Here is a 113137-nt window from a genome sequence, read left to right as displayed (position 1 = left end):
AGCAGGTGCACCGGGTCGCCGATCAGGTTGACGGCGCAGAAGGTCAGCACCGACATCAGCCACAGCACGACGATGCTTTGCAGCAGCCGCTTCAACAGGGTTTCGAGCATAGCGATCAGGACAGGAAGCGGTGAATCGTCAGGGTTGCGCCGCAGCGGCCGCCGCAGGCGCTGCGGGGCGGATATTGGCGGCGTAGGTAAAGCCGTCAGCGCGCGGCTGCACCGCCAGCCCGGCGCGGTAGGCCCAGGCGGCGCGCAGGTGGTGCAGCGGCACGATGCCGGTGTCGGCGGCCAGCATCTCGGCGGCGCGGCGCTGCAACTGCTCGCGCTGCGCCGGCGCCATGGTGCGCATGGAGGTTTCGACCAGCGCGTCCAGCGCGGGATTGGCATAGCCGCTGCGGTTGTTCGCGCCCAGGCCGGCGGCCTGGTCCTGCCTGTGCGCCACCGCGACCAGCGGCTCGAGCGAATCGCCGCTGACCGCCCCGATGCCGAGCAGGAAGGCGCTGAACTCAGGCTTGCCGCCCTCGCCGCCCGAGGTGGCACGGGTGATATAGACCGAGTACGGCAACGTGCGCACCTCGGTGCGGATGCCGGCGCGGGTCAGCATCTGGCCCACCGCCTCGCAGGTCTTGGCGTCGTTCAGGTAGCGGTCGCTCGGGCAGTGCAGCGTCAGGCGGAAGCCGTCGGGATAGCCGGCCGCGATGAGCAGCCGGCGCACTTCCGCGGCGTCGGCGCGCGGCGCGGGAACGCCCGGGGCAAAGCCGAAGAAACCTGCCGGCACCATCTGCCCGGCGGGCACTGAATCCCCTTTGGTTACGCGCGCCGCGATCAGGTCGCGGTCGATTGCGATGCTGATGGCCTGGCGCACGCGCGCATCGCGCAGCGGGTTGACGGGCAGTGGCCGGCCGGCGGCATCCTGCACGTAGGGCGACACCGCCCGCCCCTGGTCGAGCTGCAGGTAGTTGAGCATGTACGACGTCGCCGACACGGTGCGGATACGGCCACTGGTGCGCGCGAAAGCTTCGGCAATGCTGGCCGACGAGGCATCGATCACGTCAACCAGCCCCGACAGCAGCGCCGACGCCCGCGCCGGCTCCTTGGGGATGAACTGGAACACCACGCGCTCCCACGGCTGCGCGCCGCCCCAGTAGCCGGGGTTGCGCGCCAGCGTCAGTTGCTGGCCGTGCTCCCACGCCACCAGACGATACGGGCCGGTGCCGATGCTCGCCTGGCCATGTGCGAAGTCCGCCTCGCGCACGCCCTGCCCCAGCCCGTGCGGCAGCATCGCCACCATGCCGATGTTCTGCGGCAGCACCGGGTTGGGCGTGCGGGTGCGCACGCGCAGCGTCAGCGGGCCCGTGGCCTCGACCGCCTCGATCGACTTCAGGTAGGTGCGGAAGGTGCGTGCGCCGGGCAGCTTGCGCGCGCGCTCGATCGAATAGCGCGCGTCCTCCGCTGTGAACGGGGCGCCATTACTGAACTTCACACCCGGGCGCAGCTGGAATTCCCAGCTGTGATCGTCCAGCTGGCGCCAGTTGGTGGCCAGCAGCGGCACCGGGCGCAAGGCGTTGTCGAGGCCGACCAGGGTCTCGTACACGTGGCCCCACAAGTTGCGGCCAGCGGCGTCGAGCACGTGCGGATCGGCAGCGCTGACCTCGGCCTTATAGCCGATGCGCAGGTCGGCGGCATGCGCCGGGCGGCTTGCCGCTGCGACTGCGGACAAGGCAAAGGCAAGCGCCAGCGCGGCATGGGCGAATCTCGCTGAGGGAAACATTGTTTCATTTACCGATACGATGTATCGAAGAATAAAACATCAGGGCAAGAGCAGTAACGCGGGTTTACCCGAAAAACTAAAAATCAGGACAAACAAAAAGCGGCGCCGAAGCGCCGCTTATGAGTTGCCAACTGTTACGCAATCGGGGCGTCAGCGTCAGCCGCCCGCATACCCCAACGCTCGCGACAGCGCCGCGGCCTCTTCCACCACCATCGCGACATGCCGGTCCAGCGCCTCGGGCGTGGTCCGGCTGGCCGGGCTGGCAATGCTCAGCGATGCCACCACCGCTCCGCCGTGGTCGCGCAACGGCGCCGCCGCCGACACCGCGTCGGCATCGCGCTCGCCCAGCGATACGGCATGCCCGGCAGCACGGATCGCGGCAAGCTCCTCGCGCAACTGCTCCGCCGTGACAATGGTGCGCTCGGTAAAACGCTCCAGGCTGTGCGCCGCCACGGCATCGACCACCTCGGGCGCTGCGAACGCCAGCAGCAGCTTGCCCGAGGCCCCCACATGCAGCGGCCTCCGGTTGCCCACCTCCGTATGCACGCGCACCGATTGCGACGATTCGTGCCGCGCCACGCAGACCGATTCCAGCCCGTCGCGCACGCGCACGATCACGTTTTCGCCGCAGGCCGCGCCGATCGCCGCCAGCCGCGGCGCCACCACCTTGACCAGGTCGAACTGGTCGCGCGCGGCGTTGCCCACCAGCAAGGCGTTGTAGCTGAGCTTGTAGACCGCGGCCGCCGGCTCGCGCGCGATCATGCCGCGATGCTCGAGCGTGGCCAGCAGGCGGAAGGCGCGGGCCTTGGTCAGTCCCGCGCGGCGGGCGATCTCGGTCACCCCGAGCGAAGGATGCTCGGCCACCAGCATCAGCAGGCCCAGTGCCTCGTCCACCGCGTCAACGATGTATGTCATCGAGTCTTCTTACATGTATTGAGAAATGTCCCATCGCGGATTGTAGCGGCCGGCGCCGGCAGCGGGGCCTCGTGCGCTTCTGCCCGGCAAACACTGCCTTCGGCAGATCCGAATTCCATAATCGCCCGGCATCGCACAATACAGCCGACCCGGCCTGAGCGTGCGCCGGCCCAGAGACAAGAAAGCAAGAACGGAGACACCGGTGTACCTGACCCGAGCCCTGCACCGTTCGCTGCAACAGCAGCCGGACGAGATCGTCACCATCTTTCGCGGCCGGCGCCGCAGCTACCGCGAGTTCTGCGCGCGCGTCGCGCGCCTGGCCGGCGCGCTGCAGGCGCTGGGCATGCGGCCGAACGACCGCGTCGGCATCCTCGCGCAGAACTCCGACCGCTACCTTGAGTTCGCCATGGCCGCGTGGTGGGGCGGCGGCGTGCTGAACCCGGTCAACGTGCGCTGGAGCGTGCCGGAGGTGGTCTATTCGCTCGATGACTGCGATACCGCCATCCTGGTGGTCGACGACCAGTTCCTGCCGATGGCCGACGGCATTCGCGCCACGGCGCGGCGCGAGCCGGTACTGATCCATGCCGGCGACGGCGAAGCGCCCGCCGGCATGCTGTCTTACGAACGGCTGATCGAAGACGCCTCGCCGGTGCCGGATGCGCAGCGCGGCGGCGGCGACCTCGCCATCATCATGTACACCGGCGGCACCACGGGCTTTCCCAAGGGCGTCATGCAGACCCACAGCTCGCTGTGGTGCGGCACCCTGCAGCGCATGGCCGACACCCCGCCGCTGAAGGGCGGCCGCGTGCTGCATACCAACCCGTTCTTCCATATCGCGGCGATCGCGCGCGTGCTGATGCAGTTCGTCGCGGGCGAGACACACGTCATCCTGCCGTCGTTCGAAGCGCGCGAGGTGCTGGAAACCATCGAGCGCGAACGCATCACCGAGCTGGGCATGGTGCCGACCACCATCCAGATGCTGATCCACCACCCCGACTTCGACAGGTGCGATCTCGGCAGCGTCCGGCGGCTTGGCTACGGCGCGTCGCCGATCAGCGCCGCGGTGCTGGAACAGGCGATGGAGAAGCTGCCCGGCGTCGAGTTTGCGCACTCATACGGCATGACCGAATCGATGATCGTCACCACCAACCCGCCCGACAACCATGGTAGCGCGGCGCGCGCGCAGGGGCTGCACCTGTCGGCCGGCTGCGCCGGCATCGGCATCGAGGTGAAGATCGCCGACGCCGAAGGCAACGAAGTGCCGCGCGGCACCGTCGGCGAGATCCTGGTGCGCAGCGGCGGCGTCACGCCCGGCTACTGGAACCGTCCCGAAGACACCGCCCGCGCGCTGCGCGAAGGCTGGCTGCATACCGGCGACGGCGCGTACATGAACGAACAGGGCTTTATCTTTATCGTCGACCGCATCAAGGACATGATCGTCAGCGGCGGCGAGAACGTCTATTCGGCCGAGGTCGAGAACGTCATCGGCCGCCATCCCGCGGTGGCGATGAGCGCGGTGATCGGCGTGCCGCACGAGAAATGGGGCGAGGCCGTGCATGCCGTGGTGGTGCTGAAGGCTGGCGCGCAGGCGACGGAAGACGAGATCCGCGAGCATTGCCGGGCGCATATTGCCGGCTACAAATGCCCGAAGAGCGTCGAATTCCGCCAGGCGCTGCCGCTGTCCGGCGCCGGCAAGATCCTCAAGCGGGACCTGCGCGCGGCGCACTGGCAAGGCAAATCACGCGCGGTGAACTGAGCGCTGCGGGGCCGGCGCCGTCGCGCCACAGCCGTCTCAAGCCATCCTCACGCCTTCGCCTCAATACTCGCGATGCAGCCGCGGCGGCTGATGGTCCAGACCGTGAACGGGTCCGCCGCGTGCGGGCGCGCTGCGCGAATGGAGCTTCGACGGTGACGGCATCGCGCAACTCGCCGGGCCGCTGCTTCTGCCATACAATCGCGCAATAGCTGCCCCTTGTCGCGCCAGGGCTGGGCGCCCCCGCGCCTGCGAGCCGGTGCAGCCGCTTGCACAGGCAAACATTGCCCGCGTTCCGATGTCCCACTCGCCACCCAGCCCGCCATCGCCACCCGGCAGCCCGTCCACCACGCTGCCCTCGCCGCCGTCGCGGCCGGCATCGCTGCGCAGCGCCGAGCGCGTGGTCGCGCGCGAACGGCTGCTGGCGCAGCTGACCGAGGCGCGCCGGCGACGCTGCATCGTGCTGCAGGGGCCGGCCGGTTACGGCAAGACCGCGCTGCTGAGCGCCTGGCGCCTGGACCTGCTGGCGCTGGGCTTCGACATGGCCGCGCTGGTGCTGGAACCCGCCGACAACGAGCGCCAGCGCTGGCTCGACCGCATGCTCGCCTGCCTCGCCGAAATCAACCCCGAGATCACCCGCGAGGCCGTGCTGCTGGCCGAGCGCGGCACCGACGACGAGGCCGTGGAGCGCGCCATCGTGGCGCTGGTGCGCGGCATCGGCGCGCATTCGCGCGAAGTGACGCTGGTACTCGACGACGTGCAGCATCTAGGCTCCTCACGCGTGCTGCAGCCGCTGCAATGGCTGCTCGACTACGCCCCGCCCAACTTCCACGTGGTGCTCGCCACGCGCGCGGCGCTGCCGCTGTCGCTGGGGCGCCTGCGCGACCAGGGCCAGCTGCTGGAACTGGACCAGCGCGACCTGCGCTTCACGCTGGCCGAATCGCAGCACTTCCTGCGGGCCCAGTTGGGCGAGATCGGCGCGCGCGATGCGCGCCTGCTGCACGAGCTGGCCGACGGCTGGGTCGCCGGCCTGCAACTGTTCGCCGCGCACTGGAAGCGCAAGAAGGCCAGCGCCAGCGGCATGACCTTCGCCAGCGGCCTGGTGCAGGCCAATGTGCAGGACGCCGGTGCCTTTGCCGAGTATTTCGAACGCGAAGTGCTGTCGCGGCTGGCGCCCGACGAAGCCGAGCTGCTGGTGCGCGCGGCCGCGTGCGAGCGCTTTACCGCGTCGCTGTCCCAGGCGCTGGGCCAGGCGCTGGACCAACAGGCGATGGGCGAGCACGAGGTGCTGGCCCTGCTGACGCGGCTGGAGCAGGAGAACCTCTTCATCACCCCCACGCCCGGCCCCGAACGCGAAGCCTGGTACCGCCTGCACCCGCTGCTGCGCGAGACCCTGGCCGAGCGCTTCCGCGCGCGCAGCGAGGCGCAGCAGCGTGCCGTCCACGGCGCTGCCTGGCGCTGGTTCCGCGACCACCGCATGCTGGCCGAGGCCGTCCGCCACGCCGTGCTCGCCGGCGATGCAGGCACCGCCGCCGAACTGGTGCAGCGCTATGCCGACACGCTGATCGCGCGCGGCGAAGTGCGCAAGGCGCTGGGCCTGCTGCGCCTGCTGCCCGCCAGCGAGGTCGAGGCACGTCCGGAACTGCGGCTGCTGGCGCTGCGCATGCAGATGCTCACGCGCGACCTCGACGGCTGCGCCGCCGCGGCCGACCGGCTCGAAGCCGACATCGGGTCCGGACCCGGCAGCGCTTCGCTGCGCTACCGGCTCGCGCTGCTGCGCTTCGGCCTGGTGCTGCTGCGCGACGACACCGCCGGCGCGCTGGCCTTGCTGCCCGAGGTGGAAGCCGCGCCGGCAGACACCACGCCCTTCTACATGGGCTCGCGCAACAACCTGCTGTCGCTGCTGTACATGCACCTGGGCGACTATGAGCGCGCACGCGCGCTCCAGTCCGCCGCGCCGCCGCTGCTGGTCGACGGCGTGCCGCTGCTGGGCACCGCCAGCGGCATGCTCAACGGCCGCTGCCTGATCGGGTTCAGCCATGCGATGGAAGGCAACGTGACGCAGGTCGAGCGCATCAGCCGCGACGTGCTGCGCGAAGTCGAACCGGTGGGGCACGGCGGCGCCGGTGCCGAGCCGGAATACTTTGCCGCCGCGTTGCTGGGCGAAGTGCTGTACGAGCACAACGACCTGGACGCCGCGCGCAAGCTGCTTGAAGACCGCGTCGACGTGATGGAGCGCGTGTCGATCCCCGATTCCGTGCTGCGCGTGCATACCGTGCTGGCCGCGGCGCACTGGATCGTCGGCCACCGGCTCGATGCCTTCGCCCAGCTGGAGCGCCTGGAGGACTACGGCACGCAGCAGCGGCTGGACCGGCTGGTGGCGCAGAGCCTGTCCAACCAGGTCCGCCTGCACCTGGCCGGCGGCGACATCGCCACGGCCGAAGCGGTGCTGGCGCGGCTCGACGCCATTGCCGCTCGCCACCGCGATGCGCCGCGCGGCTTCCTCGACGCGATCCACATGGTGACCGAGCGCGCCCACGTGATGGCCAGCCTGGCGCATGAGGACCTGCGCGCCGCCTGGACGCGGCTGGCGCCGCTGATTGCCTACTGCGAGACGCGCGGCTGGCAGCGCCACGTGGCGCAGCTGCACATGCTGGCCGCGGTGGTTGCCACGCGCCGCGGCGAACCTGTCGCCGCGCGCGAGCATGCGCTCGAAGGCCTGCGCCGCGGCCACCGGCTCGGACTGATGCGCAGCCTGATCGACGCCTTCCCCGGGTCGATGCGGCAGATCGACAACATCGCCGGCACGCCCGGGCTCGATCCGGTGCTGGCGTTCTACATCGAGCGGCTGCAGCAGGCCATGCCGGAGCGGGCACCGGCCGGCGCGGCGGCAACCGGCGCAGTGCCCGCGGGACAGCCAGAGGGCCGCACCGAAGAACTGAGCGAGCGCGAGGCCGACGTGGTGCGCCTGCTCGGCCAGGCGCTGCCGAACAAGAAGATCGCGCGCACGCTGGGCCTGTCGCCGGAGACGGTGAAATGGCACCTGCGCAACATCTTCCGCAAGCTCGGCGTGAGCAGCCGCGACGAGGCGGTGGCGCGCGTGCGCGACCGCGAGCTTGCCCAGGGCAGCCAGCTGGCCGACGGGGCGCGCTGACACCGCTACGATGGGTTCATCGATCGGCTCGCCGCTGCGCAGCACCACCGCGCCGCTGCCCGCCTCCTTCGTGAGACCATCAACGGCTCGGTCAAGCACCACCATCTCGGCATCCCGCGTAGCTTTTCACCCAGCCGCCCGGCCACGGGGGATACGGCGACTCAGCCGGCGCTGGCGGTGCGCTTGCGGAGCAAGTAGCGTTGCGATCCCTCCATGACGCACACGTCGTTCTGGTTGCGCACCTCGGCCCGCATCGCCAGCACGCCGGTGGTACGCCCTGGCACCAGCTCGCTGACCGTGAGGCTGCTGTACAAGGTGTCGCCCACATAGACCGGCGCCAGGAAGCGGCTGCTCTGCTCGATAAAGCCCTTCAGCGATTCCTCGACCATATGCGGGAACAGCCCCGCTCCTGCCGCAGTCTGGATCACGACCTGAAAGCCGTGGGCGAGCATGTGCGGCATGCCATGCGCGCGGCAGTACTCAACGTCGTAGTGGACCGGATGGTTGTCGCCGCTGGCCAGCTGGAAGGCGGCGAACAGCGCGTCGGTCATAGTGCGTGACGGCAGGTTGAAACGCTCGCCGAGCTCGAAATCCTCGAAGTAGCGTTGCGGGCAAAGCTGGTAGGCCTTCATCGGTTCTCCTTGTTGCGTGGTATCGCTCGCGGTCTGCCGGGGATTCCGGTCATTCCGCCTTCATGTTGGTGGCAACGGCCACGCGTTTCCACTTGTCCAGCTCGGCACGCAGGAAATCGCGCAGGCCCTGCGGCGTCGGCATGCTTTCAAGCACCAGGCCGAGTTCGTAGCCCTTGCTCTGCAGCGCCGGATCGCCGAGCGCCTCGCCAAGCGTCGCCGAGAGTTTCTGGATCACCGCAGGCGGCGTCTGGACCGGTGCGAACACGGCGTTCCAGGTGTAAGCCTCGTAACCGGCAACCGCTTCGGCGATCGCCGGCGTGTCCCTGGTCTGCGGCAGCCGTTTAGCCATCGACGTTCCCAGCAGCCGCACCGTGTCCGCACGCACCTGCGCCAGACCGGTCGGCGCGCTGTCGATCATGAATTCGACATGGCCGCCGATCAGGTCGGCCATGGCCGGCGCGCTGCCGCGATATGGCACGTGGACAGCCCGCGTGCCCGCGGTGTAGTTCAGCAGCTCGCCGGCCAGGTGCGGGGCGCTGCCGACACCGGCCGAGCCATAGTTGACTTTCCCCGGGCGCGACTTCAGGTAGGCGATGAATTCCGGCAGCGTCCTGGCGGGCACGTTTTTGTTGACCACCAGCACCAGCGGCGCGCGCGCCGCCAGCCCGACCGGCGCGAAATCTTCCACCGTCCGATACGGCAGCCGTGCGTGGATACTCGGGTTGACGGCATGCGCGACCGTGGTCAGCAGCAGCGTGTAGCCATCCGGCGCGGCCTTGGCCGCGGCTTCCGTGCCGACAATGGTGCCCGCGCCCGAACGGTTCTCGACCACCACCGTGGTGTTGAGCTTGCTGCCCCAGCTGGCCGCCAGGGAGCGGGCAAAAGTATCGGTCGGCCCGCCGGCTGCATAGGGCACGATCAGCCGCACCGGCCGCACGGGGTAGTCGGCCTGTGCCGCTGCCGGCGGCACGCAGGCCAGCAAGGCCGCGGCGCTGCTTAGGGCGGTGGCGATCCTGCGCAAGTCTGAAGTCATGTCGGTCTCCTCGTTCTGGTTCGCGGCATCGCCATGGACTGGCTGCTGCGTCGAGCGGAAATATAAAATCCGAACTTCAGAACACACCAGTCGAAAGCGCCACGGGTCCCGTTAGAAATCTTCTAAAGCGCCCGCCGGCATGGCTGGAAATCGGAGACAAGCATGCGTTTCGAACTGACCGACCTGCGCGTATTTCTTGCCATCGCACAGGCCAGGAGCGTCACCGGCGGCGCCTCGGATGTGCACCTGACAGCGCCTTCGGCCAGCTACCGACTCAAGAACCTGGAACAGGCGATGGGCGTGCCGCTGTTCAACCGCACGCAGAAAGGCATGGCGCTGACGCCCGCCGGCGAAACGGTATTGCGCTACGCGCAGGCCATCATGGAAAACGTGGAACGCCTGCAGCGCGAGATGCAGCGCCATACCGACGGCATCGAAGGGCATATCCGCGTCTACGCCAACAGCAGCACCATGGCCAGCCTGCCGGCGGCGCTGAGCCGCTTCCTGGCTGCCTACCCCAACGTCAACGTCGACCTCGAAGAGCACCTGAGCGAAGACAGCGTGCGCGCGGTGATCGAAGACCGCGCCGACGTCGGCCTGGTGGCGGGCGCCATCGACCTGCGCGGGCTGGAATTCATCCGCTACGGTGTCGATGAACTGATGTTCGTGGTGCCGGCACGGCATGCGCTGGGGATGCTGGACAAGGTCACCCTGGCGCAAGCGCTTGAGCATGACCTGGTGACCGTCGGCAGCAAGAGCAGCAACTTCCTGTTCCTGGCCGACATGGCGGCGCGGGCCGGCATCAAGCCGCGCGTGCGCGTGCATGCCCCCGACTTTGCCGCGGCCATGCGCTGCGTGCAGGAAGGCGCCGGCATTTCGCTGGTGCCGCGTTCCGTCGCGGGCCCGCTGATCGCGCAGGGCACGGTGGAAGGCGTGGCACTGGATGAAGCGTGGGCGCGGCGCGAGCAGCGCATCGTGGTGCGAAGCCAGAAGGCGCTGCCGGCCTATACGCGGGACTTTATCCGCTACGTTGCCGAATGGGGAACGCCCGAGGCGGCATAGCAGGGGGGTATCGCAGCGTTCGAAGCACTCGAACAGGCCTTAGGAAATATCGACTATCCGGGCAGGAAGCACTGTTCCTATACTGGGTCGCCCCGGCCCGCGTGCCTCCCAGAACTCTACTGCTTCCTGCCATGCAAACCCAACCACGCCCGCTCGATGGCATCACCGTCCTGGCGCTCGAGCACGCCGTCGCCGCGCCCTTCGCCAGCCGCCAGCTCGCCGATCTCGGCGCGCGCGTCATCAAGGTGGAACGCCCTGTCGTCGGCGATTTCGCACGCGACTACGACCACACCGTGCACGGACAGTCGTCGTTCTTCGTCTGGGCCAACCGCGGCAAGGAGAGCCTGGCGCTCGACCTGAAGAAGCCGGAGGCAAAGGCCGTGGTGCGCACGCTGCTTGCCGGGGCCGATGTCTTTATCCAGAACCTGGCCCCCGGTGCGGCCCAGCGCATGGGGCTGGACTTCGCGTCACTGCATGAGGATTTTCCGCGCCTGATCGTTTGCGATATCTCCGGCTACGGCGACAGCGGCCCGTACCGCGACAAGAAGGCCTACGATTTGCTGATCCAGGCGGCGGCCGGCCTGATCTCTGTGACCGGCACCGACGGCGCGCCGTCGCGCACCGGCATCTCGATCGCCGACATCGCCGCGGGCATGTATGCCTATACCGGCATCCTCTCGGCGCTGCTGCAGCGCGCCCGCACCGGCACCGGCTTGCGCGTCGAAGTCACCATGCTCGAGGCGCTCGGCGAATGGATGTCGTACCCGCTGAACTTCGCCCACTACGGCGGCACGCCGCCTGCGCGCAATGGCGTAGCGCATCCCGGCATCGCACCCTACGGGCAGTACCAGACCGGCGACGGCGCCAGCGTGATCTTCGGGCTGCAGAACGAGCGCGAATGGCAGCGCTTCTGCGTGGACGTGCTGGAAGACCCCGCGCTGGCCGCGGACGAACGCTTCAACTCGAACCTGCTGCGCGTTGCCAATCGTGCCGAGCTGGACCAGGAGATCGGCCGGCACCTGCGCGGCATGACTCGCGAGCAGCTGGTCGAGCGGCTCGATCGCGGTGGGATCGCCAATTCGCCGTTGAACGACATGCATGACCTGTGGCGCCATCCGCAGCTCGCCGCGCGCGAGCGCTGGCGCGACGTGCGCACGCCGGGCGGCATGGTGCAAGCCTTGTTGCCGCCCGCGACGCTGTCGGGCGTGGCCGCATGCATGGGCGATGTGCCGTCCGTGGGCGAGCATTCCGTCGCCGTGCTGCGATCGATCGGGATGGCTGATGCGCAGATCGAAGCCCTGGCGGCGGCCGGTGCCATCTGAGGCACCAGGCGCGCAGGCGGCAGCCGGAGCGGCTGCCTGCCCGCTTCCAGCGCGCGTTACTTACTTGGCAAACAATGACGACAAGTCGGCGAAGGCCTTGATCTCCAGCGCGTTACCCGACGGGTCGAGGAAGAACATGGTGGCTTGCTCGCCAGGCTCGCCCTTGAAGCGGATATGGGGTTCGATGATGAACTCGACGCCTGCCGCCCGCAGCTTTTCGGCCATCGCCTCCCATTCGGGAATCGACAGCACCGCGCCGAAGTGCCGCACCGGCACCTGGTCGCCATCGACCGCGCTGGTCTTGCTGTGGCCGACTTCCTCCGGGGCCAGGTGCGCCACGATCTGGTGGCCGAAGAAGTTGAAGTCGATCCAGTCCGGCGAGCTGCGCCCTTCAGGGCAGCCGAGCAGCTCGCCATAGAATGCGCGCGCCTCTGCGAGATCGCGCACGGGGAAGGCAAGGTGGAAGGGAGGAATGCGGGGGGCGGTAGTGGTCATGGGCTCGGGCAAAGTGAGGCTAAGCGGGGAACGAATCGGGCGGCGGCGCTTGACAGCCATTGCGAAACCGCCATCGTCCACTTAGTCTAAGCATCGCCATCCACCAAGAAAAGCGATATATTTTTGCCCTGAGCAACAAATATTTCGATCAGTCGAAATGCTGCGCGAACTCCAGACTTTCCTCGCGGTAGTCCGATACGGCACCTTTGCCAACGCGGCCGCCCATATCGGGCTGACGCAATCGGCTGTCAGCGCACAGATCCAGCGACTGGAACAGGAGCTGGGCTTTGCACTGTTCGACCGCACCGGCCGCGCGGCCGTGCTCAATGCCGATGGCCGCGAAACGCTGGCGGTGGCCGAAGAGCTGATGGCGGTCTACGCCAGGCTCGGCCGCCATGCGGGCAGCCCGCGCACCGGGCTGGTCCGCATCGGCGCGATCGCATCGGTCCATGTGTCGTTCCTTGCCGATGCGCTGGCCAGCTTCCGGCACGAGATGCCGGGTTACCGGGTCAGGCTGGTGCCGGGGGTGTCGCTGAACCTGCTCGGCCAGGTCGATTCGGGCGAGATCGATATCGCGGTGATGATCAAGCCGCCCTTCGCGCTGCCTTCCGACCTGCAATGGCGCTCGCTGCTGACCGAACCGTTCGTGCTGCTGGTCCCTCGCGCCCAGGGCAAGCGGCCGTGGCGCGAGTTGCTGGAGAGCGAGCCGTTTATCCGCTATGACCGCGGCTCGTTCGGCGGCCGTGTGGTAGACCAGTTCCTGCGCCGTGCGCGGATCCCGGTCAGGGACGCGATCGAACTGGACGAATTGCAAGGCATCGCGCAGCTGGTCCAGCGGGGCCTTGGCGTCGCGCTGGTGCCGCTCACCGGCACGACGCCATGGCCGAAAGGCGTGGTGGCGCTCAGCCTCGGCGATGACACCTTCCATCGCGAGATCGGGCTGGTGGAGCGCCCGCCCCATAGCCGCCAGGCGGCGGCCACGCTGCTGGCGCAACGCATCGCGCAGGCCGCGCAGGGCATGGCGCGGGCGCCGTCCTGACGCCGCGCTGCGGCGGCGCCAGCCACGTCACTGCGCTGGCTTCAACTCGATCAGCAGGTCCTTCGCCGCCACGCGGTCGCCCTGCTTCACGTGCACCACGGCGATCTCGCAGTCGCGGTCGGCAGCGATATGGGTTTCCATCTTCATCGCCTCCAGCGCCAGCAGCGTCGTGCCCGCGGCCACGCGCTGTCCCGGCTGCACCGCCACGGTCACGATCGAGCCCGGCATCGGCGCCGCGATATGCAGCGGATTGTCCGGTTCGGCCACCGGACGGGTCTGGCGTGCGGATCCCGCTTGCGTGGTGATGCGCTGCTCGACCAGCGCCGTGCGCGATTGCCCGTTCAGCTCGAACTGGACCTTGATGCGGCCCTCCTCGGCATCGGGGTGCGTGCCTTGCAGCGAAACCAGCAGCGTCTTGCCCGCGGCGATGTCGATCGCCACCTCTTCCTGCGGCTGCAGGCCGTACAGGAATGCCGGCGTCGGCACCACCGAGGTATCGCTGTAGTTGCGCACATGCGCGTGGTAGTCCACGGCCTGCTTCGGGTACATCAGGTACGACGCCAGCTGGCGGTCGTCGAGCGCCTCCTCGCACGCCGCTTCCGCGGCGGCACGCGCGGCATCGAGGTCGACCGGCGGGATCTGGTCGCCAGGCCGGTACGGCGCAGGCGGCTCGCCGCGCAGCACCTTGCGCGACAGCTCGGCGGGGAAACCGTCGGGCGGGAAGCCCAGTTCGCCCTTGAACAGCGACACCACCGATTCAGGGAATGCGATTTCCTTGGCCGGGTCGCACACGTCCGCCGCAGTCATGTCGTTGGCCACCATCATCAGCGCCATGTCGCCGACCACCTTGGAGGTCGGCGTCACCTTGACGATATCGCCGAACATCCGGTTGACCTCGGCGTATGCCTGCGACACCTCGGTCCAGCGATGCTCGATGCCGAGCGAGCGCGCCTGCTCGCGCAGGTTGGTGTACTGGCCGCCGGGCATCTCGTGGCGGTACACGTCGGCGGTGCCGGCGCGGATCTCGGACTCGAACGGCGCGTAGTAGCGGCGCACCCCTTCCCAGTACATCGAGGCTTCGTGCAGCCGCTCCAGGCTCAGGCCGGGGTCGCGCTCGGTGCCGGCCAGCGCCGCGGCGATGCTCGACAGGTTGGGCTGCGAGGTCAGCCCGCTCATCGCATCGAGCGCGCCGTCCACGGCATCGCAGCCGGCTTCGATCGCGGCCAGCGCCGACGCTGCCGAGATGCCGCTGGTGTCGTGCGTGTGGAAGTGCACCGGCAGCCCAGTCTCTTCCTTGAGCGCCTTGACCAGCGCGGCGGCCGCCTGCGGACGGCAGATGCCTGCCATGTCCTTGATGCCCAGCACATTGACGCCGGCCTGCTGCAGTTCGCGCGCGATGCCGACGTAGTACTTCAGGTCGTACTTCGAGCGCTTCGGGTCGAACAGGTCGCCGGTGTAGCAGATCGCGCCTTCGCACAGCGCGCCGCTTTCGCGCACGGCATCGATCGCCACGCGCATGTTGCGCACCCAGTTGAGCGAATCGAACACGCGGAACACGTCAACGCCCGCGCTGGCCGCCTGGCGCACGAAGAAGCGCACCACATTGTCCGCATAGTTCGTGTAGCCGACCGCATTGGAGCCGCGCAGCAGCATCTGGAACAGCACGTTCGGCACGCGCTCGCGCAATTGCTCAAGGCGCTGCCACGGGTCTTCCTTGAGGAAGCGCAGCGCCACGTCGAAGGTGGCGCCGCCCCAGCACTCCAGCGAGAACAGCTGCGACAGCTCGCGCGCATAGAACGGCGCGATCGGCAGCATGTCCGCGGTGCGCATGCGCGTGGCGAACAGCGACTGGTGCGCGTCGCGCATGGTGGTGTCGGTCAGCAGCACCTGCTTCTGCTCGAGCATCCACTTCGAGAACTTCTCGGCGCCCAGCTCAAGCAGGCGATCGCGCGTGCCGTAAGGCAGCGGCGTGCTGTTGTCGACGGCGGGCAGCACCGGCTGCGGCAGCGGCAATGGCGGCAGCGTGCGGCCGGTCATTTCCGTGTGCCCGTTGACGCTGATCTCGCCCAGGTAGCGCAGCAGCTTGGTGGCGCGGTCCAGGCGCTTGGTGAATTCCAGCAGCTCCGGCGTCTTGTCGATAAAGCGCGTGGTGACGTCGCCGGCGCGGAACGCGGGATGGTTGATCACGTTCTCGAGGAACTGCAGGTTTGACGCGACCCCGCGGATGCGGAACTCGCGCAGCGCGCGGTCCATGCGCCGGATCGACTCGGGCGCGGTCGGGGCCCAGGTGGTGACCTTGACCAGCAGCGAATCGTAGTACGGCGTGATCACCGCGCCGCCATAGGCGGTGCCGGCATCCAGGCGCACGCCGAAGCCGGCGGCGCTGCGATATGCGGTGAGACGGCCGTAGTCCGGCAGGAAGCCGTTCTCCGGGTCCTCGGTGGTGATCCGGCACTGGAGCGCGTGGCCGTTCAGATGGATATCCTGCTGGACCGGCACGCCCGCGGCACGCACGACGATGTCGCCGTTGTCGTTGCGCGTGTTCTCGGTCATGCCGATATAGCCGCCTTCCGTGATCCGGATCTGCGCCTTGACGATATCGACGCCGGTGACCATCTCGGTGACCGTGTGCTCGACCTGGATGCGCGGATTGACTTCGATGAAGTAGAACTGGCCGGAATCGGCGTCCATCAGGAACTCGACCGTGCCGGCATGGGAATACCCGACCGCGCGCATCAGCCGCATCGCCGCCTCGCACAGCTCGGCACGGCCGGCATCGTCGAGGTACGGCGCGGGCGCGCGCTCCACCACCTTCTGGTTGCGCCGCTGCACGGTGCAGTCGCGCTCGTACAGGTGCACCAGGTTGCCGTGCGTGTCGCCGAGCGCCTGCACTTCGACGTGACGCGCATTGCGCACCAGCTTCTCGACATAGACCTCGTCGTTGCCGAACGCCGCCAGCGCCTCGCGCCGCGCCGCGGCCAGCGCGCCCTCCAGGTCCTGCTCGCTCTCAAGGATGCGCATGCCGCGCCCGCCGCCGCCCCAGCTGGCCTTGAGCATCAGCGGATAGCCGATGCCCGCGGCCAGGCGCTTGCAGGCCTCCAGGTCGTGCGGCAGCGGGTCGGTGGCCGGCATCACCGGCACGCCGGCCTCGATCGCCGCATTGCGCGCGGCCACCTTGTTGCCGAGCCGGCGCATGATCTCCGGCGACGGGCCGATCCAGCGGATGCCGGCATCGATCACGGCCTGCGCGAAGTCGGGATTCTCCGACAGGAAGCCGTAGCCCGGATGGATCGCATCGACCTTCGCATGGCGCGCGATGCGCAGGATGTCGTCGATATCGAGATAGGCCGCCAGCGGCTTCTTGCCCTCGCCGACCAGGTAGCTCTCGTCAGCCTTGAAGCGATGGAGGGCGAGGCGGTCTTCCTTGGAATAGATCGCCACGGTCCGGATGTTCATCTCGGCCGCGGCCCGCATGACGCGGATCGCGATCTCGGAGCGGTTGGCAATCAGCAGCGATTTGATGGGAGCGTAGTTCATGGCACGCACAAGGCAACTGAGACGCCGCGCGGGGCGGCACGGCGGCTCGGGTCATTCGAAGGGACAGCGCCACGGCAGGTGCCGTGGCCGGCGGCTAGTCGAAATGCGCAAACTGCGCAAACGGGGTGTGTGAATCCATCCAGTCGTCATGCCTGGCCACGGCCGCCCAGGCCCAGTTGGTGCGCTGTGGCGCCGGCTTGCCGCCGCAACGATCGTCGTGGCGGTGGCCGGTACGTGGCTGGCTGGCGTCTGCGGCAAGCGCGCGGCATTCTGCGCCAGTCGCGGCGGCTGCATTGGTTCCGTAGTACATCGCGGTGCATTCCTGTTCAAGACCAAGGGCGCCTGCCCTGCAACGCAATGCGATCGTCGGGTCACGGCAGCTTTGCCGGCACGACGGCTGGACGTGCGGCGTGTCTGGGAGCGCAAAAAGCGGGCCAAGCCCGATTCCGTTGATTTGGCAAGATTCCGCGTTGCAAACCCGGCATACGGGTTTCAGAACTGAAATCCCGGATTTCATTGCTGCGCATAACCCTATCCCGGGCGGGGTTCCGTCGACGCAGCGCGGGCACGCCCGCCGCTGCCGCTTTACAATACGCGACGAAGTGGATCATTGCGTTCCCCTGATCCGCCGCCTTGCCGGTAACCGCCGACAGGCGCACATGTCCGGTCACCATCTTTCCCGGCGGCTTGCCCGCGGGCCTCGGCATTTTCTTCGATGAGCAACCTCTACCAGCAATCCATCCTCTCCGTTCACCACTGGACCGACACGCTGTTCAGCTTCACCTGCACGCGCGATCCGGGTTTCCGCTTCGAAAACGGCCAGTTCGCCATGGTCGGCCTCGAAGTCAATGGCCGCCCGCTGCTGCGTGCCTACAGCATCGCCAGCGCCAACTATGAAGAAACCCTGGAATTCTTCAGCATCAAGGTGCCGGATGGCCCGCTGACGTCGCGCCTGCAGCACCTGCGCGAAGGCGACCAGATTTTTGTCGGCAAGAAGCCGACCGGCACCCTGCTGGTCGAAAACCTGCTGCCCGGCAAGACCCTGTGGCTGCTGGCCACCGGCACCGGCCTGGCCCCGTTCCTGTCGATCATTCGCGACCCCGAGGTCTACGCGCGCTACGACAAGATCGTGCTGACCCACACCTGCCGCTTTGTCGACGAACTGGCCTACCAGCAACTGCTGAACGAGCACCTGCCCGAGCATGAGTACCTGGGCGAGATGGTGCGCGAAAAGCTGGTTTATTTCCCCACCGTCACGCGCGAAGACTTCCACACGCGCGGCCGCATCACCGAACTGATCGAGTCGGGCGAACTGTTCGAGCGCCTGGGCGTGCCCCCGTTCTCGATCGAGAACGACCGCCTGATGCTGTGCGGCAGCCCCGACATGCTCAAGGAAATCCGTGTCATGCTGGAGGAGCGCGGCTTCGAGGAAGGCAATATGAGCGAGCCCGGCCACTTCGTGCTCGAAAAGGCCTTCGTCGGCTAAACGGCTGCACCCCCGCAGGCGCGGCCTGCAGCCTGCGGGACTTCGCGCCCGCAGGTCCTTCCCGTCTATTCGAAGCGCTCCGTGAGCACCATTGCCTCAACCTGGCGCTTCTTCCAGAACAAATGATTGATGCGCGGCTGCAGCATCCGCAGCGCGGCGTCCTCCACCGCGTTGAAATGCACCGCCACCGCCGGGCGCGAGCCATCCCCCGGCAGGCGCTCGAGCTCGTCGAACGCCGGGAAGCCATAACGGATGAGGAAATCGCGGATTTCGTCGTCGGTGGTTTCCACGTCGACGTTCGAAAGCATCAGCACACTCATTGATGTCTCCTGAAGTCCTGAACGCCCTTGCGGGCGTGTCCCTGACCTAGGTTTATGGCAGGCGGGGCCAGAACGCAAATCGCGGCCCGGCGGCGTGCCCCGACACGCAGGTCCGGCCCGCCGACACCGGCCCATCGGATTCTGGTAATTCCGGGCACGGCACATATGATGGTGTCAAGGAAGCCGCCCGGCTGCCCGGCAATCGAGGAGGGACAAAATGCCGATATCGACAAGATGGCTGCTGACCGGCTTGCTGGCACTGGGCAGCGCCTCGACAGCCCTGGCGCAGCAATCCCCGCCAAAGGGCGCCGCAGGTGCCATCTCGGAAGCCGTGCAGGAAGGCAGCAACCCCTACCGCCCGCCGTCGGCGCCCACGCTCGACCCCGACCAGATTACGCGCGACAAATGCGAATCGCTTAAGGATCAGTACAACGCCGCATCGAAGAAGCGCACGTACCAGTCGACCACCACGACGACGCAGAACGCGCAAGGCCGGCCGATCACGAAGGTCGAGCGCGACAAGTCTCGCAAGGAACTGCAGCAAGTGTATCGCGACAATTGCACGTAGCGGTGCACGACGGTGCGGCCGGCCGATGCGCGAGGCCACAAATATCAGCGCCAGAAAAAACAAAACCCCGGAAGACCGCGATCTTCCGGGGTTCGCCGCCATTGCTGGCGGAGACGGAGGGATTCGAACCCTCGATCCAGGTTTTGGCCCGGATGCTCCCTTAGCAGGGGAGTGCCTTCGACCTGTGAGCCTTGCTGCGCAAGGCTTTGCGGCTCGTTGCACTCGCCGCGCCCTCGGCCGCGTCTCTTGGGAACTCTTACACCACGCAGTCCGCGTGGAAGGTTTCAGTGTAGCAGTTTCCCTGATTTTCGAGGCCATCTAGCGCGGGCACAATTCGCCCGCCTCCCGCCGATGGCGCGGGATCACAATCTGCACCGAGGAACGGGGCGCAAAGCACCAAGTACCGTGCATCCCACTTTTGAGGATGACGTACATGGGCACCATCATCGAGCGCCGTACAAGGCGTGGTATCGCCACGTTCCAAGCAAAGATTCGCTTCTCGGGCCTTCGCATCGTCTCGCGCACCTTCTCAAGCCGCGAAGATGCTGAGACTTGGCTCCGCGCTACCGAGCCGGAACTGAAAGCTCGCTCGCTAGAGACAGCAAGGGAGCAAGCGCATGCGAAGCTTGTGGAGGAGTTCAGGGAGAGGCCGCGCATAGTGGCGGATCTGTTGCACAGAAACCTACGCGAGGAGACAGTCCGCAAGAAAGGGGCTGAGGCCGAGGCTTTTCACACACGAAGCATTCTCAAATACCCCCTTGCCCGCATCCACCTTGAGAATCTGCATCGGCGGGACATCAAGGAGTGGGTTGAGCAACGGCTTCAGGACGTTGCGCCCAGCACAGTCAATCGAGAGCTGAACATCCTGAACGCGGCGTTCAAGTTGGCTGCCAACGAGTGGGATGTCGCGTTCTGCAAGAGCGTACTTATCACCGTGCGGCGGCCACAGAATCCCCCGAGCCGCGTGCGTAGACTCTCAGTCGAGGAGGAAACCGCCCTGCGCCGGGCAGGCGAGGAGACGCGGAACCCCTACGTTCTCTCGATCTTGGACTTGGCTCTGGAGACGGCGATGCGGCGAGGCGAGATTCTTGGGCTGGAGTGGGAGCGCATCAGCTTCGAGCATCGGTCGATCCAGCTTATCGATACTAAGAACGGCACGCCGCGTGGCGTCCCCTTGTCAAGGCGAGCAATGGAAGAGTTGACGCGCCTGAAACAAGTTGCTGCCCGCGAACTTGGCTGCACCCGAGAGATCGACGCCGGCCCTGTCTTCCCCGGCCTCACTATCAACGCCTTCAAGCTGGCCTTCGTGCGCATGGTGGACCGTGCCAAGGTGCAGAACTTCCGATTCCATGATCTGCGGCACGAGGCCACATCACGCCTGTTCGAGAAGGGACTATCGCAGATGGAAGTGGCGACGATCACGGGCCACAAGGACATACGGATGCTGGCCCGCTACACACACCTGCAAGTGAAGGACTTGGCGCGCAAGTTGGACTGATCTGCCTATGCAGAGCGAGCCAGTGTGACCTTGCAGCCAGGGTAGTTACTGCACCCCCAAAATGGCCCGCTCCTCCCCTTACGCTCGACCATCTTCACCCCACAGGCAGCGCATGACGGGGTGTCATAGTCACCCTTGAATGCCTGCGCCAGCAGCGTTGCCTGTTTGTACTGGTCTAGTGCGCGAATCCGTTCGATGATGGTCGCGCCGTCAAGCAATTGAATGCCGGCCCGTTCTGCCGAGTCCTGCACCGGCCGCCCGACGTAACCTGACAGCGACCAGAAGACGCCCCTGCGTACCTTGTGCTCATGCATTACGCCAGCCAATGCCCTCACTTGCTCCACCTTTACCGGCTTGCTCCACGCTTTGCACTGGACGACCGCCACGGGAACATCCAAGCCGGCCTTGTACAGAGTGGCGTCGATCCCACCATCCGGGCCGTCTTGACTGTGAATCCCATCGCCTCGTAATACCCCACGCAGAGCAATTCGAAACGCTTCCACTCCAAGAGCTTGAGCGCCTCAAGATTCCAGCTATTGATTTCAGGCTTCGCGCATTTCGTTGCCTTCGGCTCCGGGCTGCTGACTTCCTTTGATTCGGCTGATGTACCGGCTTGTCTCCGCCCATCCGAATGGCGTGGCTTCGGTTGCGCCTGGGACCGGCTGGCGCGGGGCCGTTGTGTCCGTGGCGTGAGTTGTTGTCGATTGTCGTCGCCTCCCCGCTGTCGTCGCTCACGGACGTATGACAGCACGCCGAGGAAGCCGAACATCACAGTTGGAATCCACGCGATCGAACGGCTCATCATGGCAATACCCGCCAGAAACGGATTCGATGCAAACGCAGCGGGCAACACACCACGGAACACAATGTAGGCTCCCACCGCCAGGGCAACCGACACCCACCACGGTGCATCCAGCAATACCTCGCTTAGCGACGGCTCGTTTCTCTTTCGACCCATTGTCCCAGCCTATTCTTGTTCTGCCGGCTATGCGATAGCACAGCAGGCGCAGAGGTAGCCGCGCCTCCGCCAAATCTAAGCGAGAAAGCCGCCCATTCGCGTTGCGCCGCACCAACACCCCGCCGCAGAGGGGTAACGTGCATCAATGCGCATCGTCGTTGCCCGCTCTGTGGCAAGCTGGTGGAGGTGGATAGCAACGTAGCAGCGTGCATCCCCCACGACCCATAGAATTCGAGTCGGCGGCCAATAGCTCTCTGGAGGAAGCATTGAAATCAAGGACAGCACGAACAAGAGAAGACCTCAAGCAGCAATTGCGTGACCAGCTTGAACTTTTGGTCATGGGCTGCGAACACTATGATGCGGGGCGGGAGGTAGCAGGCAAGCACATCGCCCTCAACTTGCGGGTTCTGCTGCACCAGACCCCGAAATCGCATGCGCTTCTGCAACAACTCGGCCTCCGCGGCGGGAACTACCTGGACACCGCCGGAGTGCTAAACCCGAATAACTTACTAACCGAGTGTAAGTTGACCGGTATGCAAATCACGACAGGGCACGGCGCACGCCATGTGCCCCTTGTGCTCATCGGCGGAGGAGCATTCGGCGCGAAGAAAGTACCGTTCGCAGAATGGTGGAACAACGCTGTGGTCAAAGACAAGGCAGGCCGGAACTTTAACCGCCGCGACTTGATCTTGAATGTCTCGAATACCGACGGCGGCGCTCACGTCGATCCCGAATTGGATGATGCTTACCTCCAGTTGTCGCGCCAGAATTCCTTAGGCTGGGAGTTCAACGCAGGTAATGGCATCTTGCAGCAAATGAGCGGCCCCGAACTAGCATGCACGAGGCAGATCGCCCACGAAGTCCTGTCCACGCTAGCGATCACGGCGTCCTGGGCCATTCCGCACAAACCGGCTTGATTCACTTGAAAGGCGACCCTCTCGCCCTTCACCCGCAAAGCTAAGCTGCACAAGGGCTGGCAGGTTTTTTCGCCCATAAGAAACCCGTGAATTTCCAGCTTGCTGGGCCGGCTCTACACTGCCCGCAGGAACCACTTGGGGGCGACCGCCACTGCGTTGTCGTCCGCATCCGCCACGACGCTGAAGCCAGCCCGACCGAGCCAGTCACGGAGCACCGTTGCGCTGTTGCGCTTCAGAGCACCGTTCGCCATTACTTCCGGGCAAATCCCCATGCGCTGCGCCATCGCAGCAACCTTCTGGTTCCAGACCGAAGCGGCCTTGCGCCGTGCTGCCACCTTGTCACTGCCAACAATAGTCTTCAACACAGCCGCTACGGACTTCGCATCTTTGGACGCGGCATCGAAGAAGCCGCACAACTTCGGAATGCGCGAAGCATTCGCCCCGTATGCCATCCACCAAGCGGCACGGCCTTCGGGCGTCAGCGACTGGAAGAACGCCATCTGCTCAATCGTGGGCAGCTCACCCGGAGGCAGGTAAAACATCTGCCCGCAGCGCATCACCTCGAATTGCTTCCGAGTCGATCTGTCATTGCAGGATTGCCGCCACCTCCGGGGAAGGTTTGTATCCGTATAGTCCAGCATGCCAAGAGAAGCGATCTCATCGAGTGCAATCTGCGCAGCCGCAAGCGGACTGTCGTCTACGCTGGCCGCAGTGCCACCGCGAGCAAGCCGGGGCTGCAAGACCCTGTAACCGGCTTCTTCGAGCAACAGCTTGACGGACCAGCGCGCCGCCCTATTGGACAGTGCCCCTCGCTTCATGAACGCTTGCATTAGTGCCACGGCTTCATCTACGGTCCGGCCACGAAAGTCCGGCACGCTGCCCACTTCCGGCAGGCTGCGTTCGGAAAACGGCTCGTCCACCAGGTTCTTCACGGCCATGAAAACCTGTGCGTCGTGAGCCTGCCGAGCACGCCCCACAGCCTGGACAACCCAAGCAGGATCGACTCTCCCAGACGTAGCCAAGACGGCGTTGTAAGAGCCGGCAGTGTCATCAAAGCTCGTGCCGACACCGCAGACACTCGTGTATGCAACAAGTAGCCGGGTCTTCGACTGGACGCTCTCGACAATAGAGGGCGTGATGTCCGACTCCCAGTCAATGCCGTTGAGCCGCTGGACGTAGGCCCGGTGCGCCTTCTCGTCAGCATCGAACCTACCAAGTGAAAGGATGCGCCGCTGATCGATGCGCGCCTGCGCAGCCTTTACAAAGGCAACTAAGACTTCCATGTTATCGAAGGCCACGCAGCAGAGTTGCCCAGCTTCAGTACGGCGAACAACCTCATCTAGACACTCCCGGATCAGACTTTCACGCTTGGGGGCGTCGTCACCGGCAGCTAGTACAAGTTCAATTGGGGGAGCCTTGAAGTCAGGCATGCCCCATGTGCCGCCCGGTCGCTGCTTTGGTGCAACTCGAACGCAATCGATCCGGCGATTGGTCATGGCCGCAACGAGTGCGACATGCGCCTCGCCCGCCGTGGCATCCATTAGCAGGACCGGCGTGCTTGAGTCTCGTAGGACTCGGAAGAAGTCCGTCAGCACATCGACGCCCTTATCGGACTTTTCCGTACACATCCGGTGCAGTATGTAGCCCAACTCATCCACGACCACAGCGACGCGGCCACGACCCTGAACAACAGCCTCCGCAAACGACGGCAAGCTGTCGATACATGACACGAGCCCGCCGAACTCTGGAAAGGTACCGTCCAAGTACAGTCCGCGATCTTCCAGTTTGACACCCTTGTAGCCTTGAAGCGGACGAATGCCTGGGGTCGTCGCCAGCAGCTTTACCGCCGACGCCGCGAGATTCGCCAGCGGCGTAAGCCACAGCACTTGACGACCAGCACACTGCCAATCCTTGACGAACTCGACGGCATGGCCGCTACTCTTTCCCGCCCCTGTCTGCGACCGATCCAGCAGCATCCATCCGTCGGCAAGACCACGCCGGGCGGCGTTCATTGCGTCCCAGTCCGCGACTGTATGTGCAGCGCAGGCCGAGCGGGCTCGCGCATCCGCCGATGCCAGCCGCCCGATTTCCTCCGCAGCGCCGTTTTGCAGCAGATCGTACCCCGGCCCCTCCGGAGGACTCCCACCGGTCTGCAGGTTCATCAGATGCTCCCTGAGCTTGCCCCACGCTGTTGCTTGAGCCCCCGAGTCCAGGCCGAGCCTGATCCGGCTGTACCCCATCGTTACTATTGAGCCCATCCCTTGCCCCCAGTTTTCAACTGCCCCAAGTTTTGCCGTATGCCTGTGTCCATCTGCGTCGGCACCCGCGACCGCGTCTTCGTGGCTACACGCCCGTTCATACTGACCACCCGGCTTCCCCCATGACCTCCACTAGATCAGGCTCACCCTGAGCGAAGCGGAAGAACGCATCCCCCTGCTCGCGGGCCAGCTTGGCGAGGTCATCCGTCCGCCAGCCAGAGTCGTCCTGCACTTCCAGCCTCCCCGTTGGGTAAATCCGGGCTGTGTACTTGCCGTGCTGCACCTCCCGGAACTCGCCGCCGCGCTCGGCACGCTCCGCGTCGCACTGATCTAGCCAGCGATTCCTGCTTACGCGCTGACGGCCATTGGCTGTGAAGACATACGCCGCCTTATCCAGCTTCCCGCCCGGTGTCAGCTTCAACGGCGAACGCTTGGCAGCGCAGCCAGCGCACGACCCATCGCGCACCAGCCGGGATCGACTGCCGCACTTGTCGCACCGCCGCTCAACCACAAACCGACTTTCACCACGCATCCACGCGGCAAACCGCAGCGGGTCGCGGCATCGACGGCCAATCTTGCGCAGAACGGCCACGTCATCCTTCACCTGCCGGTGCAGCGCCCGTGTGAGCCTACTGGCCCCGACCTTCATAGGTGCCCCCAACGCAGGCCGCGAACAACCTTTTGCGCTGTACTGCGATGCACGCCGAACGCACGGCCAATGCTTGCGAAGCTTGCGCCCTCGGCAGCCATCCGGCGCATTTCCCGGACGACTGCCGCCGTCAGTACCGCACGGCCATTTCTGCTTCCACGCGCACCCCGGCGACGCCGCACGCGGTGCTTCGTTTGCGGGGGCGGTGCCGCCGCAGGCCCGACTCCGCGTGCAATAACCACTTCCACTGCGACAAACAAGTCGGCCAGTAGATCGAGACTCACACATGCTTTGGTGCTACTATCCTTTCCCTGCATTCAATCTCCTTCCGGCCTCTCGGGCCAACACAAAGGCCAGTCAATCCCTCTGATCGACTCAGCCTGATGGCATCACCCGCTGCAATCGGACGAACGCCTCCCTGGCCGCTTACGCAGCCATCCTGACCAAGCCTGTCGGATCACGGCTTGACCACCAATGCCAGTTGTCTGGCCCTAGTTGTTAAAGAACGCAGGCCGTCAGCTTTGCCGATGACCTCTCCTCGTTCGCTTTGCGAGGACGCAAAAAGGCCACCTCTCTTGCAGCCTCTAGGACTGGTTCGATTGGTGGCCTTGCCCGGTCTCAGGTAGCTCTAGACAGAGCCACCATCACCAGATGCGAGGTTCGCGCCCTATTACTGCGCAACCTACGAAGGGTGGACAGTAACGACGCACGGGAGTAACCCGCAGCCGCGTAGTGTATTTCGCACTTCGGACCGCTGTCAACGTGGGATTGCTGGTAAGCAGGAGCGTACTGCGGTAAGCCGCGCCGGGGCGCGAAGCGCGGAGGGCGCCCACAAGCGAGCTTGCGGGCGTCGGCTTGACCAACTGGTTAGGCCAGCGGTAGAAAAATAGCTATTTGCACTCATTCACGATGAGGCCGCCCAATGACTTAGATAGCTGAACCTCGAAGAAGCGAACATCCTTGCCTGCGGCTGCCTCAGCTAACCTCCGATAATAGTTGCGGCGCTCAGGAGTCATCTTGAGACCAAACGTGACTGAAACAAGCGGCCCAGGCCAATCGAACAGACCAGACGATTCTTCAACGTAGCGCCATTCGCGCTCGTAATTCCACACCGGAGTCTTTGTACTTATTGCGGCCCGAAACACTTCGTCTTCAAACGAAACCCTACCAACAGACTTGGTTCCACCACCGGGTGCTGCGTAGAATGTAACCTCGTTTTTGAAGCCGGTTTTGAAGGTGGGCTTTTCCAACGCATAGGTCACTGGCAGCGTGTGCCTTGGTTTGGTAAGCTTGCAGTCCGGGGCGCAACCGAACCCTAAAGCGATGCCAAAGTGGTTGCCTCCGTAGTGTGCCCACATGAGTTCATTGTCAATGGCCGCGCTGAGGCTAAAGACTCCAACTGCCTTTAGGCGCTTTCGCATGTCCTGAAAGATCGCCTCGGGACGCGACAAATCCCTTCCGTGATCTGCGTAGAGTTGCCGCATCGCTGCAACCTTCTGCTTGTGTGACAGTCCCCGGAATCGCTTCCACCAACGCTTGGTTTGACGTTCGCTGAGCGAAAAGAGTGTTGCTGGAAATTTTTGAACAGGCATGCCCACCATGCCCATCAATTGGCCTTCCTCAAGTTGACGAATTGTGGCCGCTTCCCATGCCTTGGGAATTTCTCCAGTTTTGCACTCCAGAGGATCATTGAGCTGACTTGGCGATGACAGCCAAACTTTCCTCTCTTTAAAGATGCTCTCCGTACGCTCCGAGTCATCTCGATACTTAAAGAGTGTAGACGGTGGAATAAGTGCCTCTTGCATGATAGGTACTTGGCTTGCGGCCTAACTTGTTATAAATGTCGAAGTGACAGATTAACATGTCGGGCTATCGTTTAACGCGGGACCGGCAAACTGCATCGGGCCGCGCCAACGGTAGCTTTCAGCCGTTCCACGTCTCAAAAAGACACGCTTAATAGAATCGACAAACAACGCAGGGTCTAGAACGCGTCATAGCTGCAAACCGTGTAACATTCGCACTGAACTCTGATTTAGGAATGCACACCCACCGGCCGCCCCTGGCTGCACTCGGCCAGTCGGCCCAGCGTCCGCTGCAACTGCGTGAGGTGCCACGCCCCGCCCGTGGCAGTGCGGATGCCAAGCGTGTTCAACTCCTCCACCATCGCCCGCCGAGTCAGCCCACGGGCCTGCATGCCCTCCAGCACGCCCCGCAGCTTCTCGGCGAAGGCGTCCGCCTGCTGCTGCCGCTCCTCTATCTTGGGCTTGAGATTCGCCGCGCCGGCTGCCCCCAGCGTCACGCCCCGCTCCTTTGCCGCTGCCAGTGCCGCCTTCGTCCGTGCGCTGATCTGGTCCCGCTCCCACTCGCTCATGACGGCGTGCATCTGTATCATGACCTTGTTCGCCTGCGGCATGTCCGCCGCCACGAAGTCCACACCCGTCTCCAGTAGGCCCGAGATGAAGTGAACGTTGCGGGCCAGCCGGTCCAGCTTGGCGATTACCAGCGTCGCCCCCTGCTTCTTGCACAGGGCCAGCGCCTCGGCCAGCTTGGGCCGCTTCGTCAGTGCGTCCGCGCCCTTGCCGGTCTCCACCTCCGTGTACTCCCCCAACACTGCCCACTCCCCGCCATTCAGGTACGCCTGGACGAGATTGCGCTGCGCCTCGATGCCAAGCCCGGACTGCCCCTGCTTCTGTGTACTCACCCGGTAGTACGTAACGAACTTGCCGTTTGCCATGCCTGTTCACCCCACAAATCGTTCGTTTAATGCGTGTACAACCACAATCTGGCAGGCGCTCGGCGGCTTGTCAAGGCCCCAACGCAGCGCGGCCCACTCCGCCATTCCGCTCCACCACGGCTAGGCGCGCTATGCATTTCATGCGTGTGCCTGCGTCGATTCGCAGGCGCATTCGGGAGGGGCATACGGGGGAAGTCGGCTTCGCGTGCGCGGTGCGAGTCCCCGCAAAAATGTCGATCGAAATTTGGGCCGGGATTGCGGTCCATGCACTCAAATGCCCCCCCGCCCCACCCACCCCCATCTTTGGAAGGGGATGGCGTCTTATTGCAGTCCCGTTATCCAACGTACACTATGGCTTCCTTTAACGACGAGAGGTTTTTATGAATGACTTTAAGAAGGGCGACGTGGTCGTTTTGAAGAGCGGCGGACCAGCCATGACAATCGAAGACATCGGCGACTACTCGTCTTATGGCGATAGTGACGACCTCAGCGCGAACTGTGTATGGTTCGAGAATAAAAAACGCGAGAACGCCGTATTTGGATTGCATACGTTGAAGCTCGCCGAGACTGGTGGAGAATAACTCACCGACGGGCTCCCGTGGCAGCGGTGCCTTAGCTATTGCGCCGCTGCACTGCAATTGGAGCACGTCGGGCGTTGGACAGTAAAATGACAGGCGGAGTCGATTATTTACGCGAAAGACGTCGGCCAAAAACTATTACCTTTCGCTTGGAAGGCATTGTGACGACGACAATAAGACCTTTCAGCGAATCCAAAAGTTCTGCTTGAATGAATCTCCGTTTTTGCGCACACAACTCGAGATTACTCAAGAATAATCGCGCATCAACCCTCGTAGGGCAGACCTCAAGACTTGGCCTCAGCATGACGGTTGGCTCACGCCTGTGCCACGTCAATTCAGTTGGCGCATTCGTTTTTGATGTATGCTCTGCGACACATCCGTGAAATGTATCTCAACGCAAAGGGCGGGCTATGTCAAAGATCAAGATCAAGATGAAGCTGACGGGATTCGAGCTGGAAATTGAGGGCTCGAAGGACGATGTCCCGGCGATCAGCCAAAGCCTCGGACGGCAGTTGCAAGGGCTACTGCAACCGCCCGAGGCGATCCTCAACGGCGAGTCCCACCCTGCATTGCCGGTAGCACCAGCCATCCTCCCAGCACAAGAACTTGATGGCGATGCGTCAGTCCGCAAGAAGCCACGTAAGCGTCGGGCAACTGCGGCCTCCGGCGTGGTAGATGTCGAGGACGGCAGCGCCGTCGATTGGCGGCACGACCCTGCGAAGTACGGTGTTCCCAGCCAATCGTGGAACACTGCGAACAAATCGCTTTGGACCCTCTACGTCGTCACTCAGGAAACCTCGGAAAAAGAGCTCTCTGGCCGCCGTATTGCGGCGACGTTCAACAAGCACTTCCGTCAAGCCAAATCGGTAACAGTCACCAATGTTACCCGGGACCTCGGGAAGCTCAAACTCAAGCGGCCTTCCGTTGTGTCAGAGGACACAACTAAGACACCGGCCGCCTGGTATCTGACCGAGGAAGGCAACAAGCACGTTCAGGGACTTATCGCAGAAGCGTTGGGACGTAACGAATAGCCAGCAGCTATGCCTTTGATTGACAAGACACGCCTCCTCTCGGAGCTAAGCCCGCCGCTGGACCATCTGCTCTGTTCTCAACTTCTAGACGAGTTTATCTCGGCGGAGCGCCGCTACATTCAGCGAGATTGGGAACCCGCAGAGCTAGACGGTGGGCAGTTTTGCGAAATCCTTGCCCGTATCTACTACCACCTTGACTCCGGCGTGTTGAGTCAGGGCAAAGACTTCGATGACTGCTGCAAGTACTTGGAAAATGAACAGGTAAAGCATAAGGTCCAACCCCGCCGCGACGCAATCCACGTCATCCGAGTCCTTCGAACGATCTACAAGTTCCGTAGCCAGCGCGGGGCCGTACACATTTCACCTAGCTATCAGCCCAACCACATGGACTCGAAGTTGGTGATCGAGTGCGTAAGATGGGCAATGAATGAAACGCTGAGACTTTTTTGGAGCGGGGACCGAGAATCTGTCGCGAAGGCTATTCGCGAACTATTGCAGTTCGACGTCCCCAGCGTCGGTATTTTTGATGGAGTCTTGCTCGTGCAGCGGACAGACCTCAGTGCCGAAGAAGAGCTTCTTGTCTTACTGCACTACGCCGGAGAAGAGGGGTTCAACCGTACTGACCTCGGCAAGTATGCGCAGCGAGCCCCCTCTACGATCACCAATGCGCTAAAGAAACTCGCGTCGCCGGATTGCCGACAGATTGTATTGTTGGGGAGCGGCAAGTATAGACTCACAGACCTCGGCTCTCGAAGAGTCCGCGAGCAGCTGTCTACAAAACTTCTTCTCCAGTAATAGCTGCTGCGCCGGGCAACCCCGCGATAGCGTCGGCCAGAAGTTTAGCGGGTAGCCCACCCCCAGCCCCGTAGGTGCCTGCAGCCCCTCCTTCGGCGTGCCCCATCAGGGCCATGCGTAACTCCTGCGATACTCCAGCGGCCCGGCACATGTCAGCGAACCCATGCCGCCACGAATGGAAGGTAATGCGCTTGTCCGTGATTTTGACCACCTTCCGCAGCAGCTTGCCATAGCGCTTACTAAACCCATCGGACACATTGCCGTATTTGTTTGCCTTGGCTGGGAATAGCGGACCGGTCCGCCCCTTCGCCCATGCAGCAAACTCCAGCACCTGGCATGAAAGGGGAACCCATCGACGGCTGCCGTCGTTCTTGAGAGTCATGGCAACGCCCTCGCTATGCTCGCCTTCGTCGGTCAACATAAGGCCGAGGTGCCCGTCCCGCTCCTGCATGTCCTCGGCGCGCAACTGATGCAGTTCGTTGAGCCGCGCCCCGGTCCAGCGGGCCAGCCTTGGCAGCCAGTACATGGCAGGGTCCGATTCGCGCATGCCTTCCGTGAATGCCATAACGGCTTGGGCCTGCTCAGGAGTGTATGGCCGACGCAACTCAACTGATCGCTTGGGCGGTGGAAGCTCTGCGCCTTCGGCAGGGTTGATGTCAATCATGCCTCGACCCTTGGCGATTCCCAGCAGCAGCCGGATAAAGCCTAGCTTCTTATTCGTGGTGGCAACGCTGTTGCCCGCCTCTATCCAGCCGTCACGCATGGCAACGATGCTCTGCCGCGTGATGCTGCGTATGCCCGGGTCGTTCGCCTCCCGCACAGCGCGGGCCACGGCATCCACAGTCTTTGCCGTAGGTCGCCTGTCGCGTCGCCAGATCGGGATGAGGGTGGACAGCTTCGCCCCACTGCTCTTCGTAGGGGTCGGTTCTATGCCGGGGGCGTCCACGCTCGCAGATGTGACGGGAAGCGGCAATGGTACGGCGTGATGCTCGGGGATAGTTGCGCCCCGCTTCAGGCTGAATTCATCGTCAAGCTGTACCGCTGCGCGCAGTGCAAGGCGTGACGCTGTAGCGCGTTCCTTCGTGCGAAGGCTGAAGATGATTTCTCGCTTGCCGTAGAGAGCAACGAGGTCAGCGGGGATTTTCTTGCGGAAGTAATAGACGCCGTTTCGGCGGGTGATGTGCATCGCTGACTCTCCCTCGGTGTAAGTGACACGCGGAAGGTGCAGCGGTGTAAGACTGTCTCTTAGCGGAATCCCCAGCCCCCGCAAGGGCTGGGGTCCACATTCGCCATTGCTGGCGGAGACGGAGGGATTCGAACCCTCGATCCAGGTTTTGGCCCGGATGCTCCCTTAGCAGGGGAGTGCCTTCGACCTCTCGGCCACGTCTCCCAAACTTGCGTTGTGTGAGGGAGCCACACAACGAAGCGCGTATTCTAGCGACGCCACGCAGGTTGGTCAATGAAAAATCGATGACTCAACACAAAATCTGCAGCGCCGCCAGAAAATGCTTACGAACGGATCACGCCTGTTCCAGTTCGAAGGCCTTGTGCAGGGCGCGCACGGCCAGCTCCATGTACTTCTCGTCGATCAGCACCGAGATCTTGATTTCCGAGGTGGAGATCATCTGGATGTTGATGCCCTCTTCCGACAGCGTGCGGAACATCTTGCTGGCGATGCCCACGTGCGAGCGCATGCCAACGCCGACCACCGACACCTTCGACACCTTCGGGTCGCCCGACACGCTGCCGGCGCCGATGTGCGTCTTCACGCCGTCGTCCAGGATCGCCAGCGCGCGCTGGTAGTCGGCGCGCGGCACGGTGAAGGTGAAGTCGGTCTTGCCGTCGACGGACTGGTTCTGGATGATCATGTCGACGTCGATGTTGGCGTCGGCGATCGGGCCCAGGATCTGGTAGGCGATGCCCGGCTTGTCCGGCACGCCCAGAACGGTGATCTTGGCCTCGTCACGGGCAAAGGCGATGCCGGAGATGACGGCTGCTTCCATTTCAGACTCTTCCTCAAAAGTGATCAGCGTGCCCGAGTGCATTTCCTGCTCGAGCGGCATAAGCGGGTCGGTCAGCGACGACAGCACGCGGGTCTTCACGCGGTACTTGCCGGCGAATTCCACCGAGCGGATCTGCAGCACCTTGGAGCCGAGGCTGGCCATTTCCAGCATTTCCTCGAAGGTGATCTGGTCCAGGCGGCGGGCGTCCTCGACCACGCGCGGGTCGGTGGTGTACACGCCGTCGACGTCGGTGTAGATCAGGCACTCGTCGGCTTCGATTGCGGCAGCAATGGCCACGGCCGAGGTGTCCGAGCCACCGCGGCCCAGCGTGGTGATGTTGCCGTCGTCGTCGATGCCCTGGAAGCCGGTGATCACAACCACGCGGCCGGCGTCGAGGTCGCCGAGGATGCGCTCGTCATCGATCGATTCGATACGCGCCTTGGTGTACGACGAGTCGGTCTTCACCGGCACTTGCCAGCCGGTGTAGCTGACCGCGTCGATGTTCTCGCCGTGCAGGGCGATTGCCAGCAGCGCCACGCTGGCCTGTTCGCCGGTCGAGGCGAGCATGTCCAGTTCACGCGGATCCGGCTGCGGCGAAATTTCCTTGGCGAGTCCCAGCAGGCGATTGGTCTCGCCCGACATGGCCGAAGGCACCACGACTACGCGGTGACCGGCGCGGTGCCACTTGGCAACGCGCTTGGCGACATTCTTGATGCGTTCCGTGGAACCCATCGAAGTGCCGCCGTATTTGTGAACGATGAGAGCCATCTTCTTGTCGACGCCAGCGATTGTGCAAAGCCCTTGAAAATACACGAACAAGGCTTGTCAGGCAAGGCGAAGGCGAGCTCTGCGGGCTTTCCCGATGTGATCGACGCGGCTGGTCACCGCCGCGACGAGGGCGCTCTGCGGGCGCTCAGCGCGGCGCGCCGGACACTTGCGGTGGCCGCGCATGCCATTCGACGCGCCAGCGCGGTGCCGCCGCCTGCGCCGGCCAGCGGTGGTGCATGCCGAGGCCGGCCGCAAGCACGAGCGTGTCGCCCGCCCACAGCAGGGGCAGCCATGCCCTGCGCCAGGCGGGGATGCCAGCCTCCTGGCAGGCCTGCTTGAGCGCCCGCGCCGGGCCGCCGGGGCGCAGCACCAGCCGTTCGCCGCCGGCACGCTGCGTCAGCCGCAGCGGCTGACGCAGCACGGCTTCCGGCACGCCGAAGCTGTCGTCGCGGTAGAAGCGCAGCTCGCCGCGCCATGCGGGCACGACGATGCGGTCCTCGCCGCGCCAGTCGAGCGACACGGTTTCGGGAGGGTGCGCAGGCGGCGGCGTGCAGGCCAGCACGCGGTCGCGGAAGCGGCGCAGAACCAGGCCGTCGTGGGCGATGGCAGGCTCGCCGCCCTCGTGCGCGACCAGTTGCGCGCGCATCGCCGCAAGCCGCGCGGTCGATGGCGCGCGCGCGCCGAGGTCGCGCAGCCAAAGCCGCAGCACCGCATCGGCCTGCGCCGCCGGCAGCGCGCGCAAACCGGCAAGGTCGAGTTCGGCCAGCGTATCGGCATCGCGGCCCGGATGCGCCAGCTGCGCCATCGCGGCGGCGGCCAGATGGTCGATCAGCTCGCTGGCCTGCGCGAAATGCGCCGCGGCCTGGACCACGTTGGCGCGCAGCGCGGGGAAGGCCGACACCAGCGCCGGCAGCTGCGCGCGCAGGGCGTTGCGGGCATAGCGCGCATCGGCATTGGAGGGATCGTCGATCCAGCGCAGCGCATTGGCGGCGCAGTAGGCATCGATCTCATCGCGGCTCACGTCCAGCCACGGCCGCAGCAGCATCACGCCGCCCTGCGCATCGAGCGGCCTCATGGCCGGCATGCCGGCCATGCCGGCCACGCCCGCGCCGCGAAACAGCCGCAACAGCACGGTCTCGACCTGGTCGTCCTGGTGGTGCGCGAACAGAAGCAGGCGCGCCCCGCTGTCGGCGCACATCGCCGCCAGCGCGGCATAGCGCGCGCGGCGCGCGGCAGCTTCCAGGCCTTCGCCCGCCGCCTGCCGTACCGTGACCCGGCGCACGAAATAGCCGACCTGCCACTGCGCGCATACTCCCTCGCAGAAGCGGTCCCATTCGTCGGCGGCATCCTGCAGCCCGTGATGCACGTGCAGCGCCACCACACGCGCCGCCGTGCCCTGCGTGGCGGCGCACGCGGCATGCAGCAGCGCGACCGAATCGCGCCCGCCCGACAACGCCACCGCGATCACCGGCGCGCCGTACCCAGAAACAACAAAGGCCGCACCGCCCTGCAGGGCCTGTGCGACCTTGTCGGTCAGCCGGGCGGACGGATCATTCCGGGGCGCCGGTTTCCTTGAACTTGCCATAGGCCAGCAGGCGCTCATGGCGGCGCGCCTGCAACTCCTTCACGCTCATACCCTGGAACTGGCGCAGCGACTCGGCCAGCGTGCGCTTGAGCAGCGCCGCCGTGGCCTTGTGATCGCGGTGCGCGCCGCCGAGCGGCTCGTTGACGATCTTGTCGATCAGGCCCAGCGCCTTCAGGCGGTGCGCGGTCAGGCCCAGCGCCTCGGCCGCTTCCGGTGCCTTCTCGGCGGTCTTCCACAGGATCGAGGCGCAGCCTTCCGGCGAGATCACGGCGTAGGTGGCGAACTGCAGCATCTGCACCACGTCGCCGACGGCGATCGCCAGCGCGCCACCCGAACCGCCTTCACCGATGATGGTGGCGATCAGGGGCACCTTCAGGCCGGCCATCACGTACAGGTTGTGGCCGATGGCCTCGGACTGGCCGCGCTCTTCCGCGTCGATGCCGGGGAATGCGCCCGGGGTGTCGACGAAGGTGAAGATCGGCAGGCCGAACTTGTCGGCCAGTTCCATCAGGCGCTTGGCCTTGCGGTAGCCCTCGGGCTTGGGCATGCCGAAATTGCGCAGGGCGCGCTCTTTCGTGTCACGGCCCTTCTGGTGGCCGATCACCATGCATGCCTGGCCGTTGAAGCGTGCCAGGCCGCCGACGACCGACAGGTCGTCGGCAAAAGTGCGGTCGCCGTGCAGTTCGTGGAAATCGGTGAAGATCTCGCGCACGTAGTCCAGCGTGTAGGGGCGCTGGGGATGGCGGGCGATTTGCGCAACCTGCCATGGGGTCAGGTTGGCATAGATATCTTTGGTCAGCTGCTGGCTCTTGCCGGCCAGCCGCGAAATCTCTTCGGAAATATCGACAGCCGAATCGTCCTGCACGAAGCGCAGTTCTTCGATTTTTGCCTCGAGTTCGGCAATGGGCTGCTCAAAATCCAGGAAGGTGGTTTTCATAAAATCACACGTACCTGTCTGTGAAGGGGCGCATTCTACCGGAAATTGGACGCCATCTTAGCGCCTGCCAGATAGCTTGCAATGCACCTGCTTCTGATTTTTCTTGTTCCGATGCCTAGTACGTCACAGGCAACGGGTCCAGACTACGCCACATATACCAGGTTGCCACCGTCCGCCACGGCTCCCAGTTGGCCGCCACCTCGCGCGCCTCGCTGCGCGTGACCGGTTCGCCGCTGAAATAGTTGGCGGAAATCGCATTGATCAGGCCGATATCGTCGAGCGGCAGCACGTTGGGCCGCATCAGATTGAACATCAGAAACATCTCGGCGGTCCAGCGGCCGATGCCACGGATCTGCGTCAGCTCCGCGATCACCGCTTCGTCGTCCATCTGCGCCCATTCGGCAACGTGCACCCGGCCCGCCTTGAAGTGGTCGGCCAGGTCGATCATGTACTCCGCCTTGCGCTTGGACAATCCGCAGCCGGCCAGCTTCTCGGTGCCCGCGCGCAGAAACTGTGCCGGCGTCAGCTTGGGGCAGGCCGCGTGCAGGCGCTCCCACACCGACTGCGCCGCCTTGACCGAGATCTGCTGGCCCACCACCGCGCGCGCCAGCGTGACGAACGGATCGCCGCGCGACACCAGGTGCGCCGGGCCATAGTTCGGGATCATCTTGCGCAGGATACGGTCGCGCTTCATCAGGTCGGCGCAGGCTTCGTCCCAGTAAGCGGGACGGACCGCGTCCATGACGGTCTCGACCGGCAGCGGTACCGCGTCGGCCTCGGGCAATACCGCCTTGGCGTTGCGCGTGGTCTTGGCCGTCGCCTTGCCGTCGGACAGCGGTGCCTCGCTGGCGCCCGCCTTGGCCGGACGCGGGCCGGCCGCCTTCGACCGGCCGGCGGCTGCCGGCACGGCGGCGTTGGCGGGCTTGCGCGCGGCAGCGTTCAAGCACGCCTCCACTCGGTCGCACCACCCGGCTTGTCTTCCAGCACGATGCCGGCGGCAAGCAGTTCGGCGCGGATGCGGTCGGCTTCGGCGAAGTTGCGCTCGGCCTTGGCCGCCTTGCGCGCGGCGATGCTGGCTTCGATTTCCTCCGCGTCGGGACCGTCCGCGGACTTGCCGCCCTGCAGGAAGGTATGCGGATCGCGCTCGAGCAGCCCCAGCGTGCCGGCCAACCCCTTGAGCTGGCGCGCGGCGCTGGAGGAGCCGGTGCGGTTGATCTCGCTGGCCAGGTCGAACAGCACGGACATCGCGATCGGCGTGTTGAAGTCATCGCCCATGGCTTCGGCGAAGCGCCTGGCATGCGGTTCTTCCCAATCGACCGCGCAGCCGCCGGGTTGCGTGTCCTTCAGCGCGGTGTACAGGCGCGTCAGCGCATGGCGCGCGTCGTCCAGGTGCGCGTCGCTGTAGTTGAGCGGGCTGCGGTAGTGCGCGCGCAGGATGAAGAAACGCACGACTTCGGCGTCATACGCCTTCAGCACCTCGCGGATCGTGAAGAAATTGCCGAGCGACTTGGACATTTTTTCGTCGTTGATGCGCACGAAACCGTTGTGCATCCACATGTTGACGAACGGCTTGCCGCTGGCCCCTTCCGATTGCGCGATCTCGTTCTCATGGTGCGGAAACTGCAAATCCGCCCCGCCGCCATGGATGTCGAAATGCTCGCCCAGCAGCGCGCAGCTCATGGCGGAGCATTCAATGTGCCAGCCCGGGCGGCCGCTGCCCCACTTCGAATCCCACTTGGTCTCGGGCGGCTCGCTGGCCTTGGCGGATTTCCACAGCACGAAGTCGAGCGGGTCCTGCTTGGCATCGTTGGCACTGACGCGCTCGCCCGCGCGCAGGTCTTCCAGCGACTTGCCGGACAACTTGCCGTAGCCGTCAAACTTGCGCACCGAGTAATTCACGTCGCCATCGCTGGCCTGGTAGGCCAGGCCCTTCGCTTCCAGCTTGCCGATCATGTCGAGCATCTGCGGCACGTAGTCGGTCGCGCGTGGCTCGTGGTCGGGGCGAATCACGCCCAGCGCGGCCGCGTCTTCGTGCATGTACTGGATGAAGCGCGTGGTCAACGCGCCGATGGTCTCGCCATTCTCGGCGGCGCGGCGGATGATCTTGTCGTCGATATCCGTGATGTTCTGCACATATGTCACCTCGTAGCCGGCGGCACGCAGCCAGCGATGCACCATGTCGAACACCACCATCACGCGCGCGTGGCCAACGTGGCAGTAGTCGTACACCGTCATGCCGCAGACATACATGCGGACCTTGCCGGGTTCGATGGGCACGAATGGCTGCTTCTCACGCGCGAGCGTGTTGTAGATGTTCAGAGGCTGCATGAAACGAAGTGAATGGTCAGGGGAGGCGGCACTGGCGCATTTCTGCCGCGCCCCATATCTTACCGGAAGGCGATGTGCCGGTAGGCCGCGCGCCGGGGGACTTGCCGCGGCCGCCCGCGCTTTGCCGACGCTTGCCCGGGCCATGGCTTTAGTGCCGGCCGTGCCGCTTTGCTAGAATGCCGCCGAGTATAACGGACCAGTCCTCAATGAGCCTGCTGCTGCCCTCCTCGCCTACCGCCGCGCTCGCCGCCGCGCTCCCCGACGCGTCGATTGGCGCGCCTGTACGCCCGCTCCGCCCGCGCCCCGCATTGGCCGCCGCGGCTGCCCTGGCCCTGGCGGCCGCGCTGGCCGGGCCCGCGCAGGCGCAGCACGGGCCGCTGTCGCTACCCGCGCCCACGTCGCCGCTGGATGGCATCCGCTCGACCGACCCCGGCATGACCCAGGCCCAGCAGGCCGCCAACGCGCGCCGCTATGACGACGCCATCAAGGGCTTCGACCGCGTGATCGCGGCCAATCCGCGCAACGCGCAGGCACGTTTCCAGCGCGCCTGGGCGCTGGCGCAGTCCGGGCGCGAGGACGCCGCCATCCAGGCCTTCACGGAAATGGCGGCGGACTTCCCCGAGTTGCCTGAGCCGCACAACAACCTGGCGCTGCTCTATGCCAAGCGTGGCGACCTGAAGCGCGCCGAGGCCGAACTGCTGCTCGCCACGGAGGTCAAGCCGGCCTTTGCCATCGCCTACACGAATCTGGGCGACGTTTACCGGCGCCTGGCCGAACAGTCCTATGCCGAGGCGCTGCGCCGCAATCCGGGCGATACCCGCGCCAGCGCCGCGCTGCGCCAGCTGCGCCCTGAGGCAGCGGCCGGCACGCCCGAGGCGACGGGCGCGACCGGGACCACCGCTGCGCCGGCCGGCAGCCGCAAGCCGGCTCCGGCACAGCGCCCGGCCCCGGCCAGTGCGCCGGCAGCCAACTGACGCCCCTGCCAAGATGCCCGGTCGCAATGGCGTCCGGGCCGTTTGAATCCCGACTCACCGGAGTTCCATCCATGATCCGTTCCCGTCGCATCGCCCTGGCCGCGCTGACCGCAGGCACACTCGCGTTGTCGTCGTTCAGCGCGCTGGCGCAGCAGAAGGCCGCCGAGCGCGTCCAGTTCATCACCAGCGCCGGCAAGTTCACGGTCGAGCTGTACCCGGACGTGGCACCCAAGACCGTGGCCAACTTCCTGGAATACGTGAAGAGCGGCTTCTATAGCGGCACCATCTTCCATCGCGTGATCAACGGCTTCATGGTGCAGGGCGGCGGCTTCGACCGCGACATGAAGGAAAAGCCCACGCGCGCGCCGATCCCGCTGGAAGCCCGCGGCGGCCTGAAGAACAAGGCCGGCACGCTGGCCATGGCGCGTACCAGCAACCCTGACTCGGCCACCGCGCAGTTCTTCGTCAATGTGGTGGATAATCCGAATCTCGACTACCCGCAGCCGGACGGCAACGGCTACGCAGTGTTCGGCAAGGTGGTGGAAGGCATGGACACGATCGACAAGATCAAGAGCGTGCCGACCACGGCCTACGGCCCCATGCGCAATGTGCCGGCCTCGCCGATCGTGATCGAGTCGGCCACCGTCGTCAAATAACACACCGTACAGAGGAAACCATGTCCAAGGTCCAGCTCCAAACCAACCAGGGTGTCATCACCATCGAACTCGACGCCGAGAAGGCACCGAAATCGGTCGAGAACTTCCTGTCGTACGTCCGCAAGGGCCACTATGACAACACCATCTTTCACCGCGTGATCAAGAATTTCATGATCCAGGGTGGCGGTTTCGAGCCCGGCATGAAGCAAAAGGGCACCGATGCGCCGATCGAGAACGAAGCCGGCAATGGCCTGAAGAACGACCGCTACACCGTGGCCATGGCACGCACCAACGCGCCCCACTCGGCCACCGCGCAGTTCTTCATCAACGTGGTCGACAACGACTTCCTGAACTTCACCTCGCCGACGCCGCAGGGCTTCGGCTACGCCGTGTTCGGCAAGGTGGTTGAAGGCACCGACGTGGTCGACCAGATCAAGGGCGTGCGCACCGGCAGCTCGGGCTTCCACCAGGACGTGCCGCTGGAAGACGTGGTGATCGAGAAGGCCACCATCGTCGAATAATCGTCGAGCAAGCCATGCACCCTGATTGCGGTGACGCGCACCCGGCCCGGCCGGCACCTCCTTCCCGGCCCCGCGCATGACCGCAATCCCCCGCACGCCGGTGGCCGGTCCCCACGAGGTACAGGCGCCGGCGTGGTTCATTTCAGACCTGCATCTCACGCCCGGCATGCCACGCACGCTGGCGGCCTTCGAGCGCACGCTCGAGCGCGCCGCGCGCGACGCGCGCACGCTGTTTATCCTGGGTGATTTCTTTGAATTCTGGATCGGCGACGAGGAGACCGACTCGCCGTTCGCACAGCGCGTGGCGGGCGCCCTGCGCGCGCTGGCCGCGCGCGGTGTTGCCGTCTACCTGATGCACGGCAACCGCGATTTCCTGCTGGGCGATCGTTTCGCCGGCGCCGCGGGCGCGCAGTTGCTGCCCGACCCCACGGTGATCGATTGCGCCGGCCAGCGCGTGGTGCTCAGCCACGGCGACATGCTGTGCATCGACGACGAGCGCTACAACCGTTTCCGCCGCTGGACCCGCAAGGGCTGGGTGCAGCGGCTGTTCCTGGCGCTGCCGCTGCGTACGCGATTGGGGATCGCACGCAAGCTGCGCGCGGACAGTGAAGGCAACCGCGCGCGGCAGGCCGCCGAGGGCGGCGGCGTACCGATGGTCTACGGAGACGTGGCGCCTGCTGCCGCGACCGAGCTCTTCGGCATGGCCGGGGCCAGGCTGATGGTGCATGGCCACACCCATCGCCCGGCGCGCCACGAACACGCTGCGGGCGTGCGCTGGGTGCTGACCGACTGGGACCTGGACGGGCGCCATCCGCGCGCCGCCGTGCTGCAGCTCGACGGCGGCGGGTTCCGACTGCTGCCGCAGACCGACTGAGATCGCGCAAAAAAGAAAGCGGCCGTTGCCGGCCGCCTTCTCTCCCTACTTCATCAGCTTGCGCAACTCGCTGGCATCGAAGCGGTCGTTCGGCGTGTTCTCCAGATGCTCGCCCAGCCGGTCCAGCGCGGCCAGCACGGCCTCGATGCGCTCGTGCTGGCGCGCGGCATTGTCGATCAGGCTCTTGAGCGCCAGCGACACCGGGTCGTCCGCGTTCGGTGTGATGCCGTAGGCCGAGAACTCCTGCCTGGCGCCCTGCTGCGCCGCCGGCGCATCGGGCAGGATGATGCGCGCCGGCACGCCCACCGCGGTCGCGCCCGGCGGCACCGGCTTGAGCACCACGGCGTTGGAGCCCACACGCGCGCCGTCCCCCACCACGAAGCCGCCCAGCACCTTGGCGCCCGCGCTCACCACCACGTTGGCGCCCAGCGTCGGATGCCGCTTCTGGCCCTTGTACAGCGAGGTGCCGCCCAGCGTCACGCCCTGGTAAATGGTGCAGTCGTCGCCGATCTCGGCGGTCTCGCCGATCACCACGCCCATGCCGTGGTCGATAAACACCCGGCGTCCCAGCTTCACCGCCGGATGGATCTCGATGCCGGTCAGGAAGCGCGACCAGTGCGAGATCCAGCGTCCCAGCCAATGGAAGCCCCCGTTCCAGCACACGTGCGCAAAGCGGTGGAAGACCACGGCATGCAGGCCGGGGTAGCAGGTCAGGACTTCGAGGCGGCTGCGCGCGGCGGGATCGCGCAGCATGATCGTGTCGATATCTTCCTTAAGGCGAGAGAACATCTTGGTCGTGTCGTGTTGCCGCGCCGTGCGCCGCGCCACGCAAGGCTTGCGCCTGGGGCAGGGTCGCCGGCGAGGTCGGTGGCCGGTGGGGACGGGATCAGGGAGTGTAAGTGATTTGCGGCCGGCGTTCTGGCGCCGGCCATTGGCCCCGGATCCGTCAGGGATTTTGCAGCGGCAGTGCGGCGATCAACATCGCCCCGGCGCGCGCCAACCCGCTGCGACGGGCCGACAGCGTGCGCGCTTGCCACGTACGCCTGCGTCGTCCAGCCTCAAACTGCCGCGGGTTGCTGCCACTGTGCCTGCTCCTGTTACGCCTTCCGGTCCGGCCGCTCCTGCGCCATCAGCATATGCTTGGCGATGCCGCGCAGGATGTTGACTTCCTCGCGCTCCAGCCCGCTGCGGGCCAGCAGCCGGCGCAGCCGCGGCATCAGCTTGCGCGGATTGGCGGGGTCGAGAAAGCCGATCGCTTCCAGGCCCGCCTGCAGGTGTCCGAACATGGCCTCGACCTGCTCCGCCGTGGCCGGCTCACCAGCATAGCCGATATTGGCGTCTGCCGCCGCCGCAGCGGCAGGCGGGATTGCATCGAGCAGCGCCAGCCGCATCTCGTAGGCGATCAGTTGCACGGCCTGTGCCAGGTTGAGCGAGGCATAGGCGGGGTTGGCGGGGATATGCGTGACCGCCGCGCAGCGCTCGACCACTTCATTGGGCAGGCCATAGCGCTCGTTGCCAAAGACAAAGGCGATATCGCCGCTGCCGGCCAGCGTCTGGCAGGCACGCGCCGCGGCGGCGCGCGGCAGCAGCCGGGGCGGCCCGAACTCGCGCTGGCGCGCGGTCATGGCCACGGTCAGCACCGCGCCGGCCAGGGCCGCGTCGATCTGGTCGACGATCACGGCGCCGGCCAGCACATCGTCGGCGCCGCTAGCCATGGCGATGGCATCGGCATGGCCAAGCACGCCGGATTCGCGCGGCGAAACCAGCACCAGGCTGCCGAAGCCCATGGTCTTGATCGCCCGCGCTACCGAGCCGACGTTGCCCGGGTGGCTGGTCTCGACGAGCACGAAGCGCACGCGGCCGAAGCCATCGGGTATTGCGCCGGTTGCGTGTGGCGCATCAGCCTCGCCCTCCGGGCGGCTCGTATCATTTGCCGGGTTCATATACAATTCGGGATTCTTCTCTGGCGCGGCGCCAGGTCATGGCGTGCCCGCGAGACTTTCGCGGCACACCCAGTATCAGACCGGCGACGCCCTGCGTTCTTCTACAATCCGTTGTGTTGTCAGCTGCCCATGAGCGGGCGCGCGGTGCCGTGGCGCCCCGCCGCGTCTTCGTGGCGGCCTGGAGAGATTCATGCATCCGATGCTCAATATCGCCGTCAAGGCGGCCCGCAAGGCGGGATCCATCATCAACCGCGCGTCGCTCGACGTCGATCTGGTGCGCGTCTCGCGCAAGCAACACAACGATTTCGTTACCGAGGTCGACCGCGCCGCCGAAGCCGCGATCATCGAGGTCATCCGCACGGCCTACCCGGAACACGCCATTCTAGCGGAAGAGTCCGGCCAGTCCTGGGCCGAGGGCGAAGACGCCCACGAATACACCTGGGTCATCGACCCGCTCGACGGCACCACCAACTTCATCCACGGCTTCCCGCAGTACGCGGTCTCGATCGCCCAGCTGCACCGCGGCACGCCGGTACAGGCCGTGGTCTACGATCCGACCCGCGACGAGCTGTTCACCGCCAGCAAGGGCGCCGGCGCCTTCCTGAACAACCGCCGCATCCGCGTGACCCGCCGCGACAAGCTGGCCGACTGCCTGATCGGCACCGGCTTCCCGTTCCGCGACCTGGAAGGCGTGGATGAATACCTCGAGGTCTTCTCGCTGATGACGCGCAGCTGCGCCGGCCTGCGCCGCCCGGGCGCCGCCGCGCTGGACCTGGCCTATGTCGCCTGCGGCCGCCTGGACGGCTTCTTCGAGCGCGGCCTGCAGCCTTGGGACATGGCCGCCGGCATGCTGCTGATCACCGAGTCGGGCGGCCTGGTCGGCAACTACAACGGCGAGCCGCGCCAGATGGAGCAAGGCGAAGTGCTGGCGGGCAACCCCAAGGTCTTTGCCCAGATGGTGCGCCTGCTGTCGCCGTACTCGCTCGACAACGCCAAACCGGCCACTGCCTGAGTCGGTGGCATGGCCTGATGGCCATCGCCTGCACAAACGCCCGCCGCGCCCCGGCGGGCGTTTTGCTTTCCGGCCGCGGCCCCTGGCGGCGCGCAGAGACTATTCGCATATTTCCCGCCGCGCCGGCCGGCCATGATCCCCGTCAAGGTCGCGTAGCCCTGCCCTCCCCAGAATGAATCCATGCGCCACGCCCCGTGCGCGCGGATCAAGCTGAGGAGAGCCCGCATGTTTCCCGAATACCGCGACCAGATCTCGCTCCTGAAGACGCAGGACGCCCACTTCGCCCGCCTGTTCCATCGCCACAACGCGCTGGACCAGGAGATCCACAACATGGAGTCCGGCCTGGTGCCGGCCTCGGGCTTCGAAATCGAACGGCTGAAAAAAGAAAAGCTGCAGATCAAGGACCAGCTCTACCAGATCCTGCGCCAGCGTGTGGCCTGAACGAAGGGCTGCACATGACCGATCGCAACACGCCTGCCGACCCTGCCCACACTCCTTCGCAGCCCCATGCCCGCCCTGCCTCGCGCGGCGATGTGCTGCCGACCAACACGGCCCTGTCCGCCGAACGCAATGAAATCAGCGGCGCCGTCGATGCCGCCGTGCAGGTGGCCGCCAGCAGCATGCAGGACATCCTCGCCAGCCGCGCCGGCCATGGTGCCAGCATGCTCGACGCCATGCGCACGCTGCTCGACGGCCTGGCACCCGATGAGGCTGCGCAGCTGCGCAGCCTCATCCTGGAAGGCGATCCCGGCGCCTGGCAGGCGGGCCGGCGGCGGCAGCCCGACGATGAACTCGCGGCCGGCTGGCGCGACGGGGCCTACCCTTACCAGAACCTGATGTCGCGCCGCAATTACGAAAAGCAGAAATACCGGCTGCAGGTCGAGCTGCTCAAGTTCCAGGCCTGGGTGCGCGAGACCGGGCAGCGCGTGGTGATCCTGTTCGAAGGCCGCGATGCCGCCGGCAAGGGCGGCACCATCAAACGCTTCATGGAACACATGAATCCGCGCGGCGCCCGCGTGGTGGCACTTGAAAAGCCCACGGAATCCGAACGCGGCCAGTGGTATTTCCAGCGCTACGTGCAGCACCTGCCGGCCGCCGGTGAAATCGTGCTGTTCGACCGCTCCTGGTACAACCGCGCCGGCGTCGAACACGTGATGGGTTTCTGCTCCCCGCGCGAGTACCAGGACTTCCTGCAGCAGGCCCCGGAGTTCGAGCGCCACCTGGTACGCAGCGGCATCCACCCGTTCAAGTTCTGGTTCTCGGTCAGCCAGAAAGAGCAGCGTCGCCGCTTCCGCGAGCGCGAGATCCACCCGCTCAAGCAGTGGAAGCTCAGCCCGGTCGACATTGCTTCGCTCGACAAATGGGACGCGTACACGCGCGCCAAGGAGGCGATGTTCGCGCATACCGACACCGCCGACGCGCCGTGGACGGTGATCCGGTCGGATTGCAAAAAGCGCGCGCGGCTCAACGCGCTGCGCTACATCCTGTCGCGCTTTCCCTATGCAAACCGGGACACCACCGCCATCGTCCAGGCCGATCCGCTGATCGTCGGGCGCGCGCTGGCCAACTGACTCCCAGGCGGCAACGCAGGACGCCGCCTTGCCCCTTTCGCCTCACTCACCTGAAAAGGACCCTATGTTCAAGCACATCCTGCTCCCCGTCGACGGCTCGGAGCTTTCGCACAAGGCTGTTTCCGCCGCCATCCAGTTTGCCCGCACCGCGGCGGCGCGGCTCACGCCGTACATGTGTGTGGAGAGCTATCCGTATGTGCTGTCCAGCGACAGCTCGCACGAAAAGCGCGAGGTGTACCAGCAGCGCGTGGAAGCCGGGGCGCGCCAGGAACTCGCCAAGGTCGAGGCGGCGGCAGCGCTGGCAGGGGTGCCATGTACTGGCCACGTCTCCAGCGCCTCGGTGCCGTACCAGGGCATCATCCATGCCGCCAGGGAGCTGGGCTGCGACGTCATCTTCATGGCTTCGCACGGCCGCAAGGGGCTCAGCGGGCTGCTGCTGGGTAGCGAAACGCAGAAAGTGCTGACCCATAGCGACATCCCTGTGCTGGTGTTCCGCTGATCCAGGCCCCGCACACCCGTCTACGGCACGTCTGCGGCACGTCGGCGGCTGCACCGTGCTGTACCATATCGCCCATATTCGAAAACGCCCCTTCGTGCCGCGGCCACAGGCCGCCGGACCAGCGCCCGGCCGCCCCCGCGGGGGCGCTTTTCCGCGACACGCAAGGCGGCGCTCCGAGCGGATCGGGCGGCACAACGCAGGCCCACCGCCAGACAGGCTAAATGGCAATGGGATTGCAGAAGAAAACCGACCCTGAACAGGCACAGGCAGACGCCGCAGGCAGCCGACACACGCCAATGATGCAGCAGTACCTTCGCATCAAGGCAGACCACCCCGACACCCTGCTGTTCTATCGCATGGGTGACTTCTACGAGCTGTTCCACGACGACGCCGAAAAGGCCGCGCGCCTGCTCGACATCACGCTGACCGCGCGCGGCGCCTCGAATGGCGTGCCGATCCGGATGGCCGGCATTCCCTTCCATTCGGCCGACCAGTACCTGGCCCGGCTGGTGAAGCTGGGCGAGTCGGTGGCGATCTGCGAGCAGATCGGCGATCCCGCCACCAGCAAGGGGCCAGTGGAGCGCAAGGTGGTGCGCATCGTCACGCCAGGCACGCTGACCGACGCGGCGCTGCTACCGGACAAGGTCGACACTTTCCTGATGGCGGTGCACCAGCAGACCACGCGCCGCGGCATCAGCAAGACCGGGCTGGCGTGGCTGAACCTGGCCAGCGGCGAGCTGCGCCTGATGGAGTGCGAGGTGGCGCAACTGGGCCGCGAGCTTGAGCGCATCCGCCCGGCCGAGCTGCTCTATGCCGACGGCATCGACCTGCCGGCGCCGGCCTGCGCGCGCACGCGCCTGCCCGAATGGCATTTCGACCAGGATGCCGGCGCGCGCCGGTTGCGCGAGCAACTGGGCGTGGCCAGCCTCGATCCGTTTGGTTGTGCCGGGCTGGGCGCGGCGATCGGCGCCGCCGGCGCGCTGCTGAACTACGCCGCCACCACGCAGGGCCAGTCGCTGCGCCACGTGCAGGGCCTGAAGGTCGAGCGGGAGTCGGAATACATCGGCCTGGATTCAGCCACGCGCCGCAACCTCGAACTGACCGAGACGCTGCGCGGCGGCGAGTCGCCGACGCTGTTCTCGCTGCTGGATACCTGCTGCACCACGATGGGCAGCCGCGCGCTGCGCCACTGGCTGCACCATCCGCTGCGCGACCCGGCCGTGCCGCAGGCGCGGCAACAGGCCATCGGCGTGCTGATCGACCAGGGCACCGATACGCTGCGTGCCGCGCTGCGCCGGCTGGCCGACGTCGAGCGCATCACCTCGCGCCTGGCACTGCTGAGCGCGCGCCCGCGCGACCTGTCCTCGCTGCGCGACACGCTGCGCGCGCTGCCCGACGTGCAGGCCTGCATCCGCGACGGGCAGGACAGCGCGCTGCTGGCGCAGACGCTGCAAGACCTGGCCATACCGCAGGCGTCCCTGGACCTGCTGGTGCGCGCGGTCGCCGAGGAACCCGCGACCGTGGTGCGCGACGGCGGCGTGATTGCGCGCGGCTACGACACCGACCTTGACGAGCTGCGCGATATCTCCGAGAACTGCGGCCAGTTCCTGATCGACCTGGAAGCGCGCGAACGCACGCGCACCGGCATCGCCAACCTGCGCGTCGAGTTCAACCGCGTGCATGGCTTCTATATCGAGGTCACCAATGGCCAGGCCGACAAGGTGCCCGACGACTACCGCCGCCGCCAGACGCTGAAGAACGCCGAGCGCTACATCACGCCCGAGCTGAAGGCGTTCGAGGACAAGGCGCTGTCGGCGCAGGACCGCGCGCTCGCGCGCGAGAGGCAGCTCTACGACGGCCTGCTGCAGGCGCTGCTGCCGCATATCGGCGAGCTGCAGCGCGTGGCCGGCGCGCTGGCGCGCCTCGATGTGCTGGCCGCGCTGGCCGAGCGCGCGCAGACGCTGGACTGGTCCGCGCCCGAGCGCGTGCGCGAGAACGTGGTCGACATCGTGCAGGGCCGCCACCCGGTCGTGGAAGGCCAGCTGGCGGCGGAATCGGTGGCGTTTATCGCCAACGACAGCCAGCTCAACGAAGCGCGCAAGCTGCTGCTGATCACCGGCCCCAACATGGGCGGCAAGTCGACCTTCATGCGCCAGACCGCGCTGATCGTGCTGCTGGCCTGCGTGGGTGCCTACGTGCCGGCGCGGCGCGCCGTGATCGGCCCGATCGACCGCATCTTTACCCGCATCGGCGCGGCCGACGACCTGGCGGGTGGGCGCTCCACCTTCATGGTGGAGATGACCGAAGCCGCCGGCATCCTGCACCACGCCACGCCCTCTTCGCTGGTGCTGATGGACGAGATCGGCCGCGGCACGTCCACCTTCGACGGGCTGGCGCTGGCGTGGGCGATCGCGCGCCACCTGCTGTCGCACAACCGCAGCCATACGCTGTTCGCCACGCATTATTTCGAGTTGACGCAGTTGCCGCAGGAATTCCCGCAGGCCGCCAACGTGCACCTGTCCGCGGTCGAGCACGGCGACGGTATCGTGTTCCTGCATGCGGTGCAGGATGGCCCCGCCAGCCAGAGCTATGGCCTGCAGGTGGCGCAGCTGGCCGGCGTGCCGCAGCCCGTGATCCGCGCCGCGCGCAAGCACCTGGCGTGGCTGGAGCAGCAATCGGCCGACGCCACGCCGACGCCGCAGCTCGACCTGTTCGCCGCGCCAGCGGTGCCGGACACCGATGACGACGAGGGCAATGAGGGCAACGGCTATGCCCCGGCCACGCCGCAGCCGGCCGAATTGGCACCGGAGCATGCCGCGCTGATCGACACGCTGGCCGACCTGGACCCGGACAGCCTGACGCCGCGTGCCGCGCTCGATGCGTTGTACCGTCTCAAGGCGCTTGCAGGCGAGGCGGTCGGTACGGCATGAACGCAAGGCGCCGGCACGCCGGCCGGATCCTCGCGGCGGCATTGCTGCTGTGCGCGGCCAGTACCGCATGGCCCGCACCCGCCGGCCGCGGGGGCAAGGCCGCGCCAAAGCCGAAAGTGAACCGCGTCGCGCTGATCGCCGACCTGCCGCAATGGCCTGCCGCCGAAGCCAACGCCACCGCCCTGCTCGACAGCTTTGCGGAACGCAGGCTCGACCTGGTGATCCACGCCGGCGGCATCAAGGGCGATACCGAATCCTGCAGCGACGCCATCCTGACGAGCCGCCAGCAGCTGCTCGCCCAGTCGCCGTTGCCGCTGCTCTACGTGCCGGGCGAAACCGACTGGGCCGAATGCCGGCTCCCGGTCAACGGCAAGTTCGACTCGGTCGAGCGGCTGAACCGCCTGCGCGAGCTGTTCTTCCCCGAGGATGCCACGCTGGGCCAGCATCCGCGCCCGGTGGTGCGGCAGTCCGACCAGGCCCTGTTCCGCACCTTCCGCGAGAACGCTCGTCTCACGCTGGGCGACATCCTGATCGTCGGCCTGAACGTGCCGGGCGACAACAACCACTACCGCAACGAGGGCGGGCGCAACAGCGAGTTCGAAGACCGGCGCGAGGCCAACCGCCAGTGGCTGGCGCGCGCGTTCTCGCTGGCGCGGCAGCGCGACATGAACGGCATCGTCGTGGTGGCCCATGCCGACCCGCAATTCGCCAACGGCTGGGAGAAGAAAGGCCGCCCGACGCTGCTGGACGGTTTCATGCGCCACCGCACTCGCGACGGCTACCTGGAATTCAAGCGCCAGCTGCGCGACCTCACCGCGCGCTTTCCCGGCCAGGTGCTGCTGGTGCATGCGGGCGAGAGTGGCTTCGGCATCGACAAGCCTCTGCGCGACACCGCCGGCAAGGTGCTGCAGAATTTCACGCGGGTTTCGCTGCCGGACAATACGGTGGCGCAATGGGCCGAACTGGTGATCACACCGAACGCGGCGGCGCCGTTCTCGGTTTCGCTCAGGGACGCCCCGACCACGCCCTGAGCCGCTGTGTTGAATCCATGAAGACGCCCATGAAAAAAGCCGGCCAAGCCGGCTTCCTTCATGGACCACGGAGGGCGCGGAATCAGTGCAGCGTGCGCGGGGTATCGTCGTCCTCGTCCTCGTCCACCACCTCGATGCCCGAGGCGCCGTGGGCGTGGCCGTGCTCGATTTCCTCGGCGGTAGCTTCGCGCACTTCAGAAACCTTCAGCCAGAAGCGCAGTGCCATGCCGGCCAGCGGGTGGTTGCCGTCGAGCACCACCTTGTCTTCGGCAACGTCGGTCACGGTGTAGATGACGGAGTCTTCTTCATCGCCGTCCTCGGGCATGCCTTCGAACTGCATGCCGACTTCCAGCGGCTCGGGGAAGCGGTCGCGCGGCTCGACCTTGACCAGGTCGGCATCGTAGTCGCCAAAAGCATCTTCGGGCTCGAGCTGCAGCTGGGTCTCGAAGCCGGTGTCATGGCCGTCGAGCGCTTCCTCGATCTTGGGGAACGTGCCATCATACCCGCCGTGCAAATAGACCATGGCTTCATCTGACTCCTCGATCAGATTGCCTTGCGCGTCCGACAGCTTGTACATCACGGACACTACCGTGTTCTTAGCGATTTTCAATTCTTGACTCCATGAACGATTCCGCATTATACGCGCAGGCCCTGCCCCCTGGCCCCGTCGATCCAGACAGTCCGCTCGACCTGCTTGGTGGCATGACGCCGGCTGCATTCATGCGGGATGTCTGGCACCGCAAGCCACTGTTGATTCGACAGGCGGTACCCGGAATCGTGCCGCCTGTGTCGCGCGATGCGCTTTTCGACCTTGCCGATCGCGACGAAGTCGAATCGCGCCTGGTGACGCACTTCCGCAATCGCTGGAAGCTCGAACACGGTCCATTTGCGCGCGAAAACCTCCCTGCCGTCAAGACCCGCCAGTGGACTTTGCTGGTGCAGGGCGTGAACCTGCACGATGCCGCCGCGGCCGAGCTGATGGGCCGCTTCCGCTTCGTGCCGGACGCGCGCCTGGACGACCTGATGATCAGCTACGCGTCCGATGGCGGCGGCGTCGGCCCGCACTTCGATTCCTATGACGTGTTCCTGCTGCAAGTCTCGGGCCGGCGCCGCTGGCGCATCTCGTCGCAGACCAGCCTGGAGCTGGTCCCCGACATGCCACTGAAGATCCTTGCCGATTTCAGCACCGAAGAGGAATGGGTGCTGGAGCCCGGCGACATGCTGTATCTGCCGCCGCAATACGCCCACGACGGCGTGGCCGAAGGTGAATGCATGACCTGCTCGATCGGCTTCCGTGCCCCGGCCTACCGCGAACTGGCGGGCCACTTTCTGGCGTGGCTTTCCGAGACGGTGGAGGACAACGAAGACCTGAGCGGGCGTTACGCCGATGCTGGCGAACGTGCGGCAACGAAGCCCGCGCAACTGCCTGCCGGCATGGCCAAGGCAGTGGCCGAGCGGCTCAAGGCACTGCAATGGAATTCGCAGATGGTGTCGGAATTTCTTGGTTCGCATCTGTCCGAACCGAAGCCCGGAGTCGAATTCGCCGAGATATCCGACCTGCCGCAGCGCCGTTATGAGAAACTTGCGGCCCAGCATGGCGTCGTTCTTGCGCCTGCCTCGATTGCACTTTACGACCGGAACAATTTCTTCCTCAATGGAGAAGCCTACGAGCCTCCGGCCGAACTGATGCCGTGGCTGAAGAAGCTGGCCGATAATCGCCACCTAAGTGGTGATGATGTTGCGACTTGCGCGGACCTGCCTGACCTGATGGAGACTTTTCATCACTGGACACAAGAGGGATGGCTACAATTGGGACCCCGGCTGTAATAATGCGTAACATTGCAATTCAGTAAATTTCGGCGCTACACAAGCCGGGAAAACGCGGATATAATCGTTGGCTGGCTAGTACTGTGGACCACTGCATATGTCGGCACCCGGGAGGGCCTCTATTTTGCAGTTCAAGAGCGATAATTACCGGTAATTATTCATCGCCTGTTTTTCGTTATTACAAGTTAAAGGACGAACAATGAAGAAGTCTCTCCTGATCGCATCGCTGCTGGCCGCTGTTGCTCTCGCCGCTTGCGGCAAGAAGGAAGAACCGGCTGCTCCGGCCGCTGACACGGCTGCTCCGGCTGCTGCTGCTCCGGCTGCTGAAGCTTCGGCTCCCGCTGCTGAAGCCCCGGCTGCTGCCGCTGCTGCTGACGCTTCGGCCCCGGCTGCTGATGCATCGGCTCCGGCTGCTGACGCTTCGGCTCCGGCTGCCAAGCAGTAATCGGTTTCGACCGATAAAAAAAACCGGCCTTCGGGCCGGTTTTTTTTATTGGGCGCCGCAGGCGCGTGGTGCGCACTTCAGCCACGCACCGCTTGCCAGTCCAGCCCCATTTCCTGATCGGCTACCAGCACCTCCGAAGGCAACGCGCCCAGCGCCGCGGCCAGCGCGCCGGTGGCTAGCTCACGCGTGTTGTTCTGCTTGCTCAGATGCGCCGCCACGACGCGGTGCAGACCGGCATGCGCGACCTGTGTCAGGATGCTCGCCGCCACCTCATTGGCCAAATGGCCGAAGTCACCGCCAATCCGCCGCTTCAGCGACGCCGGGTAGACCGAGTTGCGCAGCATCTCGCGGTCGTGATTGCACTCCAGCACCAGCGCATCGACACCTGACAGGCGCGCCGTCACGTAGGGCGTTTCCATGCCCGCATCGGTCAGCACGCCCAGGCGCGACTGCCCATCGGACAGCACGAACTGCAGCGGCTCGCGCGCGTCGTGCGGAACCGTATACGGCATCACCTGGAGGCCGCCAATGGCAAAGGCGTGGTCCGCGCCGCAGACGCGCACATCGGCGAGGTCGGCGCCGCGCATATGCGAGGTCGCCAGCCAGGTGCCGTGGCTGGTGTAGACCGCAAGCCGGTGCCGGGCCGCAAAGGCGTAGGCCGAGCCGACATGATCGCCATGCTCGTGCGTGACCAGCACGGCGTCGAGCTGGTCCGGCGTGACGCCGAGCCGCTCCAGGCGCCGCGCGGTCTCGCGGATGCCGAAGCCGCAGTCAAGCAGCACGCGCGTGGTGGTGGTGTCTTCGCGGGATTCGATCAGCAGCGAGTTGCCCTCGCTGCCGCTGCCGAGGAAGGCGAAGCGCATCATGGCCGCGCCCTCCCCGCCGTGCAGTTGGCAGGCCGGCCAGGAAGGCCGGTGGTTGAGCCGGTCACCGCCGGCTCAGTGCAGTTGCTCGTCGAGCAGCGACAGAATGCGCTTGCCGATTTCGCCGTTCTCCGGCTGGCCGGCGTCATTGAGCACCGTCACCAGCGTGCCGCTGCCGGTGCCCTTGAGCGCCACGCGGTATTTCTTGGCGGTCTTGGGATCATCCGGCTTGGTGAACAGCTTGGAGAAGAAGCCACGGTTGTCGACGTTGGTGCGCGGATCGACGTAGCGCACGTAGTACAGGCCCTGGGCACGGTCGCGGTCTTCGATGGTGAAGTTGACGCGATCCAGCGACAGGCCGACCGAGCGCCAGGCGCGGTCGAACGGCTCAGGCAGTTGCAGTGCCGGGGCGCCATTGACCTGGGCCAGGTAAGACTTCTGGGCAGCGCCGCCGGCTGCGGCAGCCGTGGCACCGGCAGCGCCAGCCGCCGCCGAATCAGCCGTCGCCGCGCTGCTGCCAGCCGCCGCCGGGTTCTTGGCCATGCGGTCGGCCTGTTCCTTCTGCACGCCGAGGCGTTGCGCCAGGCGCGACAGGAATTCGGCCTCCAGCTCGGGATCGGCCGGACGCGGGGTCCAGACGGTGCTGGACTTGTCGATGCCGGTCAGTTGCTCCTGTGCTCCGCGGTGGCTGATGAACACTTCCATCGTGCCGTTCTGCGCGCGCTCGACACGGGTGCGGAACTTGTCGCGCTCGGAGGTCGAGTACAGGCCGTCGAACACCTTGCCGATGGTATTGCGGATGATGTCCTGCGGAATCTTGGCGCGGTTCTCGGCCCAGTCGGTTTCCATGATGCCGGTCTCGGGCGAGTCCTGCACCAGCAGGAAACCGCTTTCCTGCCAGAAGCCGCGCAGTTGCTGCCACAGCTGGTCGCCGCGCATGCCGTTGCTGATCACCAGCCAGCGCGTGTTGCCGTCGCGCTCCATGCGGATGCCCTGCGCCGAGGGCAGTACGTTCTCGGTCGGGGATTGCTCGCGCACCTTGGTCGCCTGGCTGTAGGTCGACAGCGTCGAGGTGCCGTTGGCATCGGGCACCGAGTAGCGACGGTCGCCTTCCAGCTTGGTCAGGTCGGGCGGGATGTCCAGCGTTGGCGTGCGCTTCGACGCCGACGACTTGTAGTCGATCTTGTCGGGCTGCATCGCTTCGTTGAGGCTGCTGCAGCCGGTGATCACGCCCGCGGCCAGCACGGGCACAACCAGGGCGGCGCGGCGGACTTGCGTCGCGCCGCGGCGGTTAAGCTTCGATTTCATTGACACGCAATCCTAGTTGAGGGAGCGACAGCAAGACGCCGCGGTAAATCAGGCCAGCAGGCCGGCGGCGGCCAGTGCCTTGCGTACGGTTTCGTGGTTGGCTTCGGACAGCGGCGTCAGCGGCAGGCGGATGCCGCCTGCCATCTTGCCCATCTGCTGCAGTGCCCACTTCACCGGGATCGGATTGGCTTCGACAAACATGGCCTTGTTCAGTCCGATCAGTTCCATGTGCAGGCGGCGCGCGGTGACGACGTCGCCCTTCAGTGCCGCCGCGCACATCTCGTGCATCTTGCGCGGGGCCACGTTCGCGGTGACCGAGATATTGCCCTTGCCGCCCAGCAGGATCAGCGCGACCGCGGTGGGATCGTCGCCGCTGTAGATGGCAAAGCTTTCCGGCGCGTCGTTGATCAGCTGCGCGGCCCGGTCGATATTGCCCGTGGCTTCCTTGACGCCGACAATGCCCGGCACCTGCGCCAGGCGCAGGATGGTGTCGTTGCTCATGTCGGCAACGGTGCGGCCCGGCACGTTGTACAGCAGCACCGGCAGCTCAACCGCTTCCGCGATGGTGCGGAAATGGCGGTACATGCCTTCCTGGGTCGGCTTGTTGTAGTACGGCACGACCTGCAGCGATGCGTCGGCACCCACCTTCTTGGCGAAGGCGGTCAGCTCGATCGCCTCCTTGGTGGAGTTGCCGCCGGTGCCCGCGATGATCGGGATGCGCTTGCCGGCCTGGTCCACGGCCACGCGGATCAGTTCGCAGTGCTCCTCGACGGAAACCGTCGGGGATTCACCGGTCGTGCCGACGATCACGATGCCGTCGGTACCCTCGGCGACGTGCCAATCGACCAGTGCGCGCAGGGCCGGAAAGTCCAGGCTTCCGTCCTCATGCATCGGAGTGACGATGGCGACGATGCTGCCGGTAATCTGTGTCATAACGTTAAGGAATTCGGGATGCGAATAACGCGATTGTACCGGAACCGCAGGCGGCTTCGACCGCCGGCGGCAGGCGGGATGACTCGGGGTTGATACCAACTGTTTCAACGTGTGCAGCGGCATTCTCGCCGACAGCGCACACGCGCTTTCACGGGTTCAGGCGGTAGCGTGCCGGGGTGGCCGCATCCGGCGCGGCAGCGGCCTCGCGCACCGCACAAAGGCGCTGCACGAAGGCCGTTTTCGGCACTTCCTGGACGCCGTCTTCATAGGCGATGACGCGCAGTCCATGCATGCGCGCCACATCGAGCAACTCTCCGGGACGCAGCAGAAAATCGGGCCGCGACGGCTTGCCGACGGTCTCGTTGCCCGCCGCGAAGGTCTCGTACAGCCACACTCCGCCCGGCGCCAGCGCTGCGGCCAGGTGCGGCCACAGCGGACGGTGCAGGTAATTGGTGACGACGATGGCGTCGAATGGCGCCTCGTCGGCCAGCGGCCAGCCCCCCTGCTCTAGGTCGGCCACGCGGCCGGTCACGCCGGACGGCAGCGCGGCGATGGCGGCGGCATCGCGGTCAACGGCCAGCACCGCATGCCCGCGCGCGGCAAGCCAGGCGGCATGGCGGCCGCTGCCGCAGGCCAGGTCGAGCACGCGGGCGCCGGGACGCAGCAGGTGCGCCCAGCGCGTGACCCATGCGGAAGGTGCGGAAAGGCCGGCATGCAGCGCGGCGGGAATGTCGCTCATGGCGCCCCCGTCAGTGCAGCAGCATCACGATCGGGCGCAGCATCAGCTCGATCAGCGACATCAGCACATTGACCACCGGCGTCATCCAGATGGTGGTGATCACGCCGGCGGCGACCAGCGCCAGCACCACGAAAATCCCGTAGGGCTCGATGCGCGACACCGCGCGCGCCACGCCCTGCGGCAGCAGCGCGGTCAGCACGCGGCCACCGTCCAGCGGCGGCACCGGGAACAGGTTGAAGGCGGCCACCACCAGGTTGACGCGCACGCCCGCGAGCGCCATTTCACCGAAGAACGGTTCGCGCACGCCGCCCCAGGTCAGGCCGATCGCCAGCAGCACCCAGACAAAGGCCTGCACCACATTGCTGGCGGGGCCTGCCAGCGCCACCCACATGCCATGCCAGCGCGGATTGCGCAGGCGCTCGAACACCACCGGCACCGGCTTGGCATAGCCGAACACGAACTGGCCGCTGGTCATGATGTAGAGCAGCAGCGGCACCGCCACGGTGCCGATCGGGTCGATATGGCGGATCGGGTTCATGCTGACGCGCCCGAGCGAATAGGCCGTGTCGTCGCCAAACACTTTGGCCACATAACCGTGCGACGCCTCGTGCAGCGTGATGGCGAACAGCACCGGCAGGGCGTAGACCGCGAAGGTCTGGATAAGGGAGGAATCCATGACGGCTATTGTAACGGGCCGCCGCCTTGCCAGGCGCACAGCGGCGCACCTGTGGCGGCGGCGCAGCGCCGGCTGGCGCCCGAGGTTCAGGGCCCGAGGTTCAGATCTGCAAATTCAGAGCCCGAAGCGCGAGATGTCGCCGCGGCCGGCGCGCACCAGTTCGGGCTCGCCGCTTGTCAGGTCGATCACCGTGGTCGGCTGGGCCGGCGCCGGCCCGCCACAGACCACCAGGTCGAGCTGTTTTTCCAGCCGGGCGCGGATTTCCGCCGGGTCGTTGAGCGGCTCGTCGTCGCCGGGGATCTGCAGCGTAGCCGAGATCAGCGGCTCGCCGGCTTCGCCCAGCAACTCCAGCGGGATGGCGTGGTCGGGCACGCGCACGCCGATGGTCTTGCGCGCCGGGTGCGACAGGCGCCGCGGCACTTCCTTGGTGGCTTCCAGGATAAAGACGTACGGCCCGGGCGTGGCGCCCTTGATCCAGCGGTACTGGCGGTTGTCGACGCGGGCGAAATTGCCCAGCTCGGACAAATCGCGGCACATCAGCGTCAGGTGATGGCGATCGTCGATGCCGCGCAGCCGGCGCAGGCGCTCGACCGCGTGCTTGTCGTCGAGCTGGCAGGCGAGCGCGTAGCTGGAATCGGTCGGCAGCGCGATCAGTCCGCCCTTCTGCAGGATCTGCGCGGCCTGCTTGATCAGGCGCGACTGCGGGTTGAGCGGATGGATCTCGAAGTACTGGGACATGCAGGGCGCCTTTCTTTGGGCTGGCTGGTTACCAGTCGTGCCAGACCGGCGTGACCGTGGACGGCAGCGGCGGCAGCGTGCCGAGCTCGACCCGGCCTTCGCCGGGCCCGTGGAAATCCGAGCCGCGCGAGGCCAGCAGCCCGTAGTGGCGCGCCACGTCTGCATAGCGGCGGTACTGGTCCGGCGTGTGGCTGCCGGTCACGACCTCGACGGCGCCGCCGCCAAGCGACTTGAACTCGTCGAACAGGGCATCGTGCTGGGTGTCGGTGTAGTGGTAGCGGCCGGGGTGCGCCAGCACGGCGATGCCGCCGGCGGTGCGGATCCAGCCGACCGCCTCGGCCAGGCTGGCCCAGCGATGGCCGACAAAACCGGGCCGGCCTTCCGACAGGTATTCGCTGAACACGTCGCCGATGGTTGCGCAGTGGCCCTGGTCAACCAGCCAGCGCGCGAAATGGGTGCGCGAAATCAGGTCGGGATTGCCTACGTACTTCAGTGCGCCGGCGTAGGCGCCCTCGATGCCGACCCTGGCCAGCGCCTCGCCGATGTCGCGCGCACGCCGGGCGCGACCGGAACGGGTGTCGGTCAGGCCATCGATCAGCTCGGGACAGAACGGGTCGATCTGCAGGCCGACGATATGCACGGTCTGCCCGGCCCACGTCACCGAGATCTCCACGCCCGGCACATAGCGCATGCCGAATTCCTCGGCCGCGGCGCGCGCCGCGGCTTGCCCGCCGACCTCGTCGTGGTCGGTCAGCGCCCAGTACGCGACGCCCGCATCGCGCGCGATTTCAGCCACCGCGCGAGGCGACAGCGTGCCATCGGACACGGTGGAATGGCAGTGCAGGTCGGCGTTGATGGCGTGGGCGTTTTGCATGGGCCTCATTCTACTCCGGTCGCCCTTTGCCTGCGTGGCGCCGCCGGCGTAAAAGAAGGCGATCCGGCGCCCATGGCAAAGCCCTGCCGGCAACGCTGGCGTCGCCGGGAAACGGGCCGGCGCGGGGTATAGTCGGGCTTTGCACCGTCTTCCGCGGGCCGTCCGCGCCCGCCTTGCCCACCATGTCTACCGACACCACCTCCGCCGCCACGCCCGCCGTCACCACCACTGACGTCCTGATCGTGGGCGCCGGCCCGGTCGGGCTGTTCGCCGCCTTCCAGGCCGGCGTGCTCGGCCTCAAATGTGAACTGATCGACGTACTCGATCGCGCCGGCGGCCAGTGCACCGAGCTGTATCCCGAAAAGCCGATCTACGACATCCCGGCCGTGCCCGGCTGCCTGGCGCAGGAACTGGTGGACCGGCTGCTGGAGCAATGCGCGCCGTTCGCCTTCCCGATGCATTTCGGCCAGCGCGCCGAAAGCGTGTCCGAAATTCCCGGCGCGCCAGCACAGGACGGCCATCCGCCCCACCAGCGCATGCTGATCGGCACCGATGGCGGCAAGCGCTTCGATGTCGCGGCGGTGCTGGTCTGCTCCGGGGCGGGCGCGTTCGCGCCGCAGCGCGTGGCGCTGCCGGAAGCCGCGGCGCTGGAAGACCGCCACGTGCACTACGCCGTGCGCGATGTATCGCGCTTTGCCGGCAAGCGCGTGATCGTCGCCGGCGGCGGCGACTCGGCGCTGGACTGGGCGCTGGCGCTGCGCAAGGTGGCAGCGCGCGTGACGCTGCTGCACCGGCGCGAGGGCTTCCGCGCCGCCGATGGCACCGTGGCCGAGATGCGCGCCGCGGTGGCGGCCGGCGAGATGGATTTCGTGGTCGGCATGCTGGGCGCCCTGCACATCGACGGCGATGCGCTGGCCGAAGTGGAAGTGCGCACCCGCGACGGCAGCCAGGTGCTGCCCGCCGATGAACTGGTGGCGCTGTACGGCCTGGTATCCGAGCCCGGCCCGATCGCGCAATGGGACATGGACATGCGTGCCGGCCGCATCCTGGTCGACACCACCACGTATGAAAGCTCGCGCAGCGGCATCTTTGCCGCGGGCGATATCGCCTTCTATCCCAACAAGCAGAAGCTGATCCTGTCCGGCTTCCACGAAGCCGCGCTGGCGCTGCGCAAGGCGTATCACTACGCCTTCCCGGAGAAGGCGCTGGTGCATGTCCACACCAGCAACAACGCCGCGCTGAAGGAAAAGCTCACCCACGCCTGAACGCGGGCATCGACCCTATCGGCAGAACGACTCGACCAGCTGGGCCACCGCGGCCGGCTGGTCGTGGTGCAGCATGTGGCCGGCGTCATCGATCACGGCCTCGCGGAAATCGCGGAAGGCGCGGAAACGCTCCTTGAACTCGCCGATGCCCTGCTTGTGCGCAATATGGCGCAGCGTCTCCGAATCGCGCGCCTCGACATGCAATACCGGTGCGCTGACCTGTTCCCAGATCGCCATCACTTCATCGAGCCGATACAGCATCGGATTGACCAGCTTGTGCGCCGGGTCGCCCAGGATTTCCCAGCGGCCGTCGGCATTGCGGCGCGACCAGTGCGCGGCCAGAAACGCGGCGCGGTCGTCGGGCAGGCGCGGGTTGGTCTTCTGCAGGCGCGCGGCGACACCGCCGACACTGTCATAGGACTTCAGCTCGGCGCCAATGCGCAACTCGTCCAGCCAGCGCGCGTAGCGCCTGGGGGCATGCGCCGGCCGTGTCGCCGTCATGCCGAAGCCTTCCAGGTCCACCACGCGGCGCACCCGATCGGGGCGGATGCCGGCATACAGGCAGATCACGTTGGCGCCCATGCTGTGGCCCACCAGATCGACCTGCCCTTCTGGCTGGTAGTGGTCGAGCAGCGCCTCCAGGTCGGCGATGTAGTCGGGGAACCAGTACGACTGCGTGCCGGGATGGCGCGAGGGCCAGTCGGTCTCGCCAAAGCCGCGCCAGTCGGGCGCGATGACATGCCAGTCGCCGCCCAGGTGGTCGACCAGGAACTGGAACGAGGCCGCCACGTCCATCCAGCCATGCAGCATGAACAGCTTGCGCGCACCGGGCGTGCCCCAGTCGCGCACGTGGTAGCGCAAGCCGCGCAACGTGATAAATTCAGACCGCGAGGTTTCCTTGATTGTCATTGTCTCCACCCTGGGGCCGGGTCCTCCTGCCGCGGGGGCTGGCGAAGGGAAGCCCGACAAAATAGAACGATCGTTCGCTCGCAGGCATTATAGCGGCCGGTGCCACTTGCAGCTTGCCGCGCCGGTGAACGGACCGGAGACCTTCAGGAGACCTTGGATGGCCGCAGCTGCCTTGCCGGCAAGCCGGCGCGACGACTACCGCGCGCTGTACGAATCCTTCCGCTGGGAAATCCCCCCGAACTTCAACATTGCCGAAGCCTGCTGCGGCCGCTGGGCGCGGGACCCGGCGACCATGGACCGCATCGCCGTCTATACCGAACACGAAGACGGCCGGCGCAACGCGCACACCTTTGCCTACATCCAGGCCGAGGCCAACCGGCTCTCGGCGGCGCTGCGCAGCCTTGGCGTGGCGCGCGGCGACCGCGTGGCAATCGTGATGCCGCAGCGGATCGAGACCGTGATCGCCCATATGGCGATCTACCAGCTGGGCGCGATCGCGATGCCGCTGTCGATGCTGTTCGGGCCGGAGGCGCTGGCCTACCGCATCGCGCACAGCGAAGCCAGCGTGGCGATTGCCGACGAAACCTCGATCGACAACCTGCTCGGCGCGCGCCCGGAATGCCAGGCGCTGGCCACCGTGATCGCCGCCGGCGATGCGCACGGCCGCGGCGACCACGACTGGGACGTGCTGCTGGCCGCGCAGCTGCCCACCTTCACCGCCGAAGAGACCAAGGCCGACGAGGCCGCCGTGCTGATCTACACCAGCGGCACCACCGGGCCGCCCAAGGGCGCGCTGATCCCGCACCGCGCGCTGGTCGGCAACCTGACCGGCTTTGTCTGCTCGCAGAACTGGTATCCGCAGGACGACGACGTGTTCTGGAGCCCGGCCGACTGGGCCTGGACCGGCGGGCTGTGGGATGCGCTGATGCCGGCGCTGTACTTCGGCAAGCCCATCGTCGGCTACCAGGGCCGCTTCTCCGCCGAGCGCGCCTTCGAGCTGCTCGAGCGCTACGCCGTCACCAACACCTTCCTGTTCCCGACCGCGCTCAAGCAGATGATGAAGGCCTGCCCCGAGCCACGGCAGCGCTATGGCATCAGGCTGCGCGCATTGATGAGCGCCGGCGAAGCGGTTGGCGAGACCGTGTTCGGCTGGTGCCGGGATGCGCTCGGCGTGATCGTCAACGAGATGTTCGGCCAGACCGAGATCAACTACATCGTCGGCAACTGCACCGCGCAGAACGACGACGAGCGCCTGGGCTGGCCGGCGCGGCCCGGCTCGATGGGACGCCCCTACCCCGGCCATCGCGTGCAGGTGATCGACGATGAAGGCCGTCCCTGCGCGCCGGGCGAGGACGGCGAGGTCGCGGTCTGCGCCACCGATAGCGCCGGGCATCCGGACCCGGTGTTCTTCCTCGGCTACTGGAAAAACGAGGCGGCGACCGCGGCCAAGTACGTCGAGCGCGACGGCCTGCGCTGGTGCCGCACCGGCGATCTGGCGCGCGTCGATGCCGAGGGCTACCTGTGGTACCAGGGCCGTGCCGACGATGTGTTCAAGTCCTCGGGCTACCGCATCGGGCCGAGCGAGATCGAGAACTGCCTGCTCAAGCATCCCGCTGTGTCCAACTGCGCCGTGGTGCCCTCGCCCGATCCCGAGCGCGGCGCGGTGGTCAAGGCCTTCGTGGTGCTGACGCCGGCGGTGGCGCGCTCGTTCGACGGCGACGCGGCACTGGTGGCCGAGTTGCAGGCGCATGTGCGCGGGCAACTGGCGCCGTACGAGTATCCGAAGGCTATCGAGTTCATCGACCAGTTGCCGATGACGACCACCGGGAAGATACAGCGCCGGGTGCTGCGGTTGCTGGAGGAAGAGCGCGCGGCGCAGCGCCGGCAGTCTGCCTAGCCGGCCGACGCTTCCAGCCAGGCCAGTTCATCCTCCTCGAACCCGGCCGCACGCCGTGCCTCGAGGTTGAACGGCCCGCGCAGCTTCGGCGCACCATACTGCTGCGCCAGTTGCGCGTAGGTCGTCACAGGATCCAGCCCGCGCTGCGCGCACAGCCAGCGGTACCAGTGGTTTCCGATCGCTACATGGCCCACTTCATCGCGCAGGATGATGTCGATGATCGCCGCGGCGGCATGGTCGCCCACGTTGGCCAGCTTGGCCCGCACCGGCGGCGAGGCGTCCAGCCCGCGCGCCTCCAGCGTGCGCGGCACCAGCGCCATGCGCGCCAGCACGTCGCCGGCGGTCTTGCCGGTCATCTCCCACAGGCTGTTGTGGGCCGGAAAATCGCCGTAGTCCGCGCCCAGCGTGCCGAGGTGGTCGGCCAGCAGCGTGAAATGCAACGCCTCCTCGTCCGCCACGCGCAGCCAGTCGCGGTAGTAGCCGGGCGGCATGCCGGCGAAGCGCCACGCCGCATCCAGCGCCAGGTTGATGGCATTGAACTCGATGTGGCACAGCGCATGGATCATGTTGGCGCGCCCGGCGGGGGTCTGCAGGGAGCGGCGGCGCCCGACATACTGTGGCGCGACCAGTTCGGGGCGCGCGGGGCGCCCGGGAATAACCTGCGCCGGGCCCGCTTCGATGGCTTCTTCGGCACGCAGCGCCGCATCGGGCAGCGCCATGGCATGACGGTACAACGCCCGCGCGGCGCAGGCTTTCTCCCGCGGATCGGTCATGCACAGCACCGCCAGCGCGCGATGGCGCGGCGAAAGTGACGGATCAGGCGAAATGGCGGCGGGAGTTTTTTCTGGCATGGGCGTAAAATCCGGACTGCCGCCATTGTAGGGCCTCGCCGGCACCCACCCTTGTGCCTGGCCATGCAGTTCCCCACAGACCCGCTGACTCTTTAAAGTCCGGCGGCAACCCCCATTTCAACATAAGCCTTTCGTGCAGGAGACCTCATGGCGCTTTACCAGCTCGGCGACGTCAAGCCCAATATCGACAGCGAAGCCTACGTGGCCCCCGAAGCCACCGTCATCGGCAACGTGACCCTCAAGTCCCGCGCCAGCGCCTGGCCCGGTGTCGTGATCCGCGGTGACAACGAGCCGATCGTGGTGGGGCACGACACCAATATCCAGGAGGGTTCGGTGCTGCACACCGACCCGGGCTGCCCGCTGACCCTGGGCGACAAGGTCTCGATCGGCCACCAGGCCATGCTGCACGGTTGCACCGTCGGCGAAGGCTCGCTGATCGGCATCCAGGCCGTGGTGCTGAACCGTGCCGTGATCGGCAAGGAATGCCTGGTCGGCGCGGGCGCCGTGGTCACCGAGGGCAAGGTCTTCCCGGACCGCTCGCTGATCCTGGGCGCGCCGGCCAAGGTGGTGCGGCAGCTGACCGACGAGGACGTCGCCAACCTGTACCGCAACGCCGAAACCTACGCCTCGCGGCAGGCCATGTACAAGCAACAGCTCAAGCGGATCGGCTGAACCCGGCCGGCGCCGCGGCGGCATCCATCGCATTACTCGACAGACAACGTGACCCAGACTACCCCTACCACCCCCGACACCCTGCAGAAGTTCCTGTTCGACGCCGCCCCCGTGCGCGGCGAACTGGTGCGCATGGAAGCCACCTGGCAGGAAGTGCTGGGCCGCCACAGCTACCCCACGCCGGTGCGCCGGCTGCTGGGCGAGATGATGGCCGCCGCGGCACTGCTGTCGGCCAACCTGAAGTTCAACGGCGCCCTGGTGATGCAGTTGCACGGCGACGGCCCGGTGCGGATGCTGGTGGTGGAATGCCTGTCCGACCTGTCGATGCGTGCCACCGCCAAGCTGGCCGAGGGCGCGGAGATTGCCGACGACGCCACGCTGGCCGACCTGGTCCATGCGCACGGCCACGGCCGCTTTGCCATCACGCTCGACCCGAAGGACAAGCTGCCGGGACAGCAGCCGTACCAGGGCATCGTGCCGCTGGCGGACGAGCACGGCCCGCTGCCGTCGATCAGCGCGGTGCTGGAGCACTACATGAAGGCCTCCGAGCAGCTCGATACGCGCCTGTGGCTGGCCGCCGACGACCGCGTCGCCGCCGGCATGCTGCTGCAGAAACTGCCCTCCTACGGCGGCACCGCCGACGTTGGCGAGACCGGCGCGCCGCTGGCCAGCCATGCCAAGGCCCAGGACCTGGATACCTGGGACCGCGCGGTGCAGCTGGGCACCACGCTCAAGGCCGAAGAACTGCTGGCCGAGTCGCCCGAGACGCTGCTGCGCCGCCTGTTCTGGGAAGACCTGCAGGACGCCGGCCTGCGCGTGTTTGAGCCGATGACGCCGCATTTCCATTGCTCGTGCTCGCGTCCCAAGGTGGCGGGCATGCTGCAGTCGCTGGGGCGCGATGAGATCGAGGGCATCATCGCCGAGCGCGGCAACGTGGAGATCCATTGCGATTTCTGCGGCCAGCGCTATGAGTTCGACCCGGTCGACTGCGCCCAGCTGTTCTCGGCCACGCACATCGCCACCGGCGCCGGTGCCGGCGCGCACCAGCACCACTGAGGCGGCATGCCACGGCTTGATCCGTGGCGGGCTCGATCCATGGCGGGGGCGGCGTAGCGGAAACATCCGGCGCGCCGCCCGGTCCAACGGCTGTACGATCGCTGTACGCGCGAGCCTGAGAACCGCCATGTCCGCCCGAGCCTTTCTCCCCTTACCCGAATCCAGCGCCACTGCGGCCACCGCGCGCGGGCGGCTGCGTGGTGCTGTTGCATGCGCCGCGGCCGGCGCCCTGCTGCTGGCCGCCGGCTGCGTACAGATCCCGCGCGACGCCAACGGCTCGCCCCCGACGGCGCGGCTCGCACCGAACGCCATGCCGCCGGCGCGGCTGACACCCGAAGCCCGGCAAAAGCTCGATGCCCTGAACCAGGAGGTGCTGCGCGAGCAGGCCGACGCCATCGCGCGGCAGCAACAGGCCGAGGCCTATGCGCGTGCGGCATATGCCTATCCCAATACCAGCTGGAACCTGTTTTACGGAGGATGGGGCGGCGGCCACTGGGGTGGCGGCGTCAGCGTGGGAATGCCCGGCTACTGGGGCGGATATCCGTACTGGTGGTGACGGCGGCCAGGGTGCCGCCGGTTGGATACAGATGGGAGATCAGTGTCCGCCGCGCCCGGCGACGGAATTCGCCGGCGGCGGCAGCGGCGGCGTGGCGCTGACCTTGGGTGCCGGTGCCACGAACTGCACGAACACCTCGCCTTCCCTGACCATACCCAGCTCGTAGCGCGCCCGTTCCTCGATCGCGCCAGTGCCGTCCTGCAGGTCCGCAACTTCCCCTTCCAGCTTGGCATTACGCAGCTTGAGCATCTGGTTGCGGGTACCTTGCTCGGTCAGCTGCCGGTTCAGATCCCAGACGCGCAGCCAGCCACCCTTGCCCAGCCAGAGCGGATACTGGACCGCGAGCAGCAGCACGAACAACAGCAGCGAAATCAGACGCATGAAAGGTTGCGGACGAGAAATTCCGCACAATGATCTGCGAAGTCAGCCCGGAAGGCAATTGCCAGGCAGATTTCGATACAAAAACGGCGGTGGCCGGATGTTATCCGTGCCACCGCCGTTTTACAGCCGCTACGTCGCGCCCGCGCTAACGGGCACGACGGGCAAGGATCAGCGCAGGTTGTAGAACGCGCCCTTGCCCGGATAGCTGGCGATATCGCCGAGGTCTTCCTCGATGCGCAGCAGCTGGTTGTACTTGGCCATGCGGTCCGAGCGCGACAGCGAGCCGGTCTTGATCTGGCCGGCGTTGGTGCCCACGGCGATGTCGGCAATGGTGCTGTCTTCGGTTTCGCCCGAGCGGTGCGAGATCACGGCGGTGTAGCCGGCGCGCTTGGCCATCTCGATGGCGGCGAAGGTCTCGGTCAGGGTGCCGATCTGGTTGATCTTGATCAGGATCGAGTTGCCGATGCCCTTCTCGATGCCTTCCTTCAGGATCTTGGTGTTGGTGACGAACAGGTCGTCGCCCACCAGCTGCACGCGCGTGCCCAGCTTCTCGGTCAGCGTCTTCCAGCCGTCCCAGTCGCCTTCGGCCATGCCGTCCTCGATCGATACGATCGGGAACTTGTCGCACAGGTTGGCCAGGTAGTCGGCGAACTGGGTCGACGACAGCTTCAGGCCTTCGCCTTCCAGCTGGTACACGCCTTCGCCTTCGTGGTAGAACTCGCTGGCGGCGCAGTCCAGCGCCAGCAGCACGTCTTCACCGGCGCGGTAGCCGGCCTTCTCGATGGCTTGCACGATGGTGTTCAGGCACTCCTCGTTGGACGAGAAGTTCGGGGCGAAGCCGCCCTCGTCGCCCACCGCGGTGGACATGCCCTTGTCGGCCAGGATCTTCTTCAGCGCGTGGAAGATTTCGGCGCCGCAACGCAGCGCTTCGCGGAAGCTGGTCTGCGATACCGGCATGACCATGAATTCCTGGATGTCCAGGCTGTTGTTGGCGTGCGCGCCGCCGTTGACGATGTTCATCATCGGCACCGGCAGTTGCATTGCGCCCGAACCGCCGAAGTAGCGGTACAGCGGCAGGCCGGCTTCTTCAGCGGCGGCCTTGGCCACGGCCATCGACACGGCCAGCATGGCGTTGGCGCCCAGGCGGCCCTTGTTCTCGGTGCCGTCGAGGTCGATCAGGGTGCGGTCCAGGAAGGCCTGCTCGGAGGCGTCCAGGCCCATGATGGCTTCGGAGATTTCGGTGTTGATGTGCTCGACGGCCTTGAGCACGCCCTTGCCCAGGTAGCGCGACTTGTCGCCGTCACGCAGTTCGATGGCTTCGCGCGAACCGGTCGACGCACCCGACGGCACCGCCGCACGGCCCATCACGCCCGATTCCAGCAGCACGTCGCACTCGACGGTGGGGTTGCCGCGCGAGTCGAGAACCTCGCGACCGATGATATCTACGATTGCACTCATGAATTCCTCTCTGACTGTTGATTCTTGCTGCTGCTGATTACTTCAACCTGTGCCCGTGTCAGGCGCATGTCAAACTGCCCGACAAGCCTCAGGCAGCGCCTTCCACCACGATCATGTTCATCTTTGCTGCATGCTCGCGCGCCTTGCGGGCGGCGCGATAGGCTTCGCCGTCGTGGAACGACTTGGCGGCTTCATAGCTGGGGAATTTCAGCACGACGACACGGGTCGGCGCCCACTCGCCCTCCAGCGGCTCGGTCTTGCCGCCGCGTACCAGCACCTCGGCGCCATGGATCTGCATGGCCTTGCTCGACAGCACTTTGTATTCTTCGTACTGCTGGGGGTCGGTCACGTCGACGTAGGCGATGATATAGCCCGCGGCCATGGAGAATCTCCCGATTTTTTGTATTGTCTTTCGATATGGTTTGTCACCACCGCCACCAGCAAGGGCGCGGCGGCGACAAAACCAGGCCTGCGTCAGGCGCAGGCCGGCCAGCCGAAGTTGTCTTCGAGGAAACCGGCACGCTTGACCAGCGTGTCGAGTTCCTTGAGCACGGCCAGCAGTTCCTTCATGCGCGACAGCGGCACCGCATTGGGGCCGTCGGACATCGCCTTGCTCGGGTCCGGGTGCGTTTCCATGAACAGGCCCGCCACGCCGGTGGCGACGGCGGCGCGCGACAGCACCGGCACGAATTCGCGCTGGCCGCCCGAGCTGGTGCCCTGGCCGCCCGGCAGCTGCACCGAGTGAGTGGCGTCGAACACCACCGGGGCACCGGTCTCGCGCATGATCGCCAGCGAGCGCATGTCGGAGACGAGGTTGTTGTAGCCGAACGAGACACCGCGTTCGCAGGCCATGAAGACGTCATCCGGCAGGCCTGCGTCGCGCGCGGCATCGCGGGCCTTGTCGATCACGTTCTTCATGTCGCCCGGCGCCAGGAACTGGCCCTTCTTAATGTTCACCGGCTTGCCGCTCTGGGCGCAGGCGCGGATGAAATCAGTCTGGCGGCACAGGAAGGCCGGGGTCTGCAGCACGTCGACCACGGCGGCGACGGGCTTGATCTCGTCGATCTCGTGGATGTCGGTCAGCACCGGCACGCCGACCTCGCGCTTGACGGTCGCCAGGATCTCCAGGCCTTTCTCCATCCCCAGGCCGCGGAACGACTTGCCGGACGAACGGTTGGCCTTGTCGAACGACGACTTGTAGATGAACGGGATGCCCAGCTCGGCGGTGATGGCCTTGAGCTCGCCGGCGGTATCCAGCGCCATCTGCTCGGACTCGATCACGCACGGACCGGCGATCAGGAAGAACGGCTTGTCGAGGCCGACCTCGAATCCACAGAGTTTCATGACAGACTCCTCTCTTGCCGCCTGCCTCAGGCGCCCTTGCGCTGCTGGCTGGCCAGCGCGGCTTCGACGTAGGCCTTGAACAGCGGATGGCCGTCACGCGGCGTCGAGGTGAATTCCGGGTGGAACTGCACGCCGACGAACCACGGGTGCATCGACTCCGGCAGTTCCATCATTTCCGGCAGGTTCTCGGTCGGGGTACGGGCCGAGATCACCATGCCGGCGTTTTCCAGCGTCGGCACGTAGTGGTTGTTGACCTCGTAGCGGTGACGGTGGCGCTCGTTGACGTCCGCGCCATAGATGGCATTGGCCTTCGTGCCTTCCTTGACCGGCACGCGCTGCGCGCCCAGGCGCATGGTGCCGCCCAGGTCGGAATCGGCCGAGCGCTGCTCGACCTTGCCTTCGCGGTCGACCCACTCGGTGATTAGCGCGACCACCGGGTGTTCGGTCTCGAGGTTGAACTCGGTCGAGTTGGCGTCAGCCATATTGGCCACGTGACGGGCAAACTCGATCACGGCCAGCTGCATGCCCAGGCAGATGCCCAGGTACGGCACCTTGTTCTCGCGGGCGTACTGGATCGCGCGGATCTTGCCTTCGGTGCCGCGCTTGCCGAAGCCGCCCGGCACCAGGATCGCGTCGAGCGGGGCCAGCACTTCGAGGTGGCCCGATTCCAGTTCCTCGGAATCGATGTACTCGATGTTGACGCGCGTGGCGGTGTGCATGCCGGCGTGGCGCAGCGCCTCGATCAGCGACTTGTACGACTCGGTCAGGTCGACGTACTTGCCGACCATGCCGATGGTGATTTCGTGCTCGGGATTTTCCTGGGCGTTAACCAGCTTCTGCCACATCGACAGGTCGGCCGGCCTCGGGTCCAGACGCAGTTCCTCGCAGATCAGGCGGTCGAGGCCCTGCTCGTTGAGCATCTGCGGAATCTTGTAGATGCTGTCCGCATCCCACACCGAGATCACGGCGTCTTGCGGGATATTGGCAAACAGCGAGATCTTGGCGCGCTCGTCGTCCGGGATCGGGCGGTCGGCGCGGCACAGCAGCGCAGTCGGCGAAATGCCGATTTCGCGCAGCTTCTGCACCGAGTGCTGGGTCGGCTTGGTCTTCAGTTCGCCGGCGCTGGCAATGAACGGCACCAGCGTCAGGTGCACGAAGGCAGCGTGGTTGCGCCCCATGCGCAGGCTCATCTGGCGCGCGGCTTCCAGGAACGGCAGCGATTCGATGTCACCCACGGTACCGCCGATTTCCACCAGCGCCACGTCGGCCTTGCCGTCGTGCGAGGCGGCGGCGCCCTTCTCGATGAAGGCCTGGATCTCGTTGGTGATATGCGGAATCACCTGCACGGTCTTGCCGAGGTATTCGCCACGGCGCTCCTTGCGGATCACCGATTCGTAGATCTGGCCGGTGGTGAAGTTGTTCGACTTGCGCATCTTGGCCGAGACGAAGCGCTCGTAGTGGCCGAGATCGAGGTCGGTTTCCGCACCGTCTTCCGTGACAAACACCTCGCCATGCTGGAAGGGGCTCATCGTGCCGGGATCGACGTTGATGTAGGGATCGAGCTTGAGGAGGGTGACTTTGAGGCCGCGCGACTCAAGAATGGCCGCGAGCGAGGCAGCAGCGATGCCCTTGCCGAGAGAAGAGACGACGCCACCGGTGACGAAGACGAATTTGGTCATAAACCGAGCTTGCCGGGGAAATCGGGATTATACATGAGAGCCCGGCCCGCGCCGACCCGGAAATTGTGACAGCCCCGCTGTCCAATCGCATGGCGGGCGGGGCTGTACGGGGATTTTCCGGGGGCCGCGGCAGGCTGCGCCGCAAGCGCCGCATGAGACGGATCAACGCCCGTCGCGGCGCATCGCTCCGATCAGGTCGCGCACCAGCTGCGCCGTTTCCTGCGGCCGCTCCATCGGGTACAAATGGCCGCCCTCGATAAAGCGCAGGTTTTCGCCCACCAGCTTGCGGGTCGCCGCGAGCCCGCACTGGCGTACCTCGCGCGAGCGCGTACCGGCGACAAAGCCGACCGGCACCGGCGCGCCCCGCCTGAGCTTGCGCCCCAGGCTGGTAGGCAGGGTGCGATAGATCCAGTATTCGACTTCGCGGTCGAAGCGCAAACGCCGCTCGTTGTCCTTGCCGGTCGGCTCGGTGCCGTGGAGCGCATAGTCGCGCAGCACCTCCTGGTCCCACACGGCAAAATTCGGCTTGCTGCGGAAGTGCTGCCATACGGCCTCGGCATCCGGCCAGTGCGTGCGCCGGTTCCTGGTCACCGCCGCCGGACCGGGCTTCTCGTCGATGCCAAGCACCTGCGCGGTCTTCAGCAGCGAGGCGCGCCAGCCGGCAATGATCGGCGAATCCAGCATCACCACGCCGCGTACCCATTCGGGCCGGCGCAGCGCCGCCATCATCGACAGGAAGCCGCCCAGCGAATGGCCCACCAGCCAGACCGGCTCCCGGTACTGGCGCCCCACTTCCGCGAGCAGCTCTTCCACCAGGTGCGGCCAGCCACGCGTGACCGGAAACTGGGGCCGATGGCCATAACGGTCCACGGCGCGGAATTCGAATTCGTTGTCCAGTTCGCCAAACAGCTTGCGGTACGTCGTGACCGGGAAGCCGTTGGCATGCGAAAAATGGATGATCTCGCGCATCGCCGTCCCGCCCTTATTCCTGAGTGCGGGAGGGATTGCGCCTGGCGCGCACCGGCTGCCCCCAGCAGTCGCCCTCGCCGCTGCGCGCCAGCGGGAAGTCGGCCTGCAGCGCCGGATCCCATTCGGGGTTGTGGATTTCGCCGAAGACCTGGCGCAGGCGATGACCCCAGGTATCGCGGATCATGCGGAAATAGGCGTTGCGCTCATCGATGTTGACGAATCGCGTCACGCGCAGCGAATCCGCCTCGTAGACCAGCAGGTCCAGCGGCAAACCCACTGAAATATTCGACTTCAGCGTCGAATCCATCGAGATCAGCGCGCATTTTGCGCCCTCGGCCAGCGGCAACGAAGGATGCACGACGCGGTCGATGATGGGCTTGCCGTACTTGGCCTCGCCGATCTGGAAATAACAGTTTTCCGGCGTGGCTTCGACGAAGTTGCCGGCGGCATAGATGTTGAACAGCCGCACCCGCTCGCCACGGACCTGGCCGCCGAAGATCAGGCTGACATTGAATTCGATGCCGGCATCGCGCAGCGCATGCGCGTCGCGCTTGTGCACCTGGCGCACCGCATCGCCGACGATGGACGCGGCTTCGAACATGTCGCGCGCATTCCACAAGGAGCGCTTGTCGTCGTGGTTCTCCGCCAGGATCTGGCGCACCGACTGGCTGATGGCGAGGTTGCCTGCGGTCATCAGCACCATCACGCGGTCGCCGGGCTCTTCGAACACCGTCATCTTGCGTGCCGTCGAGATAGCGTCCACCCCGGCGTTGGTGCGGGAATCGGACAGGAATACCAGGCCGGCATCCAGCCGCATGGCTACACAGTACGTCATGGTCTTGTTCTGGTGTTCTTTCTTGCCGGACGGCCGGGAGTGGCCGGCCGGTGGCCTGCATTAACGGATTCTAGCGCCGCTGCCGCTTGTCGGTGCCGGTTCTGGAATGTGGCACCTAATTGGCGCGGCCGGAGCTAGGTCGCGTCGGCAAGCGGCGTGATCACGACATTGACTTCGAGCGTCTCGCCGGCGCCGCCCTCCAGGATGCCCCGGACCGGTGCGGCGGACTGGTAGTCGCGCCCCACGGCGAGGCGCACATGGCGCTCATCGGTGAGGCAGCCGTGGGTGATGTCGATGCTGCACCAGATCTCGCGCTGCGGGTCCAGGCAAACGTCGGCCCACGCATGGCTGGCCAGTTCGGTCGCAGCGGGATCGTAGAAGTAGCCGCTCACATAGCGCGCAGGAACGCCGAGCGCGCGGCAGGCCGCCACCATCACCTGCGCCTGGTCCTGGCACACGCCGCTGCCCAGGCCGAATGCCTCGGCGGCGGAGGTCCCGACATCGGTGGTGTTGGGCTTGTAGCGCACGCGTTCGCCGATGGCCTGGGCCAGTGCCAGCAGCGCTGGAATCTCGTGGCCCGAGGCCAGGAACGGCGCGGCGAAGGCCTGCATCTCGCGCGGGGCCGTGGTGAGCGGCGTGCTGCCGAGGAAGTACAGCGGCGACACGCGCGATTCGCCGGCGGGCGGCGCATCGCAGAAGGCATGGTGACCGTCGCGGTCGAGGTCGCCATGCGGGGGCAGTACTTCCACTTCGCCGCTGGCTTCAATGGCGATGGTGTCCGCCGGGCCCGCCACGGTGAAGTTGTGCACGATGTTGCCGAAGCCGTCGCGCGCCGCCGACGGGTTGCCCGGCGTGCTCAGCTGCCAGCTGTGCACGGTCTGCAGCGGCCCCGAACGGGGCTCGAGCCGCAGCTCGTGCACGCTGCGGCGCACCGGCTCGGCATAGCGGTAGACAGTATGGTGGTGGATCTTGTATTTCACGGTATCAGGGCGCGGCGCGGCGGCGGCAGCACATGATCGCCGCCGGCGTGCCCATGTCAGGCCGCCTGCAGCGGCACCAGGAAGTCCCGGCTGATGCCATTGCCGAGATCGCCGATGCGCTCCAGGAAGCTGGTCAGGTACGCGTGCAGGCCGACGGCAAAGATATCGTCGATGCGCGCGTACTTCAGGTCGGCGTGAAGTTTACCAGCCTGCCGCTCGGTCTCCGCCGACTGCTGGTTGCGCACCATGGCGAGGATCGTCACCACCTCGTCCATGCTCGACACCAGCGAGCGCGGCATGTCGGGGCGCAGCACCAGCAGTTCGGCCACGCGCTGGGGCGTGACCACCGCGCGATAGACCTTGCGGTAGACCTCGAAGCCGGACACCGAGCGCAGCACCGCCGCCCAGTGGTAGAAGTCATTCTGCTCGCGGTTGGGATTGCTGTCGTCGCTGCCCGAGGCCTGGAACTTGACGTCGAGAATCCGCGCGGTATTGTCGGCGCGCTCCAGGAAGGTGCCCAGCCGCATGAAGTGGAAGGCATCGTCCTTGAGCATGGTGCCGAACTGCACGCCGCGCGCCAGGTGCGAGCGGAACTTGACCCACTCGAAGAAGCGCGACGGGTCCTCCCTGAGCACGCCGTCGGCGATCATGCGCTGCACGTCGAGCCAGGTGGTGTTGACGGTTTCCCAGACTTCGGTGGTCAGTGAGCCGCGCACCGCGCGCGCGTTCTCGCGTGCCGCGCGCAGGCAACTCATGATCGAAGACACGTTGGTCATGTCGCGCACCATGAAATCGATCACATCGTCGCGCGACAGCAGGCCATACTTGTGATCGAAGGCCTGCGTCAGCTCCGAGATATCGAGCATGGCCCACCAGCCCTGCTCGGCCACCTCGGCCGACTGCGGCAGCAGCGAGGTCTGGTAGTTGACGTCGAGCATGCGCGCGGTGTTTTCCGCGCGCTCGGTGTAGCGGGCCATCCAGAACAGGTGGTCGGCGGTACGGCTCAGCATGTGGGCTCTCCTCGCATGGCGGCGGCGGGGTTGTTGCCGGTCTCGGTCGCGTGATGGGCTGTTGTCGTCATCGTTCGAGCACCCACGTGTCCTTGGTGCCGCCCCCTTGCGAGGAATTGACCACCAGCGAACCCTCGCGCAACGCCACGCGCGTCAGCCCGCCGGGCACCATGCGCACCTCCTTGCCTGACAGCACGAACGGGCGCAAATCGATATGGCGCGGGGCGATGCCCGACTCCACATAGGTCGGGCAGGTCGACAACGCCAGCGTCGGCTGCGCGATGTACTGCTCGGGCCTGGTCTTGACCACCTCGCGAAAGGCATCGATCTCGGCGCGCGTCGCGGCCGGTCCGACCAGCATGCCGTAGCCGCCGGCGCCGTGGGTTTCCTTGACCACCAGCTCGTCCATATGCTCGAGCACGTATTGCAGGTCGTCAGGACGGCGGCACATGTACGTGGGTACGTTGCTGAGGATGACCTCCTCGCCGAGGTAGAAGCGGATCATGTCGGGCACGTACGGATAGATTGACTTGTCGTCCGCCACGCCGGTGCCGATCGCATTGCAGATGGTTACGTTGCCGGCACGGTAGACCGACAGCAGCCCGGCAGCGCCGAGCGCGGAATCGTGCCGGAACACCAGCGGGTCGAGGAAGTCGTCGTCGACGCGCCGGTAGATCACATCGATGCGCTGCGGCCCCTGCGTGGTGCGCATGAACAGGTGGTCGTCCTCGACGAACAGGTCGCTGCCTTCGACCAGTTCCACGCCCATCTGCTGCGCCAGGAAGGCGTGCTCGAAGTAGGCCGAGTTGTACATGCCCGGGGTCAGCACCACCACCGTGGGATCGGCGATCGCCTGCGGCGATACGCCGCGCAGCATGTCGAGCAGCAGGTCCGGATAGTGCGCCACCGGCGCGACACGATTGCGCGCGAACAGGTCCGGGAACAGCCGCATCATCATCTTGCGGTTTTCCAGCATGTACGACACGCCGGAGGGCACGCGCAGGTTGTCTTCCAGCACGTAGAACTCGCCCTCGCCGGCACGGACCACGTCGATGCCGGCGACGTGCGCATAGATGTCGTGCGGCACGCTGACGCCGAGCATCTCGGGCCGGTACTGGGCGTTGTTGTAGATCTGGTCTGGCGGGATCACGCCAGCGCGGATGATGTCCTGGCCGTGGTAGATGTCGTGGACGAACCGGTTCAGCGCGGCCACGCGCTGGCGCAGGCCTTTTTCCAGCAGCGCCCATTCGCTGGCCGGGAAGATGCGCGGGATCACGTCGAACGGAATGGTGCGCTCGGTGCCGCTGTTGGCCTCGTCCTTGTCGCCATAGACGGCAAAGGTAATGCCCACGCGCCGGAAGATCAGGTCCGCTTCGGCCCGCTTGTTGTCCATGGTGCCGCCGGACTGCCGCGCCAGCCAGTCAGCGAAATGCCGGTAATGCGGGCGTACCGCCCCGTCGGGCAAGACCTGCCCTGCCTGGATGACCGTGGGCGGCCCGTCGGCGCGCCAGTCCAGCATCTCGTCGAAAAACCGCCCCGCCATGATGGCCGTTCCTCCATGTAGTGGGCGCCGGGTGCTGCCACTGCCCCGCATCCGGCCGCCCTGGTTTGACCTGGCTGTCCTGCCACAAGCCCGCCGCGCGGTGCCCGGGATGGTTTCCGATGAGCATTGGCGCGGCGATGCTGTCGAGTCACTGGCCCTTTCAGCATACCTGCACCGGCGAAAGCCGCAAGCTTGCGGACCGTAGCCGGCACGGAAAGTGAGCTAGCAAGATGTCTGCCAGCGCACGTAAAAACGGCCGCCAGCGGGGCTGGCGGCCGTCATGGGATGGATCGAACGATCGCGGCTGAAGCGTTCAGCGAGCGGAAGCCTGCAGGATGGTCTCCACCAGGACTTCCGGCGACTGGCTGATATCGAGCTCCAGCGCGTCGCGCGGCGCTTCCAGCGTATCGAACTGGCTCTGCAGCAGCTCGGGATTGAAGAAGTGGTCGGTGCGGGCGGACAGGCGCCCGGCGATCAGCGCGGCATCGCCCTTCATGTGGACGAAGGTCACGCCGCCATCGGGCGGCGTCAGCCGGTCGCGGTACGCCTGGCGCAGTGCCGAGCAGGTGAACACGTGGGTCCGGCCTTCGGCGCGCGCCGCATCGATGGCGGCGCGCATTGCCGCCAGCCAGGGCCAGCGGTCTTCGTCGGTCAGCGGGATGCCCGCATGCATCTTGGCCTTGTTGGCCTCGCTGTGGAATTCGTCCGCGTCATGGAAGCCGCAGCCCAGGCGCTGCGCCAGCAGCTGGCCGACCGTGGTCTTGCCGCTGCCGGAAACGCCCATCAGGATATAAATCATGTCTGCTCCGTCGGTCTTGGTATCGTCTTGCCGTACTGCTGTGGTGCTGTCTTGCTTTCGGATCGGGTCGCGCCCCCTGCTCAATGCCTGCGCGCCGCTCCCGTCGCTCCCGCGCCGGCGGCAACGACGGGCGTGCTTGCGGCTATTGTGCGACGGTTTGCGCCGCCACGGCAGCCGCCGATGCGCCGGGCGCGGCGCCGGCATCCGCTTCGGACAGGTCGAGTGCGCTGCCCCCCTCTTCCGCGATGCGGGCGTGGCGCCGGAACGAGCCGAACAGCCCGCGCCCGAGGCTGAACCGGGCGAATTCGTCGGCCGGGGCCGGCGCCGGCTCGCGTGCAGCGAACTCGCCCTCGTCGCCCAGCCATTGCAGCACGCCGGCCACCGCGTCGACGCGGATGCGGTCGCCGTCGCGCACGCGGGCCAGCGCGCCGCCGGCCAGTGCTTCAGGGCCGACGTGGATCACTGCGGGCACCTTGCCCGACGCGCCCGACATGCGGCCGTCGGTCACCAGCGCCACCTTGTGGCCGGCATCCTGCAGCGCGCCCAGCACCGGCGTCAGGCGGTGCAGTTCCGGCATGCCGTTGGCGTTCGGGCCCTGGAAGCGGACCACGGCGATCAGGTCGCCGTTCAGTTCGCCGGCGTCGAACGCCGCCTGCAGCGCTTCCTGCGCATCGAACACGCGCACCGGCGCCTCGACCACGCGGTGCTCGGGGGCCACGGCCGAAACCTTGATCACACCGCGACCCAGGTTGCCCTGCATCAGCCGCAGCCCGCCTTCGGGCGAGAACGGCGCCGCGGCGCTGGCAACGACCTGGGCGTCGCCGCTTGCCGACGCCCCTTCGCGCCATTGCAGCACGCCATCGTTCATCACCGGCTCCTGCGTGTATCGCGCCAGGCCCGGACCCGCGACGGTCTGCACGTCCTCATGCAGCAGCCCGGCGTGCAGCAGCTCGCGGATGACCAGCCCGGCGCCGCCGGCGGCATGGAAGTGGTTCACGTCGGCGGAGCCGTTCGGGTACACCCGCGCCAGCAGCGGCGTGATGCGCGACAGGTGGTCGAAGTCGTCCCAGTCGATGATGATGCCCGCGGCGCGGGCCATCGCCACCAGGTGGATGGTGTGGTTGGTGGAACCGCCCGTCGCCAGCAGGCCGACCATGGCGTTGGCCACGGCGTGCTCGTCGACGATGCGCGCCAGCGGCAGGTATTCGCTGCCGCGCGCGCTCAGCGCGATCGCGCGCTGCGCCGCCGCGGCCGTCAGCGCGTCGCGCAGGCCGCTGTCCGGGTGGACGAAGGCCGCGCCGGGCAGGTGCAGGCCCATGATTTCCATCAGGAACTGGTTGCTGTTGGCGGTGCCGTAGAAGGTGCAGGTGCCGGCACCGTGGTAGGCCTGGCATTCGGCCTCGAGCAACGCATCGCGGCCAACCTGGCCGGTGGCGTAAAGCTGGCGCACGCGCGCCTTCTCCTTGTTGGACAGGCCAGTGGCCATCGGACCCGCCGGCACGAACACGACCGGCAGGTGGCCGAACTGCAGCGCGCCCATCAGCAGGCCCGGCACGATCTTGTCGCACACACCCAGCATCAGCGCCGCATCGAAAGTATTGTGCGACAACGCGATGGCCGTGCCCATGGCAATCGCATCGCGCGAGAACAGCGACAGCTCCATGCCGGGATTGCCCTGCGTGATGCCATCGCACATCGCCGGCACGCCGCCCGCCACCTGCGCCACGGCCCCGACAGCGCGCGCGGCTTCCCGAATCACGCCGGGGTAGCGCTCATAGGGCTGGTGGGCCGACAGCATGTCGTTGTACGCGGTCACGATGCCAAGGTTGGGTGCATGGTCGACGCGAAGCTTCAGCTTGTCGTTGGCTGGCAGCGCGGCAAAGCCGTGCGCCAGATTGGCGCAGGACATGCCACGCAGCGGTCCCAGCTCGGCTTGCGCACGCTCGCAGCGTGCAAGGTAGGCGGCACGGCTGGCGCGGCTGCGGGCAACGATGCGTTCAGTGACGGACAACAGCTCGGCATGGACGGCAATAGGCATGGCGGAGACGTTCCTTTTGTCGGGGCGCAGCACCAAAGCGGCGCGATCACATGTAGATTTTCTACATTATTACTGATAACAATGCCGCCGTCGACTGGATCATACATCACAATTGCGCCAAAACCTGCTGGATTCCCAGGTTTACGGGCATACCCTGACGCCCGTGTACGCACGATTTTGGACATGACGCTGCACGAACAGATGTAGAATCTCTACATTGCACGATCCCGAACAACCAGATATCCGCCCGCCGCCATGCGCGACCGAATCCTTGCCGTCTACGACACGCTCCGCCCATCCGAACGCCGACTGGCGGACTACGTCGCCGAGCACGGCGCCGCCGTGATCCGCCTGTCGATGCCCGAACTGGCCGAGCGCGCAGGCGTGTCGCAGCCCACCATCGCACGGTTCTGCGCCGCGCTGGGCTACGACGGCTTCCGCGAGTTCAAGCTGCAGTTCGCGCAGAACGTCGGCGGCGGCATGCCCTTCGTGCACCAGGACGTGGAGGCCCACGACCGCCCCGCCGACATCGCCGGCAAGGTGTTCGACCGCACCATTGCCACGCTGATGAGCGTGCGCAACGCGCTGTCGGCCGACCAGATCGAACACGGCATCCACCTGCTGGCCAGCGCCCGCCGCATCGAGTTCTACGGCTGCGGCAATTCCGGCATCGTCGCGCTCGACATCCAGCACAAGTTCTTCCGCCTCGGCATCCCGACCGTCGCCTATTCCGACCCCCATGTATTCAGCATGTCCGCAGCGCTGCTCGGCGCCGGCGACGTGGCGGTGCTGGTGTCCAACAGCGGCCGCACCTGGGACATGCTGACCGCCGCCACGCTGGCGCGCAGCAGCGGCGCCAGCGTGCTGGCGATCACCCACAGCGGCTCGCCGCTGGCCAGGCTTGCCGACGTCTGCGTGTTTTCCGACGTCGAGGAAGACAGCGAGGTCTATACGCCGATGACCTCCCGCATCAGCCACCTGGTCCTTGGCGACGTGCTGGCCGCGGGCGTGGCACTGGAGCGCGCGGAATCGGTTGCCGCCGGGCTGCAGCGCGCCAAGGCGCACCTGCGCGAGCGCCGCATCGCGGGCGCCGAGCCGGCCCGCACGCTGCCCCCTGCCCGAGGCCGCGCCACGGCCCAACCGGCTGCCGCGGACGCGCAGCCCGCCCCGGTGGCCACGCGCGTACGACACCGCAAACCCCGCTAGCCAGCTAGCGCGGCGCATCCATCCGGGCGCGCCAATAGCGCGGCTCGGCCTGCCGGAACGCCGACAGCGTATAACCCGCCGGCGCGGTGGCCATGGTCACCGCGCCGGTTTCATCAGTGCGGTAGCGCGCGATGCCGGCGCGTCCGTAGCGCTCCCACACGTCGGCACGCGGATGGCGGTAGCGGTTTGCATAGCCAAGCTGGAATACCGCCGATTGCGGCCGCACCGCTTCCAGCCACGCGGCACCGGAGGAGGTACCGCTTCCATGGTGCGCCGCCACCATCACGTCGGCATGCAGCGCTTCGGGCGGCAGCCTGTCGATCAGCGCGCGCTCCTCGGCCACGCCGATATCGCCGGTCAGCAGCAAGCGATGCCTCGCCGTCCCCACACTCAGCACGCAGCTACGGGCGTTGCTCGCGATCGCCGCCTGTTGCGATTGCGATGGCAGCGGATGCAGCACCGTAAAACGCACGCCGTCCCAGTCCCATTGCTGGCCGGCTGCGCACGGCGCCCAGCCAGACGCCGGCGGCCCGAGCAACGCATGGTCCGGCGGCGCCCCGGTACTGCGCGCCGCAACGGCCACCGCCGCCGACACGTCCGCCACACCACCGGCATGATCCGCGTCTTCATGACTGACCATCAGCTGATCGAGCCGGCCAACCCCCAGGCCGCGCAGTACCGGCACCACGACTTGCCCGCCAGCGCTGGCACCCGATGCATAGCCAGGGCCCGCGTCGTACAGCAGCGCGTGCGCGCGCGTCTGCACCAGCACCGCGGTCCCTTGGCCCACGTCGAGCATCACCGCTCTGAATTCGCCATGCGCCACGGGCGGGCCGCGCGCCAATACGAGCGGCAATACCAGCAGGCCACCGTGCAGGCGCGCCGCGGCACTGGCGGGCGGCGCCAGCAACAGCGCGATCCCGAGCAAGGCAAGCAGCAACGGCAACGGCCCCGATGCCGGCGCTTCCCACATGGCCCATGGCAGACCGGAAAGCCAATCCAGCAAAGCGGCCAGCCACACCATGGCCCGATGCGCGACGGCCAGCAACGGCGTGGCCAGCATAGCCGGCGCGGCGGCGGCAGCCAGCGACAGCGGCGTCACCAGCAGGCTGACCACCGGGATCGCGATTGCATTGGCCAGCGGCGACACCACCGACACCTGCTGGAACAGCAACAGCGTCAGCGGCACCAGTCCGGCCGTGACCGCCCATTGCGTGCGCGCCGCGGCGGCAAGCGCGGCGCGCAGGCGTTGCCAGCGCGATTCCGGCGCGCCATCCGCGGATCGGGCAGCGTAGAAGATCACCGCCACCGCGCCGAAAGACAGCCAGAAGCCCGGCGACATCACCGCCCACGGATCCAGCAGCAATGCAGCGAACGCCGCCCAGGCCAGCACCACCGACGCCGGCGGTGCCCGCCCGGCCCATACCGCCAGCGCGGCCACGCATAGCATCGCCACCGTGCGCAACGCGGGAACCTGCATCCCGGCAAGCAGTCCGTATGTCACCGCACCAGCTACCGCCGTCAGCAGGGCCGCGTACCTGGCCGGCAACCACAGTGGCAGCGGCCGGCGCAGCCTGCGCCCCAGCCCGAACGAATGCCGCCACAGCATGCCGGTGAACGAACCAGCCATGCCGGCGATCATGGTGATGTGCAGACCTGAAATGCTGACCAGGTGGCTGATGCCGGTACGCCGGAACAGCTGCCAGTCTTCCATATCGATGCCGCGCTGGTCGCCGATCACCAGCGCGATCAGCACGGGGCCATAGCGCGCATCGGCCGGCAGCGCCGCGCGCAGGTGATCGCGCACGGCCGCGCGCCACGCCTCGATGCGCCATGCGAGCCGTTCCCGTGTTGCCTCCTGCGGCGGACCATGCGCGCGTCGTACGTAGCCCGTCGCGCCGTAGCCCTGCGCCAGCAGCCAGTAGGCATAGTCGAAGCCGAAGGGATTGGCCAGTCCGAGCGGGCGCCGCAGGCGTACGGTCAGGGTGTAGCGCTGGCCGGGGTACAGGTCAGGCGGCGCGTCGCGCCAGTGGAGTAGCAGCCGGCCAGGCACCTTGGATCTTGGTTCGTCCGCCCCATCCGGCACGGCCCGCTCGACGGTCAGGGCAAAGCGCACGCCGCCCGCTGACTCTGACGGCAATCCGGAAACCACCCCGCGCACATCGAGATCGCTCGATTCAAGCGAGACCGGCAGCCAGTCGCGCAAGCGCATGTCGGCGCGCCATGCCGCCCAGCAGAGCGCGGCGCCGAAGGCCAGGACGGCCAGTGCCAAACCTCGCCATGTGGGACGCAGGCGCCTGCCACCCACCAGCATCGCGATGCCGGCCAGCGCCAGTCCGGCAGCCGCCATGCGCACGACGCCCTGCCCCGGCAGCGTTGCCTGCTGCTGCAGCACCCAGCATCCCGCGACGAACGCCACCACGAACACGCGCACGGCACCTCCCCGGCTGATTGCACACAGCCAGAGTTGTAACCGCGCGTCGCAGCGGAAAGCTTGTCAGCCTGTCAGGAAGTCGTGGAAGTTGTGTGTCCGGCCGGCGCCATGGATTCGGCGAAGGCCGCCAGCCGCGGCAGCGCCTCGACGGCATTGCGCCAGGTTGCCTGCGCCAGTGCCGTGGCATCGATGCCGCGCAGCTCGCCCAGCACGCGCGCCACGCCGGCGACTTCGGCGGGGGTGTTGCGCACCTTGTGCTGCTCGCCGAACTGGTCGTCGGAAAGCCACGCGGGCGCGATATCGGGCGCGTCGGTTTCCAGCACCAGCGCCTCCAGCGGCATGTCCGCAGCCAGCCGGCGGATCTGGCGCGCGCGGCTGAAGGTCAGGTTGCCGCCGAAGCCAAGCTTGAAGCCCTGCTCGACAAAGCGCCGCGCCTGCTCATGGCTGCCGTTGAACGCATGCGCAATGCCGCGCTTCACGCCCAGCTTGCGCAGTTGCGCGCCGACCTGGTCCTGCGACTTGCGCACATGCAGCAGCACAGGCAGGTCGAATTCGCGCGCTATCTTCAGCTGCTCGGCATAGAGCCAGGTCTGGTGATTGCTATCGAGACCGGCAACAAAGAAATCGAGCCCGATCTCGCCGATGCCGACGAAGCGCGGATCGCCCATGCTGGCCGCAACCTCGCGCCGCAGCGCATCGATATCGGCCTGCCCTGTACCGGCCGAACAGAGCGGATGGATGCCGAGTGCGTAGACACAGCGCGCGTCCGCGTGCGCCAGCGTGCGCACCGCCTCGAAATTCCACACGGCCACCGCCGGCACGACGATGCCGCGCACGCCGGCGGCCTCGGCCGCGTCGGCGACCTGGCGCCGGTCAGCATCGAATTCGCGCGCGTCGAGATGGCAGTGGGTGTCGATCCACATGGTGCAATGCCGGGAGCCTGGCTCAGCGTTCCTGGTGCAGGTGGCCGTCGCGCAGTCGCAGCACGCGGTCGCAGCGGCCTGCCAGGTCGAGGTCGTGGGTAACGATGACGAAGCTGGTGCCGAGCGTGCGCGACAGCTCGAGCATCAGGTCGTAGACGCCGCCGGCGGTATGGTCGTCGAGGTTGCCGGTCGGTTCGTCGGCCAGCACGCAGGCGGGCTGCCCCACCAGCGCGCGCGCGATCGCCACGCGCTGCCGCTCGCCGCCGGACAGCTCGCCCGGCCGGTGCCTGGAGCGGCCGCCCAGCCCCACGCGTTCCAGCATCGCCTGCGCCGTGCCGCGCGCATCGTGCTGGGTCATGCCGCGGATGCGCATCGGCATCGCCACGTTGTCGAGCGCGGTGAATTCCGGCAGCAGGTGATGGAACTGGTAGACAAAGCCCAGCGAGCGGTTGCGCACCACATTGCGCTCGCGCTCGCGCAGCGCCGTGAACGGCTTGCCGAGCAGCGCAACGCGGCCCGAGTCGGGATTGTCGAGGCCGCCCAGCACATGCAGCAGCGTGCTCTTGCCCGAGCCGGAGGCACCAACGATGGCGACCTTCTCGCCGGCATTGACGCACACGTCCACGCCGCGCAGCACTTCGACATCGAGTCCGCCCTGGCGAAAACGCTTGGTCAGGCCCTCCGCAACCAGCACCGGCGAACCGGCGCCCGGCTGGGCCGCCGCGTTGGGGGCGGTATCCGCCTGCAGCACGGCTTCACTCATAGCGCAGCGCCTCCGCGGGGTTGACGCGGGCGGCACGCCAGCTGGGATAGAGCGTGGCCAGCGTGGCCAGCACGAAGGAAATGATGCCGATGGTGGCGATGTCGTTCACGCGGGGATCCGAAGGCAATTCACTGATGAAATAGATGTCGCGCGGCAGGAACTGCACGCTGAGCACGCGCTCGATAAACGGCACGATCACGTCGATATTGGTCGCGATCAGCGTACCGCCGGCCACGCCCAGGATGGTGCCGATAAAGCCGATGGCGATGCCCTGCACGATGAAGATCTTCATGATCGAGCGAGGCTGCGCGCCCATGGTGCGCAGGATGGCGATATCGGCCTGCTTGTCGGTCACGGTCATCACCAGCGTCGACACCAGGTTAAACGCCGCCACCGCGATGATCAGCGTCAGGATGATGAACATCATGCGCTTCTCGGTCTGCACCGCGGCGAACCAGTTGCGGTTCTGCTTGGACCAGTCGCGCAGGTAGAGCTCGCCCGACATGGTGCCGGCAAGCTGCTGCGCCACCTGCGGCGCGCGCTGCATGTCCTGCAGCTTCAGCCGCACGCCGGTGGGGCCGCTCAGGCGGAACAGCGTCTCGGCATCCTGCATGTTGACCAGCGCCAGCGCGCTGTCGAACTCGAAGTGGCCCGACGAAAAGATGCCCGTCACGGTGAACTGCTTGAGCCGCGGCAGCACGCCTGCCGGCGTGATGGTGCCCTGCGGCGCGAGCAGCGTCACCTTGTCGCCGACCTGCACGCCCATGGCATTGGCCAGCTCGTTGCCCAGCGCAATGCCGAATTCGCCCGGCACCAGCGCGTTCATGCTGCCGGACTTGAACTGGCTGGCGATGTCCGAGACTTTGGGCTCCTGCGACGGCTCGACACCGCGCAGCAGCACGCCGCGCACGGCATCGCCGCGGGTCAGCATGGCCTGCGCCGCCACATAGGGCGCGGCGCCGGCCACTTCCTTGTTCTGCATCGCTTCGGCCGCGGTGTGCTGCCAGTCGGGCAGAGACGACGGGCCGATGACCTCGATATGCGATAGCACCGACAGCATGCGGTCGCGCACTTCCTTCTGGAAGCCGTTCATCACCGACAGCACCACGATCAGCGCGGCCACGCCCAGGGCGATCCCGAGCATCGAGATCATCGAGATGAACGAAATGAAGGTGTTGCGGCTGGCGCGCTTGCTTGCGCGGGTATATCGCCAGCCGATCTGCCACTCGTAGGGAAAGTTCAAGAGAATTCCTGTTGTTTCGGGACATGCCGCCGCCCTGCGAGGGGCGCCGGCGGCACTCGTGCGAGCCGTGGCAGGCACCGCCCACGATACGCGGGAGCGGCGCGGGACTGGCATCGGCCAGCCGGAAGTTTACAATCTCGCCACCATGATGACGCACCTGACCCTGATTGTGCCCTTTTCCGTCCCGCCGGGCGCCGGCGACGACGGCCGTGACGACGTCATTCCCGGCGCCCTGCTGCGGCAGTTGGAGCTGCCCGCGCTCGGAAAGTTGCTGACGCGGGCCACGCCCGGCCCGCGCGAGCGGCACGACGACCCGTTCCTGCGCAGCCTGCCGCAGGAGCGCTGGCTGGCCGGCAAGACGGGGCTCGACACCGGCCGGGTGCCGTCGGCGCCTTATATGCGGCTGGCCGACAGCGGCGCGGCGGCCCCGGCGGCGGACGGCCAGCCCTGGGCCTGCCTGCAGCCGGTGCATATCCACGCCGCGCGCGACCACCTTGTGCTGATGCCGCCGGCGCATCTCGGCATCCGGCCGGATGAGGCGGCCGCGCTGCATGCCGCCATCGAGCCGCTGCTGCAGGAATCCGGCTTCGCGCTGGAGACGCCCAGCCCTATGCGCTGGTACCTCCCCGAGTCCGTGTTCGGCCCGCTGGAAGCGACCACGCCGCTGCGCGCGGCCGGGCGCAACATCGATATCTGGATGCAGGCTGGCGAGCGTGCGCGCGACTGGCGCCGGGTACAGAACGAGATCCAGATGACCTGGTTCGACCACCCGGTCAACCAGGCCCGCGAGGCACGCGGCGAGCGGCCGGTGAACTCGGTCTGGCTGTACGGCGGCGGCGCGCTCCAGGCCGTGCCGCGCCTGGCCGACACGGTACTGAGCGACGACCCGTTCCTGGCCGGGCTGGCGCTGGCCGCCGGCAGCCGCGTGCTGCCGGTGCCAGCGGGACTGGCTGGCGTGGCGGCGCCCGGCGGATCGGTGCTGGCGATGCTGGAACTCGCCACCGAAGCGCATATCACGGAGGACTGGGGCCTTTGGATCGAGCGCATGCATGCCCTCGATGCCGACTGGTTCGCGCCGGCGCTGGAGGCGCTGGCCGCCGGGGGCATCGGCGCCGTGACGCTGGTGCTGGGCGGCGAGAACCACTTTGCCGAGTTCACCGTGACCCGCGCCGACCTGCGCAAGTTCTGGCGCGGCATGGGCCAGCGCGGCGACTGGCGCGCGCTGCTGTCCGACCTGGCCTTTGCCGCCTGAGCATCGCCCAACGCCGCGCAACGTCGCCCGACTGCCGCCCCCTACCGCAAGAACAAGACCGCCCCTGCCATGACCCGGATTGCCATCCGCACCTATTCCTCCGAACACGTCACCACGTTGGCCGCCGCCGGCCTGCATCCCACGCTGGCCCGCATCCTGGCCGCGCGCGGCGTGGCCCGCGCCGCCGAGCTGGCGACCGACCTGCCCGAACTGGTGCCACCGGGCGCCATGAAGGGCATCGGCCATGCCGCCGCCTACCTGGCCGACGCCATCGCCGCCGGCAAGCGCCTGCTGATCGTCGCCGACTATGACTGCGACGGCGCCACCGCCTGCGCGGTCGGGGTGCGCGGGCTGCGCATGCTGGGCGCGCGGGTCGAGTACATCGTCCCCAACCGCTTCGAGTACGGCTATGGCCTGACGCCGGAGATCGTGACGCTGGCGGCCAGGCAGCAGCCGGACGTGATCGTCACCGTCGACAACGGCATCGCCAGCGTCGACGGCGTGGCCGCGGCCAATGCGCTGGGGATCGACGTGGTGGTGACAGACCACCACCTGCCGGGCGCCGAACTGCCCGAGGCGGCGGTGATCGTCAACCCGAACCAGCCGGGCTGCGAATTCCCGAGCAAGAACCTGGCTGGCGTGGGCGTGATGTTCTACGTGCTGCTGGCGCTGCGCGCCGAGCTGCGCAGCCGCGGCGTCTACACGCAGCAGACCCAGCCGCCGCTGCAGACGCTGCTCGACCTGGTGGCGCTGGGCACCGTTGCCGACGTGGTCAAGCTCGACACCAACAACCGCATCCTGGTAGCGCAGGGCCTGCGGCGGATGCGCGCAGGACGGATGCAGCCGGGCGTCGCGGCACTGTTCCGCGCCGCAGGTCGCGAGGCGTCGCGTGCCAATACCTTCGACCTCGGCTTCGGGCTGGGCCCGCGCCTGAACGCGGCAGGCCGGCTGGCGGACATGTCGCTGGGCATCGAATGCCTGCTGACCGACGATGCCAACCGCGCCTGGGAAATCGCCCAGGAACTCGACAGCATGAACCGCGAGCGGCGCGACATCGAGGCCGGCATGCAGCAGGAAGCGCTGCAGATCCTGGAACAGCCCATGGCCGGTCTTGCCGGCCCGGATCCGTCGGCACGCTTTACTGTGAGCGTGTTCAACGACACCTGGCACCAGGGCGTGATCGGCATCGTGGCATCGCGGCTGAAGGACAAGTACCACCGCCCCACCATCACCTTCGCGCCCGGCGACGAAGCCACCATCAAGGGCTCGGGCCGCTCGATCCCGGGCTTCCACCTGCGCGACGCGCTCGACCTGGTGTCCAAGCGCTGCCCCGGCATGATGGTCAAGTTCGGCGGCCATGCCATGGCGGCCGGCCTGACCGTGCGCGCCGAGCGCTTTGCCGAGTTCCAGGAAGCCTTCGAGGCGGTCGGCAAGGAATGGCTGACCGACGACCAGCTCGCACGCGTGATCGAGACCGACGGCGATATCGAGGACCACTGCTTCAGTCCCGAATTCGTCACCCTGCTGGAGCAGCAGGTGTGGGGCCAGGGCTTCCCGGCACCGACCTTTTGCGGCGAGTTCGACGTGCTGCGCCAGAGCGTGCTCAAGGGCAAGCACCTGAAGCTGCAGCTCGGGCGCGGCAGCCAGCGCTTCGACGCGATCTGGTTCAACCACGCCGAATCGCTCGGGGCCAGTGCGCAGGTGGCCTACCGGCTCGACAACAACACCTTCAACGGCGTCACGCGCGTGCAGCTGGTGATCGAGCACGCGCAGTAGCGTGCTCGCGGGGCACCGCCCCTCCTCACCCGCGCGACGGCAGGTAGGCGGCAGGATCGACCGGCTTGCCGTTGGCGCGCACCTCGAAGTGCAGTTCGCTGGCGCTGGCGCCCATGCGGCCCACGTCCTGCCCGGCCGAGACCGTGGTGCCCTCGCTGACCAGCGGCTGGTCCAGGTTGCCGTAGACGGTCAGCCAGTCGTCGTTGTGCTTGACGATCACCAGCATGCCATAGCCGCGCAGGTTGCCCACATGGATGGCCCGACCCGCTGCGGCGGCGCGCACCGTGCCATTGGCGGGCACGGCAATGGTCAGGCCCTTGCTGGCGGGCGGCGAGTAACCCGCGGTGACGCGGCCGTCGGCCGGCCATTGCAGGCGGATGCCGCTGGCGGGCGGCCTGGACGCGCCGCTGTCGACACGCGGGGTATCGGTGACGGCCTGGCCGGTGCCGGTCGAGGCGGCGGCACTGCCGCCAGGCGGCCGCACGCGGATCAGCTGGCCCACTTCGATCTGGCTGGGGCTGGTGATCTCGCTATTCCAGCGGGTCAGGTCGCGCACGGTGCGGCCGTGCTTGCGGGCGATCGAATAGAGCGTATCGCCGCGCTCCACGCGGTAATAGCCATCCGGCACGGGGCCGCCGGTGGTGCCGCAGCCGGCCGCGACCGCGGCGGCAGTGGCGGCCAGCAGCAGGCCCAGCGCGCGGCGCCGGCCTGGCTCGATGTCATGTCTGGTTTTCGTCATGCGTCCCTGTTTGTCTTCATGCCGGGAGGCGGCTTGCGAATGCGTATTATCGCCGCGTGCACTGCCCGGCACCGCCGGATAGACCATCGCACGCCCTTTCCGTTCGTCGGGGAGCACGCCGGGACCCCCGCAATCGCCGCGCAATCACCGAATCCGCGACCGATCCCGGGCACCAATCCGCTATAATTCAAGGTTTTCGAAGCGCAGGAACATCATGGAAGCAGAACGCCTCAACGCCATCTCCGGTGCCATCTCCGATCTCCGTTCCCGGACGGAAGATCTACGGGGGTATCTTTGACTACGATGTCAAAGTAGGAAGGCTGGACGAAGTCAACGGCCTGCTGGAAGACCCGGACGTCTGGAACAACCCCAAGCGCGCCCAGGATCTCGGCAAGGAAAAGAAGGCCCTCGAGGGCGTCGTAGGTGTCCTGGGCAAGCTCACGGATGACCTTGGCGGCGCCGAGGAGCTGTTCGAGCTCGCCAAGGAAGAAGGCGACGACGAGACCCTCGAATCGATCGAAACCGACGTCGAGGGCTTCGAGCAGATCGTCGCGGGCATGGAATTCCGCCGCATGTTCTCCGGCGAAATGGACCAGGCCAACGCCTTTATCGACATCCAGGCCGGCGCCGGCGGCACCGAAGCGTGCGACTGGGCCTCGATGCTGCTGCGCCAGTACCTGAAGTACTGCGAGCGCAAGGGCTTCAAGGCCGAGGTGCTGGAAGAGTCCGAAGGCGACGTGGCCGGCATCAAGAGCGCGACCATCAAGATCGAGGGCGAATATGCCTTCGGCTACCTGCGTACCGAGACCGGCGTGCACCGCCTGGTGCGCAAGTCGCCGTTCGATTCGTCGGGCGGGCGCCATACCTCGTTCTCGTCGGTGTTCGTCTACCCCGAGGTGGACGACTCGTTCGAAGTGGAAGTGAACCCGGCTGACCTGCGCGTGGACACGTACCGCGCCTCGGGCGCCGGCGGCCAGCACATCAACAAGACCGATTCGGCCGTGCGGATCACGCACATCCCGACCGGCATCGTGGTGCAGTGCCAGAACGACCGCTCGCAGCACCGCAACCGTGCCGAGGCCATGTCGATGCTGAAGTCGCGCCTGTACGAGCACGAGATGCGCAAGCGCCAGGCCGAGGCCGACAAGCTGGAAGCCGGCAAGACCGACGTGGGCTGGGGCCACCAGATCCGCTCCTACGTGCTGGACCAGAGCCGCATCAAGGACCTGCGTACCAACGTGGAAATGTCCAACACCCAGAAGGTGCTGGACGGCGACCTGGACCCGTTCATCGAGGCCAGCCTCAAGCAGGGACTGTAAGGCCGTGCCGGGCTGCCCGCCCCGCGCCCTCGGCGCGGCGGCGGCAGCCGCGGCGGCACAGCAACATCGCCGTATTCGCTGTATCGCAGCTGTACCACACTGCTGTACCGCCGCACCTGCGGCCTTTCCGACCGGGGCACCATGAGCGAAGCCAATCACCTCTACATCATCACCGGCGCCTCGCGCGGGCTGGGCGCGGCACTGACCAACGCCCTGCTCGTGCCGGGCAACCGCCTGATCTGCGTGGCGCGCAGCCGCAACAACGAGCTGGAGCGCATCGCCACCATGAGCGGCGTGCCGGTGGCCTGGCACCTGCAGGACCTGTCCCAGGCCGGCCCCGCTGCCACCTGGCTGGCCAGCGTGATCGATACTCTCGACCAGCCGCCGGCCAGCGCCACGCTGATCCTGAACGCCGGCGTGGTCGAGCCGATCGGCCCGGTCTCGCGCCTGCAGGAAAGCACGCTGGTGCCGCACCTGCTGACCAACCTGGCGGCGCCGATGACGATGACCGCGGCCTTCCTGGAGCGCACCGAGAAGTACGACTGCCCGCGCAAGGTGCTGGCGATCTCTTCCGGCGCGGCCCGCCGCCCGATCGAGGGCTGGAGCGCCTACTGCGCCGGCAAGGCGGGCCTGGACATGTTCATGCGCTCGGTCAACGCCGAGTACGCGCAGGCACCCGCACCGCGCACTGTGCGCGCGGTGGCGCTGGCGCCGGGCGTGATCGATACCGGCATGCAGAACGTGATCCGCAACGCCGACTTTGCCCAGGTGCAGCGCTTCCGCGACCTGAAGGCGAACGAACAGCTCGCTTCCGCCGAGGAAACCGCGGGCCGCATCGTCGCCTACCTGCACCGCCCGGATTTCGGCAGCAACGAGTTGGACGATCTCCGCAATTACTGAAGCCATACTGAACCCGCGCGCGGCCAGCCGCGTGCGACGCTACAAGACATCATGACCGAACCGAATCACGCCCAGGACAAGTCGCAGGCCAAGCCGGCTGCAGCAGACACGCCCGCCGTCGACGAGAACAAGATCATCGCGGAGCGGCGCGAGAAGCTGGCCGCGCTGCGCCAGCAAGGCGTGGCCTTCCCCAACGATTTCCGCCCCACCCACCAGGCCGCCGCGCTGCACGCGCAGTATGGCGAGACCGACCAGGCCGCGCTCGAAGCCAGCCCGGCCGAAGTCTCGATCGCCGGCCGCATGATGCTCAAGCGCGTGATGGGCAAGGCCAGCTTCGCCACGGTGCAGGACGGCAGCGGCCAGATCCAGTTCTACATCACCCGCGACAAGGTCGGCGAGGAAGTCTACGCGGCTTTCAAGCACTGGGACCTGGGCGACATCATCAGCGCCCGCGGCGAGCTGTTCCGCACCAACAAGGGCGAGCTGTCGGTGCAGGTGCGCGAGCTGCGCCTGCTGTCCAAGTCGCTGCGCCCGCTGCCGGACAAGTTCCACGGCCTGGCCGACCAGGAGACAAAGTACCGCCAGCGCTATGTCGACCTGATCGTGTCGCCGGAAACGCGCAACACCTTCCGCGCCCGCACCAACGCGATCTCGTCGCTGCGCCGCCATATGGCCGACGCCGGTTTCATGGAAGTGGAAACGCCGATGCTGCACCCGATCCCGGGCGGCGCCGCGGCCAAGCCGTTCATTACGCACCACAATGCGCTGGACATGCAGATGTTCATGCGCATCGCGCCCGAGCTGTACCTGAAGCGCCTGATCGTCGGCGGCTTCGAACGCGTGTTCGAGATCAACCGCAACTTCCGCAACGAGGGGGTGAGCCCGCGCCACAACCCCGAGTTCACCATGATGGAGTTCTACGCGGCCTACACGGACTACCGCTGGCTGATGGACTTCACCGAAGACCTGATCCGCAAGGCCGCGATCGACGCGCGCGGCAGCGCCGTGCTGACGTACCAGGACCGCGAGCTGGACCTGTCCAGGCCGTTCCACCGCCTGACCATCTGCCAGGCCATCCAGAAGTTCGCGCCGCAGTACACCGACGCGCAACTGGCCGATGCGGAGTTCCTGCGCGTTGAATTGAAGAAGTTCGGCGTCAACACCAACGCGCCGCAGTTCCTCAATGCCGGGCTGGGCACGCTGCAGCTGGTGCTGTTCGAGGAAACCGCCGAGAGCCAGCTGTGGGAGCCGACCTTTATCGTCGACTACCCGGTCGAGGTCTCGCCGCTGGCGCGCGCCTCCGACACGGTGCCGGGCATCACCGAGCGCTTCGAGCTGTTCATCACCGGCCGCGAGATCGCCAACGGCTTCTCCGAGCTGAATGATGCCGAGGACCAGGCCGACCGGTTCCGCAAGCAGGTCGAGCAGAAGGATGCCGGCGACGAGGAGGCGATGTACTTCGACGCCGACTATATCCGCGCGCTGGAATACGGCATGCCTCCGACGGGCGGCTGCGGTATCGGCATCGACCGCCTGGTGATGCTGCTGACGGATAGCCCGAATATCCGTGACGTCATCCTGTTCCCGCATCTGCGCAAGGAAGACTGAGTCGACCGCACTGCAAACCGGCGGCCGGTATCGACGCCGCCGGTTTGCGCCCTCTCCGCATGGGCGAGAGGGGGCACACAAGCGGTAGGTCAGGACAAGCCGCACGGGCCATCATCTGTTACAGCCCCGCCTCCCCGCCGCACCACACCACCCCCAACCCATTGATACAAAAGGCCTTTTCCGCCTACATATATTTACAAAAACAAACGGAAAACGCCTCCCGCTTCCGCCAAACTGGTTCCATCCCATCGCGGCCATCGCCGCACTGGAGCCACAATGCAGAGCCAAGCCACTTCACACGACCACACTACCGTCCCGCTGGCGCCGCAACGCCGGCTGCACCCGCTGATCGGCGCGGCAGCCGTGGCCGTGGTCATTGCCAGCCTGACCGCAGTTGCCGCCGTCACCGGCGTGCTGCCGCTCAGCAAGGCCGGCCCTGACTTGAACGCACAGCAAACCCAGCAAGGTGCACAGGCACCGCAAGGGCCCTTGCCCGTCACCACGCAGACCGCGCCGCCGCCGGGCAGCACGACTCGCCCGCCTGTCTATGACGATGGCCAGCCAGCGCAATCGCGCCAGTCCGCCACTGCCTCGCAGCCGACGCAAGCGGCACCTCGTACCGCTCCAGCGCGCCAGGCGGCCCAGCGCGATAGCGAGTCACGCGGCAGCCAGAGCGCCGGCACCGAGCGCCCTGCCGCCAAGGGCAGTCCATATGCCGGCCGCATCGTCGCCGTCACGCCGATACAGACCCAGAAACCCAACACCAGCGGCCTGGGCGCGCTCGGCGGCGCCGTGGTTGGCGGCCTGCTCGGCAACCAGGTGGGCAAGGGCAATGGCCGTATCGTCGGCACGGTTGTCGGTGCGGTGGGCGGCGGTGTCGCAGGCAACCAGATCGAGAAGGCCGTGAGCAAGGACACGCACTATGAAGTGCGCGTCCGCATGGATGACGGCAGCCACCGCACCTTCACGTATGAACAGGATCCCGCGGTGCAGGTCGGCGAGCGCGTGCATATGGAGAACGGTGCGCTGGTCAGAGGCTGACACCCACGCTCGCGCAGCACCAACGGAAAAGGCCGGCGATCACGCCGGCCTTTCTGCTTCATCCCGATACCAAATGCTTATTCCGCTTCCTGGATCCACGCTTGCTGGATCGCTTCCAGGATCTTCTCGCCCGAGCGCGCCGGATCGTCGGCGAAGCCGTCAAGCTGCAGCACCCAGCTGCGCAGCTCGGTAAAGCGCACGCCGGCCGGGTCGACGTCAGGATATTTGTCGTACAGCGCGGCGGCGATATCGTAGGTATCGGTCCACTTCATGGGTTCGTTCTCCGCTGAGATCTGTGCCGGCGGCTCAGTGGCCTTCCTTGGCGTGGTTGATGGTGTACTTGGGAATCTCGACGGTCAGGTCTTCCTCATCGACGATGGCCTGGCACGACAGGCGCGAATTCGGCTCCAGGCCCCAGGCCTTGTCGAGCAGATCCTCTTCCTTCTCTTCGGCCTCGTTGAGCGAATCGAAGCCCTCGCGCACGATCACATGGCAAGTGGTGCAGGCACAGGATTTCTCGCACGCGTGCTCGAGATCGATACCGTGGGAAAGGAGGGAGTCGAGGACGCTGACGCCCTTCTCGGCTTCGATCACCTTCCCTTCCGGGCAGTATTCGACGTGGGGCAAAACAATGATCTGTGGCATGTCGTTTCCTGGGTTCTGTAGTGCGGTGCAGGTGCGGTGATCAGCCCAGTTCCTGCACATTGCGCCCGGCCAGCGCGCTCTTGATCGAGCGGTCCATGCGGCGGGCGGCAAATTCATCGGTGCCGTGCGACAGTTTTTCCACCGTGGCGCGGATCGACAGGTGGTCCTCACCGTTGGCGATCTCGCGCACGCCGGCGATCAGCGCTTCGACCTGTGCGCGCTCCTCGGCCGACAGCAGGTCGCCATCGGTCGCGAGCGCACGCTCGGTCGCTTCGACCAGGCGGTCTGCCTCGACACGTTCCTCGGCCAGCGCGCGGCTCTTCATGTCGTGCTCGGCTTCACGGAAGCTGTCCTGCAGCATGCGCGCGATATCGTCGTCGGCTAGCCCGTACGACGGCTTGACCGTCACCGAGGCTTCCACGCCCGAATGCGTCTCGCGCGCGGTCACGGACAGCAGGCCGTCGGCATCGACCTGGTAGGTCACGCGGATGCGCGCCGCGCCGGCCACCATCGGCGGGATGCCGCGCAGCTCGAAGCGCGCCAGCGAGCGGCAGTCGCTGGCCAGCTCGCGCTCGCCCTGCAGCACGTGGATCGCCATTGCGGTCTGGCCGTCCTTGAAGGTGGTGAATTCCTGCGCGCGCGCCACCGGGATGGTGCTGTTGCGCGGGATGATCTTCTCGACCAGGCCGCCCATGGTCTCGACGCCCAGCGACAGCGGGATCACGTCGAGCAGCAGCCAGTCTTCTCCCGGCGCATGGTTGCCGGCCAGCAGGTTGGCCTGCATCGCGGCGCCCAGCGCCACTACGCGGTCGGGGTCGAGATTGGTCAGCGGAGTCTGGCCGAAGTAATCCCCCACCGCCTTGCGGATCGACGGCATGCGCGTGGCGCCGCCGACCAGCACCACGCCCTTGACGTCGTCGGGCGTCACGCCGGCGTCGCGTAGCGCCTTGCGCACCGGCGCCAGCGTCTTCTGGACAAGATGCGCGGTGATCTTCTCGAAAGTCTCGTCGGTCAGCGTCAGGTGGACGATCTCGCCGGAGTCGAGTACTGCGTCGATCACGGTACTGTCCGCTTCCGACAGCGCTTCCTTGGCGGCGCGCGCGCGCACCATCAGCAGGCGCATGTCCTGCGCCGACAGCGGCTGCAAACTGGCCTGCTCGACGATCCAGCACAGCAGGCGCTGGTCGAAGTCATCGCCGCCCAGCGCGGAATCGCCGCCGGTGGCCATCACTTCGAACACGCCGCGCGTGAGCTTGAGCACCGAGATATCGAAGGTGCCGCCGCCCAGGTCGTAGACCGCGTAGACGCCTTCGGCGGCGTTGTCGAGCCCATAGGCAATGGCTGCGGCGGTGGGCTCGTTGAGCAGGCGCAGCACTTCCAGGCCGGCCAGGCGCGCGGCGTCCTTGGTCGCCTGGCGCTGCGCCTCATCGAAATATGCCGGCACGGTGATGACCGCGCCGACAAGGTCGTCGCCCAGCGTGTCTTCGGCGCGCTGGCGCAGCGTGGCCAGGATCTCGGCCGAGATTTCCACCGGGCTCTTCACGCCCGCGGCGGTCTTGATCTGCACCATGCCGGGCGCATCGACGAAATCGTACGGGCTGTGCTCGATATTGGCGACGTCGCGCAGGCCGCGGCCCATGAAGCGCTTGACCGAGACGATGGTGTTCTTGGGATCGCGCACCGCTTCGTCCTGGGCCCGGTAGCCGATATGCGCGGTACGGTCCGGCAGGTAGCGCACGACCGACGGCAGCAGCGCGCGGCCGCGCTCGTCGCCCAGCACCTCGGGGATGCTGCTGCGCACCGCGGCCACCAGCGAGTTGGTGGTGCCGAGGTCGATGCCGACGGCCAGGCGGCGTTGGTGGGGCGCCGGCGACATGCCGGGTTCGGAAATCTGGAGCAGTGCCATGGTAATTCTTCGCTGTCTTGTGCGGCAGGTGGAAACCGCCATGCGGGCGGCATGGGGGCGGTTTTCGTGCCGGGCGCCATTGTGTCACGGCCCCGGCAATCGTGCCGGTCAGTCTTCCAGCCGGTCGATGGCCTCGCTGGTATCGTGCTCGATCTTCTCGATAAACATCAGTTGGCGGACCGCGCCACCGGCTGCTTCATCGTCGCCGGCGTCAAGCAGCAAGCCCAGTGCGGCGTGGCGCTCGCGCTTTTCCTGGCGCAGCTCGCGCAGCAGCACATCGAGGCCGTCCACGTCGAGCGCTTCCGCCGCTTCCTGCAGCGCTTCGCGCCACTCCATCTGCTGCATCAGGAAGGCGGGCGACATGGCGGTGTTGTTCTCCGCCTGCACGTCGACCCCGCGCAGCTTCAGCAGGTAGGTCGCGCGGCGCAGCGGCTGGCGCAGCGTGCGGTACGCTTCATTGGCATGCGCGGCCCACTGCATGGCCACGCGGCGCTCGGCATCGCCGGCGTTGGCGAAGCGGTCCGGATGCGCCTGCGACTGCACGGTGCGATAGGCCGCATCCAGCGCGGCTTCGTCGACACCGAACTGCGCCGGCAGGCCGAACAGCGCAAAAAAATCGTCTTTCAACTGCTTCCCCAAGAAAAAAGAGCGGCCGCGCCGCCCCTTCGTCCATTCGCCGCCATCACTGGCCGGCAGGCTGGCTGGCCCGCGCCAGGGCCCACTCCGCCGGCGGTTCGTTGCGGTCGCACTTCAGGCAGTTCACCCGTGTGCCGACCATGCCGGTGCGGCCCTGTTCGCTCTGCGTCCACGGCCGCAACTGCCACGGCGGATCGTGCCGGACGTGCTGGCCATGGCCACAATCGAGTTCGGCCACCCAGTGGCCTTCCTCGTCCCGGTGGAACCCGGTGATGCTGCGCTCCACCGACGCTGCCCGTGGCGTTGGCGATGCTGCTCAGACCGTGAAGGACTCGCCGCAGCCGCACTCGTCCTTGACGTTGGGGTTGTTGAAGCGGAATCCTTCGTTCAACCCTTCGCGCGCATAGTCGAGTTCGGTGCCGTCGATGTACGGCAGGCTCTTGGCGTCAACGATGACCTTGATCCCGTGCGACTCGAACACCGCGTCTTCCGGCAGCAGTTCGTCCACGTACTCCAGCTTGTAGGCCAGGCCCGAGCAGCCGGTCGTCTTCACACCCAGGCGCAGGCCCACGCCCTTGCCGCGGCGTTCCAGGTAGCGGGCGACGTGCTTGGCCGCCTTCTCGGTCATCGTGATCATCGTTGCGTCTTCCTTCGTGCTTCGCTTGTCGATCGCCAGGATCAGGCGGCCTTCTGCTCGGCGCCGTGCTTCTTCTTGTAGTCTTCGACAGCGGCCTTGATCGCGTCTTCGGCCAGGATCGAGCAGTGGATCTTCACCGGCGGCAGGGCCAGTTCTTCGGCGATCTGGGTGTTCTTGATCTCCAGCGCCTGGTCCACCGTCTTGCCCTTGACCCACTCGGTCACCAGCGACGACGAGGCGATGGCCGAGCCACAGCCGTAGGTCTTGAACTTGGCGTCTTCGATCACGCCAGCCTCGTTGACCTTGATCTGCAGCTTCATCACGTCGCCGCAAGCCGGGGCGCCGACCATGCCGGTACCGACCGCATCGTCGTTCTTGTCGAACGAACCGACGTTGCGGGGGTTTTCATAGTGGTCGAGAACCTTTGTGCTGTATGACATTTTGCTTACCTCTTGCGTATCTTTTGCGGGGGTATTGCTGTTATCTTTGCTGGATCCTGCAGGCGTTCAGCGCGCTTAGTGCGCGGCCCACTGGATCGAATTCAGGTCGACGCCGTCCTTGAACATTTCCCACAGCGGCGACAGGTCGCGCAGCTTGCCGATCTTGGACTTGAGCAGCTCGACGGTGTAGTCGATCTCCTGCTCGGTGGTGAAGCGGCCCACCGTGAAGCGGATCGAGCTGTGCGCCAGTTCATCGTTGCGGCCCAGCGCGCGCAGCACGTATGACGGCTCCAGCGAAGCCGAGGTGCAGGCCGAACCCGACGACACCGCCACGTCCTTGATCGCCATGATCAGCGACTCGCCCTCGACGAAGTTGAAGCTGACGTTCAGGTTGTGCGGCACGCGGTGTTCCAGGTCGCCGTTCAGGTAGACCTCTTCCATGTCCGACAGGCCATTCCACAGGCGGTCGCGCAGCATGCGGATGCGTTCATTCTCGGTCGCCATTTCTTCGCGGGCGATGCGGAAGGCTTCGCCCATGCCGACGATCTGGTGCGGGGCCAGCGTGCCCGAGCGCATGCCGCGCTCATGTCCGCCGCCATGCATCTGCGCCTCGATGCGCACGCGCGGCTTGCGGCGCACGTACAGCGCGCCGATGCCCTTCGGGCCATAGGTCTTGTGGGCCGAGAACGACATCAGGTCGCACTTCAGCTTGTTCAGGTCGATCACCACCTTGCCGGTCGCCTGCGCGGCGTCGCAGTGGAAGATGATGCCCTTCTCGCGGCAGATCTCGCCGATCTGCTCGACGTCCTGGATCACGCCGATCTCGTTGTTGACCAGCATCACCGACACCAGGATCGTGTCCGGGCGCAGCGCCTGCTTGAACACGTCCATGTCGAGCAGGCCGTTATCCTTCACGTCCAGGTAGGTCACCTCGAAGCCCTGGCGCTCCAGTTCGCGCGTGGTGTCGAGCACGGCCTTGTGCTCGGTCTTCAGGGTGATGATGTGCTTGCCCTTGCCCGAATAGAAGTTCGCGGCACCCTTGATTGCCAGGTTGTCCGATTCGGTCGCACCCGACGTCCACACGATCTCGCGCGGGTCGGCGCCGACCAGTGCGGCAACCTGCTCACGCGCTTCTTCCACCGCGCGCTCCGCGTCCCAGCCGTACGCATGGCTGCGCGAGGCGGGGTTGCCGAACTGCTCGCGCAGGTACGGAATCATCTTGTCCGCCACGCGCGGGTCCACCGGCGTGGTGGCCGAGTAATCCATGTAGATGGGGAAATGTGGGGTGCTCATCGTTATGACTGCCTTTTAGGGACCGCTGTATCGCTGATTACTGTCGTTGCCTGCCGCGTGCCTTGGTAGACGTTCAGGACTGCGCCAGGCTGAATACTGAATTCACCACCCTCGCCCGGACCGGCTTTTCCTGCTTGTCGGCCTTGCCACGCGCCGCGGCGGCGGCCGGCTGCGCGGCTTCTTCGCGCATGTCGTGCAGCACCGCCGGCTGGCGGGCGCGCTGCTGGTCGACCAGGTTCTTGAGGGAGACGGAGTCGAGGTACTCGACCATCTTCTGGTTCAGCGTTGCCCACAGTTCGTGGGTCATGCAACGCCCGGAGCCGTCATCTCCGTTACAATTACCCTTTCCGCCGCACTGGGTGGCGTCCAGCGGCTCGTCGACGGCGATGATGATGTCCGCCACCGTGACGTCTTCGGCCTTGCGCGCCAGGCTGTAGCCACCGCCCGGACCGCGCACGCTTTCGACAATCTCATGCCGGCGCAGCTTGCCGAACAGCTGTTCCAGGTAGGACAGCGAGATCTTCTGGCGCTGGCTGATGCCGGCGAGCGTCACCGGTCCCTGATCCTGGCGCATGGCCAGGTCGATCATCGCAGTGACCGCGAAGCGGCCTTTGGTGGTCAGTCTCATGGTGCAGGGCTCTGGGGGTAAAGCGAATACTTGATCGTTTCCGTCAAGTATAAAGGTACCCGACTAATTCAGTCAACTACCCCTGCCGCAGCGCATCAAGCGCTGCGCTCGCCGGCAGCCGTCTCCGGCCTTGCCGCGCGCGGCGGCATCACCAGCGAGAGCGGGTGTTTCAGGATGCGCCGCCGCACGGCGGCGCTCAGGTCCGCGCGGTCCACCCGCCGCAAATTGCGTGATCGCAACGCCATATTGAAGGCCAGCGCAAAGCTGACGCCAACGTTCAGCACCCCCATCAGTGCGATCCCGGCCACCGCCAGCCACAGCGACGGCATGCGCAGCGCATCCAGCCCGAGCACGCCGATCGCGGTGCCGACCGAGCCGGTCGACAGCGTCACATGGCACACTTCCATATGCGGCCCGAAGAAGCTCAGGATCTCCGGCCCCAGGCCCAGCAGGAAGCCCAGCGACACGTTGGCGACGATGCCCGACAGGTTGCTCTTCCAGAAATCCGCCAGGCGCGTTGCGCCGCGCGCGCCCAGAACAAAGTGCAGGCGGCGGTTGTAGGCCATCACGTCGTGCACGCGGTGCAGCGCGAACCAGTTGTCGGCCCAGCCGGCGATCAGGCTCGACAGCCACAGCAGCACGCCGGTAAAGACGGCGTAGAACGGCGTCGGCCCCAGGATCGAGAACGACTCGATGGTGGCGATGGCCTTGGCCGGGGTGATCAGGTTGGCGCCCAGCAGCTTGTGCGCGAGCCACTGGATGGCCAGCGCCACCGGAAACACCACCGCCAGGTTGCCGACGATCGCCGCCGCGTTGGAGCGGATCATGGCGATGGTGTCGTCGACAAAGATCTCGCGCCCTTCCGGACGCCCCACCCCATCGAGCCGGTGCGCCAGGGCCGGTCCGGTCATCGCCGGTTGCTTGGTCGCCAGCGTGAAGTGCGCGAAGTGGATGGCGAGGAAGCTGCCCGCATAGTTGAACGAGGCCAGCAGGCCTTCGCTGAACTTGTCCAGGTGCAGGCCGTAGATCACGAATTTCAGGTACACCGTGGCGACGGTGATCAGGCCGCCGCCCGCTGCCGCGCGCACCAGCTCGGCGTATTCCTTGCGGTCGCGCGTGATGTAGTGTTCGCCGGTCTCGGCCGAGCGCTCCACCACCTTGCGCGCCAGTTGCGCGAACGAGCTGCCCGCCAGGTGCGACAAGCTGCGGCGCGCCTGCGTCGAGCGGATCAGCTCCGCCACCAGGTGCGGATGCATGCCGGGCCGGCCGGGTTCGACCCAGACCGCCAGCAGCAGCTCGATGCGCTGCAGTTGCACCTTCATGCGTTCGATCTGGAACACCACCTCGATCGACACGCCGTTCTCCTCCAGGTCCTGGTAGACCTGCCGCGCGGCATCGTGGCAGCCATCCAGCAGCGCCCGGAAATAGTTCAGGCGCTGGCCGAAGCTTTCGTCGCCGTGCTGCAGGCCATCCACGCGCAGCGCTTCTACCGCGGCGTCCAGCTGGAAAAACGGCGTGTCTTCCACGCGCCCGCGCAACCGCGAGCGGATCGCCTGGCTCAGCCCGGTAGCGCGCACCTGGCTGACCAGCACCGCGATGCTGGTCGCCAGCGTCTGGCCCAGCGCGGCGCGGTAGTTGGCCATGCCGCCGACGGCCTCGCTGCCTTGCTGCAGCACGCGCGAGAGCCGCGCCACCAGCTCGTCGTCGATGGCTTCCACCCATTCAGCGTCCTCGTCGCCGACGAACACCAGCGCGAACAGTCCGGCCATGTCGTCGCGGTTGAGCGGCGGCGGCAGGAAGCGGTTCTGCAGCCGGCTCACCATCTCGCTGACGAAGCCGGGGTGCAGGGACACGCCGGTGTCGCAGAACAGGCCGGTGGGGTCGTTGTCGCGCACGATGCTGCGCATCGTCAGCGCGAAGCGCTCGGCCCAGTCGGGGTGGCGCTCCAGCACCTGCAGCAGGTAGCGCAGCCGTACGTGCTGGGGATGGCTGCGGTCAGCGGCGGGCTCCTCGGCATTCGCGCTGACGCTGCCGTCACGGCGTATCCAGTAGCCCAGCTCGACCAGCCAGCGGTTGCGCTCGACCAGCGGCGCCTCGGGGTCGGCCGCGGCCAGGATGGCGTCGAGTTGCAGGCTGGCATTGCGCGATTCGCGCCATTTGCGGAACAGGGTACGAGGCATGGAAATCTGGTGGGATCGGGCCGCCGGCCGCGGCGCCGGTGGCGTCGCGGCGCGGGCCGCGAAGGGATGCGCGCGGGTGCCGGCTCAGCCGGCGGGGGCTTGCAGGCGCTGGCGAAGCATTGCGATCAGCCCGTCGCAGGCATCCTCGACGTAGTCGAGCACGCGCTCGAAGCCGTCGCCCTCGCCGTAGTACGGATCGGGCACTTCTTCGGCGTCGTGGCGCGTGGCGAAGCTCATCAGCAGGCGCAACTTGTCGCCCGCGTCGGGATGCAGCCGGGTCAGGCCGGCGAGGTTTTCGCGGTCCATCGCCAGGATCAGGTCGAAGCGGTCGAAGTCAGGCAGGCCGACCTTGCGCGCGCGCAGCGCCGACAGGTCGTAGCCGCGGCGCAGCGCGGCGCGCTGGGTGCGCGGATCGGGCGCGCGGCCCAGGTGGTACTCATGGGTGCCGGCCGAGTCCAGTTCGACCAGTTGCTCCAGCCCCGCCGCGGCGAGCTTGGCGCGCAGCACCCCCTCCGCCGTCGGCGAGCGGCAGATGTTGCCCATGCAACACATCAGAATGGCGTATTTCTTCATTGATCGGTCTGTCAGCCGGGGCTGGAGTGAGCGCAAGCGGGGCCAAGGCACGGCGCCCGAGCCCCTGCCCGCTGGCCTGCCCGGTGTTACGGGGAGGCGCAATTCTAACCGCCTGCCCGGGACAGACCGCTAACGCCCTCTGGCCCGCCCCGCGGCGCCAGGCCCTGCCTAGGCGAGTTGTTTGGCCAGGCGCTCGCCGTGCGCAAACCCTGCCACCAAGGCGGCTTCGGCGGATTTGAAATGATCGGTGATGAGCGAGGTCTCGGACAGCGTGCCGGCGGCGCGGATATTGGTCCCCGGGCGGCAGACACGCACCGTGTACGACCATTCGCTTTGCGAGCGTTGCTTGACCTGGACCTGCACCTCGTGGGTTTCATAGACCTTCTTCTTCCACTCGCCGACTTCGGTCATTGTGTGTTCTCCTCGGGAAATGGGACAGGATCGCGGCTAGTTGACCTCGCCGGCATCGATGGCTCGCATCGCCGCGGCCTCGGCCAGCGCAACGGCCGCCTCCTGCGTGGGCGCATCGCCGGCGATAGCTTCGTAGGTCGGCCCGGCCGGCTCGCCAAAGGCATCGGCAATGCGCATCTGCCCGGCAAAGCCCCCTGCGGCATTGGGCACCGCGCTGGCCACGACCAGATAGCCCCCATACTCGAACTGGCGTTCCATGGCAGCTCCTTGCGCCCGGCTCACGCCGGCAACTTGGCCGCCAGCACCTCCAGCTTCTGGATCGGCGGCGTACCCATGAACAGCTCCGGCGCCCTGGCCATCAGCGCGGCGGCAACCTTGCCGGCCAGATGCGCCTCGCGCGCGGACTCGTCGGCAAAGGCATCGAAGATGCCGAACATCGACGGCCCCAGCCGCAGCGCGAACCAGGCCGCGGTGCCGGTTTCCTGCTGCACCAGCGCCAGTCCGTCGCGCAGGAACTGCTCGACTTCCTGCTCCTTGCCGGGTCGCGCCTCCAGCGGCACCCACAGGCCTAGCTTCACCATGATGCGTCTCCGGGATCGGTCATGACGCTTTTCACTATAGGCCAGCCGCGGCGCGCTCCAGCGCCGCTGCCGGACTCACGCCGGCGGCAGCGCACCCTCGCCGCTGGCGCCGAACACCTGCGCCTTGAGCTTGGCCAGTTGGTCGCGCACCTGTGCCGCCTGCTCGAACTCCAGGTTGCGGGCATGGTCGAGCATGAGCTTTTCCAGCCGCTTGATCTCCTTCGACACCTGCTTCTCGCTCATGTCCTCGTAGCGCGCCTGCTCCTGCGCGGCCTGCAGCTCGGCCTTGGCGTCGCTGGCGTTGTAGACGCCGTCGATGATGTCCTTGATGCGCTTGACCACGCCGCGCGGAACGATGCCGTTGGCCTCGTTGAAGGCCATCTGCTTGGCGCGGCGGCGCTCGGTCTCGCTGATGGCCTTCTGCATCGAGTCGGTCATGCGGTCGGCATACAGGATGGCGGTGCCATTGACGTTGCGCGCGGCACGGCCGATGGTCTGGATCAGCGAGCGCTCTGCGCGCAGGAAGCCTTCCTTGTCCGCGTCCAGGATCGCCACCAGCGAGACTTCGGGGATATCCAGCCCCTCGCGCAGCAGGTTGATGCCGACCAGCACATCGAAGGTGCCCAGGCGCAGGTCGCGGATGATTTCGACGCGCTCCACCGTATCGATATCCGAGTGCAGGTAGCGCACCTTGACGCCGTTCTCGGACAGGAACTCGGTCAATTGCTCGGCCATGCGCTTGGTCAGTGTGGTCACCAGCACGCGTTCGTTGACCTCCACGCGCGCGTGGATTTCCGACAGCAGGTCGTCCACCTGCGTGGTCGCCGGGCGCACGATGATGGTCGGGTCGACCAGCCCGGTCGGGCGCACCACCTGCTCCACCACCTGTCCGGCATGCTCCCGCTCGAACTGCGCGGGCGTCGCCGTGACGAACATCACCTGGCGCATCTTGCGCTCGAACTCGTCGAACTTGAGCGGGCGGTTGTCCAGCGCCGACGGCAGCCGGAAGCCGTACTCCACCAGCGTGGTCTTGCGCGCGCGGTCGCCGTTGTACATGCCGTTGAGCTGGCCGATCAGCACGTGCGACTCGTCCAGGAACATCAGTGCATCGGACGGCAGGTAGTCGACCAGCGTCGGCGGCGGCTCGCCCGGGCGCGCGCCCGACAGGTGGCGCGAATAGTTCTCGATGCCCTTGCAGAAGCCCAGTTCGGAGAGCATTTCGAGATCGAAGCGGGTACGCTGCTCCAGCCGCTGCGCCTCGACCAGCCGGTTCTCCTTGTGGAAGAACTCCAGCCGCTCGCGCAGCTCGTCCTTGATCGCCTCGATTGCGCGCAGCACGGTCTCGCGCGGCGTCACATAGTGGCTCGACGGATAGACCGTGAAGCGCGGGATCTTCTGTTTCACGCGGCCGGTCAGCGGATCGAAGAATTGCAGCGATTCCACTTCGTCGTCGAACATCTCCAGCCGCACCGCCATCTCGGCGTGTTCCGCCGGGAAGATGTCGATGGTGTCGCCGCGCACGCGGAACGTGCCGCGCTGGAAATCGGTCTCGTTGCGGGTGTACTGCATGGCAATCAGGCGCGCGATCACGTCGCGCTGGCTGATCTTGTCGCCGGCCCGCAAAGTGAGAATCATCTGGTGGTATTCGTTCGGGTTGCCGATACCATAGATCGCCGAGACCGTCGCCACGATCACCGTGTCGCGGCGCTCCAGCAGGCTCTTGGTCGCCGACAGCCGCATCTGCTCGATATGCTCGTTAATCGACGAGTCCTTCTCGATGAACAGGTCGCGCTGCGGGACGTAGGCCTCGGGCTGGTAGTAGTCGTAGTAGCTGACGAAGTACTCGACCGCATTGCGCGGGAAGAACTCGCGGAATTCGGCATATAGCTGGGCCGCCAGCGTCTTGTTGGGCGCGAACACGATCGCCGGCCGTCCCATCCGGGCGATCACGTTGGCCATGGTGAAGGTCTTGCCTGACCCGGTCACGCCCAACAGTGTCTGGTACGACAGGCCGTCGTCCACCCCCTCCACCAGCTGGCGGATCGCTTCCGGCTGGTCCCCGGCGGGCGCGAACGGCTGGTACAGCTGGAACGGGGAGCCGGGAAATGTGACGAATTTGCTTTCATCCAGGGCCGGCGCGGCTTCTGCAAGGTTCGACATAGGGGGCGGAATAGGGGCAGAGGTAATAAAGAAGTAACGAAAGAAGTGATGGCGAGATTAGGGAAAAACCTCAGGAAAACGGGCGGATACGCTAGAATCTTGGGGTTGACAGCCCCCCGCTTCAAGCCGCCTTCAAGCCGTTTCCAACGGCGTGGGGCCGATTCCGCCCAGAACGGAACGGGGCTTGCCAGCCGCAGCGCAGTCCGGAGCATTCTACGCCTTCCCGTTTTCTTTCATTGCCGACCACGAGATTCCAAATGAGTTTGTTTTCTGCCGTCGAGATGGCCCCGCGTGACCCGATCCTGGGCCTCAACGAAGCCTTCAATGCCGACACCCGCGCCACCAAGGTCAACCTGGGCGTTGGCGTGTACTTCACCGACGAAGGGAAAATCCCCCTGCTGCGCGCCGTCCAGGAGGCAGAAAAAGCCCGTCTGACCACCGCCACCCCGCGTGGCTACCTGCCGATCGAAGGCATCGCCGCCTATGACCAGGCCGTGCAGACACTGCTGTTCGGCAAGGAATCGCCGCTGATCACTGAAGGCCGCGTGGTGACGGCCCAGGCACTGGGCGGCACCGGCGCGCTGAAGATCGGCGCCGACTTCCTCAAGCGCCTGTATCCGGACGCCAAGGTCGCCATCAGCGACCCGAGCTGGGAAAACCACCGCGCGCTGTTTGAAGCCGCCGGTTTCCCGGTGGTCAACTACGCCTACTACGACGCTGCCAGCCACGGCCTGAACTTCGCCGGCATGGTGGAATCGCTGAAGTCGTACCCGGCCAACACCATCGTCGTGCTGCACGCCTGCTGCCACAACCCGACCGGTGTCGACCTGTCGGCCGAGCAGTGGAAGCAAGTGGTTGAACTGGTCAAGGAACGCAACCTGATCCCGTTCCTGGACATGGCCTACCAGGGCTTCGCCGACGGCATCGACGCCGACGGTGCCGCCGTGCGCCTGTTCGCCGACTCGGGCCTGCCGTTCTTCGTGTCGAGCTCATTCTCGAAGAGCTTCTCGCTGTACGGCGAGCGCGTCGGCGCGCTGTCGATCGTCACCACCGGCAAGGAAGAAGCCCAGCGCGTGATGTCGCAGGTCAAGCGCGTGATCCGCACCAACTACTCCAACCCGCCGACGCACGGCGGCACCGTGGTCGCCACCGTGCTGAACAGCCCGGAACTGCGCGCCATGTGGGAAGAAGAGCTGGCCGAGATGCGCGACCGCATCAAGCTGATGCGCCATGCGCTGGTGGACAAGCTGGCCGCCAAGGGCGTGCCGGGCGACTTCTCCTTCGTCAAGGCGCAGCGCGGCATGTTCTCGTACTCTGGCCTGACCTCGGCCCAGGTGGACCGCCTGCGCAACGAGCACGGCATCTACGCCGTCGGCACTGGCCGCATCTGCGTGGCGGCGTTGAACAGCCGCAACATCGATGCGGTGGTTGATGCGATCGCAGCGGTAATGTAAGCCGGCAGCGTTGCTGCACGGCAACGGGCGCCAACGCATGTCAACTGACGCAAACATCACAAAGCGTCATAAAAAAAGCGGCCTCGGCCGCTTTTTGCATTTGTTTTCAGTCTTGAACGACAGTGTCATCCAAAAATCAGGCCAATGCCTTATTGTGTTCCGCAGATAGGGAAGTACCTTAAGGTATATGCTGCAAAGCAAGATCGTTAGCACGACCGTTCGATACCGGGCATAATCTGCGACGATCCCAGGTGTATTGTCAGTACATTAGTACTTGGTGGTACGTGACCAAAAGTATTACAGGCAGAAACGGCATGCTCTACCAATTGCATGAGTTCCAGCGCTCGATCCTGCATCCGCTCACCGCATGGGCCCAGGCGACCGCCAAGACATTCACCAATCCCCTCAGCCCGATGTCGCTGGTGCCCGGCGCCCCCCGGCTTGCGGCGGGCTACGAACTGCTGTACCGGCTCGGCAAGGAATACGAAAAGCCGGGATTCGACATCAAGTCGGTGCGCTCCAACGGCCGCGACATCCCCATCGTCGAGCAGTCCGTGCTGGAAAAGCCGTTCTGCAAGCTGCTGCGCTTCAAGCGCTATGCCGACGATCCCGAAACCATCAAGCTGCTGAAGGACGAGCCGGTGGTGCTGGTGTGCGCGCCGCTGTCGGGCCACCATGCCACGTTGCTGCGCGACACCGTGCGCACGCTGCTGCAGGACCACAAGGTCTACGTGACCGACTGGATCGACGCGCGCATGGTGCCGATTGAAGATGGCGCCTTCCACCTGTCGGACTACATCTACTACATCCAGGAATTCATCCGCCATATCGGCGCCGAAAACCTGCATGTGATTTCGGTGTGCCAGCCGACCGTGCCGGTGCTGGCCGCGATCTCGCTGATGGCTTCCGCCGGCGAGACCACGCCGCGCACCATGACCATGATGGGTGGCCCGATCGATGCCCGCAAGAGCCCGACCGCCGTCAACTCGCTGGCCACCAACAAGTCGTTCGAGTGGTTCGAGAACAACGTCATCTACACCGTGCCGGCCAACTACCCCGGCCACGGCCGCCGCGTGTACCCGGGCTTCCTGCAGCATGCCGGGTTCGTGGCGATGAACCCGGACCGGCACCTGTCCTCGCACTATGACTATTACCTGAGCCTGGTCGAAGGCGATGCCGACGACGCCGAGGCGCATGTGCGCTTCTACGACGAGTACAACGCGGTGCTGGACATGGCTGCCGAGTATTATCTCGACACCATCCGCGAAGTGTTCCAGGAATTCCGCCTGGCCAACGGCACGTGGGCCATCGACGGCAAGCCAGTGCGGCCGCAGGATATCAAGAGCACCGCGCTGATGACGGTGGAAGGCGAACTGGACGATATCTCGGGCGCGGGCCAGACCGCAGCCGCGCACGACCTGTGCAGCGGCATCCCGGAAAACCGCAAGCAGCACGTGACCGCGCCGCGTTGCGGCCACTACGGGATTTTCTCGGGCCGGCGCTGGCGCGAGAACATCTATCCGGACCTGCGCGATTTCATCCGCAAGTACCACCAGCCAGCGGCGAAATAACACTGCCGCAGACAAGACAACGCCCGCGATCGCGGGCGTTTCTTTTCAGGGTGCGCTCTCGGGACAGCAGGAGCGCTTCAGGTAGCAGAGCAGCATCTCGGTATGCAGCTCGGCAAAGCGCTCGTGCTCATGTAGCGAAGCCACGTCGCGCCCGGTCACGGCGCTGATCGTGTAGCGGTTGGACAGCACGTAGTAGCCCAGCGCCGAGATCGTCAGATAGAACTGCGGCACGTCGATATTGTCGCGGAACACCCCCTGCTGCTGGCCTCTGTGGATCACGTCGGCCAGCACATCCACGACCGGGTTGATCAGCTGCTGCAGCTGCGCGGATTTCTTAAGGTGGCGGGCTTCGTGCAGGTTCTCGCTGTTGATCAGGCGGATGAACTCGGGATGCTCGTAGTACCAGTCCCAGACGAAACGGGCCAGCGTGCGCACGCCAGCGATCGGATCTTCGTCGACCAGGTGCAGCTTTTCTTCAGCGGCGCGGAATTCGGCGTACTGCTTTTCCAGCACGGCGAGGAACAGCCCCTCCTTGCTGCCGTAGTAGTAATACAGCATGCGTTCATTGGTCTCCGCGCGCCGGGCAATCTGGTCGACGCGGGCGCCGGCCAGACCACCCTTGGCGAATTCCTCGGTGGCCGCAGCGAGGATGCGTCGGCGCGTCCCTTCGGGGTCGCGTTTGGTCTTGGTCTCTGTTGACATGGATGGCAGGTCGATCGTTGCGCGGATTATGGCACACGCCGGAATGCGGCAGTCCGGATGCGCGACGCGCATCATCGCCGTTTCTGTCCATCGGCGAAATCGGGGATAATCCTTGCGGCGCGAGGGCTCGAAGAAGCCCGATTGGGCCGCTGAGGCCCTCCGGCGACGGTTACGCCGGAGTATTGTGCGCCGGCGCAGCCCCGCCGGGTGTTTCCGGGGCCGCAGTTATGTCGCAAAGCACGCACAGCGCCACCCCATAAACGTCCAGTCCTGTCCTGATCCGGTTTGTCTCCTGAATTCCAGCCTGTTGTCGTGAATCCCGCCGTCAAGTCCCTTGCCGACCGCATCGAGGCGTTGCTGCCCCAGACCCAGTGCACCAAATGCGGATTCAACGGCTGCCGTCCCTATGCCGAGGCCATGGCCGCCGGCGAAGCGGCCTGCAACCGCTGCCCGCCGGGCGGCGCGGAAGGCGTGCGCCGGCTGGCCGGGGCGCTCGGCGTCGAACCCTTGCCGCTCGACCCCGAACGCGGCACCGAGCAGTCGCGCGCGGTCGCACTGATCGACGAGAGCCTGTGCATCGGATGCACCCTTTGCATCCAGGCATGCCCGGTCGATGCCATCGCCGGTGCCGCCAAGCAGATGCATACGGTGATCCCCGAACTGTGTACCGGCTGCGACCTGTGTGTGGCGCCCTGCCCGGTCGACTGCATTGCCATGATCCCGGTCACCGGCGACCGCACCGGCTGGGACGCCTGGTCGCCGGCCCAGGCCGACGCTGCGCACGCGCGCTACCTGGCGCGCCAGGCCCGGCTGGTGCGCGAGCGCGAGGAAAACGAGGCACGCCTGGCCGCCAAGGCCGCGGCCAAGCTGGCCGCGGTGCAGGCCGAAGCCCCGCAAGACGACGCCGAGCGCGCCGCGCAGGAACGCAAGCGCGCCATCATCCAGGCTGCGATCGAGCGCGCCCGCCAGAAGCAGCAGGCCGCGCGGCCGCGCAATACCGAAAACGTCTCGCCCGCAGTTCAGGCGCAGATCGATGCCGCCGAAGCGCGCCGTGCGCGCGCCGGCCTGACCGAGCCGGCCGTCGACCCCGACGCCAAACCCGACCCGGAACAACAGCAATGAACGCCGCCAAGTGCCGTGCCATTTTCGAGACGCTGCGCGAAGTCAACCCGGCCCCGGCCACTGAACTGGAATACAGTTCGCCGTTCGAGCTGCTGATTGCCGTGCTGCTGTCGGCGCAGGCCACCGACGTCGGCGTCAACAAGGCCACGCGCCGGCTGTTCCCGGTCGCGCACACGCCGCAGCAGATGCTCGACCTCGGCGAGGCCGGGCTGAGCGAATACATCAAGACCATCGGCCTGTACAAGACCAAGGCCAGGCATGTGATCGAGACCTGCCGCATCCTGGTCGAGCGGCATGGCGGCAAGGTGCCGCCCGACCGCGAAGCGCTGGAAGCGCTGCCAGGCGTTGGCCGCAAGACCGCCAACGTGGTCCTCAATACTGCTTTTGGCGAGCCCACCATTGCGGTCGATACGCATATCTTCCGGGTCGCGAACCGCACCGGGCTGGCGCCCGGCACGAACGTGCAGGTGGTCGAGCAGAAGCTGCTAAAGTGCGTGCCGCATGAATTCCTGCACGATGCGCACCACTGGCTGATCCTGCACGGCCGCTACGTTTGCAAGGCGCGAAAGCCCGAATGCTGGCACTGCGTGATCGAGCCGCTGTGCGAATTCAGGGAAAAGACGGAAGCGCCGCAGTTGTAAGCGCCCTGGCGGCGGGCCTTACTGCGGCTCGCGCGCCAGCACCATGGCCAGCTGCAGCGCCGTGCGCGCCACCACTTCGACGTCGGGCGTGTAGCCCTGTCCGATCCAGCGCAGGGCGACATGGATAACCCCACCCGCCACGCCCGCGGTCAGCAACGGATCGAGGCTGCGGCCCGGCGGCAGCAGCGCCTGCGCCAGCAGGCCGCCGAACTCGCTCAGCGAATCCGCCAGCGCGCCATCGACCAGCTTGCTGACGCCGCGGATCTCCACCAGGAACACCCTTGCCGAACGCGGCTCGGACTGCAAGGCGCCGAAATAGGCGCGCAGCATCGCCAGCGCCCGGTTGGGGCCGTCGCCGCCTGCCGCCTCACCGGCGCGTGCCAGAGTCTGCAGCAAACGGTGGGTGACGGCCTGGAACGACGCCAGCAGCAGCGCCTCGCTGTTGGCGAATGACTCGTAGAAATAACGCTCGGTCAGGCCTGCGGCCTCGCATACGGCCTTGACCGTGGCGTTCTGGTAACCACGTTCGCCATAGACCTGCACCGCCGCGGCAATCAGCTGGCCCCGGCGCTGGGCGCGCCGTTCTTCGGCTTCGGCGCCGCGGTAGCGGCGTGCGGGGGTGAGCTCGGTGGTCATGTGCGCCAGTATGACATTCCCTATTGTCAGATGCCTTGTCTTATCGCTTCTGACAACCTATGTTGTCAGAAGCGCCACTCGCCCCGGATGCCTGACATGACCGCACCCCGTCCCGATGATGCCGTCCTGGATGTCCTGATCGTAGGCGCCGGCCTGTCCGGCATCGGCGCCGCGCGCCACCTGCAGATGCGCTGCCCTGGCAAGCGCTACGCCATCCTGGAAGCCCGCGATGCCATCGGCGGCACCTGGGACCTGTTCCGCTACCCCGGCATCCGCTCCGACTCGGACATGTACACGCTGGGCTACCGCTTCAAGCCGTGGCGTGGCGCCAAGGCCATTGCCGACGGGCCGTCGATCCGGGCCTATATCCGCGAGACCGCCGAGGAAGCCGGCATCACCCCGCATATCCGCTTCGGCCACAGGGTCGTCAGTGCCGCGTGGGACAGCGCCACGGCCTGCTGGACGGTCGAGGCCGAGCGCACGGCGGATCACAGCCGTCTGCGCCTGCGCGCCCGCCTGCTCTATGTCTGCGCCGGCTATTACAACTACGCCGAAGGCCACCGCCCGGCGTTTGACGACGAGGAGCGCTTTCGCGGCCGCATCCTGCATCCGCAGTTCTGGGACGAATCGCTCGACTATGGCGGCAAGCGCGTGGTGGTGATCGGCAGCGGCGCCACGGCGGTCACGCTGGTGCCGGAGATGGCCAGACGCGCCGCGCACGTGACCATGCTGCAACGCTCGCCTACCTACATCGTGACGCGCCCCGCCGAGGACGCGATCGCCCACAAGCTGCGCCGGCTGCTTCCCGAGCGGCTGGCCTACGGCGCCACGCGCTGGAAGAACGTGCTGCTCGGCATGATGTTCTTCCAGCTGGCGCGGCGGCGGCCGGAGCGCACCCGGGAAAAGCTGATCGGCATGGCGGCGGCGCAACTG

107 protein-coding genes and 1 tRNA gene (2 of these 108 running past the window's edge) are annotated in these 113137 nt (G+C 66.4%); 41 read left to right on the top strand and 67 right to left on the bottom strand.

Annotation, left to right across the window (positions count from 1 at the left end; all coding sequences use genetic code 11):
* The 3 genes from VSR71_RS07430 to VSR71_RS07420 form a co-directional block, all read right to left on the bottom strand.
* On the bottom strand, positions 1–110 hold the 5' portion of the coding sequence (locus VSR71_RS07430) for an ABC transporter permease (protein ID WP_342913263.1). The gene continues 862 nt to the left of window position 1, outside the view; the window shows 110 of its 972 coding nt (coding positions 1–110); the start codon lies at positions 108–110; the stop codon falls past the left edge of the window.
* Positions 111–138: 28 nt separating this feature from the next.
* Positions 139–1773, bottom strand: a complete 1635-nt coding sequence (locus VSR71_RS07425; RefSeq protein WP_342913262.1) for an ABC transporter substrate-binding protein — start codon at positions 1771–1773, stop codon at positions 139–141.
* Between the two features lie 156 nt (positions 1774–1929).
* The gene (locus tag VSR71_RS07420; RefSeq protein WP_342913261.1) at positions 1930–2688 is read right to left on the bottom strand and encodes an IclR family transcriptional regulator; all 759 of its coding nucleotides are present in this window, start codon (positions 2686–2688) and stop codon (positions 1930–1932) included.
* Positions 2689–2890: 202 nt separating this feature from the next.
* Here VSR71_RS07420 and VSR71_RS07415 point away from each other — a divergent pair, with 202 nt between their 5' ends.
* Both VSR71_RS07415 and VSR71_RS07410 read left to right on the top strand, forming a co-directional pair.
* The gene (locus VSR71_RS07415) at positions 2891–4444 is read left to right on the top strand and encodes a long-chain-fatty-acid--CoA ligase (RefSeq protein WP_342913260.1); all 1554 of its coding nucleotides are present in this window, start codon (positions 2891–2893) and stop codon (positions 4442–4444) included.
* A gap of 295 nt (positions 4445–4739) precedes the next feature.
* Positions 4740–7595, top strand: coding sequence for a LuxR C-terminal-related transcriptional regulator (locus VSR71_RS07410; RefSeq protein WP_342913259.1), 2856 nt, complete (start codon positions 4740–4742; stop codon positions 7593–7595).
* Positions 7596–7756: 161 nt separating this feature from the next.
* On the opposite strand, the gene VSR71_RS07405 is transcribed toward VSR71_RS07410, so the two are convergent.
* Positions 7757–8227: a MaoC family dehydratase gene (locus VSR71_RS07405; protein ID WP_342913258.1), complete on the bottom strand. Its 471-nt coding sequence runs from the start codon at positions 8225–8227 to the stop codon at positions 7757–7759.
* Between the two features lie 49 nt (positions 8228–8276).
* Entirely contained in the window at positions 8277–9260 is a 984-nt protein-coding gene (locus VSR71_RS07400; RefSeq protein WP_342913257.1) for a tripartite tricarboxylate transporter substrate binding protein, read from the bottom strand.
* A gap of 162 nt (positions 9261–9422) precedes the next feature.
* Here VSR71_RS07400 and VSR71_RS07395 point away from each other — a divergent pair, with 162 nt between their 5' ends.
* Both VSR71_RS07395 and VSR71_RS07390 read left to right on the top strand, forming a co-directional pair.
* On the top strand, positions 9423–10322 hold the full coding sequence (locus tag VSR71_RS07395) for a LysR family transcriptional regulator (RefSeq protein WP_342913256.1): 900 nt from the start codon (positions 9423–9425) through the stop codon (positions 10320–10322).
* Between the two features lie 131 nt (positions 10323–10453).
* Entirely contained in the window at positions 10454–11644 is a 1191-nt protein-coding gene (locus tag VSR71_RS07390; protein WP_342913255.1) for a CaiB/BaiF CoA-transferase family protein, read from the top strand.
* 60 nt (positions 11645–11704) lie between these two features.
* Here VSR71_RS07390 and VSR71_RS07385 read toward each other — a convergent pair whose 3' ends face one another.
* Positions 11705–12139: a VOC family protein gene (locus VSR71_RS07385; protein ID WP_342913254.1), complete on the bottom strand. Its 435-nt coding sequence runs from the start codon at positions 12137–12139 to the stop codon at positions 11705–11707.
* Positions 12140–12296: 157 nt separating this feature from the next.
* Here VSR71_RS07385 and VSR71_RS07380 point away from each other — a divergent pair, with 157 nt between their 5' ends.
* Positions 12297–13178, top strand: coding sequence for a LysR family transcriptional regulator (locus VSR71_RS07380; protein ID WP_342913253.1), 882 nt, complete (start codon positions 12297–12299; stop codon positions 13176–13178).
* A 27-nt stretch (positions 13179–13205) separates the two neighbouring features.
* Here the strand turns inward: VSR71_RS07380 and VSR71_RS07375 are convergent, their stop codons facing one another.
* Together VSR71_RS07375 and VSR71_RS07370 are read right to left on the bottom strand one after the other, a co-directional pair.
* On the bottom strand, positions 13206–16715 hold the full coding sequence (locus tag VSR71_RS07375) for a pyruvate carboxylase (RefSeq protein ID WP_342913252.1): 3510 nt from the start codon (positions 16713–16715) through the stop codon (positions 13206–13208).
* Between the two features lie 94 nt (positions 16716–16809).
* On the bottom strand, positions 16810–17025 hold the full coding sequence (locus VSR71_RS07370) for a hypothetical protein (protein ID WP_342913251.1): 216 nt from the start codon (positions 17023–17025) through the stop codon (positions 16810–16812).
* Positions 17026–17430: 405 nt separating this feature from the next.
* Here VSR71_RS07370 and VSR71_RS07365 point away from each other — a divergent pair, with 405 nt between their 5' ends.
* The gene (locus VSR71_RS07365; protein WP_342913250.1) at positions 17431–18201 is read left to right on the top strand and encodes a ferredoxin--NADP reductase; all 771 of its coding nucleotides are present in this window, start codon (positions 17431–17433) and stop codon (positions 18199–18201) included.
* Between the two features lie 65 nt (positions 18202–18266).
* Here VSR71_RS07365 and VSR71_RS07360 read toward each other — a convergent pair whose 3' ends face one another.
* Complete coding sequence (locus VSR71_RS07360; protein ID WP_209757072.1) at positions 18267–18521, bottom strand: RNA-binding protein; 255 nt, start codon at positions 18519–18521, stop codon at positions 18267–18269.
* Positions 18522–18738: 217 nt separating this feature from the next.
* Here VSR71_RS07360 and VSR71_RS07355 point away from each other — a divergent pair, with 217 nt between their 5' ends.
* A complete protein-coding gene (locus tag VSR71_RS07355; RefSeq protein WP_342913249.1) occupies positions 18739–19089 on the top strand; it encodes a hypothetical protein in 351 nt (116 codons plus the stop codon).
* Between the two features lie 433 nt (positions 19090–19522).
* Positions 19523–20587, top strand: a complete 1065-nt coding sequence (locus VSR71_RS07350) for a site-specific integrase (protein WP_342913248.1) — start codon at positions 19523–19525, stop codon at positions 20585–20587.
* Between the two features lie 5 nt (positions 20588–20592).
* Here the strand turns inward: VSR71_RS07350 and VSR71_RS07345 are convergent, their stop codons facing one another.
* Complete coding sequence (locus VSR71_RS07345; RefSeq protein ID WP_342913247.1) at positions 20593–21090, bottom strand: restriction endonuclease; 498 nt, start codon at positions 21088–21090, stop codon at positions 20593–20595.
* Between the two features lie 721 nt (positions 21091–21811).
* Between VSR71_RS07345 and VSR71_RS07340 the strand changes: the two genes are divergently transcribed.
* A complete protein-coding gene (locus VSR71_RS07340) occupies positions 21812–22462 on the top strand; it encodes a hypothetical protein (RefSeq protein ID WP_342913246.1) in 651 nt (216 codons plus the stop codon).
* Between the two features lie 113 nt (positions 22463–22575).
* Here the strand turns inward: VSR71_RS07340 and VSR71_RS07335 are convergent, their stop codons facing one another.
* The 4 genes from VSR71_RS07335 to VSR71_RS07320 all read right to left on the bottom strand — a co-directional run bounded on the left by VSR71_RS07335 (position 22576) and on the right by VSR71_RS07320 (position 28103).
* Entirely contained in the window at positions 22576–24624 is a 2049-nt protein-coding gene (locus tag VSR71_RS07335; RefSeq protein WP_342913245.1) for a hypothetical protein, read from the bottom strand.
* Between the two features lie 193 nt (positions 24625–24817).
* On the bottom strand, positions 24818–25312 hold the full coding sequence (locus VSR71_RS07330; RefSeq protein WP_342913244.1) for a hypothetical protein: 495 nt from the start codon (positions 25310–25312) through the stop codon (positions 24818–24820).
* A 947-nt stretch (positions 25313–26259) separates the two neighbouring features.
* On the bottom strand, positions 26260–27174 hold the full coding sequence (locus VSR71_RS07325) for a DUF2971 domain-containing protein (RefSeq protein ID WP_342913243.1): 915 nt from the start codon (positions 27172–27174) through the stop codon (positions 26260–26262).
* Between the two features lie 227 nt (positions 27175–27401).
* Complete coding sequence (locus VSR71_RS07320; protein WP_342913242.1) at positions 27402–28103, bottom strand: recombinase family protein; 702 nt, start codon at positions 28101–28103, stop codon at positions 27402–27404.
* 380 nt (positions 28104–28483) lie between these two features.
* On the opposite strand from VSR71_RS07320, the gene VSR71_RS07315 reads away from it, so the two are divergent.
* The 3 genes from VSR71_RS07315 (at position 28484) to VSR71_RS07305 (ending at position 30507) form a co-directional block, all read left to right on the top strand.
* Positions 28484–28684, top strand: coding sequence for a YodC family protein (locus VSR71_RS07315; protein ID WP_342913241.1), 201 nt, complete (start codon positions 28484–28486; stop codon positions 28682–28684).
* A 407-nt stretch (positions 28685–29091) separates the two neighbouring features.
* Positions 29092–29712 (top strand): hypothetical protein, encoded by a 621-nt coding sequence (locus VSR71_RS07310; RefSeq protein ID WP_342913240.1) that lies wholly within the window; start codon positions 29092–29094, stop codon positions 29710–29712.
* Positions 29713–29727: 15 nt separating this feature from the next.
* Positions 29728–30507, top strand: coding sequence for a hypothetical protein (locus VSR71_RS07305; protein ID WP_342913239.1), 780 nt, complete (start codon positions 29728–29730; stop codon positions 30505–30507).
* Here the strand turns inward: VSR71_RS07305 and VSR71_RS07300 are convergent.
* From VSR71_RS07300 to cysS, 7 genes are all read right to left on the bottom strand, one after another.
* Positions 30485–31693, bottom strand: coding sequence for a site-specific integrase (locus VSR71_RS07300; protein ID WP_342913238.1), 1209 nt, complete (start codon positions 31691–31693; stop codon positions 30485–30487). The genes VSR71_RS07305 and VSR71_RS07300 overlap by 23 nt on opposite strands.
* 110 nt (positions 31694–31803) lie before the next feature.
* A tRNA-Ser gene (locus VSR71_RS07295) sits at positions 31804–31897 on the bottom strand.
* Between the two features lie 130 nt (positions 31898–32027).
* A complete protein-coding gene (locus tag VSR71_RS07290; protein ID WP_342913237.1) occupies positions 32028–33278 on the bottom strand; it encodes an aspartate kinase in 1251 nt (416 codons plus the stop codon).
* Between the two features lie 145 nt (positions 33279–33423).
* On the bottom strand, positions 33424–34863 hold the full coding sequence (tilS, locus tag VSR71_RS07285) for a tRNA lysidine(34) synthetase TilS (protein WP_428979366.1): 1440 nt from the start codon (positions 34861–34863) through the stop codon (positions 33424–33426).
* Entirely contained in the window at positions 34829–35800 is a 972-nt protein-coding gene (locus VSR71_RS07280; protein ID WP_342913236.1) for an acetyl-CoA carboxylase carboxyltransferase subunit alpha, read from the bottom strand. The genes tilS and VSR71_RS07280 overlap by 35 nt, the downstream gene beginning before the upstream one ends.
* Before the next feature lie 115 nt (positions 35801–35915).
* Positions 35916–36743 carry a DNA-3-methyladenine glycosylase gene (locus VSR71_RS07275; RefSeq protein ID WP_342913235.1) on the bottom strand — a complete coding sequence of 276 codons (828 nt, stop codon included), beginning with the start codon at positions 36741–36743 and terminating at the stop codon, positions 35916–35918.
* The gene (gene cysS / locus VSR71_RS07270) at positions 36740–38128 is read right to left on the bottom strand and encodes a cysteine--tRNA ligase (protein ID WP_342913234.1); all 1389 of its coding nucleotides are present in this window, start codon (positions 38126–38128) and stop codon (positions 36740–36742) included. The genes VSR71_RS07275 and cysS overlap by 4 nt, the downstream gene beginning before the upstream one ends.
* Before the next feature lie 206 nt (positions 38129–38334).
* Here cysS and VSR71_RS07265 point away from each other — a divergent pair, with 206 nt between their 5' ends.
* The 4 genes from VSR71_RS07265 to VSR71_RS07250 all read left to right on the top strand — a co-directional run bounded on the left by VSR71_RS07265 (position 38335) and on the right by VSR71_RS07250 (position 41153).
* The gene (locus VSR71_RS07265; RefSeq protein ID WP_342913233.1) at positions 38335–39102 is read left to right on the top strand and encodes a tetratricopeptide repeat protein; all 768 of its coding nucleotides are present in this window, start codon (positions 38335–38337) and stop codon (positions 39100–39102) included.
* A gap of 71 nt (positions 39103–39173) precedes the next feature.
* Positions 39174–39758, top strand: coding sequence for a peptidylprolyl isomerase (locus VSR71_RS07260; RefSeq protein ID WP_342913232.1), 585 nt, complete (start codon positions 39174–39176; stop codon positions 39756–39758).
* A 20-nt stretch (positions 39759–39778) separates the two neighbouring features.
* Positions 39779–40279, top strand: coding sequence for a peptidylprolyl isomerase (locus VSR71_RS07255; RefSeq protein ID WP_342913231.1), 501 nt, complete (start codon positions 39779–39781; stop codon positions 40277–40279).
* Between the two features lie 76 nt (positions 40280–40355).
* A complete protein-coding gene (locus VSR71_RS07250; protein WP_342913230.1) occupies positions 40356–41153 on the top strand; it encodes a UDP-2,3-diacylglucosamine diphosphatase in 798 nt (265 codons plus the stop codon).
* 45 nt (positions 41154–41198) lie between these two features.
* Here VSR71_RS07250 and cysE read toward each other — a convergent pair whose 3' ends face one another.
* On the bottom strand, positions 41199–41942 hold the full coding sequence (cysE, locus tag VSR71_RS07245; protein WP_342913229.1) for a serine O-acetyltransferase: 744 nt from the start codon (positions 41940–41942) through the stop codon (positions 41199–41201).
* A 308-nt stretch (positions 41943–42250) separates the two neighbouring features.
* The gene (locus VSR71_RS07240; RefSeq protein WP_342913228.1) at positions 42251–43096 is read right to left on the bottom strand and encodes an RNA methyltransferase; all 846 of its coding nucleotides are present in this window, start codon (positions 43094–43096) and stop codon (positions 42251–42253) included.
* A 190-nt stretch (positions 43097–43286) separates the two neighbouring features.
* On the opposite strand from VSR71_RS07240, the gene VSR71_RS07235 reads away from it, so the two are divergent.
* The 6 genes from VSR71_RS07235 to VSR71_RS07210 all read left to right on the top strand — a co-directional run bounded on the left by VSR71_RS07235 (position 43287) and on the right by VSR71_RS07210 (position 50139).
* On the top strand, positions 43287–44108 hold the full coding sequence (locus tag VSR71_RS07235; RefSeq protein WP_342913227.1) for an inositol monophosphatase family protein: 822 nt from the start codon (positions 43287–43289) through the stop codon (positions 44106–44108).
* 225 nt (positions 44109–44333) lie between these two features.
* On the top strand, positions 44334–44549 hold the full coding sequence (locus VSR71_RS07230; RefSeq protein ID WP_209770687.1) for a YdcH family protein: 216 nt from the start codon (positions 44334–44336) through the stop codon (positions 44547–44549).
* A gap of 14 nt (positions 44550–44563) precedes the next feature.
* Positions 44564–45679, top strand: coding sequence for a polyphosphate kinase 2 (gene ppk2, locus VSR71_RS07225; protein WP_428979361.1), 1116 nt, complete (start codon positions 44564–44566; stop codon positions 45677–45679).
* A 64-nt stretch (positions 45680–45743) separates the two neighbouring features.
* Positions 45744–46178 carry a universal stress protein gene (locus VSR71_RS07220; RefSeq protein ID WP_342913226.1) on the top strand — a complete coding sequence of 145 codons (435 nt, stop codon included), beginning with the start codon at positions 45744–45746 and terminating at the stop codon, positions 46176–46178.
* A gap of 227 nt (positions 46179–46405) precedes the next feature.
* Entirely contained in the window at positions 46406–49108 is a 2703-nt protein-coding gene (mutS, locus tag VSR71_RS07215) for a DNA mismatch repair protein MutS (protein WP_342913438.1), read from the top strand.
* Positions 49105–50139 (top strand): metallophosphoesterase, encoded by a 1035-nt coding sequence (locus VSR71_RS07210; RefSeq protein WP_342913225.1) that lies wholly within the window; start codon positions 49105–49107, stop codon positions 50137–50139. Before mutS ends, VSR71_RS07210 begins: the two co-directional genes overlap by 4 nt.
* Positions 50140–50221: 82 nt before the next feature.
* Here the strand turns inward: VSR71_RS07210 and VSR71_RS07205 are convergent, their stop codons facing one another.
* Complete coding sequence (locus tag VSR71_RS07205; protein ID WP_342913224.1) at positions 50222–50749, bottom strand: peptidylprolyl isomerase; 528 nt, start codon at positions 50747–50749, stop codon at positions 50222–50224.
* An 11-nt stretch (positions 50750–50760) separates the two neighbouring features.
* Here VSR71_RS07205 and VSR71_RS07200 point away from each other — a divergent pair, with 11 nt between their 5' ends.
* Together VSR71_RS07200 and VSR71_RS07195 are read left to right on the top strand one after the other, a co-directional pair.
* A complete protein-coding gene (locus VSR71_RS07200; protein WP_342913223.1) occupies positions 50761–51966 on the top strand; it encodes a cupin domain-containing protein in 1206 nt (401 codons plus the stop codon).
* Between the two features lie 199 nt (positions 51967–52165).
* The gene (locus VSR71_RS07195; protein ID WP_116317657.1) at positions 52166–52411 is read left to right on the top strand and encodes a hypothetical protein; all 246 of its coding nucleotides are present in this window, start codon (positions 52166–52168) and stop codon (positions 52409–52411) included.
* 77 nt (positions 52412–52488) lie between these two features.
* On the opposite strand, the gene VSR71_RS07190 is transcribed toward VSR71_RS07195, so the two are convergent.
* The 7 genes from VSR71_RS07190 to VSR71_RS07160 form a co-directional block, all read right to left on the bottom strand.
* Entirely contained in the window at positions 52489–53277 is a 789-nt protein-coding gene (locus VSR71_RS07190) for an MBL fold metallo-hydrolase (RefSeq protein WP_342913222.1), read from the bottom strand.
* Between the two features lie 72 nt (positions 53278–53349).
* Positions 53350–54582, bottom strand: a complete 1233-nt coding sequence (gene bamC / locus VSR71_RS07185) for an outer membrane protein assembly factor BamC (protein WP_342913221.1) — start codon at positions 54580–54582, stop codon at positions 53350–53352.
* A 48-nt stretch (positions 54583–54630) separates the two neighbouring features.
* Entirely contained in the window at positions 54631–55515 is an 885-nt protein-coding gene (gene dapA, locus VSR71_RS07180) for a 4-hydroxy-tetrahydrodipicolinate synthase (RefSeq protein WP_342913220.1), read from the bottom strand.
* 148 nt (positions 55516–55663) lie between these two features.
* On the bottom strand, positions 55664–56254 hold the full coding sequence (locus VSR71_RS07175; protein WP_342913219.1) for a class I SAM-dependent methyltransferase: 591 nt from the start codon (positions 56252–56254) through the stop codon (positions 55664–55666).
* Between the two features lie 10 nt (positions 56255–56264).
* On the bottom strand, positions 56265–56930 hold the full coding sequence (locus tag VSR71_RS07170; RefSeq protein ID WP_342913218.1) for a site-2 protease family protein: 666 nt from the start codon (positions 56928–56930) through the stop codon (positions 56265–56267).
* Between the two features lie 114 nt (positions 56931–57044).
* Positions 57045–57668 (bottom strand): L-threonylcarbamoyladenylate synthase, encoded by a 624-nt coding sequence (locus VSR71_RS07165; protein ID WP_342913217.1) that lies wholly within the window; start codon positions 57666–57668, stop codon positions 57045–57047.
* A gap of 28 nt (positions 57669–57696) precedes the next feature.
* Positions 57697–58542, bottom strand: a complete 846-nt coding sequence (locus VSR71_RS07160) for a 3',5'-nucleoside bisphosphate phosphatase (protein ID WP_342913216.1) — start codon at positions 58540–58542, stop codon at positions 57697–57699.
* A gap of 182 nt (positions 58543–58724) precedes the next feature.
* Between VSR71_RS07160 and VSR71_RS07155 the strand changes: the two genes are divergently transcribed.
* Positions 58725–59807 carry an NAD(P)/FAD-dependent oxidoreductase gene (locus tag VSR71_RS07155; RefSeq protein ID WP_342913215.1) on the top strand — a complete coding sequence of 361 codons (1083 nt, stop codon included), beginning with the start codon at positions 58725–58727 and terminating at the stop codon, positions 59805–59807.
* Positions 59808–59822: 15 nt separating this feature from the next.
* Here VSR71_RS07155 and VSR71_RS07150 read toward each other — a convergent pair whose 3' ends face one another.
* Positions 59823–60716 carry an alpha/beta hydrolase gene (locus VSR71_RS07150; protein ID WP_342913214.1) on the bottom strand — a complete coding sequence of 298 codons (894 nt, stop codon included), beginning with the start codon at positions 60714–60716 and terminating at the stop codon, positions 59823–59825.
* Between the two features lie 157 nt (positions 60717–60873).
* Between VSR71_RS07150 and VSR71_RS07145 the strand changes: the two genes are divergently transcribed.
* Positions 60874–62613: an acyl-CoA synthetase gene (locus VSR71_RS07145; RefSeq protein WP_342913213.1), complete on the top strand. Its 1740-nt coding sequence runs from the start codon at positions 60874–60876 to the stop codon at positions 62611–62613.
* On the opposite strand, the gene VSR71_RS07140 is transcribed toward VSR71_RS07145, so the two are convergent.
* Positions 62610–63464, bottom strand: coding sequence for a ferritin-like domain-containing protein (locus VSR71_RS07140; RefSeq protein ID WP_342913212.1), 855 nt, complete (start codon positions 63462–63464; stop codon positions 62610–62612). The two genes, VSR71_RS07145 and VSR71_RS07140, sit on opposite strands and share 4 nt — an antisense overlap.
* Positions 63465–63611: 147 nt before the next feature.
* On the opposite strand from VSR71_RS07140, the gene VSR71_RS07135 reads away from it, so the two are divergent.
* The 3 genes from VSR71_RS07135 (at position 63612) to VSR71_RS07125 (ending at position 65748) form a co-directional block, all read left to right on the top strand.
* Positions 63612–64136, top strand: a complete 525-nt coding sequence (locus tag VSR71_RS07135) for a gamma carbonic anhydrase family protein (RefSeq protein WP_063238435.1) — start codon at positions 63612–63614, stop codon at positions 64134–64136.
* Between the two features lie 48 nt (positions 64137–64184).
* A complete protein-coding gene (locus VSR71_RS07130) occupies positions 64185–65192 on the top strand; it encodes an Hsp33 family molecular chaperone HslO (RefSeq protein WP_342913211.1) in 1008 nt (335 codons plus the stop codon).
* A gap of 127 nt (positions 65193–65319) precedes the next feature.
* A complete protein-coding gene (locus VSR71_RS07125) occupies positions 65320–65748 on the top strand; it encodes a hypothetical protein (protein WP_342913210.1) in 429 nt (142 codons plus the stop codon).
* Between the two features lie 39 nt (positions 65749–65787).
* On the opposite strand, the gene ftsB is transcribed toward VSR71_RS07125, so the two are convergent.
* The 12 genes from ftsB to edd all read right to left on the bottom strand — a co-directional run bounded on the left by ftsB (position 65788) and on the right by edd (position 78784).
* Complete coding sequence (ftsB, locus tag VSR71_RS07120) at positions 65788–66129, bottom strand: cell division protein FtsB (protein WP_342913209.1); 342 nt, start codon at positions 66127–66129, stop codon at positions 65788–65790.
* 168 nt (positions 66130–66297) lie between these two features.
* Positions 66298–67587, bottom strand: a complete 1290-nt coding sequence (gene eno / locus VSR71_RS07115; protein WP_342913208.1) for a phosphopyruvate hydratase — start codon at positions 67585–67587, stop codon at positions 66298–66300.
* An 88-nt stretch (positions 67588–67675) separates the two neighbouring features.
* On the bottom strand, positions 67676–67969 hold the full coding sequence (locus VSR71_RS07110; protein ID WP_013956142.1) for a DUF1330 domain-containing protein: 294 nt from the start codon (positions 67967–67969) through the stop codon (positions 67676–67678).
* 92 nt (positions 67970–68061) lie between these two features.
* On the bottom strand, positions 68062–68931 hold the full coding sequence (gene kdsA, locus VSR71_RS07105; protein WP_209757000.1) for a 3-deoxy-8-phosphooctulonate synthase: 870 nt from the start codon (positions 68929–68931) through the stop codon (positions 68062–68064).
* Positions 68932–68957: 26 nt separating this feature from the next.
* Positions 68958–70610, bottom strand: coding sequence for a CTP synthase (locus tag VSR71_RS07100; RefSeq protein WP_342913207.1), 1653 nt, complete (start codon positions 70608–70610; stop codon positions 68958–68960).
* 162 nt (positions 70611–70772) lie between these two features.
* The gene (locus tag VSR71_RS07095; RefSeq protein WP_209756996.1) at positions 70773–71579 is read right to left on the bottom strand and encodes an alpha/beta fold hydrolase; all 807 of its coding nucleotides are present in this window, start codon (positions 71577–71579) and stop codon (positions 70773–70775) included.
* Between the two features lie 13 nt (positions 71580–71592).
* Complete coding sequence (locus VSR71_RS07090; protein WP_342913206.1) at positions 71593–72414, bottom strand: peptidase; 822 nt, start codon at positions 72412–72414, stop codon at positions 71593–71595.
* Positions 72415–72548: 134 nt separating this feature from the next.
* Positions 72549–73394: a transglutaminase family protein gene (locus tag VSR71_RS07085; protein ID WP_342913205.1), complete on the bottom strand. Its 846-nt coding sequence runs from the start codon at positions 73392–73394 to the stop codon at positions 72549–72551.
* 56 nt (positions 73395–73450) lie between these two features.
* Positions 73451–74404, bottom strand: coding sequence for an alpha-E domain-containing protein (locus tag VSR71_RS07080; protein ID WP_029046887.1), 954 nt, complete (start codon positions 74402–74404; stop codon positions 73451–73453).
* 67 nt (positions 74405–74471) lie between these two features.
* On the bottom strand, positions 74472–75947 hold the full coding sequence (locus VSR71_RS07075; protein WP_342913204.1) for a circularly permuted type 2 ATP-grasp protein: 1476 nt from the start codon (positions 75945–75947) through the stop codon (positions 74472–74474).
* 313 nt (positions 75948–76260) lie between these two features.
* Positions 76261–76746: a gluconokinase gene (locus VSR71_RS07070; protein WP_342913203.1), complete on the bottom strand. Its 486-nt coding sequence runs from the start codon at positions 76744–76746 to the stop codon at positions 76261–76263.
* Positions 76747–76888: 142 nt separating this feature from the next.
* Positions 76889–78784: a phosphogluconate dehydratase gene (gene edd / locus VSR71_RS07065; RefSeq protein ID WP_342913202.1), complete on the bottom strand. Its 1896-nt coding sequence runs from the start codon at positions 78782–78784 to the stop codon at positions 76889–76891.
* Between the two features lie 255 nt (positions 78785–79039).
* Between edd and VSR71_RS07060 the strand changes: the two genes are divergently transcribed.
* Positions 79040–79990 (top strand): MurR/RpiR family transcriptional regulator, encoded by a 951-nt coding sequence (locus VSR71_RS07060; protein WP_342913201.1) that lies wholly within the window; start codon positions 79040–79042, stop codon positions 79988–79990.
* Positions 79991–79994: 4 nt separating this feature from the next.
* Here the strand turns inward: VSR71_RS07060 and VSR71_RS07055 are convergent, their stop codons facing one another.
* The 4 genes from VSR71_RS07055 to VSR71_RS07040 all read right to left on the bottom strand — a co-directional run bounded on the left by VSR71_RS07055 (position 79995) and on the right by VSR71_RS07040 (position 85353).
* Positions 79995–82424: a DNA internalization-related competence protein ComEC/Rec2 gene (locus VSR71_RS07055; RefSeq protein WP_342913200.1), complete on the bottom strand. Its 2430-nt coding sequence runs from the start codon at positions 82422–82424 to the stop codon at positions 79995–79997.
* Between the two features lie 71 nt (positions 82425–82495).
* Positions 82496–83347, bottom strand: coding sequence for a TatD family hydrolase (locus tag VSR71_RS07050; RefSeq protein ID WP_342913199.1), 852 nt, complete (start codon positions 83345–83347; stop codon positions 82496–82498).
* Positions 83348–83369: 22 nt separating this feature from the next.
* Complete coding sequence (gene lolD, locus VSR71_RS07045; RefSeq protein ID WP_342913198.1) at positions 83370–84110, bottom strand: lipoprotein-releasing ABC transporter ATP-binding protein LolD; 741 nt, start codon at positions 84108–84110, stop codon at positions 83370–83372.
* Positions 84103–85353: a lipoprotein-releasing ABC transporter permease subunit gene (locus VSR71_RS07040; protein WP_342913197.1), complete on the bottom strand. Its 1251-nt coding sequence runs from the start codon at positions 85351–85353 to the stop codon at positions 84103–84105. Before VSR71_RS07040 ends, lolD begins: the two co-directional genes overlap by 8 nt.
* Positions 85354–85498: 145 nt before the next feature.
* On the opposite strand from VSR71_RS07040, the gene VSR71_RS07035 reads away from it, so the two are divergent.
* Together VSR71_RS07035 and recJ are read left to right on the top strand one after the other, a co-directional pair.
* A complete protein-coding gene (locus tag VSR71_RS07035) occupies positions 85499–86605 on the top strand; it encodes a hypothetical protein (RefSeq protein ID WP_342913437.1) in 1107 nt (368 codons plus the stop codon).
* A 69-nt stretch (positions 86606–86674) separates the two neighbouring features.
* Positions 86675–88381, top strand: a complete 1707-nt coding sequence (gene recJ / locus VSR71_RS07030) for a single-stranded-DNA-specific exonuclease RecJ (protein ID WP_342913196.1) — start codon at positions 86675–86677, stop codon at positions 88379–88381.
* 25 nt (positions 88382–88406) lie between these two features.
* Here recJ and VSR71_RS07025 read toward each other — a convergent pair whose 3' ends face one another.
* The gene (locus VSR71_RS07025) at positions 88407–89120 is read right to left on the bottom strand and encodes a peptidoglycan DD-metalloendopeptidase family protein (protein ID WP_342913195.1); all 714 of its coding nucleotides are present in this window, start codon (positions 89118–89120) and stop codon (positions 88407–88409) included.
* Between the two features lie 214 nt (positions 89121–89334).
* Between VSR71_RS07025 and prfB the strand changes: the two genes are divergently transcribed.
* The 4 genes from prfB (at position 89335) to VSR71_RS07005 (ending at position 93988) form a co-directional block, all read left to right on the top strand.
* Positions 89335–90439, top strand: a protein-coding gene (gene prfB / locus VSR71_RS07020; RefSeq protein WP_209756970.1) for a peptide chain release factor 2 whose coding sequence is annotated in 2 segments (ribosomal slippage) — positions 89335–89415 and positions 89417–90439 — 1104 coding nt in all. Because the reading frame shifts where the segments join, the coding sequence is not laid out codon by codon here.
* A gap of 141 nt (positions 90440–90580) precedes the next feature.
* On the top strand, positions 90581–91339 hold the full coding sequence (locus VSR71_RS07015; RefSeq protein ID WP_342913194.1) for an SDR family oxidoreductase: 759 nt from the start codon (positions 90581–90583) through the stop codon (positions 91337–91339).
* A 51-nt stretch (positions 91340–91390) separates the two neighbouring features.
* Positions 91391–92947: a lysine--tRNA ligase gene (gene lysS, locus VSR71_RS07010; protein WP_342913193.1), complete on the top strand. Its 1557-nt coding sequence runs from the start codon at positions 91391–91393 to the stop codon at positions 92945–92947.
* 276 nt (positions 92948–93223) lie between these two features.
* Positions 93224–93988, top strand: a complete 765-nt coding sequence (locus VSR71_RS07005) for a glycine zipper 2TM domain-containing protein (RefSeq protein ID WP_342913192.1) — start codon at positions 93224–93226, stop codon at positions 93986–93988.
* 77 nt (positions 93989–94065) lie between these two features.
* Here VSR71_RS07005 and iscX read toward each other — a convergent pair whose 3' ends face one another.
* The 15 genes from iscX to uvrB all read right to left on the bottom strand — a co-directional run bounded on the left by iscX (position 94066) and on the right by uvrB (position 106078).
* Positions 94066–94260, bottom strand: a complete 195-nt coding sequence (gene iscX, locus VSR71_RS07000; protein WP_209756962.1) for a Fe-S cluster assembly protein IscX — start codon at positions 94258–94260, stop codon at positions 94066–94068.
* 34 nt (positions 94261–94294) lie between these two features.
* On the bottom strand, positions 94295–94633 hold the full coding sequence (gene fdx, locus VSR71_RS06995) for an ISC system 2Fe-2S type ferredoxin (RefSeq protein WP_025582290.1): 339 nt from the start codon (positions 94631–94633) through the stop codon (positions 94295–94297).
* A 40-nt stretch (positions 94634–94673) separates the two neighbouring features.
* Positions 94674–96539, bottom strand: a complete 1866-nt coding sequence (gene hscA / locus VSR71_RS06990; RefSeq protein WP_342913191.1) for a Fe-S protein assembly chaperone HscA — start codon at positions 96537–96539, stop codon at positions 94674–94676.
* A gap of 108 nt (positions 96540–96647) precedes the next feature.
* Positions 96648–97166 (bottom strand): Fe-S protein assembly co-chaperone HscB, encoded by a 519-nt coding sequence (hscB, locus tag VSR71_RS06985; RefSeq protein WP_342913190.1) that lies wholly within the window; start codon positions 97164–97166, stop codon positions 96648–96650.
* A gap of 55 nt (positions 97167–97221) precedes the next feature.
* Entirely contained in the window at positions 97222–97461 is a 240-nt protein-coding gene (locus VSR71_RS06980) for a DUF3565 domain-containing protein (RefSeq protein WP_342913189.1), read from the bottom strand.
* A 30-nt stretch (positions 97462–97491) separates the two neighbouring features.
* Positions 97492–97812 (bottom strand): iron-sulfur cluster assembly protein IscA, encoded by a 321-nt coding sequence (gene iscA, locus VSR71_RS06975; protein ID WP_010809024.1) that lies wholly within the window; start codon positions 97810–97812, stop codon positions 97492–97494.
* Between the two features lie 41 nt (positions 97813–97853).
* A complete protein-coding gene (gene iscU / locus VSR71_RS06970; protein WP_010809025.1) occupies positions 97854–98252 on the bottom strand; it encodes a Fe-S cluster assembly scaffold IscU in 399 nt (132 codons plus the stop codon).
* A 75-nt stretch (positions 98253–98327) separates the two neighbouring features.
* A complete protein-coding gene (locus tag VSR71_RS06965) occupies positions 98328–99551 on the bottom strand; it encodes an IscS subfamily cysteine desulfurase (protein ID WP_342913436.1) in 1224 nt (407 codons plus the stop codon).
* Positions 99552–99618: 67 nt separating this feature from the next.
* On the bottom strand, positions 99619–100173 hold the full coding sequence (gene iscR / locus VSR71_RS06960; protein WP_063238406.1) for a Fe-S cluster assembly transcriptional regulator IscR: 555 nt from the start codon (positions 100171–100173) through the stop codon (positions 99619–99621).
* Between the two features lie 95 nt (positions 100174–100268).
* Positions 100269–102353, bottom strand: a complete 2085-nt coding sequence (locus tag VSR71_RS06955; RefSeq protein WP_342913188.1) for a site-specific recombinase — start codon at positions 102351–102353, stop codon at positions 100269–100271.
* An 84-nt stretch (positions 102354–102437) separates the two neighbouring features.
* Positions 102438–102926 carry a low molecular weight protein-tyrosine-phosphatase gene (locus VSR71_RS06950; RefSeq protein ID WP_342913187.1) on the bottom strand — a complete coding sequence of 163 codons (489 nt, stop codon included), beginning with the start codon at positions 102924–102926 and terminating at the stop codon, positions 102438–102440.
* 168 nt (positions 102927–103094) lie between these two features.
* Complete coding sequence (locus VSR71_RS06945; protein ID WP_342913186.1) at positions 103095–103337, bottom strand: hypothetical protein; 243 nt, start codon at positions 103335–103337, stop codon at positions 103095–103097.
* Positions 103338–103373: 36 nt separating this feature from the next.
* Entirely contained in the window at positions 103374–103595 is a 222-nt protein-coding gene (locus VSR71_RS06940) for a hypothetical protein (RefSeq protein WP_029046863.1), read from the bottom strand.
* Between the two features lie 20 nt (positions 103596–103615).
* Positions 103616–103918 (bottom strand): antibiotic biosynthesis monooxygenase, encoded by a 303-nt coding sequence (locus VSR71_RS06935; RefSeq protein WP_342913185.1) that lies wholly within the window; start codon positions 103916–103918, stop codon positions 103616–103618.
* 75 nt (positions 103919–103993) lie between these two features.
* The gene (gene uvrB / locus VSR71_RS06930) at positions 103994–106078 is read right to left on the bottom strand and encodes an excinuclease ABC subunit UvrB (RefSeq protein WP_342913184.1); all 2085 of its coding nucleotides are present in this window, start codon (positions 106076–106078) and stop codon (positions 103994–103996) included.
* 257 nt (positions 106079–106335) lie between these two features.
* On the opposite strand from uvrB, the gene VSR71_RS06925 reads away from it, so the two are divergent.
* Positions 106336–107532, top strand: coding sequence for an amino acid aminotransferase (locus VSR71_RS06925; protein WP_342913183.1), 1197 nt, complete (start codon positions 106336–106338; stop codon positions 107530–107532).
* A gap of 314 nt (positions 107533–107846) precedes the next feature.
* Positions 107847–109103, top strand: coding sequence for a polyhydroxyalkanoate depolymerase (locus tag VSR71_RS06920; RefSeq protein ID WP_342913182.1), 1257 nt, complete (start codon positions 107847–107849; stop codon positions 109101–109103).
* A gap of 45 nt (positions 109104–109148) precedes the next feature.
* On the opposite strand, the gene VSR71_RS06915 is transcribed toward VSR71_RS06920, so the two are convergent.
* Positions 109149–109805, bottom strand: coding sequence for a TetR/AcrR family transcriptional regulator (locus VSR71_RS06915; protein ID WP_342913181.1), 657 nt, complete (start codon positions 109803–109805; stop codon positions 109149–109151).
* A gap of 312 nt (positions 109806–110117) precedes the next feature.
* Between VSR71_RS06915 and rsxB the strand changes: the two genes are divergently transcribed.
* Both rsxB and nth read left to right on the top strand, forming a co-directional pair.
* Positions 110118–110927 (top strand): electron transport complex subunit RsxB, encoded by an 810-nt coding sequence (gene rsxB, locus VSR71_RS06910; RefSeq protein WP_342913180.1) that lies wholly within the window; start codon positions 110118–110120, stop codon positions 110925–110927.
* The gene (nth, locus tag VSR71_RS06905; protein WP_342913179.1) at positions 110924–111568 is read left to right on the top strand and encodes an endonuclease III; all 645 of its coding nucleotides are present in this window, start codon (positions 110924–110926) and stop codon (positions 111566–111568) included. The genes rsxB and nth overlap by 4 nt, the downstream gene beginning before the upstream one ends.
* An 18-nt stretch (positions 111569–111586) precedes the next feature.
* Here the strand turns inward: nth and VSR71_RS06900 are convergent, their stop codons facing one another.
* On the bottom strand, positions 111587–112213 hold the full coding sequence (locus VSR71_RS06900; RefSeq protein WP_342913435.1) for a TetR/AcrR family transcriptional regulator: 627 nt from the start codon (positions 112211–112213) through the stop codon (positions 111587–111589).
* Between the two features lie 87 nt (positions 112214–112300).
* Here VSR71_RS06900 and VSR71_RS06895 point away from each other — a divergent pair, with 87 nt between their 5' ends.
* Positions 112301–113137, top strand: the 5' portion of a protein-coding gene (locus VSR71_RS06895) for an NAD(P)/FAD-dependent oxidoreductase (RefSeq protein ID WP_342913178.1). The gene runs 729 nt beyond the window's last position; the window shows 837 of its 1566 coding nt (coding positions 1–837); it begins with the start codon at positions 112301–112303; the stop codon falls past the right edge of the window.

Origin of the sequence: Cupriavidus oxalaticus (genome assembly GCF_038900635.1) — a bacterium.
Lineage (GTDB): Bacteria > Pseudomonadota > Gammaproteobacteria > Burkholderiales > Burkholderiaceae > Cupriavidus > Cupriavidus oxalaticus_B.
Note: the sequence above shows the minus strand (reverse complement) of the source record. Positions and strands in the feature narration are given on the sequence as shown.

What these genes read in the sequence shown, in the direction of transcription:
- VSR71_RS07240 (WP_342913228.1), bottom strand. Translation starts at nt 43,096, where the DNA reads ATGAACCCGGCAAATGATACGAGCCGCCCGGAGGGCGAGGCTGATGCG.
- VSR71_RS07230 (WP_209770687.1), top strand. Translation starts at nt 44,334, where the DNA reads ATGTTTCCCGAATACCGCGACCAGATCTCGCTCCTGAAGACGCAGGAC.
- kdsA (WP_209757000.1), bottom strand. Translation starts at nt 68,931, where the DNA reads ATGAAACTCTGTGGATTCGAGGTCGGCCTCGACAAGCCGTTCTTCCTG.
- VSR71_RS06955 (WP_342913188.1), bottom strand. Translation starts at nt 102,353, where the DNA reads ATGCCTCGTACCCTGTTCCGCAAATGGCGCGAATCGCGCAATGCCAGC.
- VSR71_RS07420 (WP_342913261.1), bottom strand. Translation starts at nt 2,688, where the DNA reads ATGACATACATCGTTGACGCGGTGGACGAGGCACTGGGCCTGCTGATG.
- cysS (WP_342913234.1), bottom strand. Translation starts at nt 38,128, where the DNA reads ATGCAGCCTCTGAACATCTACAACACGCTCGCGCGTGAGAAGCAGCCA.
- VSR71_RS07050 (WP_342913199.1), bottom strand. Translation starts at nt 83,347, where the DNA reads ATGTGGATCGACACCCACTGCCATCTCGACGCGCGCGAATTCGATGCT.
- edd (WP_342913202.1), bottom strand. Translation starts at nt 78,784, where the DNA reads ATGCCTATTGCCGTCCATGCCGAGCTGTTGTCCGTCACTGAACGCATC.
- VSR71_RS07135 (WP_063238435.1), top strand. Translation starts at nt 63,612, where the DNA reads ATGGCGCTTTACCAGCTCGGCGACGTCAAGCCCAATATCGACAGCGAA.
- VSR71_RS07370 (WP_342913251.1), bottom strand. Translation starts at nt 17,025, where the DNA reads ATGTACTACGGAACCAATGCAGCCGCCGCGACTGGCGCAGAATGCCGC.
- VSR71_RS07390 (WP_342913255.1), top strand. Translation starts at nt 10,454, where the DNA reads ATGCAAACCCAACCACGCCCGCTCGATGGCATCACCGTCCTGGCGCTC.
- VSR71_RS07375 (WP_342913252.1), bottom strand. Translation starts at nt 16,715, where the DNA reads ATGAACTACGCTCCCATCAAATCGCTGCTGATTGCCAACCGCTCCGAG.
- VSR71_RS07400 (WP_342913257.1), bottom strand. Translation starts at nt 9,260, where the DNA reads ATGACTTCAGACTTGCGCAGGATCGCCACCGCCCTAAGCAGCGCCGCG.
- VSR71_RS07125 (WP_342913210.1), top strand. Translation starts at nt 65,320, where the DNA reads ATGTCCGCCCGAGCCTTTCTCCCCTTACCCGAATCCAGCGCCACTGCG.
- VSR71_RS07325 (WP_342913243.1), bottom strand. Translation starts at nt 27,174, where the DNA reads ATGCAAGAGGCACTTATTCCACCGTCTACACTCTTTAAGTATCGAGAT.
- VSR71_RS07380 (WP_342913253.1), top strand. Translation starts at nt 12,297, where the DNA reads ATGCTGCGCGAACTCCAGACTTTCCTCGCGGTAGTCCGATACGGCACC.
- VSR71_RS07425 (WP_342913262.1), bottom strand. Translation starts at nt 1,773, where the DNA reads ATGTTTCCCTCAGCGAGATTCGCCCATGCCGCGCTGGCGCTTGCCTTT.
- VSR71_RS07360 (WP_209757072.1), bottom strand. Translation starts at nt 18,521, where the DNA reads ATGAGTGTGCTGATGCTTTCGAACGTCGACGTGGAAACCACCGACGAC.
- VSR71_RS07280 (WP_342913236.1), bottom strand. Translation starts at nt 35,800, where the DNA reads ATGAAAACCACCTTCCTGGATTTTGAGCAGCCCATTGCCGAACTCGAG.
- hscA (WP_342913191.1), bottom strand. Translation starts at nt 96,539, where the DNA reads ATGGCACTGCTCCAGATTTCCGAACCCGGCATGTCGCCGGCGCCCCAC.
- VSR71_RS07310 (WP_342913240.1), top strand. Translation starts at nt 29,092, where the DNA reads ATGTCAAAGATCAAGATCAAGATGAAGCTGACGGGATTCGAGCTGGAA.
- VSR71_RS07190 (WP_342913222.1), bottom strand. Translation starts at nt 53,277, where the DNA reads ATGATGCGCTTCGCCTTCCTCGGCAGCGGCAGCGAGGGCAACTCGCTG.
- VSR71_RS07250 (WP_342913230.1), top strand. Translation starts at nt 40,356, where the DNA reads ATGACCGCAATCCCCCGCACGCCGGTGGCCGGTCCCCACGAGGTACAG.
- VSR71_RS07145 (WP_342913213.1), top strand. Translation starts at nt 60,874, where the DNA reads ATGGCCGCAGCTGCCTTGCCGGCAAGCCGGCGCGACGACTACCGCGCG.
- eno (WP_342913208.1), bottom strand. Translation starts at nt 67,587, where the DNA reads ATGAGTGCAATCGTAGATATCATCGGTCGCGAGGTTCTCGACTCGCGC.
- VSR71_RS06915 (WP_342913181.1), bottom strand. Translation starts at nt 109,805, where the DNA reads ATGTCAACAGAGACCAAGACCAAACGCGACCCCGAAGGGACGCGCCGA.
- VSR71_RS07140 (WP_342913212.1), bottom strand. Translation starts at nt 63,464, where the DNA reads ATGCCAGAAAAAACTCCCGCCGCCATTTCGCCTGATCCGTCACTTTCG.
- VSR71_RS07405 (WP_342913258.1), bottom strand. Translation starts at nt 8,227, where the DNA reads ATGAAGGCCTACCAGCTTTGCCCGCAACGCTACTTCGAGGATTTCGAG.
- nth (WP_342913179.1), top strand. Translation starts at nt 110,924, where the DNA reads ATGAACGCCGCCAAGTGCCGTGCCATTTTCGAGACGCTGCGCGAAGTC.
- VSR71_RS07075 (WP_342913204.1), bottom strand. Translation starts at nt 75,947, where the DNA reads ATGGCGGGGCGGTTTTTCGACGAGATGCTGGACTGGCGCGCCGACGGG.
- VSR71_RS07175 (WP_342913219.1), bottom strand. Translation starts at nt 56,254, where the DNA reads ATGAGCGACATTCCCGCCGCGCTGCATGCCGGCCTTTCCGCACCTTCC.
- VSR71_RS07315 (WP_342913241.1), top strand. Translation starts at nt 28,484, where the DNA reads ATGAATGACTTTAAGAAGGGCGACGTGGTCGTTTTGAAGAGCGGCGGA.
- lolD (WP_342913198.1), bottom strand. Translation starts at nt 84,110, where the DNA reads ATGAGTGAAGCCGTGCTGCAGGCGGATACCGCCCCCAACGCGGCGGCC.
- VSR71_RS07080 (WP_029046887.1), bottom strand. Translation starts at nt 74,404, where the DNA reads ATGCTGAGCCGTACCGCCGACCACCTGTTCTGGATGGCCCGCTACACC.
- VSR71_RS07260 (WP_342913232.1), top strand. Translation starts at nt 39,174, where the DNA reads ATGATCCGTTCCCGTCGCATCGCCCTGGCCGCGCTGACCGCAGGCACA.
- VSR71_RS07110 (WP_013956142.1), bottom strand. Translation starts at nt 67,969, where the DNA reads ATGGCCGCGGGCTATATCATCGCCTACGTCGACGTGACCGACCCCCAG.
- VSR71_RS07255 (WP_342913231.1), top strand. Translation starts at nt 39,779, where the DNA reads ATGTCCAAGGTCCAGCTCCAAACCAACCAGGGTGTCATCACCATCGAA.
- VSR71_RS07100 (WP_342913207.1), bottom strand. Translation starts at nt 70,610, where the DNA reads ATGACCAAATTCGTCTTCGTCACCGGTGGCGTCGTCTCTTCTCTCGGC.
- VSR71_RS07365 (WP_342913250.1), top strand. Translation starts at nt 17,431, where the DNA reads ATGAGCAACCTCTACCAGCAATCCATCCTCTCCGTTCACCACTGGACC.
- iscU (WP_010809025.1), bottom strand. Translation starts at nt 98,252, where the DNA reads ATGTCATACAGCACAAAGGTTCTCGACCACTATGAAAACCCCCGCAAC.
- VSR71_RS06935 (WP_342913185.1), bottom strand. Translation starts at nt 103,918, where the DNA reads ATGGTGAAGCTAGGCCTGTGGGTGCCGCTGGAGGCGCGACCCGGCAAG.
- ftsB (WP_342913209.1), bottom strand. Translation starts at nt 66,129, where the DNA reads ATGCGTCTGATTTCGCTGCTGTTGTTCGTGCTGCTGCTCGCGGTCCAG.
- VSR71_RS06950 (WP_342913187.1), bottom strand. Translation starts at nt 102,926, where the DNA reads ATGAAGAAATACGCCATTCTGATGTGTTGCATGGGCAACATCTGCCGC.
- cysE (WP_342913229.1), bottom strand. Translation starts at nt 41,942, where the DNA reads ATGTTCTCTCGCCTTAAGGAAGATATCGACACGATCATGCTGCGCGAT.
- VSR71_RS07395 (WP_342913256.1), top strand. Translation starts at nt 9,423, where the DNA reads ATGCGTTTCGAACTGACCGACCTGCGCGTATTTCTTGCCATCGCACAG.
- iscX (WP_209756962.1), bottom strand. Translation starts at nt 94,260, where the DNA reads ATGAAGTGGACCGATACCTACGATATCGCCGCCGCGCTGTACGACAAA.
- VSR71_RS06920 (WP_342913182.1), top strand. Translation starts at nt 107,847, where the DNA reads ATGCTCTACCAATTGCATGAGTTCCAGCGCTCGATCCTGCATCCGCTC.
- VSR71_RS07200 (WP_342913223.1), top strand. Translation starts at nt 50,761, where the DNA reads ATGAACGATTCCGCATTATACGCGCAGGCCCTGCCCCCTGGCCCCGTC.
- VSR71_RS07090 (WP_342913206.1), bottom strand. Translation starts at nt 72,414, where the DNA reads ATGACGTACTGTGTAGCCATGCGGCTGGATGCCGGCCTGGTATTCCTG.
- VSR71_RS07070 (WP_342913203.1), bottom strand. Translation starts at nt 76,746, where the DNA reads ATGATTTATATCCTGATGGGCGTTTCCGGCAGCGGCAAGACCACGGTC.
- VSR71_RS07320 (WP_342913242.1), bottom strand. Translation starts at nt 28,103, where the DNA reads ATGGCAAACGGCAAGTTCGTTACGTACTACCGGGTGAGTACACAGAAG.
- bamC (WP_342913221.1), bottom strand. Translation starts at nt 54,582, where the DNA reads ATGAAATCGAAGCTTAACCGCCGCGGCGCGACGCAAGTCCGCCGCGCC.
- iscR (WP_063238406.1), bottom strand. Translation starts at nt 100,173, where the DNA reads ATGAGACTGACCACCAAAGGCCGCTTCGCGGTCACTGCGATGATCGAC.
- VSR71_RS07300 (WP_342913238.1), bottom strand. Translation starts at nt 31,693, where the DNA reads ATGCACATCACCCGCCGAAACGGCGTCTATTACTTCCGCAAGAAAATC.
- VSR71_RS07155 (WP_342913215.1), top strand. Translation starts at nt 58,725, where the DNA reads ATGTCTACCGACACCACCTCCGCCGCCACGCCCGCCGTCACCACCACT.
- ppk2 (WP_428979361.1), top strand. Translation starts at nt 44,564, where the DNA reads ATGACCGATCGCAACACGCCTGCCGACCCTGCCCACACTCCTTCGCAG.
- VSR71_RS07195 (WP_116317657.1), top strand. Translation starts at nt 52,166, where the DNA reads ATGAAGAAGTCTCTCCTGATCGCATCGCTGCTGGCCGCTGTTGCTCTC.
- VSR71_RS07290 (WP_342913237.1), bottom strand. Translation starts at nt 33,278, where the DNA reads ATGGCTCTCATCGTTCACAAATACGGCGGCACTTCGATGGGTTCCACG.
- VSR71_RS07165 (WP_342913217.1), bottom strand. Translation starts at nt 57,668, where the DNA reads ATGTCCCAGTACTTCGAGATCCATCCGCTCAACCCGCAGTCGCGCCTG.
- lysS (WP_342913193.1), top strand. Translation starts at nt 91,391, where the DNA reads ATGACCGAACCGAATCACGCCCAGGACAAGTCGCAGGCCAAGCCGGCT.
- tilS (WP_428979366.1), bottom strand. Translation starts at nt 34,863, where the DNA reads ATGGCAAGTTCAAGGAAACCGGCGCCCCGGAATGATCCGTCCGCCCGG.
- VSR71_RS07160 (WP_342913216.1), bottom strand. Translation starts at nt 58,542, where the DNA reads ATGCAAAACGCCCACGCCATCAACGCCGACCTGCACTGCCATTCCACC.
- iscA (WP_010809024.1), bottom strand. Translation starts at nt 97,812, where the DNA reads ATGATCACGATGACCGAGAAGGCGGCCAAGCACGTCGCCCGCTACCTG.
- VSR71_RS06945 (WP_342913186.1), bottom strand. Translation starts at nt 103,337, where the DNA reads ATGACCGAAGTCGGCGAGTGGAAGAAGAAGGTCTATGAAACCCACGAG.
- VSR71_RS07060 (WP_342913201.1), top strand. Translation starts at nt 79,040, where the DNA reads ATGCGCGACCGAATCCTTGCCGTCTACGACACGCTCCGCCCATCCGAA.
- VSR71_RS06925 (WP_342913183.1), top strand. Translation starts at nt 106,336, where the DNA reads ATGAGTTTGTTTTCTGCCGTCGAGATGGCCCCGCGTGACCCGATCCTG.
- VSR71_RS06940 (WP_029046863.1), bottom strand. Translation starts at nt 103,595, where the DNA reads ATGGAACGCCAGTTCGAGTATGGGGGCTATCTGGTCGTGGCCAGCGCG.
- VSR71_RS07035 (WP_342913437.1), top strand. Translation starts at nt 85,499, where the DNA reads ATGATGACGCACCTGACCCTGATTGTGCCCTTTTCCGTCCCGCCGGGC.
- recJ (WP_342913196.1), top strand. Translation starts at nt 86,675, where the DNA reads ATGACCCGGATTGCCATCCGCACCTATTCCTCCGAACACGTCACCACG.
- VSR71_RS07015 (WP_342913194.1), top strand. Translation starts at nt 90,581, where the DNA reads ATGAGCGAAGCCAATCACCTCTACATCATCACCGGCGCCTCGCGCGGG.
- VSR71_RS07265 (WP_342913233.1), top strand. Translation starts at nt 38,335, where the DNA reads ATGAGCCTGCTGCTGCCCTCCTCGCCTACCGCCGCGCTCGCCGCCGCG.
- VSR71_RS07350 (WP_342913248.1), top strand. Translation starts at nt 19,523, where the DNA reads ATGGGCACCATCATCGAGCGCCGTACAAGGCGTGGTATCGCCACGTTC.
- fdx (WP_025582290.1), bottom strand. Translation starts at nt 94,633, where the DNA reads ATGCCACAGATCATTGTTTTGCCCCACGTCGAATACTGCCCGGAAGGG.
- VSR71_RS07355 (WP_342913249.1), top strand. Translation starts at nt 18,739, where the DNA reads ATGCCGATATCGACAAGATGGCTGCTGACCGGCTTGCTGGCACTGGGC.
- dapA (WP_342913220.1), bottom strand. Translation starts at nt 55,515, where the DNA reads ATGACACAGATTACCGGCAGCATCGTCGCCATCGTCACTCCGATGCAT.
- VSR71_RS07335 (WP_342913245.1), bottom strand. Translation starts at nt 24,624, where the DNA reads ATGAACCTGCAGACCGGTGGGAGTCCTCCGGAGGGGCCGGGGTACGAT.
- VSR71_RS07170 (WP_342913218.1), bottom strand. Translation starts at nt 56,930, where the DNA reads ATGGATTCCTCCCTTATCCAGACCTTCGCGGTCTACGCCCTGCCGGTG.
- VSR71_RS07235 (WP_342913227.1), top strand. Translation starts at nt 43,287, where the DNA reads ATGCATCCGATGCTCAATATCGCCGTCAAGGCGGCCCGCAAGGCGGGA.
- VSR71_RS07005 (WP_342913192.1), top strand. Translation starts at nt 93,224, where the DNA reads ATGCAGAGCCAAGCCACTTCACACGACCACACTACCGTCCCGCTGGCG.
- uvrB (WP_342913184.1), bottom strand. Translation starts at nt 106,078, where the DNA reads ATGTCGAACCTTGCAGAAGCCGCGCCGGCCCTGGATGAAAGCAAATTC.
- VSR71_RS07410 (WP_342913259.1), top strand. Translation starts at nt 4,740, where the DNA reads ATGTCCCACTCGCCACCCAGCCCGCCATCGCCACCCGGCAGCCCGTCC.
- mutS (WP_342913438.1), top strand. Translation starts at nt 46,406, where the DNA reads ATGGGATTGCAGAAGAAAACCGACCCTGAACAGGCACAGGCAGACGCC.
- VSR71_RS07385 (WP_342913254.1), bottom strand. Translation starts at nt 12,139, where the DNA reads ATGACCACTACCGCCCCCCGCATTCCTCCCTTCCACCTTGCCTTCCCC.
- VSR71_RS07150 (WP_342913214.1), bottom strand. Translation starts at nt 60,716, where the DNA reads ATGACAATCAAGGAAACCTCGCGGTCTGAATTTATCACGTTGCGCGGC.
- VSR71_RS07210 (WP_342913225.1), top strand. Translation starts at nt 49,105, where the DNA reads ATGAACGCAAGGCGCCGGCACGCCGGCCGGATCCTCGCGGCGGCATTG.
- VSR71_RS07220 (WP_342913226.1), top strand. Translation starts at nt 45,744, where the DNA reads ATGTTCAAGCACATCCTGCTCCCCGTCGACGGCTCGGAGCTTTCGCAC.
- VSR71_RS07025 (WP_342913195.1), bottom strand. Translation starts at nt 89,120, where the DNA reads ATGACGAAAACCAGACATGACATCGAGCCAGGCCGGCGCCGCGCGCTG.
- VSR71_RS07095 (WP_209756996.1), bottom strand. Translation starts at nt 71,579, where the DNA reads ATGCGCGAGATCATCCATTTTTCGCATGCCAACGGCTTCCCGGTCACG.